We start from the raw sequence: 115343 nt of genomic DNA, 5'->3' as shown, positions 1-115343 counted from the left end.
CAATAAATCCAAAGTATTTTTGATAAAATTCTGCACTACGCTGGAGATTTTTAGCGTAAATAATAATTGTCTGTAAAACTGGCATTTCTTGACCTCTATTTACCCTATTAAAGCATTGCTACAAAGTAAAAACCCCTGCTAGTTTTAGCAGGGGTTTTGCATCGTATCGAGTTAAATTAAGCCATCAAAGCTTAGTTCTTCTCTTTGTCGATGATTTTATTGGCTTGAATCCAAGGCATCATGGCACGCAGTTTGTTACCAGTCACTTCAATACCATGTCCAGCATTCAGGCGACGGCGCGCAGTCATGGATGGATAATTCAGGCTACCCTCGCTAATGAACATTTTAGCGTATTCACCAGACTGAATGCGTTTTAGTGCATTGCGCATGGCTTCACGGGATTGCTCGTTGATCACTTCTGGGCCAGTGACATATTCGCCATATTCTGCATTGTTGGAAATGGAATAGTTCATGTCAGCGATACCGCCTTCGAACATCAAATCAACAATCAGTTTTAGCTCATGTAAACATTCAAAGTAAGCCATCTCTGGGGCATAACCGGCTTCAACCAGTGTTTCAAAACCCATTTTAACCAGCTCAACCGCGCCACCGCACAGTACTGCCTGCTCACCGAACAAATCAGTTTCAGTTTCTTCGCGGAATGTGGTTTCAATGATACCGGTACGGCCACCACCAACACCTGACGCATAAGATAGCGCCACGTTACGGGCATTGCCAGAAGCATCCTGATAAATCGCAATCAGGTCAGGTACCCCTGAACCACGCTGGTATTCAGAACGTACAGTATGGCCTGGCGCTTTAGGCGCAATCATGATTACGTCCAGATCTTTACGCGGTACAACCTGGTTGTAATGAATGGCGAAACCGTGAGCAAACGCCAGTGTAGCGCCCTGCTTGATGTTTGGCTCAATTTCGTCACGGTACAGTTTGGACTGGAATTCATCTGGAGTCAGAATCATCACCACGTCAGCAGATTTAACTGCATCAGCAACTTCTGCAACCTGTAAGCCAGAGTTTTCAGCTTTTTTCCATGATGGAGAGTTTTTACGTAAACCGACAGTAACGTCTACGCCTGAATCTTTCAGGTTCAATGCATGGGCATGGCCTTGAGAACCGTAACCAATGATTGAAACTTTTTTGCCCTGGATGATCGAAAGATCGGCGTCTTTATCGTAATAAACTTGCATGTGAGGTCTCCGAGTAAAACTTTAAAAAAATCATTTGAGGTTCGTTCCCCTGATAAGGGGAGGGTCAGGGTGGGGTTAAATGCAAACACATCGGCCCACTCTGCTTCCCCCTTACATAAGAGGGAAAACCCGTTATACAGTTAAAACTTTTTCGCCGCGCGCAATGCCTGACACACCGGAACGCACAACTTCCAGAATGGTGTTTTCAGACAATGCTTCAATAAAGCCGTCCAGCTTGTCGGTGGTACCCGCAATCTGAATGGTATAGGTGGTTGGCGTGACATCCACAATTTGCGCACGGAAAATATCAGCAGTACGCTTGATTTCAGCGCGTGCAGCACCCAATGCCTTAAGCTTGATCAGCATGAGTTCACGCTCAATATGCGCGCCTTCGGACAGGTCAACTACTTTAACCACTTCAATCAGCTTGTTAAGCTGTTTGGTGATTTGCTCAATCTTGTGTTCATCACCATAAGTGGTCAGGGTCAGGCGTGACAGGGTTTCGTCTTCAGTCGGTGCAACATTTAAAGTTTCAATGTTATAGCCGCGCTGACTAAACAGCCCTACCAAGCGTGACAATGCCCCTGCTTCGTTTTCAACCAGTACGGAAATGATGTGGCGGTTCATGTCCGCTCTCCTTTTGCTAACCACATGTCACGCATGGATTGACCCGCAATTTGCATGGGATAAACGTGCTCTTTAGGGTCAACCATCGCATTGATAAATACACATTTATCGGTAATGGCCATGGCCTCTGCCAGTTTGCTTTCCAGCTCATCCGGATGATTAATCTGGATGCCGACATGACCATAGGATTCCATCAGTTTGGTGAAATCCGGCAGTGATTCCATGTAGGAGCTGGAATGACGGCCCTCATAGTTCATGTCCTGCCACTGTTTCACCATACCTAACGCACGGTTGTTCAGGCACAGGATCTTGACGGAAATACCATACTGGGTACAGGTTGACAGTTCCTGAATACACATCTGAATCGAGGCTTCACCCGTAATACAAACCACCTGTTTTTCCGGGAAAGCCAGCTTGCACGCCATTGCGTATGGCAAGCCAACACCCATGGTTCCCAAGCCACCAGAGTTGATCCACTGTCTTGGTTCGTCATACTTGTAATATAACGCGCCAAACATCTGGTGCTGGCCTACGTCAGAGGTAATAATTGCCTTGCCGTCAGTAATCTTGTACAGCGCTTCAACCACTTGCTGCGGCTTCATTTCACCGGGATCAGCCGCCTCATAACGCAAGCCATGACGCTTGCGCCATTCATTGATTTGTACCCACCACTGATCAATAGCTTCAGCATTCGGCTTTTCAATGCCCATTTGCTTGAGCTGGGCCAGCATTTCAGCCAGAACCGGTTCAACAGCACCCACAATCGGAATATGTGCGGTAATAGTCTTGGAAATGGTTGCCGGATCGATATCAATATGAATGACTTTGGCATCCGGACAGAACTTGGCCGGATTATTGGTCACACGGTCATCAAAACGTGCGCCTACGCACAGAATTAAATCGGCATGGTGCATAACCATGTTGGCTTCATAGGTACCATGCATGCCCAGCATACCAATAAACTGCGGATCAGAACCGGGAAAACCACCTAGGCCCATCAGTGTATTGGTGACCGGAAAGCCCAGACGATGACCAAGCTCAGTCAGCAGGCTGGCAGCATTGCCCTGAATGACACCGCCGCCGCTATAAATTACCGGACGCTTGGCAACAACCAGCTCATCAATGGCTTTGCGAATCTGGCCAGAATGTCCGCGCGCAGGTGGCTGATAAGAGCGCAGCTTGACCTTTTCCGGATATTCATAGGCAAATTTCTCAGCGGGATTGGTCGCATCCTTAGGGATATCAACCACCACCGGACCAGGACGGCCACTGGCTGCAATATAAAATGCTTTTTTGATAATGGATGGAATTTCGCTAGCATGGCGTACCTGAAAACTGTGCTTCACGATTGGACGGGAAATCCCAACCATGTCAGTTTCCTGGAAAGCATCTTCACCAATCAGATGGGTTGCCACCTGACCGGAAATGATGACCATGGGAATAGAATCCATGTAGGCTGTTGCAATTGGTGTGACTGTGTTGGTTGCACCGGGGCCTGAAGTGACCAGTACCACGCCGGTTCTGCCTGTTGAGCGGGAATAGGCATCAGCCATGTGCCCTGCTGCCTGTTCGTGACGCACCAATACATGCTGCACCCTGTCCTGCTGGAACAGTGCATCATAAATATGTAAAACGGCGCCGCCCGGATAACCGAAAACGTGCTCAACACCCTCATCCGCTAACGCGCGAATGAGCATTTCTCCACCAGATAAAAGTTCCAAAATGACTCACCCTGTATGCTGACTAATGAAGGAATCATTAATCCTTGAATTTGACACAATTCCGTGCCGACTGAAGACCAGTAAACACGACAAAACACCACTGCGGCTTTGGTAGGAAGATGACGGAAAACCTTTATTACAGCATTTATTGTGACTGCTGTACCGCGTCAGGTACTTTTTGGGATGGTAAAGTACCCGCTATGAGCCAAACATACCCGAGTGGGGTCTGATGTCTACCAAAGCAAAACGTCTGCCGCCGAAGGGTGATCGGCACAAATCGTTCAAATTTAAAAAGAGAGCTATTGTTTTATTTTAAGCCAGTGATGTCAAGGAAAACCTGCAACTTTCTTGCCGGATTGCTGCAAGCTTTGCCGGATTAAAACCTGTTGGCTTTACGATAACGCCATATAGCTCCAACCTGCTACCGCGTATAGTAATTTCACTTGCGCAACAAGCTTATTTTAGCTACTTTGCATTAAATTATTGCGATGCGGTAGGGAGTTCCATCGTATGTTAAAAAATAGTCTAAAATTCCAAAAGCAGGCGACACGTTCTAAAATCATGCCATTCACATCAGGCAGGTCATTTCACATGCTTTCACGTGGTTTTATGCTGGTTGCTGCATTCAGCACCATAATCTGCGGTCAGTCAGCCGCAGCAGAAACCTTTTATAAATGGGTAGGTAAAGATGGCTCTACCCACTATACCCAGACCCCACCGGGCAAAAATGGCGTAAGATCTGCCAAAAAAGTCTACATTGATGATCTGGCTCCGCCAACTCCCGTAGCCCCGGCCAATGCTGAAAACAGCAATGGCACTGCAAATAGCACCCCAACCAGCGTTATGGATGCCAACCAGCTGGCTAATGCAGCCAACAATGGTTCTATACCCAATAGCAATGGCCAGCAAATTCCACCAGCGGTAACAGCACCACAGCCAATGATTACACCAGTTACACCGCCGCCTGCCAACCGCCTGATTGTTCCAGCGCAGGATCAAACCAGACCAGCGTTTACTGAACGTTAAGGGCTTGGAAAAAATTCAGTCAATCAATGAATCCATAAGTAGATGAGCATGCACACAATCATTCAAATGCTAAAACTTGGTCTGTTGATCAGTGCAACTGCAATGCTGTCCACTATTGTACAGGCTCAGCAAGTTTACAAATGGAAAGACGCCAAAGGTGTGCTGCACTATACACAAACTCCACCGCCTGCCCGTTATTCCCAGTCAGTCAATATTAAGGAGCGGCCAGCACCTGCCCCTGTTGCCAATGCCCAAAAAACTGCACCTGCTGGTGATACCACTCCTAATGCAGCCAGTAACAATGTAGCACCGACCAGCAAACCAGCACCAAAACTTAGTGCTGAGGCCTGTAAGGGCATGCAGGATAATCTGGCACTGCTACAAACCGGGCGTCGCCTCTATGAAAATGATGCAGGTGGTGAACGGGCTTATATCACTGAAGAGCGGCGTGCTCAGCAAATCCAGACCTACCAGCAAAATATTGCCAACGGATGCAAATAAAAACAGACTGGCTGTTTAAATCATTTTTAATAGCCCTCTATCCATTTAAAAAATTGGTAAAAAATAACGATGTTGCTGACGAAAGCGCGCGCATTTTGCATTTTTAGGCTATGCTTGCGCTCAAGTTTTTATGATTGCCTGTTTTGTGGTTATGACAACATCCAATACTCAAAGTTCTGAATATCAATTTGCCCAAATCGAACCTGCTGTTCAGGCTGACTGGGAATCACGTCAAAGTTTTGCAGTGGCTGATGAAACCGGCAGCCCACGCCGCTACGTGTTGTCCATGTTTCCCTACCCCAGCGGCAAGCTGCACATGGGTCATGTGCGCAACTACACCATTGGCGATGTGATTAGTCGTTACTACCGCCTAAAAGGTGAAACGGTGCTGCAACCCATGGGCTGGGATGCGTTTGGCCTGCCTGCTGAAAATGCGGCAATTGCCCATCAGGTCGCACCTGCCAAATGGACCTTTGAAAATATTGATTACATGCGTGGCCAGTTAAAACGACTGGGCTTGTCCATTGACTGGAACCGTGAAATTGCCACCTGTACCCCGGAGTATTATCGCTGGGAGCAATGGCTATTTGTACAGCTGTATAAAAAAGGCCTGATTTACCGCAAGCTGTCGACAGTCAACTGGGACCCGGTGGATCAAACTGTGCTGGCCAATGAACAGGTGATTGATGGCCGTGGCTGGCGCTCTGGAGCACTGGTCGAAAAACGTGATATTCCCATGTATTACTTCCGCATTACTGATTATGCGCAAGAATTGCTGGACGATCTGGACCAGTTACAGCCTAATGATGAAACTGGCGGCTGGCCTCAGCAAGTGCTGACCATGCAGCGCAACTGGATTGGCCGTTCTACCGGTATGGACATTAGCTTTCCTTCTGCTAACCCTGCCATTTATGCTGACAGCCTGACTGTATTTACTACCCGTCCTGATACCTTAATGGGTGTGACTTATGTAGCCGTTGCAGCCGAGCATCCGCTTGCCATCAAGGCCAGTGAAAATAATGCAGTACTAAAAGCATTTATTGAAGAATGCCGCATGGGTTCGGTGGCTGAAGCCGATGTTGCCACTGCCGAGAAAAAAGGCATGGCTACTGGCCTGTTTGTTACCCATCCGGTGTCAAACGAGCAAGTGCCAGTGTGGGTCGCCAACTATGTGCTGATGAGCTATGGCTCTGGCGCAGTAATGGCTGTGCCTGCCCATGATGAGCGTGATTTTGAATTTGCCAATAAATACCAGTTGCCAATCAAGCAAGTCATTCAGGTTAATGGTGCGGATGACTATAGCAGCAATGCGTGGCAGGAATGGTATGGCAGTAAGGATGGCAAACTGGTGCAGTCTGGCGAATTTGACGGACTGGATTATCAGGGTGCTTTTGATGCATTTCTGGCCAAGCTGGAGCCACAGGGTCTAGCCAGTGCCAAGGTGCAGTTCCGCCTGCGTGACTGGGGCGTTTCACGGCAGCGCTACTGGGGCTGCCCGATCCCCATGATCAACTGTGAATCGTGCGGACAGGTGCCAGTGCCGGAAGACCAGCTTCCTGTCGTACTGCCCACCGATGTGGTACCGGATGGTTCGGGCAATCCACTGGCCAAAATGCCAGAGTTTTATGAAACCACCTGCCCAAGCTGCGGTGCGGCTGCCAGACGTGAAACCGATACGCTGGACACCTTTGTTGAATCCAGCTGGTACTATGCCCGTTATGCGTCGCCTGACTATACCGGCGGTATGGTGAAGCCCGAAGCTGCACAAAGCTGGCTGCCGGTTAACCAGTATATTGGTGGTGTAGAACATGCCATTTTGCATTTGTTGTATGCGCGCTTCTTCCATAAGTTAATGCGTGATGAAGGCGTCGTTCAAGGCAATGAACCATTTACCCGCCTGCTCACGCAAGGCATGGTGCTGGCAGATACCTTTTATCGCGAAGGCGAAAACGGCAAGAAAATCTGGTTTAACCCGGCAGATGTTGAGCTGGATAAAGACGATAAAAGCCGGATACTGGCCGCGCGCTATAAAGGCGATGGTCAGCCAGTGAATATTGGCGGCATGGAAAAAATGTCCAAGTCCAAAAATAATGGCGTTGATCCACAAGCCATTATTGACCGCTTTGGTGCTGATACCGCCCGTGTATTCATGATGTTTGCAGCACCACCAGACCAGTCACTGGAGTGGTCGGATGCGGGTGTAGAAGGTTCCAGCCGTTTCCTGAAGCGGGTATGGCGCCAGACCCAGCTACATCTGGAAAACACACCAACTATTCTGGCCCCGTTGCAAACAGCAAATCTGGATACAGCAGCACAGGAACTACGCCGCAAGCTGCATGAAACCATTCAGAAAGTGGGCAATGACATAGAGCGCCGCCAATCCTTCAACACTGCCATTGCTGCCCTGATGGAATTACTCAACAGCATTGCCAAGTTTGAAGCCAAAGATGACAACGACCGGGCTGCCGAGCGCGAAGCAATTACCAGTTTGTTGCTACTGCTGGCACCTTTTGCACCGCATTTAAGTCAGGCACTTCTGGCACACTTTGACATTGATCTGGTAAATGCCCGCTTTCCGCAAGTAGATGCATCGGCTTTAACCCGTAATACCCAGACCATTGTAGTACAGGTGAATGGCAAGCTGCGTGGCAAGCTGGAAGTTGGCATGGATATCAGCGATGATGAACTTAAAGCACTGGCCAAGGCCCTGCCAGAAGTTCAGCAATTTTTGACTGGCCCCACCAAAAAAGAAATTGTTGTCAAAAACAAACTGGTTAATCTTGTGGTCTAGGCCGCAGGAATGACCACAATTAGGCTATAAATGGGCAACAGGCTTTATACAGGAACAGCAGGCATGAAAAAACCGGAAATACTGTCAGCGATCACCCTTCGTCACTTGAGTTTAAGTCTGGCTTTGGGCTTAACTGCGGCAAGCTTAAGCGGCTGTGGTTTTCATTTGCGCGGTACCCAGACCTCTGCTATTCCTGTGGCCTATAAAAATGTACAGGTGGATTTGCCGCAACAGGCCGCAGCCCTGCGTGAACCTTTAGTGGTTTATTTGCAATCACTGGGCGCAATGGTGAATCAGGACAAAACCGCACCGATTATCAAGATTACCGATTATCAGCAAACCCGCCAGCTGTTAAGTGGCCGCCTGACTGAAGTGCAACTGCGTCTGGCCATTACCTATCATATTGAAAGCAGTCTGGGTGAGCCCTTAACCATTGACTACAGTGTCTATTCACGCCGCAGTTATCAGTATGACATTGCTACGGTAAATACCGAAAATCAGGAAGAAGCCCACCTGATTGAGGAAATGAATCTGGATGCTGCCATGCAGATTGCCCGCCAATTGCATGCAGGCCGGATGCAGTATGCTACTGCTGATGGCAAGAAAACTGCGCCATAGTTTATTATGCGGCTGGATTATCGGGGTGCGATGGGACGAGTTTCCCAAGCCAGTGGGGTTTGGTTGTTACATGGGAATGAACCCCTACTTGAGCAAAACCTGCTCAATGCCTTGCGCAAATACTGGCAATCCCAGCACGTTGAACGCCAACGTTTTGAGATCAATACAGTTAATGACTGGCGTGATGTTTTTAACTCACTCAACAGCCTGTCATTATTTTCAGAAAAACTGGCAATAGAAGCGCATGGCAATATCAAGCCGGATGCCGCAGGGCTAGACCAGCTTCAGCAGTTTATTCAATCACCAGCAGACAATACGCTGGTCATTATTATGCCGCGGCAGGATCAAGCCGCACAAAAAACCAAATTTTTTCAAAGCATTGATGCCAATAGCGTGGTGGTTCAGCTTAGCATTCAGAATATGCAGGAACGTCTGGCCATTTTGCAGGATGAAGCACACTCATTGGGTGTTCAACTGGCACGTGATGCCTGGGATTTACTCATGGCGCAAACTGAAAACAACCTGTTTGCAGCCCAGCAAACCTTGTTACGCCTCAGTGACTTATATCAGCCGAATCAACTGATTAGTCTTGAAGATCTACAGGCCGGACTGACGGAACAATCACGTTTTAGCAGTTTTGATCTGGCAGATGCTGCCTTGCAGGGTAATGCATTACAGGCCGTTAAAATTCTTGGCTTTTTGCTCGAATCAGGAGAAGCAGATAGCCTGATTTTATGGGCACTTTCCCGTGAAATGCGCTTGCTGATGCAATTATTTGAACAGCCTGGCCAATACCAGAAATTAGGCATCTGGCAAAATAAAGTCCGCTATTACCAGCAGGCCCTAAAGCGCACAGCCGGATCACAGTTGATGCAATGGCCAGCATTGTTACAGCGTACCGATGCCGCCATTAAGGGCTTAAGTGAAGAAAACAGTAAAGACCTGTTATTGCAGGTGACCATGGCATTAAGCGGTAAGCCGTTGTTTCACTAACCAAGTCCGGATCACGGCAATCCATGCCTTTGATGGGTCTGAGTTACCCTGAATATACAGGGCAAAGTAATTAGTCTTTTTGGGCAAAAATGACAGCTATTGTGAATTTCCATCAATATTTTGCTGATAATTGCTATTTTTTGCCGACATATGCACGGCTTTGCTTATTCCAAAATCGGAGGTAAAGTATAATCCTGCTCCAATTAATACTACTGTAAACATTGCTTTCATTATGCTATCAGCCCAGCCAAACCTAGAATTGAATATCTCCTTGCAATTCCTTTGCCAACCGTAAAATCATTTGCAGCGGAATTAAATTAAAAAATGGGGACATGCTGATTGGTAAAATTAGGACTATAAAATGAGAAAGCTGGATCAGTTAAAACACAAGAAATGGTTTTTTTCATAAAATTTTATTATTCAGATACTTAAAAAACAAAGAACCGCCCGAAGGCGGTTCAGCAAGACAGCGACTGTTCAGCAGCAGGATTAAATTACTGATAGGTCTTAAGTCTTGCTTAAGAAATTATACTTCAAGGTTTGAAGTAAAAGTTTACTCGCCAGTCATTTTATTCATAAGCAGCTTTATATCCTCATAACACTCTCACTGCATAAATAATAAGCGGTAAATTTATATCGCCTACCTATCATTGATTATGTATTAGGCACTGACTCGACGGACTGGGCAGATTTATTTGATAACAAATGCAGCACTTCCAGATAACCGGGTGCTTTAGGTACATGGTTACGCTCACGCAGCATCCGGTGCATTTTTGGCAAACGAAAATATGGCACTGAGGCCATCAGGTGATGTTCCATATGAAAATTGACATGAATAGGTGCAACGAGAGCACGGGCAATTAGACCAGCCCGGGTAGTCCGGGTATTGGTTAGCGCAGAGGCACTTTTTTGCATGCCTGCATGTTCAGCCATAGACCGGATGCGAATAAGCAAGGGGAAAGGGGTTACATAAGCCAGCACCCATAAACCATACAACTTGGGGTGTCCTGCTGCCCACAATGCTCCCAGTATGGCACCATTAGTTAAAATAGCCCCATAGCTATTTTTCATCAATGTGAGCGGATAATCGTGCCATGGCCTACCCTGCTGTGGGATTTTTTTTACATCATTGGCAACGGTCCATTCCATCAGCCCCAGATCCATCATGACCCGTCCCATAATAAACTTAACACCAGTCATGCCAGAAATATCCCGCATAAACTTGCGTGCCAGTGAGGCACGGGTAGTTGGAAACCCTGCCACCAATGATAAATCAGGATCATCAGGGGTAGAGGTTTTGGCATGATGCCGTACATGATACGGACGGTACTTGTGCACATCATTCCAGATTGGCTTGGCACACAACCAGTCCACTAGGTAATCATTAAACCAGCGAGTTTTAAACAGGCTACTATGCGCAGCATCATGCATCAGAATAGCCAGCGCCAGTTGCCGTCCAGCCAGAATCAGCAACGCTGCAGCGCACATCAATAATTTCCCCCACCATGGCAAATATTGCCACGACACGGCTACCCCGGCAAACGTACCACCAATCACCGCCCATGTAGATGCCACTGCCCAGCCGCCATGCCAATCCGAACGCTCAGTCAACTGCCGGATTTCTTCCCGGCTAAATAATTCGGTAACACGAGTGCGGTTATTCATGTGGCTAATCTCAGAAAGTTAATTCAAAATTACAATATAATAATTATTATTCTAAATTAAGTAATATTTCTGTCAATAAAAAAATATTATTAAATGCGTAACAATAGAATCTGATGATGATTGCCCTGTGACTGAGCTGATTTATCCTAAGACAGTAGTAACTCGCAGCAATAACAGGGGAATAATTTATTTCAGCTAAACAAGCTTATGCAAAAATCCACTCCTCAATTCATTTGTTAAAGCAACCCAGCCCTGCTGTTACTGATCCGTTAATCTATCAATGACCAGTCCTAAAACTACCAATTTATATTTTGATATTCGACTTTAGGATGCAAAAAATCGGATTGACAACGTCAAAGAAATAAAAATATAGTGGGTTAGCTTCATTGCGAATGAAGCTATTAAATAGATAACTCTAAAATCTATTTAATGATAGAAAGGAATTTTTCTACTGGAAGTAGCTGCTTAAAAGCTCTGAATGAATAAGTTTTTTTATAAGTTCATCTTTTAGCCGTCTTTAATCATGGAATGAACTGAATGAAAATGAAAAGCCTAGCTGTGGCTATTGCCATTGTTGCCCTGCCTGCCACGTCTGTATTCGCTGCTGCCCTTGACCGTTCTGGTCAATCCATCTCGGCCTTTTTACAACCGGGTAATTATGCCGAAATTGGGGTATCTTCCCTGCACCCCACAGTGGAGGGCAAGGATCGCTCTGGTAATGCCATCTCTGATATTGGTGAAAGCTATACCTTTGGTAGCGCTGCAATTAAGGTACAGGCAACTGACAAATTATCTGTCGGTATGATTTACGATGAACCATTTGGTGCGAGGGCCACTTACCGTGGTAACAATAACTTTACTGCCAATGGCAGTACTGGAACTTCCGGTAATACTTCTTCTGACCTTAAGACCCGCAATATTACAACCCTGTTTGGTTATGAGCCGGTCGATAATTTTAAGGTTTATGGGGGCTTGGCTTATCAGGAAATTGAGAAAGCTGAAGTTGACCTGCGTGGAACGGCCTATAGCGTTTATAATGGTTATAGCTCATCTGGCGAGAAAGACAGTGCCTTTGGCTGGGTTGCTGGCATGGCCTATGAAATTCCTGAAATTGCCTTGAAAGCCTCCTTAACTTACCGTTCAGAAATTGAACACAATGCATCTACACAGGAAAGCCTGCAAATTGGCAACCTACTGACTGCGGTAAATAGTGGCTTAGGACAAGTGAATGCGGGCTTGGCTCAAGTAAATGCAGGCTTGGCCCAACTGGCTGCCCTGCCGGATACTGATCCCCGCAAAGCAGGCCTGCTGGCTCAGCAACAGTCCTTAACAGCAACACGCACTGGTTTAGCCACCCAGCAAGCACGTCTTACGGCCTTAAATGCCATTGCCCCTTCCAGCCTTGAACGGGCAAGTGAAGTTACGACACCACAATCGGTCAATCTGGATTTTCAGACAGGTGTTATGGCTGACACTGTAGCCTTTGCCAATTTACGCTGGGTCGAGTGGTCTGGTTTTGCCATCAGGCCTGCTTTATTTGGCGCAGTAGCTACGGCAGCCTCTCCGGCAACGAATGGTTTTAATTTGGTGGATTATACCGATGACCAGTGGTCTGCCAACGTGGGTGTAGGCCGCAAGCTAAACAATACGCTGGCTGGTAATGTGTCTGTAGGCTGGGACAGTGGCGCAGGCAATCCGGTTACCACACTGGGCCCCACTGAAGGTTACTGGAATGTAGGCTTAGGTCTGCGCTATAGCCCGGCTCCCCAGGTTGAGTTGTCTGGCGGGGTAAAATACTTCTGGCTGGGTGATGCCACCGCTAAGGTGAGTAGCGGGACAGAAGTCGCCGACTTTGAGGAAAATCATGCACTGGCAGTGGGCTTAAAGCTGGGTTATCGCTTTTAAATAAGGCCAATCATTGTGTATTAAGGATTTTGCCCTGTACTGGTTACAGGGCAATTTTATTTACAGCCAGCAGTAAAAAATTAGCTTAATAGCTGCATAAGAGGCTTAATAATTAAAGAAAGTTAATTAAGCTTAAACTTTAGGATAATTAAAGTTATTAGTATTATTTGAAAAATTAAATGGGGTGGCTAATGGGACTCGAACAATAAATATAAGTAGTTGTTATTTATAATTTTAATCAATCAATCAAGACTGTAATGTTAAAACAGGTGCTACATAAATTAAAACATGGTTTTGGGTGGTTGTTTTGCTCCCACTAAGTTCTAATGTTGACCCTAGGTTTGAGTCCCTATCACAACAGATTGCTATACTTGGTCATTCTTTAGCAATGTATAATAAGCAACAATATAAATAAAATTAAGGTGAGCATAATGGAATTTAAAATAAAGGGCGATTCATTGTATGGCGAGAAAGGCCCAACTATGAAGGACTGTTTCAAATAATGACGGACGATACAGTTGCCTATGCTGAGCGTATTTTTTCCTTGATAACTCTGTTTTAAAAAAAGTGACTTGACTCTAACTCTACAGATAAGTTCTAAAAACTTAACTTCACTCAATGATACTTGAAAATAATTTACAATTCATATTAATATTAAATCAATTAATTTCAGTATCTTACCTTAAGAAAAATTTTTATTATTAGTTTTTAAAATGATAAACAAACTTAACATTTATTAGTAAAATCCTATAGTAAATTATATCTCTAAGCTATACACTTGCTTCTGACAAAACGCAATTGATTGCATTTTCTCTACCAGCAAGTAAAGAAAATTATATGTGTCTTGTCTGTTGTGAGTTGAGATGTCGAGCACTCAACCTCATATAAATTATCTATAAGATTATCAGTCGGAGTTATTTTATGAAAAAACTTATCGGAGCTATGGCAAATGATGGTATCGGTTTGGGCTAACACATGCGTGGAAAAACACCCACAATGTTGGGTGTTTTTTTTGGTTTAAAAAAATGACTTTAGATTCTATAAATGCAATAAGAACCTTCCTATTATTACTTCCGTATGGGATATTAATTTACTACTTTAAATTTCATGTTGAAGATAGGTTCTTTATTAAGCCTCGTTCTCACGTCCAACTTCTATTTATGATGTGGATAGTAGGGATAATATTTTTTGAGTTATTTATCTGGGGGCTTCTCTATCCCACCTCAGATTTTATTAGCTTTGAAAGTTTTGAAAGCAACTCTTCAGCGACTGGTGTAATACTTGGCGCTGTAGCAGCAATTATTGGCTGGCTTTTCACTACCCGGGCACAAGGTATAAGCGACATCAAAGCCAATACGCTCAATATCTTAATGAACTCCAGATTTTCTGATGAATATAATAGAAATTTATTATCTACAACTCAAATATATTCAAATATTCGAGCTACTCAAAATAGAAACAATCATTCTTTAGACTACAACTCCTATAACAGTCTAAGTTTTTTGGACAAGCAAAGTGCTAACTATATGCTTAATTACTTTGAATTTATTGCTGCTGGAATTCGTTGTGGAGATTTAGATGAAGAACTTATTAAAAGAACTCTTAAAAGCATAATCTTAACAAATTATGATTTTTATAAAGAAGTAATTGATGAGAAGCAAAAAACAAATAGAACAAGTTTAGAAAATCTAAGTTGCTTAGTCGAGCGTTGGAAGAAATAATAGATAGATGGTGTGCAATTAAACATTGCACACCATCTACTCAAAAAACGCTCTGCACCCTCGCTGAAACCCTTCATCATTGGCCACATCCGGATCAAGCGTGCATTCCTTAGCTGACTGCATGAATCGGGCACTAGAATGGCCAACATACTCCCCAGTGCCCTGCTTATATCCGTTCTCCCAGGGTAAATAGTCAATGATTAATGCGGGAACCAGCATTAGCAGAAAAAAGCCAAAAATAACTAAAATCAGTGTGGTGATACGCATTTATTAACCAAATAAATTACTTAACTTTTTTGACCATTTGTAGGAACGGTTATTTTATAAAGTGTACATTCTGCTTTTGCAGTTGTGATTGCATTTAATCGCTCACTTGCCTCCTTGTTGCCATCAACTACAATTGCCAATTTTTCCCTAATACGTGTAATAATTTCATTCCTATCATTTGCTGCTGAAGAACCACTAAGGCCATTATTTTTAAGTGATTCGCTAGCTAAATTGGTCGCTCCCCCAAGACTACTAAAACCAGCGATAGCACCAGCATACTTAGCAGCATTTCCCGCAGCTAAAGTTGGAGAAATCAGCGAGCCTGAAACAAGTCCCACTACAGATAGCCAGAATGATCTATTTGATCCTTTGGCACTGTCTTTCTCCAGCTTTGTCAAAATAGGTTGACAATAATTCAGCATATTGTCTATTTGTGTTTGAATTTTGGCTTGCTCATCAAGGGTTAACTGAAAACTTTTTTTAGAACTTGTGGCCAGCGCCCCTAAATCTACTGCTGTAGGTGACTCGGTAATTGTTTTAGGGATGCTTACTGATTTATCTTTCTCCGTGGGAGGAAGACTTGTACAGCCAGTAATTAACACCCCAATTAATGCAGTTAATAGGCTTAAATTAATTTTCATGATTTATTCCATTTAAAATTTTATGATTAGAAACATGAAAATATAAAAAAACTTTTTATTGTTCAAATAATTCTGACAAGTGGCTAATAAATAAGTCAATACTCGGCAATTCAACAATACCGAGTATTAGCTACTGACACGGCGTACTCATCACGCAAACCGTCACATTTGCGTGAATATTCACTGTGTGTGCTGTGCAGCCACCCAGCAGCATGCACAGCAAAACAACTTTAAACATGGTCGGTCAGCACATCAGCAATGGCCGTAAATACATGGTCTTTACGCTCCAAGTATTTTTGCAGCTCTGCATCGTTACTGATAAAAAATAGCTCCAGAATGATGCCGCCGGCACTTACATACGCTAACTTGCTATGCTGGCCGCTGCCTTCATCCTTCCAGCCGCCAGCAGATCCACGCACCGGAATATCCAGCACACTGGAGAGCGCACTGCACAGCTTTTGACAGATCAGCTTATCTTTTGACTGAGCCAATGCCTCAACGCCAGTTGCTGATTTGCTGACTGCTGCATTCAAATGAAACTCGATAGCAATTTTACCCTGCTTGACCAGTGCTGCTGCTTTACCCAGTGGCTGGTTGTCAGTGCCGGTACCATCATTAATGACCTTGTAGCCTCGACTGTTCAATATGGCTGTGACCCCATTGCGCACTTCCCGAACAATCCCAGCTTCAGTAAATTTACCGTTGCAGGCGCCCGGATCTACCAGGCTATGGCCAGCAGTGAGCACAATAACTGGTTTAGTGTTTACTGGTGCACTAGCTGGCACAGATACCAGGCCGAGCTTGCCAGCAACATAGTCCCCTAACATTCCGTCAGGTTTAACATTCAATTTTTGCTGATAGGCTTTCAACGCATCTTCAGTCTTTTGGCCAAAGTCACCATCAATAACCCATGTATATAAACCCAGCTTTGCCAGTGCAGTTTGCAAGCGTGTGACGGCTGGCCCAGTATCACCTTTTTTCAATAACATGATCTTTCCCTTCAGACATAAAAAAGGGCCCGCCGTTTGGCAAGCCCTAATCAATAAAACCACTGGTTATTTTTGGATCTCGTCCTTCACTTCCCGGACAACATCAATAATCGTGGCCCCCTCGCGCTGATTAATAAAATTGAATACCCATCGGACGATGGCCCACCCAGGCAACCCGCAGGCAAAATAGAATCCACCCAACGCCATCATGCCGTACACATCGGCACCCCATGCATGCAGCTGGTATTTCACAATTAAAAATGAGCCACCGGCCAGACTTGAAACTACAGTTGTAATTAAGCCTACCGCCCATTCCTGCCGCGTTCTTGGCATCCGCGTCATAATGACAACCAGATATACTAAAGCCAGTGCCACAGCGATAATGATGCCCAGTCCAAATGCCTTAAATAATGCTCCCATCCCGTACGCTGAAACTGGTTCAGACATAAGATTTCCCTTCCCTTCAAAATGTAAAAACCCAGCGGATGCTGGGTCAAAAATTAAGTTTTATTAAACTCTTGCTGTTACACGTACATAAGCACCACACCCGCCAATCGTTGCAGTAGCACCGCTGACATTTCGGCGGCGGATTGTCACTGTATCCGCTGACGACACAAAAGCGTTGAAGCTGAATAGATCAAAATTGCTTGGCACTTGGTTATATGACAATTGCACATGATCCCCAAATTTCGCACCCGTAGCAGCCACTGTTGTATCTGTATAGCCACTTGCAGCAACACTGGTGCTTGATAATGTAATCATGGCTGAATCAGTGACTGGCTTGTCAAACAGCGGCTTCCATTGCAGCGTTGCAGGACTGCCTTGCAGCGCAGAAATATAAGGTTTCCCAGCCAAATCACGCACCAACACATTAACTCGCGTTGGCGCAATAGTAGTCACATCAATTGACGGTGACGTGGTTTTATTTCCTTCTACAATTGATGTGGCAATGCTGGCGATATTAGTACCCACGCCGCCGTTAGCAATAATCAATAAATCTTCATTGGGGTATGATGAAGAATCAACAATGGCGGGTGCAAATGCTGCACTATTTGCGATACATAGTGTCTTTTTCTGGTAGCGAAGCTGGATACCCTGCCCTGTCCCTGTATTTTGGTTACCCACTGCGATGAGGTAATCACCATTTAGCGTCCGGGCTAACGGGGCACTGCCACATGAGGAATTTAATGCTAAGAATGCAGACTTGTTCCGGTCACGTCCCGATGATCCGCCAAACAAGATCCCCATGTCAGCAGTATGCGCATCAATAATGTTACCAGCCACAAAATTACCTTGCACTTGACTGGATTGGATTGGCGCAAAGTCACCAACACCACTATGACCCATCGTGGTATTGAACAAGATCATGCTATCACGCGCTAACAAGCCGTCTTGCGCACCGATGTTATAGGCATAAGACACACTGTAAGATGAGGCATTTAATGCAATCAAATTACCAAAGCCATTAGCGCCAAATGTGTCAGCTGCGCCGTTTCCGGTATGACCTACAGAAACATTACAGTTATTAAGTGTGTTTAGAATAGCCAGATTTAAGCTACCCCTCTGTTTAACACCTGTGCCACGCACACCATCAAAGCTATTTGCAAATGCAATCGAGCGAGCGCCACTGCTGCCATAAATTCCATTGTCGTGCAGATTTGTTCCAGTGTTCGCCCATGCAAGCGGCGCAACGCTATCACGTCCCCACAGCACGCACGAACCGTGGTTATCAGCATGGTTGTTATAAGCCTTATTAAACTTGCCACCGCTTATATTGATCAATGGTAAATAATTAGCATTAATTTCCGCTGCCGTGGCTTGATTAACTGCTGGTAAAAAGCCGGTCAAGGCATTATCAAATGCCTTGCAGTTCGTGCAGTCGTAAAATTGCACCAGTGAGCGCTTGTTAGTGACATAGGCATCATAAACCTGACAGTTTTTTGCATTAGTAAATTTAAAGAAAAACTGGAATGCAGCACCGACGGTTTGATGTCGCGTATAGTCATCAATTCCTATTACGCTATTTAACTTGATCCGCACATTTGTTGCGCTGGTAAACTCTACTACCGTTGCAAGGCCGTTGACATCGCGCAAAATTGCATCACTTGCTTCAAGTGTGACATTACTTAAAGCGTTAATCGTAATGGGCGTCTTGAATGTATAGTCATAGGCTTCAAAGTCAATGCTAGTAGCCCCTTTTATTTTTGCTGCATTCATTGCCGCAAGTAATGCTAATGACGCATCACCGTTTTGAGCGCTAGTAACATAGTCCTGTAGTTTGAGATTTTTATAGCGTACTTTTTCATTAAATTCGCGCTGTGTAATGCCGTAGATTGTTGTGATAAACAAATCAAACCAATTATATTGGCCTGCCTGTCCACTGCCAAAAGCTTCAAGAATTTCATCCAATTCAGTAAGTTTGGTGTGTGTTAAATTTTGAGTGTTAAAAAGTAAATTTTCTATTTGCTCGATTTTTTGCTGTGCTGTTAAATCTGTTTGCTGAAATAACTCCTCAATCTGCGTAAAAGACTTGCTATCCAGCTGGGCTAACACATTGCGCAAGATTGCAATAATATCAGCCGATGTCCGGGCATTATTTAAAATGGTAGACCAGTTATTCATGGCATTTCCTATAATCCAGGCATAAAAAAACCGTCCACTGTTTCCAAACAGGGACGGGTGCTTAAAAATTAAAACTAGAACTTAATGATAAACATCCATGCCACGTTACGTGGCCGGGTTTCTAGGCCTCCAGTACTATCCACTGTCACTGTATGTATATGGTTGCCCGCATCAACGATCTGACCAGTGCCGATTGGTGCCGTATCAGCGGCGGCCTCAGACATGGTGATTGCATTTGTAGATGTCGCTCCTCGGACGCTATTGTTATCGCCGCCAATTTTGGTGGAGTGATTGTGCGAACCGCTACTGGCCGTGCTAGCGGTATGGCTATGTGACTTAAACGCTTCATCCTGCCAGCTTCCCAATACACGGCCAGTATCAATGCCACGGCCATGATCCCAACCCCTTGCAAATTCCCCGCGCATGTCCGGGATATTAAAAGTGGTAGAGCCATCACCAGAGCCAAAGCTCGTTCCAATTATTGCAAATAATGCCGCATAGGTAGTACGTGATACAGCCTGGCCAGCACACTCCAGATAGCCCGCTGGCACTGTGCTAGTTGGCCACATCATGGTCATACCAGGTTTAATCCGGTTTTCCAGCTGATCCAGCTGGTCAATAATTTCATTAATCTTTAGAGCCAGTGAATTAAATAGCCAGTTATGCACGTTGGTATTCTGGCTTATGGCCGCGTCGGTTGACTCCTGATCCGGCACGAATGCCCATTCGTCCAGCAGGTACATCGAGGTACGGCCACCACGGCCGATATTGTCGCCAGCTTCACCGGTAATGGTGGCATCGTTAACCGGATTGACAATACGCAAATGATTGTCATGCTCGCGCCGTGAGAACCCTACAGGCTTCATCCAGTCGGGCAACTTGCTGAACATATCGCGAAATTTATGCAGCAGGGTTTTAGGGTCGCCCTTTTTGTCCACCAGATCTTCTTTACGGCTACCTACACCAGCTGCAAACCCATCAATGAATAACCAGTGATGCAGGAAAAAGCCTAGAATCACATAGCTCATGCCTTCATCACGGGATTTATCAATATAGCCGTGGGTCTGAGTAGATTCACGCTCGGCTAGCCAGTGCACCAGTTCAACCTGTTTTGGCCGTAGTACAAATGGCAAATTAGCAGGCAGGCCAAAAGCCATACCGCGTGGATCGTAGGTCCATACCCACTGATTAAACCAATGCACCGGATCTGACTTGCATTTATCCAGTTCAGCCTTGCGACTGGCTGGGGTAGCCTCGGTCAGCTTGCGGTAGTAATAACGGCGTACCATTTCATCCCGAATTTCGGGCAGTCTGGTACTGATCGTCCACTCCTTGATGAGTGGTGCAATCTCATCAAGTGTGTAAATCATATTTTACCGTCCAAGCAAAGCCTTGATAGTTCATCAGTAGAGAGGTTGGCCAGTTCCTCAGGTGTGTACTGTGGTTTTGCTGCCTCCTGCTGAATAGGTCCACCACCCGCACCCGTAATTTCCTGCCGCGTCACCCGTCCGTCTGTTTCCTGAAAGGCCTGTTTTATGAGGCTCTGCCTAACAACCTTGTTTTTGCCTGCGCTGTCGTACATATCCTGCAATTCACGCAAGCGATATGCCTTGTTGGCCAGCGGAATGTCTATAATATTTTCCCGAAATTCCTGCCGGGTCTTATGGAATAGGTCGGCCAGTTTCTTACTTAAATTCTTACCAGCTGGCTTAGTCGGGTCGTATGCAGCGCACTGACGGCGATCAATTTCAATACCATATTCTTGTTTGACAGCATCAGCCACTTGTTGTGGGGTGTACATACAGGCAAGTGACTGAACAATAAATATTTTTATTGGCTCCCTAAGTGTGGCCATAAATCCCCCTTTGTCATACTACGTCAAACAAAACGGGCAAAAAAAATGAGCCTAAGCTCACTTGATTACATAGGCCCCGCAGCCTCGCTCCACTTCAGCATCCGGCACAAACGGTGCAGTGTTGGCAATGTTGGCCAGCCGCTTGGTGTCGTTGCTTGCACCCCAGCGCTTGACCGTATCAAAAAATTCTTCCACGTTATGATTGACCAAACGATGCTTAGGCAGGCCAGTGACATTACTGGTAATCATCTCGCCTTCCTCGTCACGCTCAACGCCGATAGTTGGATTTATGCATAGCGCTAAGACCCATTAATTTTAGTTTCTCATTAATGGTGTACGGGATCTTGCCTGTGCCATTACAGCGCGTGCACTTGGTAATGCCGGCTGACTCGCCACTCTCATAAACTTCATGCTTGCCGATGCCACTGCAATGGGCGCACATGCCTTTCCCGAATAAATGGCTCATCAACACCAGCTCGGCCAGCTGCTTGGCCACCTTGATCACGGTGCCGTTACAGTGATTGGGCTGAAAACCATTTTTAATCATGATTTTTTCAATCACACCGGCAATATGGTTTCTGATGCGGTAAAAGTCACCTGACTTAATCGCACCCTGTTTAATTTCAACAGTACCTGGCTTATCAGCTATGCGGCGTTTCCATTCATAGTAAAAATCATAACGACTGATCATATCGATATGCTGGCGCTGTGATGGTGTAATCACGGCAATGCGCTCACGCTCCACATGGGTAACTAAAAGGCCTGCCCACATTTTTGGCCAGTCTGATAACAGGCCCAGCTCACCCAGTACCACTGACCTTGTAATTTTACTGCGTGGATTGCCTTCAGTATCAGCAATGGCCAACCGTAAAAACTCGATAAAATCAAAACGCTCTACTGCTACTACCATAATAATTACCCCTTAAACTTCCCTGATCTCAATGCCGTGAACTGATGCCATTAAATGTTTCTTTTGCCTGTATGCTGGCAAACGTCGCGTGGCCTTACTTTTCACATCCTCAACGATTTTTAGTCCACCCTTAAAATAAACAAAATCAGCGATATAACGCATGGCTGGTTTTTTTCGGCCATCTAGTACCACTGAATCCACCAAAACAAATACCACTTGAAGCTGCAAATCTTGAATCTGGCCAGTACGCTCCAGTAGTTTTAGACCCTGATAGTGCTTACCCTCTTTTTTTGAATCAAAGGTATGGCCATCAATTTCTATTTTCTGGCTTTTGTACTTGGATGGCTTTGCCAGCTTAACTGCTGCACCTGCTTTAACTGGTTGGCCAAAGCGTCGGCGGTATTCCTCCACAGACATACTTGTCAATTATCTAACCCCTGATTTTTCGCATTTACATCTTTTTTGATCTGACGTAGTAAGTACCGGCAACTATCAAGCATGCAGGCATCATCCCACCCGTCAGGGTTATCATCTTGATCATCATATTTTGCTGCATTATCAAAATAAGTAAGGATGCGCATGGCTTCATCAAAGGTAGATTTCTTAATAGTTGGCATGCTGATCATCACCCTGTAATTGACGCTTGACTGCAACAATGGCGGTTTGCTGTAATTCGTAAATGTGATAATCACTTAAATTTTCTTCAGCACAGCGCTGTTTAAACATTTCTCGCGCTTCCCTAACCAGCAGCATGGCCAGTCACAAGGATTCAAACCGCTTCAGTCTGTGCTCAAGGACATTCTGGCCACCAAGTCCGTGCACGATCTTACTGACATCAAAAACTATGTTTTTAATGTTGGCCATGGTGAGGAAGGCTACACCGAGCATGATTTCCGGATCATTAAAAACCAGCTCGCAGCGCAACACGACAAGCTGGTCAAATACCCGACCAAGGACCCTGCTCCAGCTGTCCGGCCCAACCTGGATGATCCAATTCCGTTTTAATAATCCCGCCCTGCTATGGCGGGGCATCTTTTTAATATGAGGTGTAGAACTATGGGAGCAGTAGCGCTTAAATATCTGAGGTTGCCTGATGTCATTGAACGCTGTGGCATTAAGAAATCAAAAATTTATGATGATATGGAAACTGGCGATTTTCCTAAAAATTACCAGCTGGGTGGCCGTGCAGTAGGCTGGCTAGAATCTGATATTACTGCATGGCAGCAAAAGCAGATTAAAAATGCTGAACACCCAGAGCCTGATATTAAGCAGAAATCAAATTGATTTCTGCTTTAATTCATCTAAGTAATCAGCCCACCGCTGTAACATTTCTGTACGTTTGGCCAAGTGCTTGGTTCGGTTATATGCCCGGCCATGCACATCCTTTACCCTATGCGCCAGCTGCTGCTCAATAATTTCAATCGGGTATTCCAAAACTTCTTCCAGTATTGTCCGGGCCATTGCACGGAATCCATGACCACACATTTCCTCACCAGACCAACCCATACGGCGCAATGCCAGATTTACTGTATTTTCTGACATACACTTTTGAAAGGAAAAGGTGGACGGGAACACATACTCACTTTGGCCAGTTAGTGTTTTGAGGTCTTTCAGCACGGCCACGGCTTGAGTGGACAACGGCACAATGTGATCTACTGCGGTGGAATTTTGCGTTTTACGTGGCGTATACGTCCACAGTTTCTTATCAAGGTCAATGTCACTCCATTTGGCTGACCGAAGCTCACCAGGGCGAACAAATGTTAATGGAGCGATTTTTAAGGCAGCCTGAGTGATCATGTGGCCTTTGTACTGGTCAATATCCTTCAGCAGCTCACCTACCCGTTCCGGCTCAATCACAGCAGCGTGGTGCTTGGTTTTAGGTGTTTTGAGTGCACCACGCAGGTCTACCGTTGGATCTCGCTCACAACGGCCAGTGGCCACTGCATACCGGAATACCTGGGCGCACTTAGATTTAATTTTTGAAGCTTTTTCCAGCAGGCCCTTTTGTTCCTCAACCCGGCATACGCTTAGAACTTCCAGAGGTGTAATTTTGGCTATAGGCTTATCACCGATCAGCGCAAAAGCACACTCAAGAAGATATATACTTTTGGCACGGGTAGCATCTGCATAATTATCCTGCCGATCTAGCCACTCCAGGGCAATATGTTTAAATGTATTTTTGGCCAGCTCTGAGTTACTATCCGCTTCAGTTTTCTTATAGTCCACCGGGTCAATGTTTTGCTCCAGTAGCTTCAAGGCAATTTCGCGCTTTTCGCGTGCATCGGCTAAAGTGACATCAGGATAACTGCCCCAGCCTAAAGTGCTGCGTTTCTTGGTATATGGTTTGGGATAGTTAAAGCGCCAGTATTTATTACCCTTGGTATCCACCAGTACAGATAGGCCCATACCATCAGGTAATTTATAGTCTTTATTCTGAGGCTTGGCTCGCCTGATTTCCGCGTCAGATAAGGGTTTAACGATCTTTGGCATTTTATATAGCACCTTTTATTTAGCACCAAAAATTTGGTGAATAAAATGCTACAACAGGTGCTACAAAAACCAATGGAAGCCAGCGGACTATGGCGGAAGATAACGGAAGATTATTTTGTTGAATGCCTTTATTTTAAAGGCTTTTATGGACTTTAGCGGACGATTACGGAATATAAAATGGGGTGGCTAATGGGACTCGAACCCACGACAACCGAGATCACAACCCGGGGCTCTACCAACTGAGCTATAGCCACCATAGACAATGCAGGGGATGCATTATTTTGATGATTGGCGGCATTATGTGGCGCGCCTGACAGGATTCGAACCTGTGACCACCCGCTTAGAAGGCGGGTGCTCTATCCAACTGAGCTACAGGCGCATGATTGCTGATCCTAATCTAGTGTTTAGGTTATCACGCGGCTGCACTACAATAAACCGCCGATTAACTGGTCGGAGCACAAGGATTCGAACCTTGGACCCCCTGCTCCCAAAGCAGGTGCGCTACCAGACTGCGCCATACTCCGATCATCTCAGCTTTTTGTACCACACTGTGTGCGGTACGGTGTGCATTCTAGGCGTGAGCGCGTCACTCGTCAACACCTGTATTTAAAAAAATACGTTTTAATACATCAACCGTTTATTTATCCACCAAAACAACTGATATTGCAGTTTTTTTCAGCGCTTTAAGTTCGCAGTAAAGTTTAGCATGCGATCTAATGGCATTTTGGCGCGTTGTGCCAGCGCCGGATCAACAAAAATTTCCTGATCGCCAGTCTTTAAAACATGCAAAATATTGTCCAGTCCATTCATGGCCATCCATGGGCAATGCGCACAGGAACGACATGTGGCTCCCTCGCCTGCGGTTGGTGCTTCGATCAGGGTTTTGCCAGGCGCAGCCTGCTGCATTTTATAAAAAATACCGCGATCCGTAGCCACAATCATGGTTTGATGTGGCAAGGTTTGCGCGGCCTTAATCAGCTGGCTGGTGCTACCTACGGCATCGGCTATGGCCACCACAGATTCTGGTGATTCTGGATGCACCAGCACCGCAGCATCGGGATACAAGGCCTTCATTTGTGCAATGCCCCGTGCACGAAATTCTTCATGCACAATGCAGGCGCCATCCCATAGCAGCATATCTGCTCCGGTTTTTTTCTGGATATAACGACCCAGATGCTGATCGGGTGCCCAGATAATTTTTTCGCCCAGACTGTCCAGATGTTCAATAATCTCAACTGCACAGCTTGAGGTCACTACCCAGTCTGCACGCGCTTTAACGGCCGCCGATGTATTGGCATACACCACCACGGTATGGTCGGGATGCTGGTCGCAAAAGGCACTGAATTCATCCACTGGGCAACCCAGGTCCAGTGAACAGGTGGCTTCCAGCGTTGGCATGAGCACGGTTTTTTCGGGGGAGAGAATCTTGGAAGTTTCTCCCATAAACTTGACGCCTGCCACCATCAGGGTAGTGGCCGGATGATCACGGCCAAAGCGGGCCATTTCCAGTGAGTCGGAAACACAACCACCCGTTGCTTCAGCCAGCGCCTGAATTTCAGGATCACAGTAATAATGGGCAACCAGTACCGCATTGCGCTGTTTTAATTCAGCTGCAATTTCATCATATAGCGCCTGTTTCTCAACATTGGTGAACTGAATTTCCTTGGGCTGTCCCAAACGATCCAAATGCTCCTGCACCAGTGCTTTGGCATCATTTTCAATCAGGATGGTTTCTGTCATGGACGTGAAGATCTCTTGTGCAGTATGTAACATTGGCTGGCTTCAAACTAAAGTCATCAGGCCGTAAAAGCAGGCAGGACTGGCTTTAATCAAAGTGTGGCAGGACTCATAGTATACGAGCAGATTATATTGTTTTTATAGGGCAAATTTTACCAATTTCAATAGCACGGCTTTTTTGAGGTGTGAAAAAATATGATCACACGCTATGGCTGAACTCAGCATGAAACCGGCGCAAGCTCAATGAATGCAATAACCTGCGCCAGAATTTTATCAATTATTAAACTGAAAACCTGATATTAGGATTGTTGCTGTTCCAGAAAATCCAGCATGGTTTGGGCATCAGATACTTCAAACGGATCACTGGGACAATTATCAGACATATTAGGCTCAGCAAAGATTTTAATAATTTTCTTGTTATCTACCAGCATGGAATATCGCCATGAACGGTCACCAAAGCCCAGATTATTTTTTTTCACCAGCATGTTCATGCCATTGGTAAAGTCAGCATTGCCATCAGGTAGCATTTTCACTTTTTCAACGTCCAGTTTTTTGCTCCACTGGTACATAACAAAGGCGTCATTAACGGCTACGCAATAGATATCATCAATGCCCTGCTGCTTGAATGCTTCATATTTTTCTTCATAGCCGGGTAAATGTGTGCTGGAACAGGTCGGTGTAAAAGCGCCCGGCAATGCCACCACAATAACCTTACGGCCCTTAAAAACATCATCGGTGCTGACTTCTTCCCAGCGAAACGGGTTTTCTCCGCCAATGCTTTCATCACGCACCCGGGTTTTAAAAATGACATCAGGGACATAATCTGGAAATTGGCGAGTTTCGTTTTGTGATTGCTGGTTATTAACTTGGCTCATAGTGACTATCTTCCTTTGCCTGCATCAAATAAAAACCATTGAAGCAGAAAAATGCTTTTTTTTGATTGTGGTTTAGTATTAAACACGCTTTGTTTTGCATCCTTAATTTTTCATCTTTTTAAGCCTAGGATAAAAATGTTATAAAAAAAACGACCTCATTATGAGATCGTTTTTTGCATCACTTTGCATTTTAACTATTACTAAGAGCGATAATCTGCATTGATCTTAACGTAATCATAGGACAAATCACAGGTCCATACGGTATCGCTTGCGCTACCACGGCCCAGTGCAATGCGGATGGTGATTTCTTCTTGCTGCATCACGCGTGCGCCCTGCTCCTCACGGTAGTCTGGCGCTGCGCCGCCATCACGGCAGATTTGCACATCATCCAGCCAAACCTGAATCTTGGACACATCCAGCTCTGGTACACCTGCTTTGCCAACAGCAGCCAGAATGCGTCCCCAGTTTGGGTCTGAGGCAAAAAAGGCTGTTTTGATGAGTGGGGAATGCGCCACACTGTAAGCAATATCACAGCACTCCTGACTGTTCAGGCCCTGCTCAACGCGCACGCTGATAAACTTGGTTGCACCCTCACCATCGCGGACAATAAGCTGTGCCAGCCGGGTAAATACGCGCTGTAGGGCTGTAAATAGCGCTTCATAGCGGCTATCCTGCGCGCTTTCGATCAATGTACCACCCGCCTTGCCAGTAGCCACCAGCACGCAAGCATCATTGGTTGAAGTATCCCCATCAATAGTAATGCGGTTAAACGATTGCTCAACTACGGCTTTCAGTAATTGTTCAACCAGTGGCTTGGCAATAGGCGCATCGGTGGCCACAAATGCCAGCATGGTTGCCATGTTGGGACGAATCATGCCCGCGCCCTTGCTAATCCCGGTAATGGTATAGCGCTGGCCTTCAACCTCAATGATTTCAGAAGCGCCTTTTGGCAGGGTATCGGTGGTCATGATGCCACTGGCTGCCTCATTCCAGCCATTCACTTTTAAGTCAGCAATAGCATGGGGCAAACCGGCAATCAGGCGGTCGACTGGCAATTGCTCTCCAATGACACCGGTTGAAAATGGCAATACCTGATTGGCAGAAACCGGCTGGGCAGCAGCAGTGGTTAGATTTGCCAGCGCCTGACAGGTTTCAGCCGCAGTTTCCATTCCCTGCAAGCCAGTACCTGCATTGGCATTACCGGTATTAATCACCAGATAACGCGGTGCAGCCACGGCCAGATGATGGCGGGCCAGTTGTACCGGGGCGGCACAAAATGCATTTTTGGTAAATACAGCAGCTACCTGCGCGCCTTCGCAAATTTCAAACACCACCAGATCACGGCGGTTTTTGTAGCGAATATAGCTTTCAGTAATACCAATTCGGATGCCTGCAATGTCATGCATTGTGGGCATGGAAAGATCGCCAACCGCCATGATGTCATTTCCTGTTATCGTCAGTTTGAGAAATTGGGCTTTTTGTGCCGCTAGTATACAAAAAACGGTTGAATAAGCATGGATGAGCGGTAAAAAAACTCAAGCTTTTTGCATTACCTGTTTTAATCAGCTGCGATTGAAAAGACCTTAAATTATACGGGCTGCTGGCAGCGCATTAGCAACTGTTCCTGATCAGGTGTGGCAGTATGGTCAAGTGTCATGCTAACCAGTCTTGCCTCTAAGCCCTGCACATGCCAGCGCATGCCTTGTTCTGGATTAATCCCCCGCTCGGTGGCATACAGGCTGCCAGCCTGCGACGGTACGCTGTATAGCTCGTAACGCTGGCCATTAATATGAAGGGTAATGGTGGACGGCTGTGTTTTACTGTCAGAATAACTGGCTTGAATAGTCTGCTGGTTATCGCACTGGTAACGGGTTAGGACAGGTACCGGAGATAATTTGCCTGCACCGTGCTTGTCAGTACCCTGCTTGCCAGTATTGTCATCTTTGCGCTGCACTGCATCTGTTTCATGATTATCCGCGCCATGACTTGCACTATTGGCCGCGTCAAGGCTTGCCTGCCGCTGATAGGTGATTGATGCAATAAACACACTGCTTGCAATCAACAGCCACGGCAACAGATTTTTACCCACTTTCATTCAATTTTCCAAATCATACATAACAATGTACTGTTAACGCTGAACAGGCTAAACCAGACGACATGATATTGTTTAGCCTGCCTACAATCTCATATAAAAAAACGGGCGAAGTGGCCCGTTTTTTAGTGACGCATAATCAGCAGCGTCGTTAGCTTAAGCTAAACGCCCATGACACTGCTTGAATTTCTTGCCAGAACCACAGGGACATGGCGCATTGCGGCTTACATTGCCATACGGGTTATTGTGCTGTAATGCCCGCTGTTCTTCGGCCTGATTTAGTGCAGCCAGTTCAGGGTCCTGATGCATTTCGCCAGTTAGGCCATCCATTTCACTGTGCTGGAAGGACAGCTTCATGGATTCAGCATCCCGTTGCTGCTGGGCTTCCAGTTCAGCCAGTTCCTCGGCAGTTGGCAGGTGAACACGGGCAAGATCCTGTACCACTTCGGTTTTAATGCCACCCAGCAAGGCCTGAAACAGGCTAAAGGCTTCACGCTTGTATTCCTGCTCCGGATTCTTTTGCGCATAACCACGCAGGTGAATACCCTGACGCAGGTAATCCATGGCGGCCAGATGCTCTTTCCAGTGCTTGTCCAGCGATTGCAACATGAAATGACGTTCCAGCATCGGTGCTGTGTCTTCACCCATCTGCTCGCGGCGAGCCAGATAGCGGTCTGTACCCGCCTGAATGACTTTTTCAAGCAGGGCTTCTTCATCCAGACGGCGGTCTTCATTCAGCCATTGCTGCACTGGCAAATCAAGACTGAGTTCCTGCTGCAAGGCTGCTTCAAGACCCGGTACGTCCCACTGGTCTTCAATACTGCCCGGTGGAATATAGTTACCGACCAGCCCGGCAATAACATCATGGTGCATGTTGATGATGCCATCCTGCAACGAGCTTTCTGCCAAAATGGCATCACGCTGGCCATAGATAATCTTGCGCTGTTCATTGGCAACATCATCATATTTTAGCAGGTTTTTACGGATGTCAAAGTTGCGGGCTTCAACCTTGCGCTGGGCATTTTCAATGGAGCGACTAACCATTTTATGTTCAATGGCTTCATCTTCCTTTAAACCCATGGCACGCATCATGCCAACCACCCGGTCACCAGCAAAAATGCGCATCAGGTCATCTTCAAGTGACAGGTAGAAACGGGAAACGCCCGGATCACCCTGACGGCCTGCACGACCACGTAGCTGATTATCAATCCGTCGCGATTCATGACGCTCGGAACCAATAATATGCAAACCACCAGCTTCCAGTACCTGCTGGTGATTGACTTCCCATTCCTGCTTAAGCTGTTCCAGCTGCTCAGGTGTCGGGTTTTCCAGATGGCCTGCCAGTGCTTTCCAGTTACCACCCAGCAGAATGTCAGTACCACGGCCTGCCATGTTGGTGGCAATGGTAACGGCACCGGGACGGCCGGCCTGTGCAATAATGTCCGCTTCACGCTCGTGCTGCTTGGCATTCAGTACTTCATGCGCGATACCAGCTTCTGTCAGCTTGTGCGACAGGTATTCGCTACCTTCAATGGTGGCAGTACCGACCAGAATAGGCGCATTTTTTTCAGTCTTGATTTGCTTGATTTCTTCAATGATGGCGTTGTATTTGCCTTCACGGGTGAGGAAAATCAGGTCATTCTGGTCATTACGCACCATCGGGCGATGGGTAGGAATAATCACTACATCCAGACTATAAATCTGCTGGAATTCGGTTGCTTCGGTATCGGCTGTACCGGTCATGCCCGACAGCTTGGTATACAGACGGAAATAATTCTGGAATGTGGTAGTGGCCAGTGTCTGGTTTTCAGGCTGGATATTCACGCCTTCTTTGGCTTCAACTGCCTGATGCAGACCTTCTGACCAGCGACGGCCCTGCATGGTACGGCCAGTGTGCTCGTCGACAATCACAATTTCGCCATCATGCACAATATAATGCACGTCGCGCTGGAACAAATAATGGGCACGCACAGCAGCATTGACATGATGCACCAGATTTAAATTGGCTGCTGAATACAGGCTTTCACCTTCAGCCAGCAAACCCATTTCAATCAGTTGCTGCTCAACAAACTCATAACCGGTTTCGGTCATTTCAATGGAGCGCTGTTTTTCATCAATCCAGAAGTGACCGCCATCCGGCACTTTTTCTTCTTTCTGGCGTTGCAGGCGTGGCGCCAACAGATTGATCATGGCATACAGGCGTGAGGAATCTTCACTCTGTCCAGAAATAATCAAAGGCGTACGCGCCTCATCAATCAGGATGGAATCCACTTCGTCGATAATGGCAAAGTTGAGGCCGCGCTGCTTTTTCTCATCCAGCGAGAACACCATGTTGTCGCGCAGATAATCAAAGCCAAATTCGTTGTTGGTGCCGTAAGTAATATCGGCACGGTAAGCGTCATGTTTTTCCGGTGGCGGCTGCATGGAGTAAATCACGCCAATGCTTAAGCCCAAAAACTCAAATAACGGACGGTTCAACTCGGCATCACGCGAGGCCAGATAATCGTTGACTGTAATGACATGCACACCAGCACCACTGATGGCATTGAGGTAGCACGCCAGCGTACCCATCAGGGTTTTACCTTCACCCGTGCGCATTTCAGCAATCTTGCCTTCATGCAGGGTCATACCGCCAATGAGCTGTACATCGTAATGACGCATGCCCAGCACACGTTTTGCCGCTTCACGACATACTGCAAAGGCTTCTGGCAACAGCTTGTCCAGTGTTTCGCCCTGCTGGTAACGCTGCCTGAACTCTACAGTTTTTTGGGATAATTCAGCATCGCTTAACACTGATATCGTCGGTTCTAGTGCATTAATGGCTTCGACATTTTTGCGCATTCTTTTGAGCTCACGCTCATTTTTAGTACCGAAGATACCTCCGATAAGACTTGCTAACATGGACTAAACTCTCAAATACCCTAACTTAAATATGAACAGCGTTATTTTTGCCTGTTGGCTATTATGGTGCCAGCTTAAATAAGTGCAAGTGCTAGATGACAAAGAAACTGCAAAAAGCTGATTTTATTTTGTCGCCCCAAATTTGTCTTGCTGTTAATAGTGCAATTTGAACGGCTATTTAGCTGGCCTGCTTATCTACAAAAATGATATAAAAATGAAGAAACATTGCTTTTCAATTCAATGAGATTGGGTGCATAGTACAGCTTGCTTAAATACTCAACTGAGTAAACAGACAATAAAAGGAGCATGAATATGACCATTCGTTTAGGCGATACCGCCCCTGATTTTGAACAGGATTCCAGCGAAGGCACAATTAAGTTTCATGAATGGCTGGGTGACAGCTGGGGCGTATTATTTTCCCATCCGGCCGACTATACGCCGGTTTGTACGACCGAACTGGGCTTTACCGCCAAACTAAAAGATGAATTTGCCAAACGCAATGTAAAGGCCATTGCCCTGTCTGTAGACGATGTCGAATCGCATAAAGGCTGGATTAACGACATTAATGAAACCCAGGGTTGTCAGGTTAATTTTCCAATTATTGCTGATCAGGACCGCAAGGTATCCGAGCTATATGGCTTTATTCATCCCAATGCCAGTGACACCCTGACTGTACGCTCGCTGGTAATTATTGATCCCAATAAAAAAGTACGTCTGATTATTACCTATCCCGCCAGTACTGGCCGTAATTTCCATGAAGTGCTGCGGGTCATTGATTCGCTACAACTGACCGACAACCATAAAGTAGCTACACCAGCCAACTGGCAGGACGGCGATGATGTGGTAATTGTGCCGTCTATTAAGGATGAAGCAGAAATCAAGCAACGTTTCCCCAAAGGCTACAAGGCGGTTACTCCCTATCTGCGACTGACACCACAGCCCAACAAATAAGAATTTTAAGCTAGCACATGCCCTGTTTTGCACAACAGGGCATTTTTTATTGGCCAGCTATTTTAGTCACCACTACTTTATCCATAACCGAACCAGCTGCTTTAGCAAAGTTTTACCACATCATACTGTTTATTAGAAAAGCATAGCCCTAAAATCACTGTTATTAAAATCGCCTGCACCCTAGTCATCAACATGCCTACATTACTTTATCACCGCTTCTGTGTTTTACTGGTAGGGTTCCTAGCATTTTCCTGCATGGCCAGCACGGTTATTTCTGAACAACGGCCACTGGACTGGGCTACCTCAATTGACCAGACCAGTAATTTTTACAAGGTTACCCCAACTCTGTATCGTAGCGAGCAACCTAACCGGCTGAATGTGTCCGCGCTGGAAAAACTCAACATTCAAACAGTGATTAACCTGCGTGACTGGCATAGTGATGATAAGCTACTGGGCAAAACAGGAATTCGCTTGATTCGTATTCCTATCAAAACGTGGAATATTCATGACTGGCAGATTGCGCAGGCATTGGTGGAAATTGAAAAGGGAAGCCAGTACGGCAATGTCCTGGTGCATTGCCAACATGGCGCAGACCGCACCGGACTTATTATTGCCATGCACCGGATTATTTATCAGCACTGGCCAATTGAAAAGGCAAAACTGGAAATGAAACAGGGTGGTTATGGATTTCATGGAATCTGGAAAAATATTGAACAATTTTTCACTGTTCAGCATGTCGAGGCCATTCGTCATCTAATTGCCAAGCAGACAACCAGCCACGCTGAGGTACAAGGTAGACCAATCAGGCCTTAATTATGGCTAGCCAATTTGCTTAATTTAATGACATTTTAAAAATCAGGCAGTGGGTTATAAGTTATGAGCCTGTTATGGCTTATTGGCGGGATAACACGGTGTTTGTTCATCCAGTGCAAACCACGCTGATTTTGAATCACAGTAAATCTGATATTGTGGTGCTGGAATATGCCCTTCGGTGACCGTGCCCAACCGCAGCCGGATAATTTCTGGCATGTCTGTGCGCTGGCTAAATAGCGGGCTACCGCAATTGCTACAAAAAACCCGGCGTTTATTAGGCGTCGCAAAATAGGATTTTAATAAGTCGTCGCCCTGAGTGACCTGAAATTGCTTCAACTGTAGCGGTGCATTGGTGGCAAATGGTGCGCCCTGTGCCTGTTTGCATTGATGACAATGACAAACCACCACTTCATTAATTTCACCCTGATATTCATATTGAATACCCTGACACAAACAGTGGCCTTTAATCATTGGCATTGCCTCATGCTGATTGCTCAGCTATTTATGTATGCATACAAGCAAGTATTCTGAACAATCGTCTTGGGTTTTTGATGGCGAACTATTTTTACCTCATCGGGATCACTACTTTTCATACTGATCTGATATACGATATTTTAGTTTGGCTCAGGCGGCTGCCAGTCAATTACCCAGGCACTCTTGGCATTCAGGCTGCCATCTTTTGCCACCTGATTGCGCAAGGCATCGGCGGCAGCCCTGCCTTTTTCAGGCCCCACCATGACACGCACGCCTTTGGAAGTCTGGCTGGTTTTTACCTTGTAGCCTTTAGCGCGTAATTTGGCTACCACAGAATCGGCATTGGCCTGACTGGAAGCAATGGACACCTGTACCATCCACGGTTTGGTATCACCTTCCAGAATGGCACGGCCACGTTCCTCTTCCAGTTTTTTACTGGCTACCTGTAAGTCTTTATCATCACCACTGGAATTTTTGCGCTGGGCAGTTTCAGTATCCTGTTTTTTTCGGGCCTCATCCTTCTTCGCTTGCTCTTTTTTAGCGTCTTCCTTTTTGGCTTCATCTTTTTTAAGATCATCTGCTTTACGCTTGGCCGCTAGTTCTGCGTCTTTCTTGCGTTTGGCTTCCTCTTCTGATTTCCGCTTGGCCAGTTGCTGCTCTTCTTCCTTTTTCGCTTTAGCTTCGTCTTCTGCCTTGCGCTTGGCCACCAGTGCTTCTTCTTTTTTACGCTTGGCATCTTCCTCGGCTTTACGTTTAGCTGCAAGCTCAGCTTCTTTTTTCTTGGCTTCAGCGTCTTTCTTTTTGGCTTCAGCTTCGGCCTTACGGTCAGCAATGGCCTGCAGGCGATCTTTTTCCAGCTTTTCAGCCTGTGCCTTTTGCAAGGCTTCCTTTTCACTGCGGGCTTTTTCAGCTCTCTCACGCGCTGCCTGAGCCGCCTGCTCTGCCTGCAAGCTGGCTTTTTGCGCTTCATCGGCACGTACATTGGCCTGTGCAGCAAGGCGCTCTATTTCAGCACGCTGCTCAGCAGTTTTTTTCTGGGTATCATCATCAATCAATTCTGGGGGGATAGAATCGGAGCTTTCCATCTGGGCATCCAGCTTGGCCTGGCGCTTAGCTAGCTGATTGGCATATTCCTCAGCAGCCCGGCGCGCAGCATCTGCTTCAGCTTTTTGTTGCAAGGCCAGATATTCGGCTGTTTTGGCTTCCTGCTCGGCCACGGCTTTTTCGCGTTGTGCACGCTGCTTTTCCAGCAGGCGACGCTCGGTTTCCACGTCAATTGACAGTGGCTGCAACTCGGCATCACTCCAGTTCTGGGCTGGTTGTCCCTGTTGCTGGCTGACAGTCTGGGCAGGCTGATTCATGGTATGACTTAACGCTTGTTCGCCTTGTCCTTTTAATAATAAAACGGCCAGAAGTGCCCCACCACCCAGCAATACAACGCCACCCATCCAACGCTGTTTATTGTTCATTGCCATGTTGCTAAGGACTCCCAAACTGCCTCTAAGGTGTGAAATGATCCACACACCATAATAATATCTTGTGGTTGACTATGATTTAAGGCAGCAATAAATGCTGCCGTGATGCTTTGATGTTCGCTAATATGTTGCGGCTGGACAGGTGGTACATTATCCAAAGCTTGCCGCAACTGGGTCAGGCTGGCGGCACGCTCACCGTCAAGGGCAGCAATGTACCAGTGCTGGACAACCGGCTTGAGCAAAGTGGCAACCCCTGCCATATCTTTATCAGCAAGCATGGAAAAAACCAAGTGAATCTTTGGCTTTTTGCCAGCCGGATGTTGCGCTGGCTGGCTTGCACCTGCCAACTGTTGCTGCAAGTACTTTTGCTGATACGCCTGCAACTGTCCAAGCAAAAACTGTACGCCATGCACGTTGTGGGCAACATCCAGAATCAGGGTACGGTCTTTAAACTGGCGTACTTCAAAGCGTCCGGCAATATAGGCTGTTTCAATACCCTGCACAATAGCGGCATTGCTCAGCTGGGGTGTGCCCAGTAATATCGCACTGATGGCAGCAGCCACATTGACCGCTGCCAGCTTGGGCACAGGCAAGGTGAGCGTACAGGATGGAGTGGCATAATAAAAACTGTCATCTGTGGTTTGCCAGTGATAGTCACGACCAGCCAGATACAATGGGCAATTTAATTGCTGGGCCTGATCAATAATGGCTTGCGGCACCCAATTTGTCTCTGAGTTTTGCATTGCGGGTTCAGCATAAACCACTGGAATAGCAGGACGCATGATTCCGGCTTTTTCAAAGGCAATTTTTTCAATAGTGTTGCCCAGCCATTCCACATGATCAAGCCCGATATTGGTAATCACCGCCACATTGGGATCAATCAGGTTGACGGCATCCAGACGGCCACCCAAACCTACTTCCAGCACCCAGATATCACAGGCTTGCTGCTGAAACACCCAAAAGGCAGCCAGTGTCGTGGCTTCAAAAAATGACAAGGACAACTGGCAGGCAAGCCGCGCCTGCTCCACTGTCACAAATGCAGCAATTAAAGTGGCATCCTCTACTTCAATACTGTTGAGTTTGATGCGTTCATTAAATCGGTAAATATGCGGTGACTGGTATAAGCCTACCTGATAGCCCGCTGCCTGATAAATTGCTGCAATGGTGGTGGTGGTTGAACCTTTGCCATTGGTTCCTGCGACTGTTATTACATGCGCTGATGGTGTCAGCAGGTGCAGGTATTCAGCAACCGGGCGGATGCGCTCCAGCCCCAGATCAATGGCGGTGACGTGGATACTGCTCCAGTAATCCAGCCATTGCTGCAATGACGCGCTGGCCGTGGGTGCTGTTGCGGCGGTATTTTCGGGATTCATAAACTCTTACTTAAGGCAGGTTCATGAGCTTGGCCACCAGACGCTGGATGGTATCCTTGAGCGCATGTCGATGCACAATCTGGTCAATCACGCCATGTTCCAGCAAAAATTCAGCGCGCTGGAATGGCTCTTGCAGCACTTCACGCACAGTTTGTTCAATCACCCGCTTGCCGGCAAAACCGACCATAGCCTTGGGTTCGGCCAGATGAATATCACCCAGCATGGCCAGTGAAGCGGTTACCCCGCCATACACCGGATGGGTGAGCACCACAATATACGGCAATCTTGCCTGCTTGAGGCGCTCAGTCGCTGCGGCAGTACGGGCCATTTGCATCAGGGAAATCATGCCTTCCTGCATGCGTGCGCCACCGGAAGCAGCAAAACAGATGAGAGGCTGTTGCAGGTTAATGGCGGTTTCGGCAGCCAGTACAAAACGGTCACCCACCACTGAGCCCATGGACCCGCCCATGAAGTCAAACTCAAAGGCGCAAGCCACCATGGGAATGGCACCCACCAAACCCTGCATGACCAGCAATGCTTCGGTTTCATTGGTTTGTTTTTGTGCCTTGGCCAGTCGCTCGGGATAAGGCTGGCTATCCACAAAACCCAGCGGATCTTTAGGGGTAAATTCCTGCCCCAGCTCGCACTCTACCTGATCAAAAAACCAGTTGAGGCGGTCACGGGCTTTCATGCGCAAATGCTCATCGCACTGCGGGCACACATAGGCATTAAACGCCATGGCCGTGCGGGTGACTACCGAATGACATTCAGGACATTCAAGGGTCGGTTCGGTATGCAGCGACATCGGGCCTTGCGGGTAATCACGCGGTGCCACACCGGGTACTGGACGCTCAATCCATGGCGTTACATCACCTTTTTCCAGCACGGGCTGCTTGATTTTTGGGGTCATACAATTTCATCGAGCGCAGCCCGAAGCTCCTTGATTTTCTCAACTGCCATACCATGTGCTATGTCAGGAGAATGCTGGCCAAAGGGTTGTACCAGCACTGTGCCTACAATCACACCGTCAGCAACCTGCCCCATTTGCTTGGCTGTAGCTGCATCACGGATGCCAAAACCCACGCCAACCGGCAAGCTGGTTTGTGCCTTGACCTTGGCAATGCGCTCGGCAGCTTCAGTGATATCCAGTGCCGCCGAACCAGTCACGCCTTTGAGTGACACATAATAAATAAAGCCACGCGCCTGTGTCAGCACATGCTTGATCCGGGCATCGGTTGAGGTGGGTGCCAGCAGGAAAATCGGATCAAGGTCATATTGTTTTAGCACGATATCCAGCTCACCGGCTTCTTCGGGCGGCAAATCCACCAGCAGCAGGCCATCGACACCGGATTGACTGGCCCGCTTGGCAAAATTTTCATAGCCAATAATTTCCAGCGGATTTAAATAGCCCATCAGCACAATCGGGGTTTCGGTATCTACCTTGCGAAACTCGGCCACCATGTCCAGTACTTTTAGGGTATTGGTGCCACCTGCCAGCGCACGCTCGGCAGCCAGCGCAATGGCCGGGCCATCAGCCATGGGATCAGAAAACGGCAGGCCCACTTCCAGTACGTCTGCACCTGCTGCCACCAGATCATGCAATAGCGGTACGGTCACATGCGGCGCTGGATCACCTGCCATGACGTAGGATACCAGTGCTTTTCGACCTGTGGTTTTTAAAGAAGCAAAGCGCGCAGCAAGACGTGACATAACTGATTTTTCTGTGTTCCCATAAAGGGTATGATTCTAGCCTGAAATGACGCCATTCAACAATCTGCCCGTGCATTTATCCACGGGTTTATACAATTGCCATAACTGGCAAAAGCCATTTAACAATTTTACATAAGCTTTCAGGCAGAATGACTTTGGTGTTTTAAGCCAAATTGCTTAACATCGTCAGAATTCTTACCCTCTCCAGATTTTTCTTGCCTGTATGACTGCTCCCCTGCCCCGCTTTACGGCACTATTGCCGATTTTGCTATTTCTAGCCCTGTTTTTAGGCAGTGGTATTTATCACACCCTGCAAGGGACTGAGTTTGCTTTTTACCAGCTTAAAGCGCCAGTTGCGGCCCTGCCTGCCATCGTGCTGGCTATTGTGCTAAACAGGCAATCCATCAATACATCCATTGAGCGCTTTCTGGTAGGGGCTGCCCATCCCAATATTATCTTGATGTGCATGGTGTTTATGCTGGCCGGGGCATTTGCCAGCGTAAGCAAAAGCATTGGCAGTGTGGATGCCACCGTGCAGTTCGGCTTGCAGTTTATTCCGGCCAGTCTGGTGTTGCCGGCGCTGTTTGTTATTTCGGCATTTATTGCCACAGCCATGGGCACATCAATGGGCACCATCGCCGCCTGTGCGCCGATTGCAGTAGGTTTTGCCAGTGCAACCGGGATTGCTGCCCCGTTAGCTCTGGGCGCAATCATTAGCGGTGCGATGTTTGGTGACAATTTATCAATGATTTCAGACACCACTATCGCCGCAACCCGGAGTCAGGGTGTAAGCCTGCGTGACAAGTTCCGGGTCAATATCTGGATTGCGCTGCCAGCCGCTGTAATTACATTTATGGTATTTATGCTGCTGAGCAATGGCCAGCACCAGATGACTAGTGAACCCCTGTCACCCATATTTATTATTCCTTATGTAGTAGTGTTTGCGCTGGCATTTACTGGCCTGCATGTACTGGCTATTCTGCTGATTGGTATTGTACTGGCAGGCACACTGGGAATCTGGCTTAGTCCGAACTATAGCCTCACCACCCTGAACACGGCCATTTATGCCGGGTTTGTTGAGCTGTTTGAAATCATGCTGTTGTCGCTTTTCATTAGCGGTTTATCCCTGCTCATGCATGATCAGGGCGGTATGCGCTGGCTGGTCAATGCCATTCTTGCCCTCACCCGCAGCTTAAAAATGACAGGCAAGCGCGCGGGTGAATTTGGCATTGCACTACTGATTGTTATGGCGAATCTGTTTGTCGCCAATAATGTGGTGGCAATTGTGGTTGCCGCCGATGTCGCCAAGGATATTGCCATTGAACAGGCCATGGATTTACGGCGTTCAGCCAGTTATCTGGACATTTTTTCCTGTGTGGTACAGGGCCTGATTCCGTATGGCGCGCAAATCCTGCTGGCTAGTGCCATTGGTAAAATCTCTCCGCTGGCACTCACTGGAACGACTTACTATTGCTGGATTTTAGGAGTTGTTGCCGTGCTGAGTATTATTTTTCAGTATCCCCGTTTAAAACCGCCTGCACCCACAAATTCTGCCCCGAATGCAATACAGAGCTAAAACCTGCCACTCTCTATGACATTAGGCATGGGTTTAATTTTGGGGCTGAAAATGACACAATACGGCGCCTAAATTTTGCAATATGTGGTGTAAGTACAGATGAGCGAACAACTGTGGACAGCCGTGGATGATTACCTGGAAGCGCATTTTATGCCTGCTGATCCGGCGCTTGAGCATGTGCTTCAAACCACACTGGATGCTGGCCTTCCACCGCATCTTGCAGTATCCAGTTTGCAGGGCAAGTTCCTGCAAATGCTGGCGCAAATTCATGGTGCCAAAAAAATACTGGAAATTGGCACACTGGCTGGTTATAGCACTATCTGGCTGGCGCGGGCCTTGCCGCAGGATGGGCGTTTGATTAGCCTTGAAGCCGTGCCTACCAATGTCACGCTGGCACGCAAGAATATTGAATTTGCCGGACTTTCGCATCTGGTAGACATTCATGCGGGTAAGGCACTGGATATTTTTCCGGAAATTGAACAGTCCGGCATTGCCCCGTTTGACTTTATTTTTATTGATGCCGACAAGTCTGGTTATAAGGATTATGTGGACTGGGCACTCAAGCTGTCACGGCCGGGTACGGTTATTATTCTGGACAATGTGATCCGTGGTGGTGGCATTGTGAACTTTGACAACAACACCCGTACCATGACCGGCCTGCGTGAATATTTTGAACACCTGGCCCAGCAGAAAAAACTCACCAGCACCACCCTGCAAACCGTTGGCTGCAAGGGTCATGATGGCTTTACGTTGGCAGTAGTGCTTTAATTATTGGGATGTTGAGATAACTGTTGTAACACCAGACTTGCCAGCCACTTGGGTTGATCGACCTGAACTGAATGTCCACTTTGGGGGCAAATAAAAACCTGAATATCCTTAACGTGTTGTTTAAGCACTTCCAGCGTTTGACTATGAAAAGTTCTTTCTTCCTTACCCCAGACTACAATTTTTTTACCTTTGAATGCTGATAACTCCAAAAGATTCAGGGCTTGAATCCTTTGGTGCGCATCAACAATCTGATTCCAGATGATCTGATAAACAGGTTGGTGATTGAGATAATCAGCCAGCAAAAATGGGGATAATGGCCAAAAATCTGGTGGTAGCTTAAAAACCGCAAAACCAAGCAATTGATTGTAATCCTGCTGAGTGTTGATCCAGAAAGGATTTTTTTGCTGATCCACCGCCTGATAAAACTCGGATGTCTGTGTGACTGCAATGCCTGCGGGACCAATGAACACCAATGATTTTAATTGCTCAGGAAATTTCGCCATATAATGACAGGCAATCCATGCGCCAATTGAAGCGGCAACGAAATGAAATTGGCTGAGCTGGTGCCGGGTTTTGATTGCATCAATCAACTCAATGGATTGATCCAAAAAACTCTTTTTAATGTTAAAACTGCTACTGCCATGCCCCGGTAAATCAATACTGATAATATTAAATTTATGTTTGAGCGGCATCATAAAGCCAAACCAGTATTCCTTAAACCCGGTAAAGCCATGTAATAGCACCAAGGTATCAAGCGCAGGATTAAATTTTTTTGAAATTAGATAATTGTATTGATGATTATTAATATCAATACTCTGTTTCTTTAAGCCAGAGGCTTTAGCCCCAAAAAAGAAATATATCACCCAGATCAACTTACCCAGACGTTGGCTTAATAATTTCATTCTTGCCTCCAGTTAATGCTATTGAATAAATTCGCATCTAATTTTATAAATATAACTTATTATATTTTTAGAATAAAAAATCAATATTTCTTAAGCTATTAGTGAACTTTACAGTCATAAAACTCTATAAATATTTAAAAATATCAAATTTTAAACTGCTGTAAAAATTGTCTGGCCTGCCTTGGTGATTTCAGCCGGACAAACTGAATATGAGCAAATTCAGGATTGGCCATCATTTGCTGATATTTGCGCTGGTTTTTGCCATGGGTTTTGATCATCCACCAGATAATGGACGAATCACCACTTAAAAAAGCCCGCTGAAAGCTCTCAACATTGTTGGTGCCTTCCCAAAGTGCTGTGCCACTGATCAGGCGTTTAATAGTGCGGCTAACCGACTGATACAGATTACGGCCAAACCCATAATCCAGCCAGATCACCAGATCAACCTGCCGCCATTTTAAATGCGTAGTACGGGTGTAGTTGCCATCCAGTACCCAGCTTTTGGCCTGCAAGTGCGGTTCAAGTTTGGCAAAAAACTCTGCATTACTCGATTCCTGCCAATCGGATTTCCAAAACAGGGCATCCATTTCAATATGCGGCACAGCCATTTTTTGTGCCAATGCCTTGCTAAATGTTGTTTTGCCGCTGGCACTGGTGCCGACCACATTAATTCTTTGAGTCATTGTTAAAATACTTATAAAATCCGGCGGCAGATTATACGCCTAATAGCCTGCTGTTACCATTTGGCATAGTGCTGCTCCAGCAGACCCATTTGCGCATCAATGTCGACACGGCTATCCTGACAAGTAATAGTGCCTGATATGGTACTCACCCACTGGTTAAACTGGCTGGCGACTACACCAAAATTCTTGGCTTCATGCCGCCGCCAATGCGTTTGAATGCTCAGTTCAATACCGCCATCGGCACTGTAGATCCGCCACTGGTTTTTGGCCTGCTGCTCAAACAGCACTGCAGGCAGCTCAAAAATTTTGCCATTTAGCCACAGTGAATTTTCACTCACAAAGGTTTCATTAACGCCACTGGCCAAATTAATACCCAAGCGCTGTCCTGTACGATCCATGCCAGAAAGTGACAACCAGTGCCATGCAGTTTCCGGACGCAAAATACCGCAGGTGTCATCAAGGGCTGCGACAAATTGCTGATTTTTCAGGTCAATGGCTTGCTGGTTAAAATACAAACTGCCTGTAACTGATAGCGCGGTTTGCTTATGCGTGTAGGTCCAGCCAGATGCGCCAGTCGGACTACACAGCACCAGTGGTTCTGTATCCTTAATACCAATAGTCGCATCGAGCAACAAGTGCTTGCCACGACGTACTTTTACCAAGCGCCCAGTCGCGGTTTTCTTGATTTCAATTAAAAAGCTGGATTTTTTAAAGGATGAACTACCCACCTGATGATTACACACATGGGTGTGCTTACCAAAAGGCTGTAAAAAGGAATGTTCCAATACCTTGCCAGTTTGCAGGTCATGACAGTAAAAAAAACCATGCCCTACCCAGCCTAAATCGACTACTGCCAAGCCAACCATATACTGGCTGTTGTTCAAGCTAATAAACTGAAAACTTTTAAAGCGCAGGTTTTTTTCAAGGCCGGTAATGTGGCGCTTAAAAGGCGATACATAATGAAAATCATGGATATCAATGCATTGCGGCACCACTTTAAAACGGCCATAACGGGGCTTGCCGTGCTCAAACAAGTTTTTCATGGGTTATTGTCCTTAATATATTTTGTCGCTTTTCCTGTTTTAGCCTAATGATCCTGACAAAAAAAATCACCAGATCACTATTTCTTGGCAAGTTATTAATTCAATACCTTTAATTAACGCTCCTGTCGCAGCACTAATTTTTCAACCGGCGCTGCTGAAATGGCGTACTGCCCGTCCAGCGCTTATAGGCCCGGGTAAAGGCACTCTGATCCGAATAGCCCAGCAACTGTGCAATATCACTTAACGGCACATGCTGATGCAGGTACTGCGTACACAACTGCTGACGCACCTCATCCAGCAATTGCTGAAAACTCACCTCATGCTGCATCAGGCGGCGTTGCAGGGTACGGGTACTTAAATGCAATTGCCGCGCCAGCTGGGCCAGTGTGGGTTCGCCCAACTGGCACAATTCAATCAGTTTGCGCTGTGCCTGTTGCAGAAAAACACCGGTGCTAGGCATACTTTTCAGCGCCTGCTCTGCCTGCTGCTGCAAAATATCCAGCAGTGCCTTGTCCGGTTTTTCAATGGGAATATGCAGGGTATGGGCCGGAAAACTAAATGCCGAATAAGGCTGGTCAAACAGGACCGGACAGCCAAAAAACTGCTCGTAGATTTTCAGTTTTTCCGGCCCACCCTTGAGTGAATGGGCAAAATGCACATGATTGACATTTAAGGGTCGCCCAACCAGTTGCAGGCTAAATTGTTGCAGGATGGCCATGCCCATTTCATGCAGGATGCCATTTATTGGTTTTGGCTGCGGCCAGCGCAACTCAATCTGATGACCTTGCTGGATAATCTGCATTTGCTCCATATCATTATTGATCCACTTGCCATAACGATGCAGGCGCAACAAGGCCTCACCCATATTTTCGCAGGCATGCAGCAAGTAGCCCAGAATTCCAAGATTGGCCGTGTTGATGCCTTGTGCAATCGACAACCCAATGGTGGGTTCCTTCAAATAATCAGCCAGTTGTTCCAGCAGCAACACAAACTGCGAGACGGGCACATGACTGATTTGCTGGCCTGCGCAGGCAGCGCTTACCAGTGCCAGTTGCTCGTTATCGAACACATCAGACAGCGCAATCTGGCGCTGCTGCATAAACTGCACCATGAGCTGTAACTGGTTGCTATTAACGATTGCTGTATTTTGCATGGCGTGATTTGTATAAAATTTGGCGATAGCTGTCAAAACTTTCTACCACAAAAAATCAATACTGTATGCATCAACATGAAAAATGAGAGCATTAGAATGAATGCGCCATTAAACGTACAATACTCTGCTGATATGCAGGTTCGAAAAAATCTGGACTTTCAGCTTGAACAGCACATGCCACGTTTCTGGTTTGGTGGCCATCCGTTTAAAACCCGCGTGTTTGATGCCTTAAGCCTGACCTTTCCAGATGGCGAACGCTATTTTATTAGCAGCGTGCGTCTGTACCGCGACCAGATTACTGATCCGGAATTGCAAGCCAAGGTCAAAGACTTTATTTTGCAGGAAGCGCAACATGGCATTGCCCATGACAAAATGAACCAGATTCTCATTGATCAGGGCATGCCGGTTGATGCCATGATTGGTGAAATGAAATCGCGCTTTGATTACTGGCTCAAGCACAAAAGCCCTGAAATTAATATTGCCATTACAGCCGCCAGTGAGCACTTAACGGCGTTAATGGCAGAATGTTTTTATGCCCAAAAGGAAACGCTGGCCGAGGTTGACCCCTATGTACGCGCCCTGTATGCATGGCATGCCATTGAAGAAATGGAACATCGCGATGTGGCCTTTGATGTGATGCAAAATGTAGCCAAGGTTCCTTATGCCGTACGCGCACGCGCCTTGGCATTAACCAGCGTGATGATGTATGGGTTTACCCTGTATCGCACCAATATCATGTTAAAAGCTGACGGTTTTAATAAGCGCGAACGCATTAAAATGTTTGCTCAAGGCATGCCATGGCTATTTGGCAAAAAGGGCATTTTGTCCTCAATGAAAAAACCCTACATGGACTGGTATAAGCGCGACTTTCACCCTAGCCAGCATCCGGTACTGGCGCAGTATCCGGTTTGGGTAGAAACGCTGGAAAAGACTGGTGACCCAATTCAGGCTGGTGAAGCCTTGTGGCAAGCCGGGAAGTAATCGCCATTTCAATGATAAGGTAATAAAATTCTTGTTACCTTATCTTTATTACACTATTTAAAAATGATGAAACAATCGTTTAATTTTTTGATTACTTTTATAACTTACTTATTAATAAGTTTTTGGCTCATAGCTGGCCTTTTTATACTGTATTTTTCTTTTAAAATTTTCCAATCTACTCGTTTCAATAGTCCAATTTATTACAAGATCTGCAACTCTTACAGAGATTATTCATGCTTTGAACCACAATGGGAATGGACATTATTAATTGCTTGTATCATCATTTTTACTGGTATATTTATAATGATGAATCTCATAAAAAGAACTTTTAGAAATAAACTTGGGGAATTTTAAGTAATCACCAGATAGCAATTCTCAAACTTTACCCCCTGATGGCTACCTTCGACCAGATGCACAAAATGACCTCCTACCTGATCAATCAGTACACAGTCATCCACATCCAGCACGGCATCAACATGCGGCTGTTGCCATTGCTTTAAAGTATATTTACGTGCCCTGCGGCGTGCCTGCATTTTGCTGTGCGCAACAATTAGCACATAGCGATGTGCCTCGCCAAACTCATCCGGTAAATAACCACCCAGATTAATGAAATACAAGCGTAGGGCATCCGGCTGCGGGGCAACCGGACTTAATTGCACCTGATACTGTTCAATACCATCAATCGCCATCCAGGCATCAACATGCAGCCCTTTGGCAAGGCCAAACCATTGCTGCTTAAGCTGTGGATATAAGGCTTGTAGTGAATCCCCAACCGCAAACACCACATCATGCACCTCAATGTGGGCTTTTGGATGTTTACCGCCAAGCATTACGGCATATAGCATTGATTTGGCCCTGTCATTTTATAGTCCGGTCATGGCTACGGATTAAGCACGCCTGACTAAACGATTTCCATGCCATCTATTTTGGCAACCGTCATCAAGTCCTTGTCACCACGGCCAGACAGGCAAACAATAATGCTTTGCTCAGGACTCATTGTTGGCGCCAGCTTAGTTACATAAGCCATGGCATGCGAGCTTTCCAGTGCCGGAATAATGCCTTCAATCCGGGTGAGGTCCCGGAAACCACGCAAGGCTTCATCATCACTAATCGGCTCATACTGCACACGCTTCATGTCTTTTAGGAAGCTGTGCTCAGGGCCTACACCCGGATAATCAAGACCGGCAGAAATACTGTGGGTTTCAATAATCTGGCCTTCGTCATCACTCATCAAATAAGTGCGGTTACCATGCAGCACGCCAACCCGCCCGGCATTGAGTGGTGCAGAATGCTTGCCACTTTCCACCCCAAAACCGGATGCTTCAATGCCGTACATTTTAACGTCTGCATCATTCAGGAATGGATAAAACAGGCCCATGGCATTACTGCCGCCGCCCACGCAAGCCACTAGCGCATCGGGCAGCTTGCCAGTCATGTCCAGAATCTGCTGGCGCGCTTCACGGCCAATAATCGACTGGAAATCACGCACCAGTTGCGGATATGGATGCGGGCCAGCCACGGTGCCAATCACATAATAGGTGTTGTCAACATTGGTCACCCAGTCACGCATGGCTTCATTCATGGCGTCTTTTAAAGTTTTGGAACCACTGGTTACCGGCACGACGGTAGCGCCCAGCAAACGCATGCGATACACATTCATGGCCTGACGTTTTACATCCTCAGCACCCATGTACACCACACATTCCATGCCTAGTCGCGCAGCAATGGTTGCCGTGGCCACGCCGTGCTGCCCTGCACCAGTTTCAGCAATAATGCGGTTTTTACCGGACAGCTTGGCCAGCAATGCCTGACCAATGGTGTTATTAACCTTGTGCGCGCCCGTGTGATTCAGGTCTTCACGCTTTAAATAAATTTGCGCGCCACCCAGCTCCTTAGACCAGCGCGTAGCATGGTACAACGGGCTTGGACGACCCACATAATGCGCCATGTCGTGATCAAATTCGCGCAGGAATTCCGGATCATCCTTCATGCGGTTGTAGAGCTGCTCCAGATCCTGCAATGCAGCCATCAGTGTTTCGGACACAAAACGTCCGCCAAACTTGCCAAAATGACCATTCTGGTCTGGATAATTAAAATAATTAATAGGGGTCGTATCGCCAGACTGGCTGTCGTTTAGATTGCTATTTGAATTGCTGTGTAAATCATTAGCCACGTTGGACTCCTTGCATAAATTGTCGGATCAACTGATGATCTTTAATACCTTTTTCTTGCTCTACCCCACCACTGACATCAACGGCATAAGGATGAGTCTGGGCAATGGCATCCGCGACGTTATCCGGGGTTAACCCCCCTGCCAGAATCAGCGGCACTGTTTGCCCAAGCGCCTGTGGCCAGCTATTCCAGTCAAAAGTCTGACCGGTGCCTCCCTTTAATTGGGGGTGCCATGCATCCAGCAAAATACCGCTGGCACCAGCAGCAACGTAGTGTTCAATGAGTTGGGTCATATTGCTATCAGGCTTAACCGCCAATGCCTTAATCCAGCGGCGGCCAGTGGCCTGACCAATTTCCGCACACTGGATGGGTGTTTCATCACCATGTAATTGCAAAATATCCAGTGATACCTGTGCCAAAACCTGTTGAATCTCTGACACAGTCGCATTCACAAACAAGCCAGCCACCTGAACAAAAGGTGTAACCACAGTCAGCAAAGACCGGGCTTTTTCGATGCTGACTGCACGCGGACTGGGCGCATAAAAAACCAGGCCAATGGCATCTGCACCGGCAGCAACAGCACATTGCACGTCTTTAACACGGGTTAAACCGCAAATTTTTGTGCGTACTGGCAACTTATCAGTCATGCATCACCTGGTGAAAATAATAAAAATACAAACCAGCAAAAATCAGAATTTACCGATGTTGCTATTGTAAAGCAATTTGCCATAAAAGTATGAAGTGGCAAAAATCAAACGCTGTAAAAAATCTGAATGAGCAGGAAATGACTGCCACCTGCGGCGCTTAAACAATAAGGCCTATAGGTTTCTTACGCAGTCATTTTCCAAAGCCATGCCACTATTAAAAAATTGGCTGAGTACAACTGACCGCCATTAAGTAGTAGTCAGTTTGGCATCCATGGTAATTTCAGCATTGAGCAGTTTGGACACCGGACAGTTTTCTTTGGCATTTTGGGCAATGCGGTCAAATGTCGCCTGATCAATGCCGGATGCAACCACCTGCGTATCCAGATGGATTTTGGTAATACTAAACCCTTCGCCTTCTTTTTCCAGTGATACGGCAGCAGTGGTATCAATGGTATCGGGTGGAAAGCCTTCGTTGCCCAGCATCATGGAAAAAGCCATGGAAAAACAGGCGGCATGGGCAGCACCAATAATTTCTTCCGGGTTAGTGCCTTTTCCGCCTTCAAAACGTGCTTTAAAGCCATAAGGGTGTTCTTTTAAGGCACCTGTTTCAGTCGATACCGTGCCTTGTCCTTCTTTAACGGAGCCTTCCCAGTGTGCTGAGCCTTTTTTTACAATTGCCATGTTCAACCTCATTTTGCGGTAGAAAAATATAAGTATGTTGCTGCTACAGCATACCCAGCTTTAAGCCCTAACTTTATTAATGCTGTGTAAAAATAGCCGGTTGTTTTGCAAGGTAATTTTTATAAAAAATGTAAAGTTAAAAATAACACCCAGACCACTGATCTTTTAATAAATTGCAACAAATTCCCAACACTACTATACTGCCCGCGCTTTGAGTGCCTAACAAGCGTTTGTTTTAGTTAAAAAACAAATGGGAAGCTGGTGAAAATCCAGCACTGCCCCCGCAACAGTATGTGTTTAATGTTCAATATGCCACCACTGCAACATGTTGGTGGCAACCACTGCTTAAGGTTTAAGTGGGAAGGTTATTGAAGATAGGTCAGCACCGACCCAACACAAGTCTGGATACCGACTCAAGGCTTTTTATAACCCCTGACACATTCACGTGGGGTGAATGTCCTGGAGCACAGCCATGTCCCGTATTCTTGTACCGTCTGCCCTGACGGCGTCTATTCTATCGGCTTCTTTTGCCTACGCTGATACCACTGTTCTTAATGCAAATACTGCTGCAACACTGCCCGTGATTGTGGTGACTGCCAGCAAGACACCTAAAGCTATTGATCAGGTTCCTGCCCGAATTTCGGTTATTGATGAACAAACCATCCAGCAATCCGCAGTGACCGACCTGCCACACCTGTTGCAGCGTGAAGCAGCCTTAAATATTGTGCAACTTGGAAGTTATGGCCAGCAAACGTCGATCTTTACCCGGGGTACCAACTCCAATCACACCCTGGTTTTAAAAGACGGAATGCGCAGTAATACCGCAACCTCAAGTGCAGCCAACATTAACCTGTTTGACCTGACCGGTGTTTCCCGCATTGAAGTATTAAAAGGCCCTGCTTCTGTACAGTATGGTTCTGATGCCATTGGCGGTGTGATTCAGCTGATTAGCGAAGCACCAAAAACCCAAAAGCTGTTTACCACCTTAGAAGGCGGCGAACTGGATACCTACAAAGCCATTGTAGGTGCTGATCTAGTACAAAATGATGCATATATGCAAATTCGTGGCCAGCGTCTGGAAACTGATGGCTCAGCGGTAACCAATACGCCCGGTGCCAAAGATGCGGGCTACGACCAGACTGGTTATAGCGTTAAAGGTGGAATTGAAAACGCCTTATATGCTGTTTCTGCCCAGTTGGAAGAAAATCAGGGTAATGTTGAATACAACCCCTTTTTAACCGGAAATCAGGATTTTTCCAACCGGCTGCTTAACCTTAAGGGAAGCTACAATATCAATTCTGATATTAAGGCCAATGCCCGTTTTTCCGAATATAAGGATGAGCTGGATCAGACTAATTCCAATGATTATGCCCACACCAAACACCGGGAAACCGACCTCAACCTGGCCTGGAATTTCGTTCAGGGCCAAAATGTGTTGCTGGGTGCCACACATCGCCAAACCGATGCAGACTATCTGACTGAAGCGTCATGGGGCGATACCCGTTACAACGAAAAGTTAAAAACCACCGGCTACTACCTGCAACACCAGTATCAGGCCAATGGCGTAAGTACTCAGGCTGGCATTCGCGTTGAAGATGATGACAAATACGGCACGCATACCGTTGGCCAGCTGGCCGGCCGCATTCAGATTGCACCGCTGACCAGTGTGTATGCCAATATTGGCACGGCATTTCATGCCCCGGATGCTAACCAGCTATATGGTGGTTCAAGTGCCAACCCAGATCTGACCCCGGAAGAAAGTATCTCCTATGAATTGGGCATTGATCAAAATCTGGTCTATGGTTTAAGTACCTATGCCTCTGTTTATCAAACCCGGGTTAAAGACCTGATTGGTTACAACAGCAGCTTCAAACTGGAAAATATTCAAAAAGCCAAACTGACCGGTGGCGAAGTGGGCTTAAATTGGGCACAGGATGGCTGGTTTAGCAAGCTGGAGTATGCCTATGTACAACCCAAAAATGAAACCACCAATAAAGAGTTAACCCGTCGTCCACGCCAGACTGCCACGCTGACATCGGGTTGGGATAATAGCGTATATGGTGTCAGTGCCAGTCTAGTGGCTAAAAGTCGTGCCAAAGACTACAGCCCACAAAACCCGACTCCGGGCTTTGTAACGGCTAACCTGAATGCATTTTATCAATACAATCCCAATGTGCGTGTGTTTGCCAACATTCAAAACATTGGCGATAAAACCTACAAAACCGCACTGTATAATACCAGCGCTACAGGTGCCGAGTATTATATTGCTGCACCACGCCTAGCTACTGCGGGTATTACCTTAAGCTACTAATCAGTTAAGCACACCCCTCTATAAAGCTTCTGCTTGTTCAAGGCAGGAGCTTTATTTTTTGCAATATAGCCTGTTTAATGACTATCATTTTTTCAAACCTTTCTGGCATGTACTTGGGACCTCAATTATGGGACATCGTTTAAGCAAGATTTACACAAAAACAGGTGATGATGGCAGTACCGGCCTTGGCGATGGAAGCCGTGTGCCCAAGGATGACCTACGGGTAGAAGCCTATGGCACCGTAGATGAACTCAACAGTTTTATAGGCGTATTGCGGGCCCAACTGGCGGCCGTGTCTTCCCCTGTTCCACATGATCTGGATAGCAACTTAAGCCGTATTCAGCATGAACTGTTTGATCTGGGTGGCGAACTGTGCATTCCCAATTTTATTCTGGTCAAGGAACACAGCATCCAGAGACTTGAACAGGAGTTGGATCACATGAATGAAGCACTACCCATGCTTAAGGACTTTATTTTGCCTGCCGGTTCACTGGCGGTATCTTATGCGCATGCCGCCCGCAGTATTTGCCGCCGCGCCGAACGCCATGTATATAGCTTAAGCCAGCGTGAGGACAACATTTCGCCGCTAGCGCTGCAATATCTCAATCGCTTGTCAGACTGGCTGTTTGTAGCCGCGCGCCACATCAGCCGTGAAGATGGCGGTACAGAAGTACTATGGGTCAAAAGTGAATAATTTTATGATGCAATCTGCTTTGATTATGGCCCTGCTTTGATTATTTAGCCTGTTTTTCATAATGAACGCTAATTTTTAAGTCACACTGCGGTCATTACACTTATATTGCCATACAGATCTTAAGGATAAATATGCGCTTGATTGGTCATCGCGGGGCACGGAACGAAGCGCCGGAAAACACCCTTGGCGGGTTTAAGCACATTATTGCGCTGGGCCTTAAAGCAGTGGAATTTGACGTGCGGCTATTGCAGGATCAGCAACTGGTGGTCATTCATGACGATAACTTTTTGCGAACTACCGGCCTTGACCAAACCATTGCCATGACCAGTAGTTTTCAGCTGGTGCATACCGATAACCGGGTGGGCTGGGATAGCTGGCCACAGGCAGAGCCAACACCGCTTTTAAGTGAAGTGTTGGAGCTGATTAAGCACTTTGAACATATTGAAGTGGAAATCAAGGCAGTCAATGACGAGCGACAGGCACAGTTAATAGCACATCAATTGCATCAGGCACTGGACGGCTGGCAAGGTCGGGTAACCTTTACATCCTTTGACCTAAAAGTGCTGGAAGCTTTTAAAAGCCTGAATTCCAGTTTTCAGCGAGGCTTATTGGTAGAAATCCCGCTGGGTGATGCAATTATTCCTATTGCCAAGCAACTGGGCTGTTGCCGTATTGGCTTGAGGGACAGCTTTGCCACGCAGGATTTAATTGAAAAAATCCATTTTGAACAACTGCGGTGCAGCGTCTGGACTGTCAATAATGTGGCACGTGCCCGGCAACTGGCCAGCTGGAAAATTGATGGACTAATCACTGATGTGCCCAGTCAAATGCTGGCCGCCCGCATTGAAGGCTGTACCTTATAAATCTAAATCAGGCTAAAACCTCATTACTGGCTTGCGCGTGCAGTGAGCAGCAAGCCCCCATTCTGGTCATATAAGTACAGCATATTGTGCTGCAACTGGTAACGGTTTACACGACCCAGCACATCCATAATCTCGGCTTCCTGTGCCAGCGCATCGTCGCAGGTCATATGCCCTGCCAGCGCCTGAATCTTAAGACTTTTTAAATCACCGGATTCATATTTGCCACTTAGGGCATTGCAGCCAGTAGATCCCGAAACTGCTTTGGCTGTGGATTGTAAAAATAAATAAGGCCGATTGATAAACGGCTGGGGATTTTTACTGTTAATAGAAACCAGATCCCATCTCAGGTCAGTCAGGCCAGGAATACCTGCCACCTTAACCGTAAGCGGCCGGTAAGTAGCTGGATTGCCGGTATTTTGGTTGGCCGATGCAGTCTGGGCAGTTGCCGAAGTAGCTACTTTTTGAGTTACAATTTTCTGCGAAGTGGTTGACTGGCAGGCTGTAATTGCTAAGCTACTGCTTAATAACACAAGTTTTAGCCAGCTCAATCTGGTCGGACAATTTAACCAGTGATCTTGTTGTTGTAATGCGCTAGGCATATTGTCTCCTTTTCAATAAATTTCAATTGGTTAAATGCTAAAATCCGACTTGCAGAAAAATCCTGCAAATTGGTATTGTTTGACTAGTGAACATGTGTACGCCATGTTATGATGACTATAAACTGCACACTTAATTGCTTAATTATAGTGAGCTCTCCTTTCCTGCCTTGTATTCCCCTCTTATCTGTTTTGTTGCGGAGCTTTATTGGACATGAATTCCTCTCCTGCTCGTCCTCCCATTAACTGGCCTGCAGTGATTGTGTTGCTGGGTACGCCCTTGGCCGCCTTAATTTTAATTCCATGGTATGCCTGGAATCATGATTTTTCCGTGGCAGCCTGGGTCAGCTTTGTTGTGTTTTTCGCATGGAGCGGCCTTGGCATTACTGCGGGCTACCATCGCCTGTGGGCACACCGTGCCTATGAAGCAGCATGGCCTGTGCGTTTTATACTGATGCTGGGTGGCACGCTGGCCATCCAGAATACCATCCTGTTTTGGGCATCAGGGCACCGTACTCACCACCGCCACGTGGATCATGTTGATAAAGACCCCTACTCTGCCAAGCGTGGGTTCTGGTATTCACACATTGGCTGGATGCTGCGCGATTATTCCAGCGGTACACCCGACTATAAAAATGCCCCAGACCTGCTAAAAGACAAAATGGTGATGTTTCAGGATCGCTATTACATTCCCCTGGTTATTCTTACCAACATTGGCTTTCCGGTTGCACTGGGCCTGATGGTGGGTGACCTGTGGGGCGTGGTGCTGCTGGCTGGCCTGTTGCGCCTGATTGCCAATCACCATGTGACTTTCTTCATTAATTCGCTATGCCATATGTTTGGTAACCAGCCGTATACTGATGAAAATACAGCCCGTGACAATTTCTGGCTGGCCCTGTTTACCTGGGGTGAGGGCTATCATAACTTTCATCATATTTTCCAGTATGACTATCGCAATGGCGTAAAATGGTGGCAGTTTGACCCAACCAAATGGCTGATTTTGGGCTTGTCCAAGGTTGGCCTGACCCGCAACCTGAAACGCATTCCAGCATTTACCATTCGTAAAGCAGAAGTTGCCATGAAGTTCAAGCGGGCTGAAAAGCACCTTGCCACTTACGGCCATGACATGCATGAAGACATCGTACAAATGCGCCAGAAAATTGCACAGGAATATGAAGCCTTTAGCGCCACCCTAAATGACTGGGCCAAACTCAAGGAACAAAGCATTGAAGCCAAAAAAGCGGCTGTTGCCGAAAAAATTCATCAGGCTGACCTACGCCTGAAAACAGAATTCCAACTGGTTGAGCAACGTATGCTTGAGCACAGTGCCCGTATGGAAACCATGATGTTAAACCTCAAGCGTTGCATTCGCCGCCACGCCAATCCGGTTTAATAGCTTGGTCTGGTATTGCAACTTATAAGATTTTAAATTATCCCGCTTCGGCGGGATTTTTGTTGTCTGTTTAGCTTACATCGCCACATATAAGGCAATAAGCGCAATTGCGGCGGGCATGGCCTGAATATACAGAATTTTGCGGCTGGCTGTGAATGCACCAAAAATACCGGCCACCACAATACAGAGTAAAAAGAAGCTTGCCACCTGAAGCAGAAAACTGCCTTGCAGGGTTAAGGCCCAAAATAATCCAGCGGCCAGAAAGCCATTATACAAGCCCTGATTTTGTGCCAGCACTTTGGTTAAGGCGGCTTTTTCAGGTGTATTGCCAAACGCTTTTAAGCCCAGTGGCTTGTCCCACAAAAACATTTCCAGCACCATAAAATAAACATGCAGTAAACCAATTAATCCAATCAGTATTTGTGCCAGCATAAACATAACTTGTGCTCTACGTGGTAATAAGCCTTCATCATGCTGGTTTTTACGCGGCTGACAATGCTGCTGGTCAGATTCAGCCGTTGGTTTTTGAACTGGCTAGCCATTTAAAAAATTGTGGGCAAAAAATTGCAATGAAAAACCCATAGAGTTTTAGCACTTTATTTTCTGGAATCCTTTACACTTATTTTAATTTACTGTTTTCAGAGTCTGATTGTGCAGATCGATAATCGCTATGCCACACTAGATGAAAAGCTGTTTCATCGTCAGCCACCTTCCCCGCTGCAACAGCCCATAGCAGGTCATTTTAATTCACAGGTGGCCCGGCAACTAAACTGGCCGGAAAGTACTGATTGGGTCAGCATTCTGGCAGGCCAATCAGTACCAGAAGGTTTTGATCCGCTGGCCATGGCTTATGCCGGGCACCAGTTTGGGCACTGGGCTGGACAACTGGGTGATGGCCGTGGGCTACTCATGGCACAAGTGATTGACATGAATGGCCAGTTACAGGATTTGCATTTAAAAGGTGCTGGCCTTACGCCCTACTCCCGTATGGGTGATGGTCGTGCTGTTCTACGCTCGGTTATCCGCGAATATCTGGCAGGCCATGCACTCAGCAATTTAGGAGTAGCATCGTCCAATGCACTGGGGTTTGTTAGCTCAAAAATGCCGGTGCAGCGGGAACAACTGGAACGTGGTGCCTGTTTGCTTCGTGTGGCTGATTGCCATGTACGGCTAGGGCATTTTGAATGGATTAACCAGTACCAGCCAGAGTTACTTCAGGAATTTACCAGCAAAATGATTGACTGGTACTACCCGGAATGCAATGCCGAAGCGGAAAGTACTGGCTCCAACCGCGTGCTGTGCTTTGCCAAATCAGTTATTCAGCGCACGGCAAAGACCATTGCAGACTGGCAACTGGTGGGTTTCGCGCATGGCGTGATGAATACTGACAATTTGTCCATTACTGGAAGCACACTGGATTTTGGGCCATTTGGCTTTCTGGAGCGCTTTAACCCGGCATGGATTAACAACCATTCCGACCATGGCGGACGATATACCTACCAGAACCAGCCCAGTATGGCACACTGGAACTTATGGGTTTGGCTGGGCCAACTGTTGCCACTGGGTCTGGACAAGGAAGACTTGCAGGCTGTACTGGGTGAGTTTGAACCGGCATTTTTGCACCACTACAGTGAAGGCATGGCCAAAAAACTGGGCATTGACGCCGAACATCCGCAAGCTTTTGAAACTGGCATGGACTTTTTACGGCTTCTGCAAAACGAAAAACTGGACTACACCACTAGCTTTAGACGTCTGATCGATGACAAAGACTGGCAGGCATTGCGTGATGACTGTATTGATGTGGCAGCCTTTGACCAGTTTATTAAACGCTACCAGCAGGTAATTGGCGAACACCCTGTTGCCAATCGCGCAGCATTAATGCAGGACAATAATCCGGTGTATATTCTGCGCAACCATATGGCGCAGCGGGCCATTGAAAAGGCCGAGCAGGATGACTTTAGCGAAGTCGAACGGCTGTACCAATTACTGGCAACGCCTTTTACACGCCAGCCGGATATTGAACAGGAAAATGACCTATTACCGCCATTTGGTGAAGAAGTCGCGGTGAGTTGTTCTTCTTGATCCGTGCCTGTTGCCATAAAAAAGACAGCTTAAGCTGTCTTTTTTATTCGGTTCAAAGCTTACTGGCTTTCATCATAATCAAAGCGATAGCCCACACCATACACTGAATGAATCCACTCATGCTTGCTGCCGGTATCAGCCGTTTCGCTGATCTTGCGGCGCAGGTTTTTAATATGGCTGTCAATCACACGGTCAGTCACTTCAAAGCTGTCTGGATTGAGATGATCCAGCAACTGGCCACGTGAGAAAATCTGTCCAACATGTTTTAAGAATAAAGCCAATAGGCGAAATTCAGTAGGGGTCAGGTTTAAGGTTTTTTGCTTGTACCAGATGCGTTGCTGGGCTTCGTCAATTTTAAACAGGGCTTTCTGTGCTGGCTGGCTATGGGCACGGCGCAATACCGCCTGTACACGGGCAACCAGTTCCTTGGGGCTAAATGGCTTGCACACATAATCATCAGCACCAAGCTTTAAGCCCAGCAGGCGGTCAATTTCCTCGGTTAAGGCAGTAACCATGATAATCGGCACATTGGACACTTCGCGCACCTTGCGGCATACCCCCAAACCATCCAGACGCGGCAGCATCAGGTCGAGAATAATCAGGTCAGGATTGTCCTGTAAGGCAGCCTGTAAACCCGTCTGGCCATCATTAAAAATTTCAACCTCATAGTTGGATTGAACCAGATAATCACGGACCAGCTCAGCCAGTTCTTTTTCATCTTCAATAATAAATATTTTTGCCATGGTTACTGTTCCTGATTGATAAATCATTAAATTGGGTGCTCAGCTTTTTAAGCAGGCTTGATCGGTAAGCACAAGGTTGCGCGCAGGCCGCCCAAGGGTGAATGATCAAATAAAATCTGGCCATTATGTGCCTCGGCAATCTGCCGTGACAGTGCCAGCCCAAGTCCACTCCCACCCGTTGCCCGGTTACGCGAGCTGTCCACCCGGTAAAAGCGTTCACCCAGACGTTCCAGCTCTTCATCACTAAGGCCGGGCGGACTGTCATCCACATGCAGTTGCCAAGTGTTGTCATTGATTTCCACACTTAAGGCCAGCTCGCCACCATCGTTGGTATAGCGGCGGGTATTTTCCAGAAAATTGGCAATTACCTGCCGAATCCGGTCTGGATCAATGCACAGTTCAATTTCATGGGTAGGTGGTACTAAATTGACATGGAGCTGTTTGGCTGCAAATTTATGTTCAAAGCTTTCAACTTCCTGCAACACAATAATCCACGGATTGCATAATCTAAAGTGACACTGCAATTGTCCAACATCTGCCTTGGCAAGTTCATTTAAATCTTGTACCAATTTCTTTAACGTAAGTACTTGTCTTTGCATGCCTTGTAAATGTGCTGGTGTGGCTTCACGCACGCCATCCAGCATGGCTTCAATCTGCGCCTGCAACACGCTGATGGGGGTTCTCAGTTCATGTGAGGTATCAGCCACCCACTGCCGCCGTGACTGCTCATGCTGGTACAAAATGGTTGATAACTGGTTGATGGACTGTGCCAGATCGCCCAGTTCATCATTACGGCGAATTTCAATGTGCTGCTGATAATTGCCATGCGTGAGTTCAGACGCTGTTTCCAGCAACTCGCCAATGGGACGGCGGAAATTACGGGCCAGCAAGGAAGACACAATAGCACTCACCAGAAAACAGCTCAGGCCAATCCAGATTAAATAGCGGCTCTGGGCCGAGAAAAAATTAACTGACAGTGTATCTTCCGGGTCAAGGGCTGGTTGTAAGCCCAGATAACCAATGGTTTTGCCATTCAGCTTGATACTGCGTTTTGGCAAATCTTCGGCCGCGCGCAAACCTGCCAGATAACTGCCCTCTGCATCATACAATACCAGTCGCTTGCCCAGTTCAAGCCGGTCAAGGCCGGGCATCATGGGCGGTGGCCCGGATTGCTGAAATGGTGGCAAATAGGCGCGCCCTGCGTCCTGATCATCCATTAACAATGGCGCCAGAGACAACGGCGAAACCAGACTGCCATTTTCCAGATATGAACCATGGGCCGGATTGCCCCGTGAATAACGCTCTTCCAGCCGGCGCTTGAGGCTGCGACGCATGGCCAATTCATACTGGTAACGCAGCCAGCGTCTTTTGACCCGGTCATAGGGCACAGCACCCGAACGTACCGAGGCATTCATGGCATCCTGCCAGTTGCCATAGCGCTGGTACTGGTTGGCAAGGCCATCAACCAGCACATCCAGCCGCTGCATCTCAACTTCAGCCACATAGCGTGAAAAGCCCTTTTGCATGGTGAAATGCAGCATTAGCAGCCCGACCAGGCTAATGATCAATGTCGTCATTAACACTGCAATAAACAGACGCGATGCAATGGGTAGACGTAATTTGGTCACAATCAGGCACTCAGATTCATAAGATGCAAACCTTGCCCGTAAATACTCAAATATGCAAGACAGCGCTGCTCCATCATTTCTCCAACTTGTTTTTTTATTTTAAGTTTTAGGGTATTCCCTCCTACTTTTATGCCAGATTTTTTTAAACCCGCCAAGGAGTATTATGATGAAAAAGGTTTCGCTGTTTAACCCTGCACTGGTTGCGCTTTCACTGGCCGGTTTGCTCACAGCCTGCCAGACTGCTCCATCCCATCCTGACGCAGCAGGTGCAATGGCATCCAGAGACGGCAAGCACCATATGCATCGCCCTCACCAGCATGATCGCCACCCAATGAAAGGCTGGCGTAATCCAGAAGTCCGCGCCCAATTGCAACAAGCCTGTACTGGTAAAGCGTCCGGGCAGGAAATTACAATTAAACTACAAAATGGAAAAACCCTACAGGGTCGTTGCGAACTGCGCTTTAAGCCCAATTCACCACGCGCTGCCACCCAGCCCTGAGTGGCCATAACTGAACTGAAAGCCTGTGCTGGCGTTTTGCACACAGGCTTTTAACTTTAAATATTTTTTGTTGCCTAATTTTTGCCTGAACCAATTCAATTTACCGCCCTGCCCTGAAAAAATCATTTATAATGCGGCGATTTTTTACCATGCTTGACTATTCAGTCATAAAATATGGTGGTAGGCCATGCCTGACTGAACCAAACTTGCATCTGTTCAAATTGGCCCAATCTCTATTGGGAATAATGCAGTCCATCAATCCAGATTGCGCTTTCGTGCCACCATTGATGTGATTTATTTAGTGCAATTTTTTGCCGTTTCGAGGAAATAAAATATGCCACAGTACAAAGCACCGTTACGTGACATTCAGTTTGTAATGCACGAGTTGCTCAATGCCGAACAGCATTATGACAAAATCTCTGCCTATGCTGGTACAAACCGCGAACTGATCGATGGCATTATTGAAGCTGCTGCTGATTTTTGTGAAAACGAATTATCCCCAATCAACCATTCTGGCGATCAGGAAGGTTGTCATTATGATGATGGCGTTGTAACCACGCCTAAAGGCTTTAAAGAAGCCTACCAGAAATATATCGAACTGGGCTATCCGTCACTGGCAGTTTCTGCTGAACATGGCGGCCAAGGCTTGCCGGGTTCTATCGGCAATGCTATTTCTGAGCTGGTTGGTACTGCCAACTGGTCTTGGGGCATGTATCCTGGCCTGTCGCATGGTGCAATCCGCACTATCGAGCACCATGGTAACGAGCAGCAAAAAGAAGTCTACCTGACCAAGCTGGTTTCTGGGATCTGGACTGGCACCATGTGTCTGACCGAATCACATGCCGGTTCTGATCTGGGCATTATCCGTACCAAAGCTGAGCCAAATGAAGACGGCAGCTATGCGATTACTGGTGAGAAAATCTTTATTTCTGCCGGTGAACACGACATGGCAGAAAACATCATCCATATCGTACTGGCCCGTCTGCCCGGCGCGCCAAAAGGCACCAAGGGTATTTCCCTGTTTATCGTGCCTAAATTCAATGTGAATGAAGATGGCAGCGTGGGCGAGCGCAACACCGTTCGTTGTGGCTCCATTGAACACAAAATGGGTATCCATGGTAACGCCACTTGCGTCATGAACTTTGATGCTGCCAAGGGCTTCCTGATCGGCCCAGAAAACCGTGGCTTAAACTGCATGTTCACTTTCATGAACACGGCACGTATTGGTACTGCGGTTCAAGGCTTGGCTGCCTCTGAAGGTTCATTCCAGGGCGCGCTGATGTATGCCCGTGAGCGTCTGGCCATGCGTTCTTTAACCGGCCCTAAAAACCCGGAAAAAGAAGCAGATCCAATTATCGTTCACCCTGCAGTACGCAACATGCTGATGACCCAGAAAGCATTTGCTGAAGGTGGTCGTGCACTGGTTTACCTGTTGTCCCAGTTTGCTGATATTGTGGAAGCCGGTGATAACGAAGAAGAGAAAAAATACGCGGACAACATCCTGTCGCTGTTAACCCCTATTGCCAAGGCATTCCTGACTGAAACCGGTTCTGAATCTGCCAAGCATGGTGTTCAGATTTATGGTGGTCACGGCTTTATCAGTGAACACGGTATGGAACAGATTGTGCGTGATACCCGCATTGCCTGCCTGTACGAAGGAACTACTGAAATTCAGGCGCTGGATTTGCTGGGCCGTAAAGTACTGCAAACTCAGGGTGCATTGCTGAAAGACTTCACCAAGATCATTCACAAGTTCTGTGAGGCCAACAAGGACAATGCTGCCATGGCAGAGTTCCTTGAGCCACTGGCTGCGCTGAATAAGGAATGGGGCGACCTGACCATGCAGATTGGTATGAAAGCCATGCAAAACCCGAATGAAGTGGGCGCTGCTGCGGTTGATTACCTGTATTTCTCTGGTTATGTGACCTTTGCTTACCTGTGGGCCCGCATGGCGCTGGTTGCTCAGGAGAAACTGGCCGGTGACACCACCGAAACCGATTTCTACAATGCCAAGATCACCACTGCCCGTTTCTACTTCAAGAAACTTCTGCCACGCACCCGCTCCCATGTGGACGTGATTGCAACTGGTGTAGAGTCCTTAATGGCGCTGGATGCAGAACACTTTGCATTCTAAGTAGTCCTAAACAGAAGCTGGCGTAATGCCAGCTTTTTGTTTTATCCATTATTAGTATTCCTGATGCAGTAAAACATCTGGCACTGTATCCATAAGCAGTAGCGCATCCCTACGTTTTTTGCGCAATTTTGGCTTATAATGCATGCAAATTTTTAACTGGGTTTTTGTTTTAACTTAGTTACTGTTCTAATCCGGTTGCAGTTCTAGTCCGGTTGCTTTTTTTAAGCTGGTTGCTTTTTTAATCCTGTTTCTTTCCCCACTCGTTCCTGTAGGTGAACCATGCCCATTTATAATGCCCCTCTTGCAGACATGCGCTTTATTCTCAATGACGTGTTCCAGGCTGAACAATTCTGGCAAAGCAATGCCGGTCTGGCCCACATTGACAGCGCCACGGTTGATGCCATTCTGGAAGAAATGGCCAAGTTTGCCCAGAACGTGACCCTGCCGCTTAACCGCAGTGGTGATGAAGAAGGCGCGCGCATCGAAAACGGTCAGGTGTACACCCCGGCTGGCTTTAAGGACGCATTCCGCCAGTTTGCGGATGGCGGCTGGATTGGTCTGGGTGCCGATGAACAATGGGGTGGTCAGGGCATGCCAAAAATGCTGACTGTGCTGACTGACGAAATGCTGTTTGCCACCAATCCGTCGTTCCAGTTGTATCCGCTGCTGTCGATTGGTGCAGGTATGGCCTTAAACAGCTATGCCTCGGAAGAACAAAAACAAACCTATCTGCCAAAAATTTACAGTGGCGAATGGGGCGGCACCATGTGCCTGACCGAGCCACATGCCGGTACCGACCTGGGTATTATCAAAACCAAAGCCGTGGCCAACGATGATGGTTCTTACAGCATTACCGGCACCAAGATCTTTATTACCGGTGGTGATAATGACCTGTGCGAAAATATTATTCACTTGGTACTAGCCAAAACCCCGGATGCGCCTGCGGGTTCACGCGGCATTTCCTTATTCATCGTACCGAAATTTCTGGTTAATAAAGATGGCAGCGTGGGCGAGCGTAATCCGGTTGGCCCAGGTTCCATCGAACACAAAATGGGTATCAAGGCTTCTGCCACTTGCGTGATGAACTTTGATGGCGCTAAAGGCTATCTGGTTGGCAAAGAAAATGAAGGTCTGGCTGCCATGTTCGTGATGATGAACTACGAACGCCTGTCCATGGGGATTCAGGGTATTGGTGCGTCTGAATACGCCTACCAGAATGCCGCCCAGTATGCCACTGACCGCCTGCAAGGCCGTAGTGCTACCGGTGCCAAGCAGCCTGAAAAAGTAGCGGACAGCATTCTGGTTCATCCGGATGTACGTCGCATGTTGCTTAACGTACGAGCTACCAACGAAGCCTCACGTGCCTTTGCCGTGTATGTTGGCCAGCAACTGGACATGACCAAGTTCTGTGAAGATCAGGACACCGTAAAAAAAGCCAATGACCGCGTTGCCCTGCTAACACCAGTTGCCAAGGCTTACCTGACTGATGTGGCCCTGACTGCCACCTTAGATGCCCAAATGGTATTTGGCGGCCATGGCTATATTCGTGAATGGGGCATGGAACAGTGCGTTCGTGACCTGCGGATTGCCCAGATTTATGAAGGCACCAATGGCGTACAGGCGCAGGATTTAATGGGCCGTAAAGTGGTGAAGAACGGTGGCGTGTTTGTAGCGGCCTATTTGTCCGAAATCCGTGATTTTGCCAATAGCCTGTCTGCCGATCTGGACTTCATCAAGCAAGCAACCTTGAACTCCGCTGACAAACTGGAACAAGTCACCAAGCTGGTGATTGAAAATGCCCAGGGCAATCCAAATGAAATTAATGCCGCGTCTGTCGATTACCTGCATGCGTTTGGTTTGGTAAGCTATGCGTATATGTTTGCCAAAATCAGTGCGGCAGCCAGCCAGAAATCCGGTGAGTTCTATGAGAACAAGCTGAATCTGGCCAAGTACTTTGTGACCCGTATGCTGCCAGAACTGGATTCCCGCATTGCCAAGATTCAGGCCGGTGGCGAGCTGATGATGCAGTTCAGCCCTGACTATTTCACCACCTATGCCTAAGCCTGCACGGGCCTTATCGCTGGATTGTACTAATTCCATTGTACCAAGCCCAGTGATTCGGCCCTGCGGTTAAAATTGGTATTGAAACAAAAAAGCCTACGTGATGTAGGCTTTTTTGTTGGGTATCCCGTTGTATAAAAATGGCTATTTACCAGATGCGGGAAATACGGTGATTGCCTACAGACACCTGAACAAAACGGCCGTTAATCCGCAACCATTCATGGCCACGCGGCGGCGCACTCAGGCGATAGGCTCGCCAGTTATTTACCACATAACGTGGTGAATGATAGGCTACCGGCAAATACTCTCCACGCCGCCACTGGTGATAGGCAGCATGACGCTGGGCAGCCCGATAGCGGGCCCGTTGCTTTATCTGCTGCTTGACATGCTGCTGATGCGCATAGCGTTCATGCTGGATTCGTTGTTCATAGCGGTTGTGCTGATGGTGATCATGATTACCGTTCCATGCACTGGCAGATACACTGGCCAGCAGCATTGAAGCAGCCATCAGGCTCAAAGCAAGCCATCTGTTTTTATAGCGTGTTTTCATATTCCTAATATCCATGTTGGAAGTTTCCATGATGCTTGAGGTTTCCATGGTTTAATGCTCCTGCCCTGTGCTTCGTGATACGGCTAGCCTTAACGGCCATTGATCATGCGGATAATCCGGTGGTTCACCACATTGACCAGTACATAGTCGCCTTTAATCTTAAACCACTGCTGATTTCTGGCTGGTCTTTGCAGGCCATGTGAACGATAGCGAGCCACCTGATAGGTCTTGGTGCGGTACTGGTTTGGCAGTACATAGCCGGCTTTCCAGCTTGCCTGCGGGTTAAAGTCCCTCTTGTTGTAATGCTTGTTCAGGTCATGATTGTGCAAGTCACGCTGTGATTCATGGCTCACCTGAATGACTTTAACCGGACGATACTCAACAGCATGACCATTTCTGGAATACTGATGAGCATGATCGTCATGGCTAGGGTGGCTGGTATAAGCAAAGGAATGGATTGACACCATGCTTAAGCTAAGCAGCATCAGGGTTTTTAAGGTAAAAGTAGTTGTCATGATTTGTCTAAACGCTCATTCATCATCGCGCGAAACATCGCTATAACTTTAATTTAATCCGCGCTTGGGGAGAAACTGTGAATGAAGTTTTGCGGTTTAAAGCATGTCTCAGCATCTGAGCAGTCAATTTTCTTCATAATTTGTTACAACTGCGAATGAACGAATACTTTATGTGCAAAGCATGAAACTCCATTAAGCTATAACGAGGCACCACACTTAAAACATGGCTTGTATCCAGCGCTGCTTAATCAGGCTTTTTTTGATCAGCAATGCTTGCATAGCCATCTTATTTTTAATGCTCGCTTTCTTTTTTCTATACTTAGCTTTCTATGAATAATTTTTTATGAACCATGATGACAGCCTTGGTCATGCTGACACGCCACATGCCCCCTTTGCCCTGAACAATGTATTTTTTCATCTCAAAAAATCAGTTCAGTTGCAACTGATTGACCATGATGTTGACTCACATCAGACTCAGGCGAGTGGCGCATCGGTGCAAAGTGCCGAATTACACTATGCGCTAAAAACCATGGCGCAAATGGCGCAGCATCAGGGCAACCTTCGTACCGCCAAAGGGATTGAAATACTGCCGGAATACCTGTTTGTTAAACAATTGGTTGAACAGCAGTTTCCAGTCATTTTTTTAACGGGTGGCGCAGGTACCGGCAAAAGCACCTTTATTAAATGGTTATGCCGTGAATATCGTGGTGAAGTGTTGCTGGGCGCGCCCACAGCGATGGCGGCCATTAATGTGGGTGGCCGTACCCTGCATTCCATGTTTCAGTTGCCACCAGCGTGGATTGTTAAACAGGACATCAAGCAAGGCAAAAAACGTGAAATCAAGAAAGCCAAACTGCTGATTATTGATGAAATTTCAATGGTCACCGCCAATCTGCTGGATGGTATTAGTGCCTACCTGCGGCTGAACCGTGGCATCGACAAACCCTTTGGCGGGCTGACGGTGGTAATGGTAGGTGATTTATTTCAATTGCCACCAGTAATTAGTGAAAAAACCCGCGACCTGTTTGAACAGGTTTATGGCAGTCCCAAGTTTTATAATGCCCGCAGCCTGAAAACCACCGATTACTGTGCCATTGAACTTACCCATACCTATCGGCAAACCCAGCAGGATTTTGTACAACTGCTGTGCAATATCAGGGAAGGCCACGATCTTGCCAGCAGCATCGACGTGCTAAACCAGCGTTGCCTGATTACCAGAACTCCGCCACAGGGAGCGGTATGGTTGTCACCCAGAAACGCTGAAGTTGAACACAAGAATCAGGCCGAACTGGGCAAGATTGATGCACCTGATGTTTGTTATAACGGTGAGCTTGAGGGTGAATTCAAGGAAGACCGCCTGCCCTCACCGCTGCACCTGCGCCTTAAAGTGGGTGCGCAGGTTATGTTTACCCAGAATGATCCGCAGCGGCGCTGGCTTAATGGAACAGTTGGTCAGGTTACTGCCCTGCATGATGATGAAATCATCGTTAGCCTGCAAAGCACGGGCGAAAAATTGGCAGTTGAACGGGTGGAATGGCCGGAATATCACTACCAGTGGAATGCGGCCAAACAGGAAATTGAACGCATTGAAGTGGGCAGCTATACCCAGTTTCCGCTGGTGCTGGCATGGGCCATGACGATTCATAAAAGCCAGGGCCGTACCATTGACAAGGTGCATCTGGAGCTGGGTAAAGGGGCATTTGAAACTGGCCAGACCTATGTGGCTTTGAGCCGTTGCCGTACGCTGGAAGGCTTATCTTTTTCGCGTAGCCTTCACCTTAATGACATACTGGTAGATACCGAATCGGTAGACTTCTATCGGCAACTTCGTGAAGGAAATGTGTTAATTTCATCATAATTTATTAAAAATCCGCCTAAGAAATATTGTTAATAATAATAATTATCACTACAATAGCCAACAATTTGTAACAAAGCACTTCTTTGGGTTCTTTTGGAATACATGCAATGACACATATCGTTAGTCGCAAGAAAAATACGGCAAGACACAACAAGACTGTGCTTGTTTCCATGCTATCGCTGGCCGCCTTGCCCGCTTTGGCTACCGCTGCTGAAACTGATGTATTACCTACCATTCAGGTTACTGCTGAAGGTGCTTCAGGCAACGATTCCTACAAAGTTGACAATGTTCAGTCTTCCAAATTTACTGCCCCGCTGCTGGATACTCCAAAATCCGTAGTTGTGATTCCCAAAAAAGTTCTTGAAGACACACAGGCAACTACCCTTAGCGATGCCCTGCGTACCGTTCCCGGCATTACACTGGGTGCAGGTGAAGGCGGCAACCCGAATGGCGACCGTCCGTTTATCCGTGGTTTTACTTCTGAAAGCTCCATTTATGTGGATGGCGTGCGCAATGCCACCTCACAAAACCGTGAAATGTTTGCAGTAGAACAGGTTGATGTCATCAAGGGTTCAAGCTCTACCATTGGTGGTGGTGGCTCAACTGGCGGCAGCATTAACATGGTTTCCAAGGTTGCCCATCAGGGTGATGCACTGGAAGGCACAGTATCCGGTGGCACCGATAACTACGCCCGTATTACCTTAGACGGTAACAAGGATTTTGGTAATGGCGTGGCTGGCCGTGTGGTCGTGCTGGGCCACCAGAATGAAAAGGCGGGTCAGACTGATGGCACTGAATACAAGCGTGCTGGTATTGCCCCTTCCCTTGCCTTGGGTCTGGATACTGAAAACCGCGCTATCCTGAGCTATTACTATTTAAAAACTGACGACATGCCAGACAGCGGTGTGCCTTATAACTTCCCTAACGGCAAGCCGGTTGCTGTGAAACAAGGGATTTATTATGGCTGGAAAGACCGCGACTTCCAGAAGCAGGAAAACCAGATTGGTACATTAAAATTAGAACATGATTTTAATGACAACTTGACCCTTGCCAATACTGCAGTATGGTCAAACTCTAAAAATGACTACCTGTGGACCCAGCCAGACGATAGTAAAGGCAACGTGGTGAATGGTCAGGTGTGGCGTCGGGTAAACTCGCGCATTACCGATACCGATACCTTCAATAACCAGTTGGCGTTAACCGGCAAGTTTAATACAGGTCTGCTCAAGCACAGCTTTAATGTAGGTACTGAATACAGCAAGCAGGAATCTGACCGGGGTAGCTATACCGTGGCAAACTCGGCTGGTGTTGTAGGGCCATTTGGAACCACAAAAGGTTGTCTGGGCCAAACTGGGTTTTCATCCCAATACTGGTGTACCAGCCTGACCAACCCAACCTCCAGCGACCCCTGGTTTGGCAGCCGCATTGCCAACAAAGGTGCGACTTACATCAACACTGAAAATACCGGTGTGTATTTACTGGACAATATTGCCATTACCCCGCAATGGTTGCTGGATCTTGGCGTGCGCTGGGACAAGTTTGAAACCGAAGGCACGGCAACCCTGCGTGGTGCACCTGCCCCCGTACCAGTCAGCCGTGATGATGACTTTGTTACCTATCAGGCAGGCGTCACCTTCAAACCGGTTGAAAACGGCAGCATTTATGCCAGCTATGCCACGTCTGCCAATCCGGTTGGTGTAGATGCCGGTGACGGTTCTGAAGGAATCAGCTCTACCAACCAGAATCTGGAGCCTGAAGAAGTCCGCACCATGGAAATTGGCACCAAGTGGGATTTCCTGAACAACAAATTGAATGCCACGGCTGCCATTTTCCGGACTGAAAAAACCAATACCCGTGCCACCGATGCCAATGGCAATACCCAGAATATTGGTGAGACCCGTGTTGATGGTATTGAGCTTGGCCTGACTGGTAACATTACAGAGCAATGGGCAGTATTTGCTGGCTACAACTATCTGGACAGCGAACTGGTTGATGGCGGTGCGGTGAATGTTGGTACCACAGCAGCACCCAACTATGTTGCAGGCCTCAATAATGGCAAACAGGTACAAAACGTTGCCAAGAACAGTGCATCTGTATGGACAACCTATCAGGTATTGCCACAGGTAAATCTGGGTGCTGGCGTGTTCTATATGGACAAGGTATATGGTGATGCTGCCAATACCAAGTACGTGCCGGCCTACACCCGTTATGATGCCATGGCACAGTATATGGTGAATAAAAACGTCAACCTGCAGCTCAATGTCAATAACCTGTCAGACAAGCGTTATTTCACCAAGGCGTATTCTTCACACTATGCCATTGAAGCAGAAGGCCGTAATGCCATTTTGTCGCTAAACTTCAAGTATTAATCAGTGTTCAAAATCCCATAATCAGTTTATGGGATTGCGCTACACGCTGTTAATAGCCTCCGCTGTGAGGCTATTTTCTATTAAGCCACTTCATTGATGCAGATGTGCTGATCAGTTTTAATTGAGTTTCTTTAATCGGGTATAGTTGAGGGCGCTGTCTTGATTCATCATATTCCTAATGTCTTAACGCCTGATCAGGTTCAGGCATTTCGCCAGCAAATGGATCAGGCCGACTGGACCCATGGCAAAGTTACGGCCGGAACGCTGTCTGCGGCAGTGAAGAAAAACCAGCAATTGCCGGAAGACTTACCGCTTACCCATGCCTTAAGTGAACAGGTCATGGCGGCAGTATGGAATCATCCATTGTTTGTGTCGGCGGCCCTGCCACACCAGATGATTCCCCCACTGTTCAACCGTTACCAAGCCAGTGAATCGTTTGGTTTTCATGTAGACAATGCCATTCGGCTGATTCGTGGCAGCAATCAGCATATCCGTACCGATGTTTCCTGCACGCTGTTTTTAAGCGATCCCGAAGAATACGACGGTGGAGAACTGGTTGTAGAAGACACCTATGGTTTTCATGAAATCAAGCTGCCTGCTGGTGACCTGATTTTATATCCATCTACCAGCCTGCATCAGGTCACGCCCATTACCCGTGGCTGCCGTGTGGCCTCGTTTTTCTGGGTACAAAGCATGATTCGTGATGACAGCCAGCGCCATCTGCTGTTTAATCTGGATGAAAGCATTCAAAGCCTGCGCGCCCAGCATGGGGACCTGTATCCCGAAGTGATCAAGCTGACCAGCCTGTACCATAACCTGATCCGCATGTGGGCCGAGGTTTAAATACTCAGCTAGGAATCTAAACATTGGCTATTGACAGCTTTATTAAAACGCTTATTATCAGGGTTATGACAAATAACGCTGTATCTTTTGCCCCTTCTTTTTCAGGCCTGCTTAACCGCAATCTTGGCCTGCTGCTACTGCTGCGCCTTGCGCGCATATAATATTTTACCTCGCCCCCTGTGTCGTCCAGACACCATTTAAAAATCAGTGCAGCGCTTTCTGATTATCAATTTTGTTTTTATCCAGCTTGATTGATGATTAAAATTTTAGCCTGATGATTTTAAAGCCAGCGCTTTTAGCCAAGAATTTTTAAATATTTTTTTGAACTTACACTGTTTTTATAAAATTTATTTGACCCAATTTAAGTAATCAGTCAGCCATGCACTGATACGGAGAATGATCATGTTAGCCAATCCAGCCAGCAAATATCGCCGCATGTACCAGCAGGTCAACTTGCCGGATCGCCAGTGGCCCAATAACCAGATTGACAAGGCCCCAATCTGGATGAGTACCGATTTACGCGATGGTAATCAGGCGTTGTTTGAGCCCATGAATCCTGAACAAAAATTAAAAATGTTTTTAATGCTGGTGAAAATCGGCTTTAAGCAAATTGAGGTCGCCTTTCCATCGGCCTCACAAACCGATTTTGATTTTGTCCGCAAGCTGATTGAGGAAAACTATATTCCTGATGATGTGACCATTGAAGTCTTAACCCAAGCCCGTGACCACCTGATTGAACGTACCTTTGAATCCTTAAAAGGTGCCAGGCAGGCCATTGTGCATATTTACAATGCCACATCGCCAACCTTTCGTGAAAAAGTGCTGAAAGTAGATCGTAACGGCAACAGGCAGCTAGCGATTAATGCGGCGCAAAAGGTAAAGGAATTGGCCGCCTTACAGCCAGAAACTCAGTGGACATTTCAATACAGCCCGGAAACCTTTACCGCAACCGAACTGGATTTTGCCAAGGAAGTCTGTGATGCCGTATGTGAAGTCTGGCAGCCAACCCCAGATAACAAGATTATTTTAAACCTGCCAGCTACCGTGGAAGTGGCATCTCCCAATGTGTATGCCGACCAGATTGAATGGATGCACCGTAATCTGGCCATGCGTGACAGCGTCATTATCAGCGTACACCCGCACAATGACCGGGGCTGTGGCGTGGCCGCAGCAGAACTGGCACTGATGGCCGGTGCTGACCGGGTCGAAGGCTGTGTGTTTGGCAATGGCGAACGCACCGGCAATGTGGATGTTGCCACGGTTGCGCTGAATATGTACACGCAAGGGATTAGCCCAAACCTTGATTTTTCCAATATCAATGAAATTATCAGCACTGTGGAAGAATGTACCGGCCTGCCTGTACATCCGCGTCACCCCTATGCTGGTGACCTGGTGTTTACCGCGTTTTCCGGTAGCCATCAGGATGCCATTAAAAAAGGCTTTGAACAGCAAGACCCCAATGGCTACTGGGACATGCCTTATTTGCCGGTTGATCCCAAAGACCTTGGCCGTAGCTATGATGCAGTAATCCGGGTAAACAGCCAGTCTGGCAAAGGTGGCATTGCCTATTTGCTGGAAGCGCATTATGGCGTGGTGTTGCCGCGCCGTCTGCAAATTGAGTTTAGCCAGGTGGTACAGGATTACAGCGATACGCACGGCAGCGAAGTGACTGCACAAGTGTTGTGGACTCTGCTAAACCAGGCCTATATTCAGGTGCATAAGCCATACCAGCACATTAACTATGAACTGACCGACAAAAACGGCAAGCAGCACATCAAGCTGTTTATTGAACACAATGGTGGTGACCATGTGTTTGAAGGAGCTGGTAACGGTCCGATTTCAGCAGTCATCGATGCACTGGGCTTGCCGCTTGACGTGCTCAGCTATGAAGAACGCAGCCTTTCACATCAAGGGGGCACAGGGGCCAATGCACAGGCGCTGGCGATTGTAGAACTCAATGATACCGAGCAACAGTACAGTACTTTTGGGCTTGGCGTGCATGACAATATTGTCACGGCATCCATTCAGGCAATCCTGTCCTGCACCAACCGCTTGCAACAGCGCAAGACTGCGGCCAGAACCACGACTTAAGGTTTTGATTTGCCAATAAGACATTGATCAGTGCAGCATCAATTGCTGTGCTGATTTGCACAGCAAACGGGCATTCTCCTCTTGCCCTCCCTGTCCTGCCCCCGTACACTCGGGGGTTTGGTTTAACTGCTATCAGGATAAATTTTTATCGTGGGTTTATCGTCTGACTCGTCTACTGTTAACGGGTTTCCTGCCGACTCTGTGGGTGTTGTTACACCCCGCTGCGAGCATTTTGAGCAACCCTTATTGCTGGAATGTGGCCGCACCCTGCCACGCTTTGAACTGATGGTTGAAACCTATGGCAGCTTAAATCGTGATGCATCCAATGCCATTCTGATTTGCCATGCGCTGTCTGGCCATCATCATGCAGCAGGTTATCACAGCACGCAGGACAGCAAGCCCGGCTGGTGGGACAGCTGTATTGGCCCCGGCAAGGCGATAGATACCAACCAGTTTTTTGTGGTGGCACTCAATAATATTGGTGGCTGCCATGGTTCTACTGGCCCGACGTCGCCTAACCCCGACAATGAAAACCGGCCATATGGCCCGGATTTTCCACTGGTGACTGTACGCGACTGGGTGAATACACAGGCCCTGCTGGCTGACCGGCTGGGGATTAGTATCTGGCATGCCGTGATTGGTGGCTCGCTGGGCGGCATGCAGGCGCTGCAATGGGCCGTTGATTACCCCGATCGTCTCAAAAACTGTGCGGTGATTGCCAGCACACCCAAACTGTCTGCCCAGAATATTGCCTTTAATGAAGTGGCACGCCAGTCCATCCTGTCAGACCCGGACTTTCATGGCGGCCGTTATCTGGAGCAGGATACCTTTCCAAAACGTGGCCTGATTCTGGCCCGTATGGTGGGACACATTACCTATTTGTCTGATGATGCCATGAAGCAAAAATTTGGCCGCGACCTTAAATCCGGTAAATTTTTATATGGCTATGATGTTGAGTTTCAGGTGGAAAGCTACCTGCGCTATCAGGGTGAACAGTTTAGCCGCAACTTTGACGCCAATACTTACCTGATTATGACCAAGGCACTGGATTACTTTGATCCGGCACGCGACCACAACGAAAACCTGACACAAGCCCTTAGCCGTGCACAATGCCGTTTTTTGATTATTTCCTTTACCACTGACTGGCGCTTTGCCCCTAGCCGTTCGCAGGAAATTGTCGATGCCTTAATCAAAAATCGCCAGCCGGTAAGCTATCTGGATATTGATGCACCACAGGGCCATGACTCATTCCTGTTTCCAATTCCGCGCTATGTAAATAGCCTGAAAGCCTTTTTAAGTGCCCCGCTCTACCCCCAAAATACACATTCTTTTACACATTCTTCAATAAAAAATTCCGATGTTGCGGGAGGCAATACCCATGCGTCTTGATCAGCAACTGGCAGAAAAATGGATTAAGCCACATTCCCGCGTACTGGATCTGGGCTGTGGCGATGGTGAGCTTCTGGCCCACATGCAACGCAAATTGCACATTAATGGCTATGGTCTGGAAATTGATGAAGACAAGATTACGTCAGCACTGGGCCGTGGTTTAAACATTATTCAACAAGACCTTAACGAGGGTTTGGGCCGCTTTGATGACCAGAGTTTTGACTTTGTGGTTATGGCACAAGCCTTGCAAGCTGTAGAAGCACCTGACCAGTTATTGCTGGACATGGTTCGGGTTGGCAAGCAGGCCATTATCACTTTTCCCAATTTTGCCCACTGGAAAACCAGAAGCTATTTAGGTATAAAGGGGAAAATGCCTGTATCTGACGCATTGCCATATATGTGGTACGATACGCCAAATATCCATTTGTGTACGTTTCGTGATTTTGAAGCCTTATGCGCTGCAAATCACATACACATAATTAACCGTCTTGCGGTCAATGGTGATCAGCAAGGAAGCTTTCTAATGAAGCATATTCCCAATTTATTTGGGGAAATTGCAATTTATCGAGTGAGCCGAACATGAAAAAACAAATTGCTATTCTCATGCTAAGCCTTGGCATTACAGCAGGTGCTGCCCATGCCGAACTCATTATGAACCCGGCGAGTGTCAACGCATCAACCAATTATGCGACTATGGCCGTGCCCTCACTACAGGCTGCTGCCAAAGCAGGTAGTGCCCCTGCCCAGTTTTATCTGGCAACCCGCTACAAGCTGGGTCAGGGCGTTAATGCTGATCTTGCTCAGGCATTTTCATGGTACAAAAAAGCAGCGGATCAGGGTGTATCGGCTGCGCAACTGAACGTTGGGCAAATGTATGCTGAAGGCCGTGGCGTGAAACAGGATATTAATAATGCCAAGGTTTGGTTACAAAAAGCGGCCAAACAGGGTGACAATCGTGCCAGCTATAATCTGGCGCTGATTGAAGAACGTAACCAGAACCTGTCTTCTGCCTATCAATGGTATGAGTTGGCTTCCCGTGATGGCATGCTGGACAAGAATGTCAGCAAACAGGCACAGGGTAAAATCCTGAAACTGGCTGCCAACCTGACCCAGCAGGATATTCAGGCTGCCCGTGACCGTGCTGACCGCTGGTTCCAGACTGCTGAATAACAGGCCAGTCTGGCAAACCATTTAAATAAAAGGCACTCTGGCAAAGAGTGCTTTTTTATGCCTATAAAGTTTTAAAGTAAAACCCAAAGCCATCCAAGCAGCCGCAGGAAAACCTATGCAACACGACTGGTTAACGCAAGATCAGCTGGTTCTGGCCAGTAACAATGCAGGCAAGATTGCCGAACTTCAGCAGATTTTTTCAACGCTAAACCTACCTATTCAGGTAGTGCCGCAAAAGCAGTTTGAGATTCCGGATGCCGTAGAAGATGGCTTAAGTTTTATTGAAAATGCCATTTTAAAGGCCCGTCATGCTGCGCAACTGTCCGGCAAACCGGCGCTGGCCGATGATTCCGGCTTATGCGTGCCAATTTTAAATGGCGCGCCCGGCATTTATTCTGCCCGTTATGCTGGTGAACATGGCAATGATGCCCTGAATAACCAGAAGCTACTTGATGATTTAAAACCATATCGCAGTGGCACCCCAACTATTCAGGGTTATTTTGTTTGCGTACTGGCACTGGTGCGCCATCAGGATGATCCATTGCCACTGGTTTATCAGGGCATCTGGCAAGGTGAAATTTTGGAACAACCGCGTGGTAGTGCTGGTTTTGGCTATGACCCACTGTTCTGGCTGCCGGAGCTTGGCAAAAGCAGCGCTGAGCTGGACAAGGCTGAGAAAAACAAAATCAGCCATCGCGGTCAGGCCATGCAGTTGTTTAAACAAAGCTTGATTTAACTCTAATCGTTTATTTTTCTAGATAAAATGGGAGAACTCTGCAATGAAATCATTCATGATATTCATTTTAGCGGCCTTATACTTTAGCCCAAGCTATGCGGCCTTTAATAATTTAACACCAGAAAAACTGGCATTAGCCCAGCAGATTGTTACGCTGGACAACTCCAGAAAAATGCTTCAGGCCACTATTAAATCAGTGATGGAGCAAACCCGCAGTAAACTTCCACCCGATACCCCAGAAACGTTTTTTTCTAACCTTGAGCAAAATATTGATCAGGAAAAAATGCTGAATGATCTGGTTCAGGCTTATGGTTCAATTTATTCTGAGCAGGATATGAAAGCGCTAATTGCCTTTTATCAAAGTGCTGAGGGACAACAGGTTGCTACTAAATTTCCTGATATTGTGATTAAGCTCGCTGAGTTATCCAGTAATGTTTTTAGTGAGGCACTCCATAAAACCTTGCAGCAGTCGCAACCCAGCCCTGCCCCATAATGCGGCTATATATGCCAGTAGCCTATTTTTTTAGCAATAGGATTTCCCATGTCAGGCACATGGGTTTTTTCGACAAACTCATAGCCTTCTCTGTCCAGTGTTAACAGGCTGGAAACCCGCGTGCCATACATCGGGGTTTGAATAAAAATGGACGACAGCAGTTTTTCCCAATCCGGACTAATACCAGTTATCGGCAGTGCCTCATCTTCAGCCTGAATACGATCACTTAATATCTGCCATACGGTATTAACCACATCATCTGAAACCGGTTGCCCGGCTTTGCTGGCCAGCATTATAGGCAGGACTTCCTGTGTTACCCTCAAGCGCAGGCGTTCCATTTTGGGCCATGGCTCACTAATCAGGCCATTGGATAACGTGTACAACCCACTGGCTAGAGGAGTTGGCGGCGTACCGCGATTACTGAACACCACTGCTTGTGATAAATCACCTACGATCAGGTTAAAACCGGCATAGCTATGCTGGGCAGCCAGCTTTTGTGCAAAGGCCATGGGCGACACATTACTGTTTAAATAATCGGTTACCAGCAGCCCCCGCGAGCGATCATGTGGTGTTAGCTGCTGTGATGATAGAGGTTCACGATAATTGGTCAGCACGGCCCATTTACCCTGCTTGGTCATACCCAGCCATGTACCATGCGACACAGAGTCCTGCCCTGCAATAATGCAGCTATCTACCCATTCACCTAATGGTGCTGCCGGACGGGCATAAAACTCATCGCGGTTACTGACCAGAAAAACAGGACGATCCGGCAGTATTTGCCATGCCAATGCGGTAATACACATAAATTTCAAATAAAAACAGTCACAAATTGAGCTATAGAATGCGCTAGAATGCGGTTAATTTGCAATTTAACTTTGCTAAACCAAGTTGTCATCGTACTGGAATAATTATGCTTGTCTTCCCGGAATTTGATCCTATTGCGCTATCGCTAGGCCCTATCGAGGTGCACTGGTATGGCCTGATGTATGTGCTGGCTTTCCTGACGGCTTATGCGCTGGCCACTTACCGGGCAAAATCCCGTGATGGCTGGACGGCAGAAATGGTGTCCGATCTGGTGTTTTATGGTGCCATTGGCGTTATTCTGGGTGGGCGCATTGGTTATGTGCTGTTTTATGAATTTAATAAATTTTTAAGTGATCCGGTGTGGCTGTTTAAAGTCTGGACTGGCGGCATGAGCTTTCATGGCGGCTTTATTGGCGTGATGATTGCCATGCTATTTTTTGCCCGCAAGTACCAGAAGACAGCCTTTCAAACGCTGGATTTTATTGCGCCCTGCGTGCCAACTGGCCTGTTTTTTGGCCGCATTGGTAACTTTATTGGCGGTGAACTGGTGGGCCGTCCGGTGGAAAATCTGAACTATCCACTGGCCATGATTTTCCCGCATGTCGACAATATTCCACGTCATCCCTCGCAGTTGTATCAGGCGCTGGGCGAAGGCATTTTACTGTTCATCCTGCTGTGGTGGTTTAGTGCCAAGCCACGTCCGCGCATGGCGGTATCTGCCGTATTTTTGATGGGCTATGGTCTGGCCCGTTTTTTTGTGGAATTTTTTCGCGAGCCGGATGCCGATCAGGGTTTTATTCTGCTGGGCTGGGTCACCAAAGGCCAGTTGCTCAGTTTCCCAATGATTATTATTGGTATGTGGATGCTGTGGTATGCCTACCGTCGCCGGATTTATGACTGGGGTCCGCAGAAAAACACCTAAAACAACACTAAATTCAGCCATAAGCCACCATGTTTTTCAGGTGGCTTTTTTATGCCACATGAATTTAGGCGGGTACTCGTCTTAAGTGCGTTTTGCGCTATACTTGTGCATTCTGATTAATCGCAAAACCGGCTGGCCTGCTATGCAACAATATCTTGATTTATTAAAACTGGTGCTTGAACACGGTGGCAAAAAGTCAGATCGCACCGGCACCGGCACCACCTCGGTTTTTGGTCACCAGATGCGCTTTGACCTGTCCAAGGGCTTTCCTATTGTTACCACCAAACGGGTACACTTCCGCTCGGTGGCGATTGAACTGTTATGGTTTGTACGTGGCGATACCAACGTGCAGTATTTGCAGGACAATAAGGTGACAATCTGGGATGAATGGGCAACTGCCGAGCAAACGGCGCGTTTTGGCCGCCCGGCAGGAGAACTGGGGCCGGTCTATGGTCATCAATGGCGCAATTTTGGGGCTACCCAACAAGCGGATGGCAGCTATAACACCGATGGATTTGACCAGCTCCAGTGGCTGGTGAATGAAATCAAGACCAATCCCAATTCACGCCGCCTGATTGTCTCTGGCTGGAACCCCCGTGAGGCCAATGAAGTCGCGCTACCACCCTGCCACACCCTGTTTCAGTTTTTTGTGCAGGATGGCAAACTGTCCTGCCAGCTTTATCAGCGCAGTGCCGATATTTTTCTGGGTGTGCCGTTTAATATTGCCAGCTATGCCCTGCTTACCCACATGATTGCGCAAGTCTGCAACTTGCAGGTGGGTGATTTTGTCTGGACCGGTGGTGATTGCCATTTGTATAGCAATCACATTGAACAGGCCGAACTGCAACTGAGCCGTGATCCGCTACCCCTGCCCCAGCTAAAACTTAATCCGGCAGTCACCGATCTGTTTGACTTTAAGTTTGAAGATATAGAACTCATAGACTATGCGCATCATCCAGCCATTAAGGCACCCGTAGCAGTTTAAAAGTAGCCTTGGTGTGCTGCAAAGTAAAAAATGATGCCTTGCATTCGTAAAACTGCATAAGGCTTTAGCTACCCACGATTGAACGAAAAGAGACATGAATATGGCCTGCAACGGACTCGAAATTGTACATGTGGTTGCCATGGATGAGCAGCATTGCATTGGCGTCGATAACCAGTTGCCATGGCACCTCACAGAAGACCTCAAACACTTTAAACGCATTACCCAGGGCGGGGTAATTGTCATGGGCCGTAAAACCTATGACTCCATGGGCCGCGCATTGCCTAACCGCATTAACTGGGTGCTGACCCGTGATAAAAGCTGGCAGGCAGATCAGGTTAAAGTTGCGCATACACTGGATGACATCCTCAATCAGGCCAGTGCCGATATTAAACAACTGGAGCAGCAATCCCTTTTTATTATTGGTGGCGCTGAAATTTTTCGGCAAACGCTGGACATTGCCGACCGGCTGGAACTCACCCATGTTAATTTAAATGTCAAAGGCGATACCTTTTATCCAGCTATTCCTGAATCATTTCAGGCTGTAAGCCGTCAGCCCGTGCAGGACGAAAAAACCGGGGTAGCCTTTGAATTTGTGCGTTATCAGCGCCTGCCATAATCCTACATATTTGCCAGTTGCTCTGCTTTTGGCAACATTGTCTTACTGTTGCGCTATATAAGCCCTATACATGTTTTAGCTGCTTTCTGTTTTGATAACTGTAAATCAATTAAAACCATGGACATCATATGGCCCTGCAATTTTTTAGCATGTTTCTTCATCCATCACGTGCACTTTACCTGACGCTAACCTGTGCCGTGCTGGGTGTTGCTGCCTGTAGCAGTACACCGGCGCTAAATCAGGCTGGTGAGCTTCAATTAGAGGCTAATGTTGCCACGTCCAATTCCTTAAAGATATTAACTGGTTCACGCTGGGAACAAGTTCAGCCTATGGATGGTTCCACCGATGGCATCAATCCGGAAATGCGGCCAGCCCTTCAGCTTGATGAAAATACCGGGCGTTTTTCTGGTAATGATGGTTGTAACCGGGTTATGGGCAGCTATCAGGCTGACATGACCAGCTTGAAATTCGGCCAGATGGCCAGTACCAAAATGGCCTGTATTCCCGGCAATGACAGCGTGTCGCGTAACTTTGCCGATGCTTTAAGTCGTACTACAGCTTATCGCCTTGAAAGTAATTATCTGATTTTGCTAGATGCTGCTGGCGATAAACTGCTGACCTTACGCAAGGCAGGCAGCTCAGCGCCCAAATAACCCTTATGCATAGCAGCGCAGGCATTTTAATTTGATTATGTACTGCAATTAAGGCAACTTTTTATTTAGGCATTGCTCAGGAGATTTATTCATGGCGCAGCAACGTGCAATATTTGGCGGCGGTTGTTTCTGGTGTACCGAAGCCGTTTTTCGTCAGGTCAAAGGGGTAAGTCAGGTTATCAGTGGTTACGCCGGTGGTGCGCGGCCTAACCCCAACTATGAACAGGTGTGCTCTGGTGCAACAGGCCATGCCGAAGTCATTGCAGTGGATTTTGATGACACTACGATCAGTTTTGACACCTTGCTGGATATTTTCTTTGCTACCCATGATCCCACGACATTAAACCGTCAGGGCAATGATATCGGTAGCCAGTACCGTTCGGTCATTTATTACCAGAATGAGCAGCAACAACAAATTGCCCAAGCCAAGATTGAACAGCTTAAACAGCAAGGCATTAATGCAGTGACAGAACTCAGTGCAGCCGTGCCCTTCTATGAGGCCGAAAGCTATCATCAGGATTTTTATACCAAAAACCCTACCCAAGGTTACTGTAATTTTTCTATTCCACCCAAGCTATCCAAGTTAAAACAGTACTTTGCTGACCAATTGGTGTAAGCCTTAGGCCATTAAATTTTACAGCATTGTAAACCCTCTTGCAGATTGCAGGCTTATGCAGGGTAACGGGAAACAACCATACCAATCATGAAAGTGATCAAACAGTGAGTATTAAACGACGGTTGATTGAAGTGGTGGCGGCGACGTACTAAAAAATGGCAGGCAGCGTTCAAGAGCGCGGCAATCCTGCCCTAGACTGCGCTGGACAAAAAAATCCTGTACCATTTGTGCCTGCTGCTCAATGCCGTACTGAAAAAAGCTTTTGCCTTCTTTAAGCAAATATTGGTAACGGCGATCCAGTATGGCACGCCGGATTACTTTCATACCCTGCTGTACCTGCCACACATGCGTCATTTCATGAATAAACCAGGCCTGCTTGCCCAGTGGGGCCATAGAAAAATCATTCAGGCAATCAGCCGGGTTAAAATAAATATGGCCATTAGGGCTAATGGCGTAGCCCGGCACTACCCAGCCACTGGCAACAATCAGAGGTTTATCCAGATCAAGCTGGTCGTGAAAAACAGAATACGCCAGACTTTTTTCACCCAGCGTTAAAGGGCGATATTTTTTGAGGCGCAGGATCTGATTTAGCAAACTATGGCTCATAAAAAAATGTCAGTAGGAATCGCATAAAGCGCTATTATTGGTGTTCGCTGCCCTTGATAGCAAGCCGTTGATAAAACCCGCGTTGTAAAACAAGTCTTAAAGAACAGGCCATATTATAAGCGTACTACATCACTTCTTTACATTAATTTACCGTTAAAAATAGTATGGTGACTTTAGGACGCTGTTTTTTAAAATGCCGGAAATTAGGATATTTAGCTGCATTTATGTGCTTCTTTCGTCGAAACTTTTTCTAAAGGCAACATAAATGCTTTACAATATCTGCTAATTTTAATTACTTTTTTGCACTATAAGCCTTTGTTGTCGCAATGCAATTTATAACAGTCATATCGCATTCGCCCATCAACAATGCAGTGCAAAGCTTGCCCTGATAATGGTCAGGGTACTAAGGAAATCGGATTATTATGAGTGTGTTAACCTTTGCCCTGGCGCAATTTTCTCCCCGTGTTGGTGATCTGCTGGCAAACGCAAAACAAATGGTGCAGCTTGCTGAACAAGCCAAACAAAAAGGTGCTGATGTCATTGTTTTCCCCGAACTGGCAGTCACCGGCTATCCTCCTGAAGACCTGTTGCTACGGGCCAGCATGAACAAGCGCGTCCGTAATGCGCTGGATGTGCTAAAGCAGGTCAATGGCATTACCATGGTAGTAGGCTACCCCCATCAGGATGACCATCCTACACAGCCACAGCCGCGCTACAACTCCGCTGCGGTATTGTGTGATGGCAAGATTCTGGGTGTTTATCACAAGCAATACCTGCCTAACTATAGCGTTTTTGATGAACGCCGCTATTTTACTACCGGATCACAGCATGTGATTCTGGAAATAAAGGGCCAGAAAGTAGGCCTGCTGGTATGCGAAGATATTTGGCAGGAAAAACCCATTTGCCAGTTAAAGAAACTGGGGGCCGATCTGGCGGTGGTGCTTAATGCCTCACCATTTGAAACCGGCAAGCATGACCGCCGCAAGCAGCTCCTGCAAACCCAAACTAAAGCCAATGCAATTCCGCTGGCGTATGTCAACTGCGTGGGTGGACAGGATGATCTGGTGTTTGATGGTGGCTCCATGGCAGTGAATGCCGATGGCAGCATTGCTGCTGAAGCCAACCGCTTTAGCGAACAGATTTTACTGACTGAATTTGACTGCGAAACGCACGCCTTTAAACAGCAGCCAGCCGTTGCCGCGCTGTCACCGTTGGCCGAAACTTACCAGACACTGGTGGTTGGCGTGCGTGACTATGTGAACCGCTCCGGTTTTCCCGGGGTGATTCTGGGCCTGTCAGGTGGTGTGGATTCAGCCTTAAGCCTTGCCATTGCTGTGGATGCACTGGGGCCAGAACGGGTCAATGCCGTGATGATGCCTTTTGCCTATACCGCCCAGATTAGTCTGGACGATGCTGCAGCACAGGCCAAACGCCTAAATGTGGCTTATCATGTGGCCGAAATTCATAATATTGTGAATAGCTTTGTCAGTACCCTGCATCCGTTCTTTGGCGACAGTGACGTGGGCGTAACAGAAGAAAACCTGCAAGCCCGTACCCGGGGTATGTTGTTAATGGCGTTGTCCAACAAGTTTGGCCACTTGGTACTGACTACAGGCAACAAGTCAGAAATGGCGGTGGGCTATGCTACCCTGTATGGCGACATGGCCGGTGGCTATGATGTGCTAAAAGATGTATACAAAACCCAAGTGTTTGAGCTGTGTCGCTACCGTAACTCACTGGAAGAAACCCCGGTTATTCCAGAACGCGTGATTAGCCGTCCGCCATCTGCCGAGCTACGTCCAGATCAGGTGGATCAGGACTCCCTGCCGCCGTATGAAATTCTGGATGCCATTTTGCAGGGCTACATAGAGCATGACCTGAGCCAGACGGCACTGGTTGAACAAGGCTTTGACTGCGATGTGGTCAACCGTATCATTAACATGGTAGACCGTAATGAATACAAGCGCCGCCAGTCTGCCATTGGCCCGCGTGTGACCAGTCGTGCCTTTGGCCGTGAACGCCGCTATCCACTGGTCAATGGCTGGCAGGCCGGAGATTAATCCTTAATGACCCAGTTATCAGATCAGTCATCAGGTCAGGCACCGGATCATACCGTTCAGTCAGTAGACCCTGCATCACAAGCCCGCTTGCTGGCTGAGCAGTTACTGGAAGCACAGGTGGCGTTTGTCAAAGCACGCCTGAACAGTGCCGAACTTAGTGATCAGGCCAGCAGCCTGATCAACTTTTGTCTGGAACAGGGCAAGGATATTACGCTTGAAGAAGTCGTGAGTGCCGAGAGCATTCGCGAAGTGGTTCAGGTGTATGCCTTTGACCTGAATCTGGGCGCTGGCATGATTGAACTGATTGGGGCCATGGCCCAGCGTCTGTATAGCGAGGCCAATCATCTGGCCCCTACCCTGCAAACGCTGATTTCCAGCCAGCAACTGGAACAATGGATTGACAAGATTCTGGAACTGGATCAGGTTCGGCATCATCTGGTACAGGCGGTATTGCAAAGTCCTGCTGCCCATGAAGTTATTGGCCAGATTATTTCCAGCTTGCTTAAAAAACAGCTGCCCAACTGGCGTGAACAGATTTCCCTGCAACTGGGTGAAGGCTGGCTGGCCAAAACGCCCCTGCTGCCGCGCCTGATGAAACTGCTGTTACAACAGGAAGAAAAGCTGCTGGCAATTGCCGAACAGCATTTAAGCCAGTTTATCCAGAATCAGGGCACTCAGTTGCTTGGTCTGGATGCTGCTGAATTAAAGGATATTGCATGGCAGGTTTGGCTTAATATTAAAGACCTTCCGCTCAATGAGCTGTCCAGTGGCATTGAAGCACTGGATATTGAAGAATTTTTTGTGCTGATTTATGAACTATGGCGTGAGCTGCGCCAGACTGAATATTTGCAACGGCTAATTTTTACCGGTATTGATGTATTTTTTGAAGTGTATGGCGACTATCCGGTATCTGAACTGCTAGAAGAAATTGGCATTAGCAAACAGCACCTGATTAATGATGCCAACCGCTTCCTGCCGCAGGCCATTGCCGCATTAAACCAGCATCAGGTGCTTGATCAGCTGATTCGCTTGCAACTCAGCGATTTTTATCTCAGTCCGTCTACCCTGAATTTAATTCAGCAAGGTTTGTTGACAGCCACCGCGATCCAGCCGGCCTCGCCTGAATAAATAGTCGATCCCTCTTTATAGGCTGTACAGCGGCAATGGGGCTGGTTACTGGTTTTTATCCTGCTCCAGCTCATTAATTAGCTGCTTCATCCGGATAATTTCTTCTTTTTGCGTTTGAATAATCCCATCTGCCAGTTCCCGCACCCGTGGGTCTTGAATACTGGCGCGCTCACTGGTAAGGATGGCAATGGAATGATGCGGAATCATGGCTTTCATCCATGAAATCTGGTCCACCGTGGCCTGACTGCGCACTAGCCATAACGACAAGGTGGCAATCACCACACTGGCAGCATAAATCATCAGGTTATATGTTTTGTTGTGATACATGCCCTGCATAAAGCTCAGCATGACAATGGCCATGACTGCACCCATAAAAATAGCCATATAAGCCCGGGTTTCACTAAAGAAAATATGCTCGGCCTGATAGACGTTGCTGTACATCATCACAAACATGGCCAGTGTAGAGGCCAGAATCATCAGGCCAAACTTCAGGTAAGGATTCATTGAGCGTCCTCATTTTTTACACAATGATCCCTACCCTAGCCAGCTTTTTCCCGATTTTAAGTTATGATTTGGTAGGCAAATGTTTATTGTGTTTTGATTAAGGAACTTATGCGACGGCAGTGTTTTGAGGTATGGCCAAATTAGGCGAATACCTGTTTAAAAGCCTACCCGCATGGACTATTGCTTAGCGGATTGTAATAACTTCACAGAAGCCGATTTCATCGAGTAACGTATGATGTTGCAGGTCATATAAATACACTTTGCTCAAGGTGTGCTGAAAAGTTTTTTTAAGTGCCACATGCATAAATTTTTGCAGCTTGAGTTCCTGCCACATTTTTTCATAGCCAGTCGTAATGCGGTGTACATACAAGTCATCCACCATATAGGCCGGTTCGCCATCAATGGAGAAGGATATATTGGGATTATCCTGAACCAGTAAATCAATAATCATGCTGTCCTCCCTTTACCTTTATTGCCGATCAATCCATGTTAAAACGAGAAAAAATGCATGCCATACCTGTTTGGTTAAGCAATATCATCTGATCTTCATAAAGCGGCGCTAAAACATGAAAAAACCGGAAGTACCCGGTACTAGGGTAACAATTAGATACAATGGTAGCAGCGCCAGTAGGATCCATGCGGCCACCATGCCCATATCCCAGACACTCATGACATAACCACTCTGGCTGGCTTCCAGTGCCATTAACGCCTGATTTGGCTGACCGGGATGATTACGGGCATCGTTGTATAAAGTATCCAGAAACGGATGAATCAGGGTGGTATTGAGTAAATAGGGATTGAACACCGCCAAGTGGTTCTGGCTAAAAAAATGCTCTACGGGTGCCTCAAAATGCACATAACGCAGCCCCCATTGGTCGAACCTTAGTTGCTCCCTGCTTTCATAAGACAGCAGCGTGATATCTTGATGGCGCGAATCCTTGAGCAAATGCTGATACAAGTCATCAACCTGGTGCTTTTGCCCTTCAATGCACTGGAAAAAATAGCCGTTACCATACAGTAGCACCCCGGTAAGCTGATGGTTAGAATTATAACCGGTAGCAGAATCAAGAATCTGGAGCAAGTCATTGCGGATATGGGCCGGATTGGCAGTTGCCGTACTGGCGTAGGCCAGTCGAACATAAGGTATCATTATTATCTTCTATATAAGCGGAGCCATCTTGGCTTCTCAAGAGCCCATTGTACGCCTAAAAAATGGTCAAATCTATTATTTTTAAAAATTACTTAATATAGGCTAAAATTTTTCTTATCAATTATAAAGCTAAGGCTAATCAGTGCCTGTAGCTTATTTAACCGCACCAATAGTCATACAAGTAGTTATAAATATGACCCATAAAAAAAGTCCAGTCGGTGAGACTGGACTATAAAACTTGTTTTTCAGAAATCTTTACCATTGTCTAAATAAACAATGGTAGCGGGGGCTGGATTTGAACCAACGACCTTCGGGTTATGAGCCCGACGAGCTACCAGACTGCTCCACCCCGCAGCAGAGGTGGCATTTATACGCGCCTATTGTTGCCACGTCAACAAAAAAATCAATTAGTTTTATACATTGCACATTTTTTAGCTCATTTGCGCTGTTATTGGTTAAATAGTGTCTTAATGATAGGTCACTAGCGAAGTACTAAGCAGCATATAGGTTGTAATTAAAAATAATGGTAAAAAAACGGAAATCAGGATGATCTGGTTCAGTTTCATGGCAGGGTTCTCATTCGCCAAACAAGGAAACCGATAGACTACTGAACAGATATTTAAAACCCATTACAGCCAGATTACAGCTTGCTTTATAGTTCAGGCATCCATTCGCCCATGCTGCAAGCTGACAAGGTTAATAGGCATCACTGAATAACTGGCCAACACAAGCCGCCTGCCCTATTGCAACTATTGGTTTAGCTGGCGGTATAGCGCATGAGTTCCTGTGGGTCATGCGCACAAAACAGGGAAACCTCATCACCATGATGCAGGGCCAGTTGTTGCAGGCGCGCCAGATTGGCTATCCGTGGCTTGGCATAGGTTTGTACCAGCTTTTCAAAGAATTTTAATCCCGGCGGCATACGTGGTTGCGCGCTAATCTGGCTGTGGTGAAAATAAGCGTCGCCACAGTGCAACAGCCATTTTTTACCCTGCCGCACCGCCACACCAACATGGCCTTTGGTATGGCCAATCAGCGGAACCAGCAGCAGGTCATTTGCCAGTGCGGTAATGGGTGCAATGGCATCAAAACCAAACCATGGCTGCTGTGCCTGGCTCTGGCTTAGAGAATGCACCACCCATTGCGGCTGGTGCTCAAATTGAACCGAACGGAAACGCAACAGGTCACGCATGTCCGGCTGCACAATTTGCAGTAATTCCGCCTCAAGCACGTGTACTTTGGCATGGGGGAAATCGCTTAAGCCACCAGCGTGATCCAGATCCAGATGCGTGGGAATAATATGGCTAACAGCTTCCGGGGCATAGCCCAGTGCCTGAATCTGGTACAGCGCAGTTTCGCTTATATCCAGTGTGGGTCTGGCCAGTTTTAAAAAGGTATCTCCCAGCCGTCCCCGTGGATTCTGGACATCACGACTGCCAAAGCCACAATCCACCAGAATCAAACCCAGCGTGGTTTCAAGCAGCAGACAATGACAAACCAGCCGCGCCGGTTTTTTCCAGCTGCCATAACCATTGATCAGCTTCTGGCAAGCCGGGCACATGGTGCCGCAGTTTAGGTGATGGATACGCAAAATCTGCCCAGTCTTGCGCTGGTTCACACTGTGAGTGCTGTTACTGTGTTTACTGTTACCGGGATTACCCTTATTCGTGCTCTGGTCATCTGGATTATTAATGTCTGTACTGCCGCTATCCCGATCCCTGATTATCGGCATAACGGATTTAGACACAGTGGTTTGAGACGGACTCATTGTAGATAAACTGGTTTTCACTATAGCCGTTGCTGAGCGTCTGCTTATGGGGGTATGTGCTTTAAAACTACTGGGTTTAGCATTGCTGGTTTCACTATTGTTGTTTTCAGTCATGGCGTTTCACTTCCTGTTGGCCGATTGGATGGCATATGGCTTGCTGTCCCACTGGCAGTATTATTTTTTTTAAGTTAAAAGTGTTGACAGCTTCTACCAGCTTTTATACAAAATGCGCCAGTCACTCAGCCAAACTGACGTAATTGGTATAAAAGGCAATAAATTTTAATAATTTATAATTTTTAAAATAGCCTTAAAGTGGTTAAAAAGTATATTGAGCCGTTTTAAAAGATCTCATGCTGAATTGTAATGTCTACTCATCTGCAAGTTCTAAAACCAGAACCCGGCCGCATTACACCGCCGGACTTTTTGATAAAAAATTTTTATTTACTTGCGTAGGCCAACTAAACCAGCCGGTAAAAACGCTTGGCATTGTCACGAAAAATGGCTTGCATGGCCGCATCCCCATGCGGCTGAATCATGCGGGCATAAGCATCCAACAAATTGGTCAGGCTGGTGTTGACCTTATCCATTGGAAAGTTAGAGGCATAAATAATGCGCTGAACCCCAAACACAGCAATGGCATGCTCAATCAGCGGTGACAGTAAATCAACCATTTGTTCTGGACTGGCCAACTGGCGGTTTTTATAAAATGCATGACCCAATACCGGCATCATCAGGCCAGAAATTTTGGCATGGACATTGGGCTGTTCAGCCAGTTGCGCAATATCCTCTTTCCAGTGATGAAAAATATCCTGACGGGCAGCGGTGGTTACACCCGTGTAGTTGCCTACCGGCCCAAACAGGCCAACGGGTGTGCCCAGATGATCCAGCACAATTGGTGTTTGGGGAAAACGACTGGCAAGCTGTGTGACATCAGGAATCTGGTTGGAATACACCCAGGCATCAAAGCTAAGCCCGGTTTTGGCAAATTGCTCAAAGCCCGCCAGAAATTTGCGGTTTGTATATAAATGTGGCGCTTCACTCCACCGCTGTATACCCCAGTCAGGATGATGCGATGCCATACGCCGTAAACCGCGCAGTAAGGGAGTCTGTGCCTGATGCAATTGCAGGATCTTTTTAAACCTGTAGTCTGTAAAATCTGCCGTAGCGACAATACCGCCCAAGCGAATGCCATGCTGCTCAAACGGCAATTGTTTAACCCAGCGGGTTTCGCCCACTACACCGCTGCCTTTGTGGTCGTGCCAGCCGGCTTCAATATGCACCACCTGCTCGACCTGATAGCCGAACTGCTGGTGCTCAGCCTGTAGAGCATCAGCCAACCCATTATTGCCCAGATCAGCAGCATAATCGGCTGGCAAATAGGGTGCCAGTGCATAATCAGTCAGGCCCAGCATATCCATTAATGGTTTTGGCATGGCTTTTCGGGCAACCTGATCCATAAGATACGGATCTTTGCCCAGCAATTTGACCAGCAATGCAGCCCGATGTGGTGTGGTGTAGGGATTCCACTGATGAATATGTGGATCAACAATTGGAAAATCAATCAAACTCATGCCCTGCTCCCTGCTGAACTTATGCGTTTTAAATACGATGGATACTATACCAATAACTAGCTGAGTTTATTCACCAGTCGTAACGGCAGGTTGCGCATCAAAAAGCCCAGTGGCTTCCATGGCCAGTCGGGGACATAAGCCTTCACCGGCTGCTTTTCAATGGCCTTGACCAACGCTTTGCTACCGACTTTTTCGCTCACTTCAAACGGCAGTTTTTTGGCGCCTTCATTGAGTTCAGTACGGATATAGCCGGGGAAAATGGTCGATACTTTAATGGGTGTATCAATCAGCTCGGCGCGGATACCTTCGGTTAAGTGCGCCAGAGCTGCCTTGCTGGCGGCATAGGTAGACAAATGCTTGGGCAATCCCCGCATGGCTGACATGGAGGACATGGTCACCAGATGGCCATAGTTTTGCTTGCGGAAAATCTCAACCGCAGCTTCGCATTGGGCCAGTGCGGAAATAAAGTTGGTTTCAGCCGTTTTGCGGTTAATCTCAAAATGACCCTTGCCAATGCGGCGGCCTTCACCCACCCCAGCGTTAACAATAATCCGGTCTAGCGTGCCACACTGCGCCGCAAACTTGCGAAACACACTAAATACCTGATCATAGTCATTCACATCAAGGCTTTGAATGGCCACTGTAATACCATACTGCTGTTCAAGCTCGGCTTTTAGCTGTTGCAGCCGCTCCAGCCTGCGTGCGCACAAGGCCAGATTATAACCCAGTGCTGCAAACTCACGCGCCATGCCTGCACCCAAGCCCGAGCTGGCACCCGTAATTAAAATCACCTTGCCATTGCTGTTTAACACTTGAGGATTTGTTGCCATATTCTTGTTCCTGCCGTATCAGAATAAAAAAAACCAGACCGCGACCACATCACAAATAGTTGGGATTAATGCCCAATTTTATTGCCCAATCCTAATGCCAAGTCAGCAAGTCACTGGCCTGTCCGCGAAAATGATTATGTTCATTAATGCTTAGTACCGTATGTTTGCGGCCATCACTGCGAATCTGGGTCAGGCCACAATTGACCAGTGCCCAGTTCAGCTCAAAGGTAACCTGATCACTTAAGCCCATGAGCGCCTGCACAATGACGGAAATTACCCCGCCTGAGCTAAACACCACGCTATGTTCACCATTGCTTTGCGCCACAATGTCATTAAACGCAGCATGGCTACGGGCCTGAAACTGCTGCCATGTTTCCGTATAATCGCAATCATACTCACCGCATTGCCAGCGCTGCATGGCAGCACCAAACAGTTTGCCCAGCGTTTTTTTGGGATGCTCAGTGGCCGCAATGGCCTGCATTAGCGCCTGCTTGGTGGGATAGCGTGCGCTGTCCAGATTCATTAGCACCTGTTCATGGTCAAACTCGTTTAGGCCCTTGTGCACTAGCGGATTGAGTACAAAACTGGCCGCACTCAGGCAGCGTTCTGCGGTTTGCTGATGGCGTGCCATTTCACCCATCCACGCCTGATCAAACTGTTGCTGCTGGCTGGCAAACAGCTCACCCAGATGGCGGGCCTGCACAAAGCCCTTGGGCGAAAGCTGGTCATAATTGGCCGCACCAAATGAGGCCTGCCCGTGCCGGATCAAGGTAATGAGTGCCATAATTGCTTATTGTCCTTTGCGTTGGCTGTTTAGTTTTGACAACAGGCTTGAATGTGACAGGACGCTTGAAGCGGTGTGCTGCGCCATGAGTTTTAGGCAGCGCACATGCAGGGCATGCACAATCAGCCAGAAATTTTTAAAGGCCGGGTTACGGGTTTGTTTGTGGTAATAGCGGTAATAAATCTGCTGGGCAATCACCGCCAGCCTGAACATGCCAAACACCTCATAAAAGGTCCAGTTGCTGGTGTGCATGCCGGTTTTATCAAGGTAATATTGCACCACTTCCTTGCGGCTAAACATGCCGGGCAAGTGAGTGGGCTGGCGACGCATAGCTCGCAGGATCATGTTGTCATCCGGCTGCACCCAGTAAGCCAGCGCACTGCCCAGATCCATTAGTGGATCACCCAAGGTCGCCATTTCCCAGTCCAGCACGCCAATTACGCGGGTGGGTTCTTGCGGGTCTAAAATCACATTGTCAAAGCGCCAGTCATTGTGGATGACGCAGGTTTTGCTATCCGCTGGAAGATTGCTTTTGAGCCAGCGCCGCACCAGCTTAAAACTGGGGACATTAAGGGTGCGGGCTTTTTCATAGCGCTTGTCCCAGCCTTCGACCTGCCGCTGGCAATAGCCCGGTTGATTTGGGTCAGTCTTGCCGGTATTTTTACTTAAGCTTGCAAGCTCAGTGCCGTGGTAATCCACCTGATGCAAATCAATTAAGGCATCCAGCACATTGATACACAGCTGCCTGACCTCAGTTTTACCAAAGTTAATTTCCCGAGGCAAATTGGCACGTGGAATAATGCCTTCTACCCGCTGCATTACATAAAAATCACACCCCAGCACTGCCTCATCGGTACACAGTGCCACCATGTCCGGCACCAGTGGATAGGCCGGTTTTAAGGCTTTTTGTACGGTGTATTCACGTACCATGTCATGCGCCGACTTGGCCTTGGTGCCTGCGGGTGGACGGCGCAGAATCAAATCCTGATTGTCATATTCAATGCGGTAGGTCCAGTTGGATGCACCACCGGAATACTGGGTTACACGCGCATTGCCCTGCAAATCCATTCCTTGTGATTTAAGCCACTGCTCCACGGCAGCAATATCCAGCTCCTCGCCACTACGAACCGTGCCGCCAATATCAATCACTGACATATTGTTATTCCCTCAGCTTAATTCTCTATTACTTATCTGGAACGTCTGGAATAGCCGCGTTTGGCCAGTTCAATGCGGGCAATCACACCCTTATGCACCTCATCCGGCCCATCCGCCAGCCGCAAGCTACGCGCCTGTGCAAAAAACCCGGTCAGTGGCGTGTCGCGTGACATGCCTGCCCCACCATGAATTTGCATGGCCATGTCTACTACTTTTTCCAGCACATTTGGCGCAACCACTTTAATGGATGAAATTTCAGTCATGGCCGCCATATTGCCAAAATTGTCCATTTTCCATGCCGCATATAAGGTGAGTAAACGCGCCTGATCAATGGCAATGCGGGCTTCCGCCACTTTTTCACGGTTGCCACCCAGATTTAAAATCGGCTTGCCAAACGCCACCCGGTTCATGCCACGGTCAATCATCAGTTCCAGTGATTTTTCCGCAGCGCCAATGCAGCGCATGCAATGGTGAATCCGGCCTGGCCCAAGGCGGCCCTGTGCAATGGCAAAGCCTTCGCCCGGCCCACCGATAAAATTGGCCACTGGCACACGCACATTGTCAAAACTCACTTCGCCATGGCCATGCGGTGCATCGTAGTCGCCAAATACCGGCAGCATGCGCTCAATGGTCACGCCCGCTGTGTTCACGGGTACCAGTACCATCGAATGCTGGTGGTGGCGATCCTTGCTGTCATCAGGCGTGTGTGCCATAAAAATAATAATCCGCGCATTAGGGTCACCCAGTCCTGATGACCACCACTTGCGACCATTCAGCACAATTTCATCACCGTCAACCACAGCAGTGGCCTGCATATTGGTGGCATCACTGGACGCCACTGCCGGTTCGGTCATACAAAATACCGAACGGATTTCGCCAGCCAGCAGCGGCATTAGCCATTGCTGCTGTTGTGCTTCAGAGCCATAGCGCCATAGCACTTCCATGTTACCGGTATCCGGTGCATTGCAGTTAAACACGGTGGGCGCAATCAGGCTGCGTCCGGTTTGCTCGGCAATATGCGCATACTCCTGAATCGTCAAGCCTGCACCCAGCGTCTCATCCGGCAAAAACATATTCCACAGACCTGCTGCTTTAGCCTTGGCTTTAAGTTCTTCCAGTACGCTTGGCCATTGCCATGTGGTCCAGTCACCACCAATATTGGTGCGGTGGACTTCATGCCAGAAATCTGCCTCAATGGGTTCGATGTGCTGCTGAATAAATTGTCTGGTTTTTTCCAGATACTGCTGCCCGCGCTGGCTGAGTTCAAAATTCATGTAAGCTGTCCTTTCTATACGGTAACGTTGTTTGTTCTAATCGACTGGCTTAAATCTAATTGGTTTTATACAATGAATAAAATGAATTATTTTAATTTTATAGTATGAATCCTGTGCATGATGGCAATTCTCAAGATCGCAACTCATCAAATAACAGCTTAGCAGACAGCAACCCGCTAAGCCGCAATACCCTAGGCCGAATGGATTTAAACCTGTTCCGAGTTTTTGCCGTGGTCTATCGGGAGCGTAACCTAACCCGTGCCGCCGAACAGTTGTTTTTAAGTCAGTCTGCGGTCAGCCATGCCTTAAGCCGGATGCGTGAGCAACTGGATGACCCGTTGTTTGTGCGTGAAGGTCACGGTGTATGTCCCTCGCCGCTGGCCAACCGGTTATGGCCAGATATTGAACAGGCACTCTTGTTGTTTCAGCAAGCCATGCAACGCTCTACCTCATTTGAGGCCAGCCGTGACATCAAGCAACTCACCATCGCCATGAATGATGAAATTGAGCCGGTATTTTTACCACAAATTGTGCAATGGTTTCAGCAACTAGTACCGCATATGCAGCTCAGCAGTGTACGGATTGACCGGCAAACCCTGCGCAGCGATTTAAGCAGCGGACGGATTGATCTGGCCATTGATATTGCCCAGCCCAGTGAACGCGGTATTGCCCACCAGTTGCTGCTGCGTGATGAATTTGTGGTACTTAGTCACCCTGACCATCCTCTGGCACAGGCCAAGCTAGGTGCTGAAGCAAGGATCAGTCATTATATGCAGGCGGAACATATTGCAGTGTCTGCCCGGCGCACTGGACGTGCGGTTGAAGATTTTTTATTTGCCAAACAGGGCATTGACCGAAAGATTAAAATTCGCTGCCAGCAATATGAATCCGCTGGCCGCATTGTGCGCAATGGTCCGTTGTTACTGACCATGCCGCGTAGTCTGGCGCATCAGGTGGCTGAGCATCTGGACATTCAGATTTTGCCGCTGCCCATTGCCATTGAAGACCTTGAATTGCACCTGTACTGGGACATGGACAAAAATCTGGAACAACAAACTGTATGGTTTCGCCAGCAGCTTATGGCCCTGCTAAATACGCAGCTTGATGCACAATAGCTCACTGGTTTGAGCTTGTTTCACTGTGCCATCTTAAACACTGATTTTGGGTTTAGGCATGCTTTGCATGATCTGGCTATGCGGTGGTATATCATGGGTCAGCCACACATTGCCGCCAATCACCGACCCCTTGCCAATGGTGACCCGGCCCAGAATGGTTGCTCCGGCATAAATCACCACGTCGTCTTCAACCACCGGATGACGGGCATAATCCTTTTGCAGGTTGCCGGCATCGTCCACTTCAAAGCGCTTGGCTCCCAACGTCACGGCCTGATAAATTCGTACCCGCGCGCCAATAATGCAGGTTTCACCAATCACCACCCCAGTACCATGATCAATAAAAAAACTTTTGCCAATTTGTGCGCCCGGATGAATATCAATGCCGGTTGCCGAATGGGCCAGTTCGGCAATCATGCGTGCCAGCAGCGGGACATTGTTCTGGTACAGCACATGCGCCAACCGGTGATAGGTAATGGCCAGCATGCCCGGATAACACAGCAGCACTTCATCCACACTGCGCGCAGCAGGGTCGCCTTCATAGGCAGCCTGCACATCACTGTCCAGCAGGCGGCGAATATCCGGCAAGGCATTGGCAAAAGTTTGTACCATACTGCTGGCCTGTTGCTGGATCATGGCGGCATCGGGCTGGTGGTTACTATCACGGATGGTGGCTGAAATCCGGTAGCGGGCTTCATACGCCAGTGTGAGGCGTACCTGCTCATATAGCGCAGACAGCACCTTATCCAGCGTAAACGCAATATACACATCCTCACCTTCCTGCCGCAGGTCGGCCGGGCCAAGCCGCATGGGAAACAAGATACCGCACAGGTCATCCACAATGGCTTTTAGGGCTTCTTTTGACGGCAGCTCACGACCGCCAAACTCTTTGGGCCGATGCTGTGACTCGCGCCAGTCATGACGCGCCTGTTGCAGGCCATGCACAATATTGTCAATTTTCCAGTTTGCCACCGCCATCACCTCAAAAAATCTGCACCCGAAATCTGGTCTTTAACACTTAAAAAAAATCAGGCTTTGTTTATTTCATTCATAGTCTATTAAACCGCGTCCAGCCCCTAGTACCGCAAGTTCATTTGTGTTGCAAAGCTGATGCAAAACAGCACATTGTGTAATTTTCCTATAGCGCAAGCCATCTAAACAGATGTATTAAAAATTTGGCCAAAGCACGGGGAGATCAATAACCGATTTAAAACCTTGTGGTCATGAGTGTAAAAGCTGGCCATCAGCACCGGAAATCATAAAAACTGCCAAGCATATTCAGTTTCTAGCTGAACATGCTGCTGGGTGCAATTCAGGCTATTGTAGCTGTGGGCATAGATGGTGAAGTAACCTGCCCAGTTGCGTTAACTCATTTACAGTTAATTTTTTATATAACAGGGTTGGCCGGATTAAACCAATTGATGAAACCGGATTTATAAGATTGATGTTGTGAGACTACTGTTATAACACTAATGCTATACGCTGTTTGGCATAAACCAGTCTTTACAGTCGAATATCACTGCTCAGCCTGAGTTTTCTCATATTCTGCTACAGAGTCAGTGGATGCAATGGCAGCAGCCTCTCTGGCTTTGGCTTCAGCTTGCAATGCCATATTGGTAATGGCCGCATGATCCGGGCCAGCAACTGGTGTGGCAGACGTGACAGCCGGATTTTGTACCGTCGCTGGTGCAGCGTCCTGCTTAAAATTTTTTGAAAATAAAAAGCCCAACCCGGCAATAATGAATACAATAATAATCAGTCTGCGCATTGCTGTTTTTTTCCGTGTTACTGGCTACCGTGATACCAGTAATTATGCGCTTTTTTGATTAAAAAGATATAAAGCCCAAGTGCTTTTTATGAATAAGGCAAACAATAAGCCTTTTATATTGCTTAGGAAAATCAGGAAAAATTTATTCCATTGAAAACCAATACAGTCTTGCGTTACTAATTTTAAAAATACATTTCCAATTGCAGCGCTACCTCTAAAATGACATGGGTAACGCTGCTAATAATGCCAGTTAGAACCTTAAAAGCCTAACAATTAACAGACTCACATTGAAAGCAGTTTAGTTCTTAAACGGATTGAGGCGATTGCCCAAGTGATATTGCAGGCTAATCGGTAAAGGACGCATACTGCTGGCAATCAGCTTGTTAACCTTACCAGGCACACACACTGGCTTGCCTTTCATTACTGCGGCCCAGCCTTCGCGCACCACATCTTCCGGTTGCTGCCATAAAATATCCGGCAGTTTATTGGCCTGATTGCGTGTACCCATAATGTCGTGAAACTCGCTGTGGGTAAAGCCGGGACATAATGCAGTCACATGAATACCCTGTGGTTTGAGTTCCATATCCAGCGACTGTGAAATATCCAGCACATAACTTTTAATACCGGTATACAACAGGCTGGCACCCGGTGGTGAAAACGCAGCAACGGATGACAGGTTGATAATTCGGCCCCAGCCTTTGCTACGCATGTGCGGGATTACCCGATGGCACAACTCGGTCACTGCGGTTACCATCAGCTGTATTTCACCAGCCAGTGCAGACCATGGCGTAGCGGCAAAGGCATCCTTACCGGACAGGCCGGCATTGTTAATTAGCACATCAATGCTTAGTCCCTGCGCCGTGGCATAGGCCATGATGTCAGCAGGTGCTGTGGTTTGCGTGAGGTCAGCAGCAAATACCTCACAGCGAATCCCATGCTGGCTGGTCAGTTCTACGCCCAATGCCTCAAGGCGTTCGACCCGGCGGGCCACCAGCAGCAGGTCATAGCCTTCACTGGCCAGAAAACGGGCAAAAGTCGCGCCAATGCCTGCTGAAGCGCCTGTAATTAATGCGGTGCGGTTTTGTTTTTTCATGGTGAACTCACTGATATGATGAAGTTAAAGCTGGAATTTGTGCGCTGCTGGCCTGAAAGCCATGGCGGACACGGCCAATATCGCCACGGTAATCATGCTGTGGGCCTTGCAATAAAAACGGATACGGAATCTGGCGCTGCTTCTTGTTAAACCCCCAGGTGCCAATGCCCAGATAACGTCCATCATCCAGTTTGCGGATTTCATCGACCATGTTGATGGCACCGCATAGCGAATGAAAATAGCGATACACCAACTGATAGGCAGGCTGCCCGTCATAGCGCGATGGCGCAATCAGGGTTTGCATCGGATAAAGCTGGATCGTCTTGCGCCCCAGCAAAAACGTGTTGTAGCCCCGACCTGTGTGCTGGTCTACCGGACGAAATGCCTTGGATTGCCACGGCAATAATGGATTACTGAGGCTTAGGCCTGCAAGAGTGGCCAGAGGATTCGGCTGGCTGAGCATACTGGCGGCATATTCACCGTGCATTTCTTCAATGGTGGGTGCCTGCAAGGTAGAAAACAAAACCACCAGTTGTTCGGTGGAAAGCGACTGTACGTCAATTAATTCGGCATGGTTCTTCATGGATTGCTCAATGGGTTATTTATCTTGAACGTCATTCAAGATATAATACTAGCCAGCATCCTGTAGGGCTGTCAAGCTGCTTTAGATCGCTGCCTGTATTTGTATAGCATTTTTTGTATTGCAGTTGCAGCGTGATGCGCTTCTTTAAAATTTGGGTTTTGTTGGATTTGGTTGGGTTTTATTTAGTTTCAAGCTGTATTGAATGACAGGAGTATTTTATGCCGCGTAACCACCGCACGCAGGATCGGGAAGAAAAACGCAACCTGATTATTGACGCGGCACAGCACTTGTTCTTACGCGCAGGCTATGAGGCCACGGCCATGACCCGATTGGCCAGTGCAGCTGGCATCGCGCCCAATACCATTTACTGGTATTTCAAGGACAAGGATGATGTGCTGATTGCCGTACTGGATCGGGAGCTGTCGGCGCGGATGGCAGATTACCTCAAACAGTCATTTGACAACATGACCGCGCGTTTGCTGTGGGTGGTGAATCAGCTGGAACTGGTCAGTCCGCTGGTGAGTACCGTGCATGCGCGTGCCCAGCTTGCCCCGGCGATCCATGGTTGGCATGAGCAGTTTCATCGCCTGATCGAAGCCTTGCTGCGCGTGGAGCTGGAAGCCGCAGGCATCCCGGCAGAACATATTGAGGCAGTCATGAATATCTGGGTGTTTACCATTGAAGGCCTGCTTACCCATACAATGACAGCCAGCCAGAAGCAGCAGATTTGCCAGACCTTGAGCCTTGGCATTCCCCAGCAGGCCAGTGCTTAAACGCCTAGCCAAGCTATTAACAAACTTTTCCACAAAAATAAGGCCTATCAATAGATAGGCCTTATGGATTAATTACGTTGATGACTGACTATGAATAAGTCAGATCAGGAGGCTTCTTTAGCCGTATTAGGGTTTGCATCGCTATTGGCTGCTGCACCATATTGCAGGTTGTAATCCTCAAGATTCAGGGCGCTTAGGCGAGCTTTCAGGGTTTTCAACGACCATGGCCATGCAGCAAAGTTGCGGCCATTGGCATCCAGATAATAGCTCTGGCAGCCACCACTGTTAAACACGGTGGTTTTCAGGTGCTTCTGAACTTTTTCATTATGTGCTTTGAGTACCTGTGGCTTGATAGACAACTTGCTAATACCCTGCGCTTTAATTTTAAGCAGGCCATCAACAATATAGTCCAGCTGGGCTTCAGCCAGCCCAATGAAAGAATCATACACCAGTACGTTTGGCCCTAGCACCAAAAAGGCATTCGGTACGTTTTCAATGCTGGTGCCCAGATAGGCTTCTGGTGAAGTGTTTTTCCACAATTCAGCCAGCACCTGCCCTTTTTCATTCTTAACGCGCTTGCCAATGGGCGGATGAGACACCTCAAAGCCAGTGCCCCAGATAATCACATCCACTTCATGGCGCTCGCCATTGGCTGCCACCACGGTATTGCCTTCCACTTTCACCAGACCATGCGGGATCAGCTTGGTATTGGGTTGTTGCAAGGCCGGGTAATAGTTGTTGGCAAACAGTAGGCGCTTACAGCCAATGGTAAAGTTAGGCGTCACGTTTTTCAGCAGTTCCGGGTCTTTGACCTGCGCCTTGAGTACCTGCTTAAAGACTTCGCCTACCGGTTTTAACACGGCTGGATTTCTCAAGCCAAAGTTAATGGCATTTAGTGACAATGCCACCGCTTTACGCCAGTTTTTCTGAATGGCTGGATATTTGGCAATAACTGATTTGCTAAACTCGCTTAGATCGGTGTCCGGTTTTGGCACTACCCATGGCGCAGTCCGCTGGAATACATATAAATCTTTGGCCAGTGGCTGGATTTGTGGCACAAACTGAATGGCTGATGCCCCAGTACCAATCACGGCAATACGCTTGCCAGTCAGGTCATAGTCATGGTTCCAGCGTGCTGAATGGAACATCTCACCGGTAAAGGTTTCAATGCCATCCAGCTTTGGAATTTGTGCCTCTGTAATCGGGCCAGTGGCAAAAATGACCGTTCTGGACAAATACAGGCCATTGGTGGTTTGCAGTTCCCACAGGTGCTGGGCTTCATTCCATTCGGCGTTGAGCAGCTCATTGTTAAATTCAATCAGCGAGGTAATATTGAACTGGTTGCTGGTTTCTTCCAGATAATTCAGGATTTCCGGCTGGCGTGCAAACAGATGGCTCCACTTGGCACTCGGCGCAAAAGAGTATGAATACAGGCTTGATGGCACATCACAGCCACAGCCGGGATAGGTGTTTTCACGCCATGTACCACCCACACGGCTGGCTTTTTCAATAATCTTGAAGTTGGTATAGCCTTCCTTGTTGAGGCGAATGGCTGCTGCAATCCCGGAAATGCCTGCACCCACAATAAAGGTGTCATAAATATGCGCGGGGGTTGCCGTTTTTTTGGCACGGCTATTTGTTTTTACTGATGTCGTCATGAAAAAATCTACCTATAAACGATGTATTGAACCAGCCTGTTTATTTGAACAGTCTGTAGCCAGTGCCCAGAAACTTGGCATATAAACTGGGCGATGCACGTTTCATCAGCCAGAACAGCTTGGCATCAATTTGCGGGATGGTATAAAGCGCATTGCTGTCCAGCCGGTTCAGGGTCAGACGGGCCACGTCATCACTGGTGGTCATGGCATAGTTCATCAGCGCATGGTCGGCCAGCTTGGAATAACGACCGGGAATGCGGCCATTTTTGATGATATTGGTCGGCACCAGTGTCGGGCACAGTACATTGACTTTAATATCAAACTTGGCCAGCTCGGCAGACAGCGTTTCAGATAAAGCGCGCACGCCTGCCTTGGTCACGTTATAGGCGGTCATTTCGGGTGCAGCAGTATAAGACGCAGCAGATGCCACGTTAATGATGGCGCCATAACCCAGTTGCTTGAACTTAGGCACAAAATAATGACAGCCATGAATCACGCCCCACAGGTTGACATGCATACACCACTGCCAGTCATCCAGTGTTAGCTCATCAAACTTGCCACCTAGTCCTACACCGGCATTGTTAATTACCAGTGTTGGCAAATGCTGCATCAGCACTTCAGCCTGATCGGCCAGTTGCTGTACCTGTGCTTTGTCGCCTACATCGCATTGCACTGCAAATCCTTTTGCACCAGCCTGTGCCATCAGGGCTACAGTTTCTTCTGCGGCAGCCAGATTAATATCTGCACACACCACCATACCGCCACGGCGCGCCAGTTCCAGTGCAAAGCTGCGGCCAATGCCACTGCCTGCCCCGGTCACCACTGCATAGGCGTTCTGGCTAGGCTTCTGCTTTTTCTTGCCAAATAAACTCATAATTAATCCAAAACCACTATTAATCCAAAACCATTCGGGAAAACCAGCCCTCACTCAAACGATGGCTGGATATGGGTTAATGCTTAAGCTGCGCGAATCGGGGGAAAGAATTCCTTGGTCATATAACGGGCCAGCAAGCCAGTATCCTGATTTAGCAGTTTGTCCTTGTAGTAAGCCAGATACTCACTGGTATCGTGGTCATTCGGGTGAAAATCCGGCCGCATATAATCAAACACATGCTGGAAAGTACTGCCATACACCCCATCTTTGGGACTAAAAATAACTTTGGCACTGTAAAGCGCATCTTTCCAAAACGTAGGGCTGATCATATTGGAAGGCTTGCGCAGGAAAGGAATTAAAAAGCCACCCAGCGACACCAGTCCGATAATGGTAAAGGTTGCCAAGGCAAAACCCGCCATGCGCAAGGCATAACTGCCATTTAATAATTGATAGACATCATAGGCGATATCCTTGTGCTCGGATTCTTCCAGCATGTGCCACTGCCATAAGGCCTTGGTTTTTTCATCATCAATAATTTCGTCAAAAATATATTCATGCTTCATGGCATATTCGGCAATCACCGCAGTGAAGTGTTCAATCCCGGCCATTAAGGACAGCTTGAGCGGCTGAGGAAACTTTAAGAATCCATAATCAAACACGTTTTTGGCCAGAAAGCGGTAGAACTCAACCGGGAAATCGTGTTTTTTCAGGATTTCATTCCATTCATTATGTACCTTGGAATGAATAGCTTCCTGACCAATTAAGGCAGTCACACGCTGCTTTAAGATGGGATCCTGCACAAAGTCACGATGATAACGTGCGGTTTCAATCACCAGATCCTCACCAAAGGTCAGGAAAATTGATAAGGCTTCAAAATACGCAGACGCCAGTTCAGTATTGCGAAAAAAGCGGTGATTCAGTTCTTTGGCATCAAATTTAAAATTAAAGTGGCGAATTGGAATGGGTTCTTTGCTGGCAAAATCAGGGAGCTGAATTTCACGATAGAACTTGAGCTTTTTGAGTGATTTCCGAACAGCTGTGGCAACCATGGCAATACCTATTTAAATAAAAGAATTAACGTCACGTTAAGAACCACTTGCCAACTAAAGCCCTGATTTAAGCATTTTCAGAGATTGAGCAAGCGCTTGCTTGGTTAAGTCTGATCATTTCAGCACAATGTTTACAGCTTGCAAATGAGAAAAACTTGCCAGTTTCCTGATAGTTTTAGCTACCCACCCTGCATGCAGATGAATAGCTAAAAACCGGTATAAGTTAAAACCGTATCCGTTAGGCCGCCTGTTGTACCTTGGGGGTAAATTCCTTGGTGAAGAATGGATGCAAGGCTCCACCCTCGGTCAGCAGCTTGTTCTTGTAATATTCCAGATACTCAGTGGTGTCATGGTCATTCGGGTGAAAATCCGGACGCAAATAATCAAAAATCTGGCCCTGGGTGCTGCCAAATACGCCTTCTGTTGGACTAAACAGCAGGTTAATGCCACGGCGCATGTCTTTCCAGAATTTACCAGTCAGCATTTCCTGTGGCCTGCGCAAGACAGGAACCATAAAGGCAGCAAATGGCACTAGACCCAAAATGGTGATATACGCCAGCAAGAAGCCACCAGCACGTAGCTTATAGTTGCCATTGAGCAGTTGATAGACATCATAGGCAATATCTTTATGCTCGGATTCTTCCAGCATATGCCACATCCACAACGCACGGGTTTTGGCATCATCAGAATGATAAAAATTCTGCTCATGCTTCATCATGTACTCAGCCAGCACAGCGGTAAAGTGCTCAATCCCGGCCATCATCGACAGTTTTAGGGGCTGTGGAAAACGCAGGAAAATATGCTCAAAAAACTGCTCGCCCAGAAAGCGATACAACCTGACCGGATATTGTGCATCAATAATGGCATCATTGAATTCGTTATGCAGTTTGGAATGAATGGCTTCCTGACCAATCAGCGAGGTCACACGCTGCTTCAAGATAGGGTCTTGAATAAAATCGCGGTGATGACGTGCAGTATCAATGACCAGATCTTCGCCATAGGTCAAAAAAACTGATAGCGTGGCAAAAAACAGGGTGGCAAACTGATTGTTCATATAAAACGACAAATCAATTTCCTTACCCTTAAAACCAATGGCTAAATGGCGGATAGGAATGGACGCTTTAGCGGCAAAATCTGGCAGTTGTGCTTGAGGCTTCGCCTTGAATGTACGGGAAACTGTTTTCCGAATCGCTGTCGTAATCATTACAAATACCTCATACTAAAATGGTTCAACCGAAATTGCCAAAGCACCCTTTACCGGGGTCACTTTTGCATACGAATGCTGATCAAGCCAAAAAAGAAACTGTTGCCTGATGTGCAGTACAACAACCTGCAATCCAAAAAATGAAGATCCTCTGGTCGCAAAAGCAGTTGCTGGTTTGCATGACTTTTGCCATGCTCTATAAACCGGTTAAACTTAGCTTTTGCATGAGTTAAGCTTGATCTCACCTTACCCTATAGTAGAACGACTATTTGTTCGGATTCAATTCGGGTGTTTTATTCATAGCCAAGCGACATCAAACCAGCCTTTAGCACCCTATAAATAGCAGTTTTTTAGACCAGAGACACGAGGGTTTATTTGAAAATTATTATTTTAAATCAATAGATTAATTTGAATTAAGAACAACTTGGACACCATCAAATAGCACTCAATTGAATGACTCAAAGTAAAAGTCCACTAGCCTGCTAAAACCAAGTCTTAAAAGCAGTTTCAGGACAAGATTCAGGTTCTGTGCAAGTTATGCCATGCTATGTGTGGCTTGTTTCACAGTTTAGCGCGCTGATTGCGGGGTTTTTATCCATTCCAGCAACCCCTCAAAAAAGCCTGCTATGGCTTAAATAACAGGCTTTTTTGAGGGGTTGCTCAGGCTTGTGTTGCAGATGAATCGACAGGCCATTTGATTGTAATTTTATCCAGTGCTCGTCATGCGGCAGTTCATATGCTGGCTTAAATCAGGCCATATTGCAGGGCAACCATGACTGCTTCTGCCCGCGAGCAGATATTAAGCTTGCGATAAATTTCTTTGACATAACTGGATACGGTATGCACCGAAATGCCAAGCTGTTCAGCCGTTTCACTCACCTGAAGGCCACGGCCAAGGCAAGCCAGCACTTGTTTTTCCCGCCGCGTTAATGGCAAAACAATGGGCAGCGATTTCGCAGCACTGTTCTGGCCAATTTGCCGCATATACTGCATGATTTTTTTAACAAATAAAGGTGACAACGCGGCCTCGCCCTGCGCAATTTGCAGCAGGTGCTGCGCAAAAATATCGGCTTCCATGTCCTTTAGCAAATAACCCTGCGCGCCTTGCTGTATGGCTTTAAACAAGTGCTGGTCATCTTCAAAAATAGTGACTACGACAGTCAGCACCTGTGGACAATGCCGGGTACAATGTTCAATCAGCTCAAGGCCATTACCATCCGGCAGGCCTAAATCAATCAGGGCAATATCGTAAGCTGTATTGGCCCTAAAAAGCTGGCAGGCTTGCCTGAGGTTAAAGGCCTGATCCACCTGAATAGCCGGAAATGCCTCGCGCAAGCGGTCACGCATCCAGTGATTACTGCTTTCAATATCCTCAACCACCAGTGCTTTTTGAAATACCTGCGTTTGCGGGTTTTCCGGGCTTTCCTGTATTTGCTGCATTATTCACGTCCCTGCTGATCAGGCATTTTCAGGTTAAACCGGGTTAGGAACAGGCTAGCGGAATCTGGATACACAGACTGGTGCCTCCCTGTTCCGGTGGTGGCTGCACCTCAAGCTGGGCATTTAACACCTGCATGCGCTGTTTAAGGTTATTTAAACCATGGCCCGAACCTGTCCCCATTGAGCCTGCTGTTGTCACAATATGTGCCTGATGTTCCAGATTAAAGCCAGTGCCATCATCCTGAAGCGCTGTTAGCAGCACACCATCCTGATGGCTAATCCGAACGGTTACACTGGAAGCCTGCGCGTACTTGATGATATTGCTGAGCAACTCACGCATGATAGAAATGTAATTTTTGTAGGTCTGGTAGTTCAACGGAACAGTGTCATCCTCAAGCTTGACTGTCCAGTCCAGTGCAATACCGGACTCCTGCAAACGCTGGGCTGTTTCCTGATGCAGGGCATCCAGTACCATATTTAATGCCAGGCCTGTCCCGGTCATGCCACTAATAATGGTGCGCATGTCCGCAATGGATTGCCGGATGACCTGTTTGGTCTGATGCAGATCCTGCTGGTGTAAGCCGGATAACAGGCGCGAACCAATGTCATCATGCAAATCACGCGCAATGCGGCTGCGTTCTTCACTGGCACCACGGTCATAGGCAAAGCGGCTGTCATCGGCACGCTGGATCAGGGTAATCAAATGACGAGTCAGGTTACAGTCCTGCCCGGAAAACAGGCCCCGCCCCTGCCGCGGATACTGCACCCGCAAGGCGGGAATATCACCAATGGCAGGTAACAACAATGCCAGTCCATCGGCATTTAAAGCAGGCTGGTTGCCTGAAAATGGCAGGACAAGTAACTCACCATGCGGGATTTCATCAATTTCAAGCGGCTGAAACAAGCGGTGCAGCAATTGCTGCCATTGCTGCCGCCGATTTTGTTCGGTATTGGCAAAGGAAATATCCAGTACAGCCTGAAACAGCTCTTCCTGTTTTAAGCCTTCCTTTACCAAAAAGCGCCGCTGTAACATGCCACGTACCGGTAGCCACAGCAGGCCACAAATCAGCAGCGCCAGCCCAAAAGACACTGTCGGGCTTAATACCATAATCAGTAGCGCGTCCAGCAGGATCAGCACAATGGCACCGCCCAGCCAGAACAAAATGCCAAATGCCCACTGGTCAAGGGCAAACAGCCGGTAGCGCTTGAGGCCCACGGCAATGCCAATGGTCACCAATAAAAAGAATCCAAAGGCATAACCTTGCGATAAGCTGGTTTCAATACCCAGTAACTGAATACTTTGCACCAGAAATACAAACAACCCGCAACTAACTAAAATACAGGTCGCAAACCAGCGCAGGGCTGCCCGTGCACGCGGGTCATTGCGGTTAATTCGCCATTGCCAGATGGCCAGCATTATGGCACCCAGCATTTGCAGGGTTACTGGCAGGTCACCGCCCATGCTGGGTTCTGGTAGCAGGTACAAACTATCCGCCACCAGCCAGAGTATAAAAAAAGCCGGAATCAGCCATAGTTTTGCAGGGCGCACCAACACTTTGGGATATACCAGAAACAGGCTTAGCAGCGCACTGCCATACAGCAATGCACCAGCCGTATTAACAATTACCAGCGCATGCAGTAACTGGCCATTGAGTGCCAGATCGCGCGTACTATAAATAGCAGCAGCAAATGCAAACACCGGATACATGGCGTTCAGCCCGGCAAATACCTGTGCGGCAATATCCTGCGGACGCAAGGCCCAGATCCAGCAGCCCAGTAAAAAACCCAGTGCGCTTACCGCCAGCTGGAACCAGAATACCACTGGCAAACTGGCCAATGGACGGCTGGCAGCAACTGGAATTTCAGTATAAGTTACGGGCTGCTCAGGTTTAAGCTGCCAGCCAATACGAATAAATTGCTGCTGTTTTAGCTGTGCATGCAAGGCCGTTTGTCGCTCAAACAACTGCTGCATGGCTGCATAGCTTTCCAGAAAATGCGGGTCTTCGGTCAGGTCGTCCGCAGTCAATGACCACGGTGAATTGCTGCCGGCCTGTAAGCTAACCAGTCTGGCACCAACAGGGATTTGCGGGTGAATAGTACCCGTGACCACAATATGGTTTTCAGGCTGTTGAAGCTTGGAATGATTAGCTTGCTCAGCAACTGCAAGCCTTAATCCGCTATAGGGCTGGTGCAGCGCACAGGCAATAGTGACCAGCAAACAGGCAACAATAAAGCTGGTAGCAAAAATTAAACGCGTTCCCGGCGTTAACGCAAGCTTTGGCATGATTTGCTACCCTAGTATGTAAGTATTATGAATTTTTATGTACCGTTATGTATCATTCCTATTTATGCAGTATTTTTCAATAGCTTTAAAAAGATTATTTAATAAATTGAATCAATCTGGCAATTTTTCTAAATAAAAGCTGCCAAAAAATTTAGGCTACGATTTGCCAAAATGGCCAGAAGTACCGGTTTGATTAAAAAATTTGTACGTTATTCCAGCTTTGCAGCGTGGTTATGCAGATCAGCCAGCACTTTTTCCAAAGGTGCATCCAGTGGCAAGCCCGTGGTATTGAGTACTCCTGCCAACCCCTCATAGAATCCAATCAGCATGAGCAATTCCAGGAAAAGATGCGAATTAAAATAGCTGCTTAATGCCTGCCATGTTGGTTCGGATACCATGCGGTCCTTATGAAATTCATCACAGGCTTTGAGCAATGATACCTGTTTGGCGCTCCAGCCTGTAGCATCCGGGCCTTGGGTTACCCGAGCTATTTCCTCAGCCGTCAAGCCTGCACGCAAGCCAATATCCACATGCTGGCCCCATTCATAGCGCGCCCGGCAATTCCAGCCAACCCGCAGGATTACCAGCTCTGTATCACGGCGTTCCAGCTCACCAAAAGGCATCAGGTTGGGCGCAAACATCAGTACGCCACGCAACATGCGGCCATTATGCATCAGCATGCGCCACAGGTTGGCTGCATTCAGTTTCCCTACCCGCTCAATCGTACCCAATAGCAAGCGTTGCTTTAGGCTTGCCTGCTTCGTGTCCAGTGGCGGAATGCGCACACGCCCCGGATTTTGCCAGCCACCCGGTGGAATTAATGCTTGTTTAAATGATGTTGACATCAATCATATCCTGCTTGGCCTACCATGCGTTCAAGCATATAACTGCGCTGTCACTCATCCAGTATCAAAGGGTAAGCTATGGGCTTGGTATGTATTAAATGCTTTATCATAAGCAGCAGTTTGGCTCAATGAGGTATTGCTTATTTCAGCAATCAATCCCACTGATTTTGCTTTAGACAGATTTAGCACTGAAGGTCATTTTTTAGATTCTTTTGGTTCAAGACTTATTTATTTAAATTATTCTTTTTTGAATTTTTGAGTAAAATTGAAGCGCTGGCTAATCAGAAACTAACCATGCGCTTCAATCCGGCTGCTTATTAAGTCATATCAACCTATCTGAAATTTTGATCATTAAAACTTATAACGCACACCCAAGGTCGCATTGCGTGGTGCACCATAGTTCATGCTATTGGCACCAATGCCTTCGTAGTATTCCTTGTCAAACAGGTTTTCAAGGTTGAGCTGAACACTGATATTGGGATCAACTTGATAGCCCAACATTGCGCTGGCCAGAAATAATTCACTTTGATCAATACGAGCCTCGCCTGTACCTAAATAAATTTTACTTCTGTAGTTTAAACCCGCACCGGCACGCCATTTGTCCATTTTGTATTTGACAAACAGGTTAGAGGTAGTGCGTGAGTTATTTGTATTGACCTTAACATCTTGAGCATCTTTGGCTTCAAAATTGGCAATACCAAAGTTAATGCCCCAGTTGTCATTAATTTCGCCATCCATTTCAAACTCAACGCCTTCACTCACTACGCCATCAGCGGCGCGATAGGCCTGTTCAAAAGTATTTGTAGCGCCATTTACAGGTACAGAAACGCCTGAAATTTCTTGAGCATAGTTATCCTGTTCGATTCTAAAGATCGATAAGGCAGTATTTAACCGGCTATCAAACCATTCACTTTTAACCCCGGTTTCATAGTTACGGCCAACTATAGGGCCTAGATAGTTGGCATTTTCATCCCGACGATTTTGCGGCTTAAAGATATCGGTATAACTGGCATACAGCGAGTGATCACGGGCTACATCATAAATTACACCAAAATATGGCGTTAGCTCATTAGTAAACTCTCGGTTGCCCTTACCGTCTTCTGCTGTAAATTCCCAGTCGGATAAGCGAGCGCCAGCCACCACTTTTAAGGCATCCAGCACTTGAAACTTACCTGCAAGATAAACACCTGTCTGAGTGGTTTCATTTAGCGCAATTTTATTTGGATTGGTAATTGGCGTTAGCAACTGGGTATTCATGTGGGAAAAATCCAGATAATTGGGCGTATTAATATCCAGATCATTTGTTCCTTCTTTCTTTCCTTGAATGGTGCCGAAATTATCTTTTAGCGATTCATTTTTATTCCAGGAGCCACCAACTATAATTTCCTGCTCACGCCCTGCAATACTAAACGGCGCAGAAACATACACATCAATATTGTTTTCATCATTACGCTTTTCGGAAGAATAAACCGATACCGCGCCCAAGCTTCTATTGGTTGCCTTATCGACCTTGCCTGCAATGTATAACAATGCCGATTCCTTATCATCACGGCGATAGGAATAGTTAAGGTTTAAATTAATATCACCATAGAGCTTTTGTTTAAGGCCAGCAAATAACGCCGTGGTATCTACATTCCAGTAAGTCCAGTCCGAGCTAACAGTCAGGGAACGATCAAATTTGGTACGGCTGCCATCGTTATAAAATGCTGGCAAGCCACCCCAGCGAATGCCATCCCGGTTTAATTCCTGATAGGTTGCTGCCAGCGATAAACTGGTGCTGTCCGTAAGGTCATAATCAATGGCACCATAGGCCACGTTGCGCTCTCTGGCATAAAAATCCATATAGGAATCTTCATCCGAATGCTTGACAAATACCCGCCCACGCAGCGAACCATCAGCATTTAAGGGCGCTGAAATATCGGCTGAACTGGAATAGTTGTTCCATGAGCCTACACTTGCATTCACGCTACCGGTTAACTCTCTGGCATTGGCATGCTTGCGAATCATATTTAAGCCAATGGCCGGATTGCCTGCCCCGGTCATTAAGCCATTGGCGCCTTTTACCACTTCTACCCGGTCAAAAATACTTAAGTCCATGTCGCCTTCGGACAGGTTTAGCGTGCTGGGCATACCATCAATTAAGGTATAGTCGACCTGAAAACCACGCGCATAATAGTTCTGACGCTCATCAGTGCGTGAGGCGGTAACCCCGGTTACAGTGCTCATCAGCTCCTGCAAAGAGTCAATATTGCGGTCATCCAGATACTCACGGGTATAGACTTTTACCGCTTGCGGTGTATCGCGTAAGGAAAGATTCAGCTTGGTGGCGGTACTGGCTGAGCTGGCGGTATAGCTTTCTGACCCTTCTGTTACCGCAGTTTTGTTAGCAGTGACTACAATTGTTGATAGCTCTGTGTTTTGACCATTACCTGCATTATCAGTCGTAGTTTCTGCGGCGATAACCGTTTCGCCCAGCAGACAACCCGAGGTCAGAAATACCATTTGCATGGCCACATACAACGGCTTCATGGTGGAATGAGAAGATTTAAACATATAAGCACGCCCTTTAAATACACTTGCTTTCAACAAATAGCCAGTTAACCAAACTGCTGTATTTCAGCTCGCTGTACGCTTGAACAGTAAGACAAGAGAATCTCAATATCTGGGTCCCACATACCATTCAAATGCAAGTCACTGGATAGCAACTCAACTACCGGCACGCTCAGGCATAAAGATGCCCAACCCATCTGATTAAAGATCGAAAATACAGTAACTTAATTTTGGCGGAACTTTAACATAACAAAAACATAAATGATACTAATTATCATTACTAGTCAATCTTTTCTTAAGAATATTTATCGATCTTGTAGAAAAATTAGAAAGTGAGGCTAAAAACAAGCAGAAAAACCAAGAGCCAAGCTGTGCCATTAACAAGTGATGGCCACTAAAACCAATGGCTTAAGTCGGGAAAGATAAGGTAATAGGTTCTATAACAGCCTAAAAAAGGCCTCTACGATAGCTCAATAGATAGGGCCAAACCATGGCATTCATGGATCTATAGCACAGGTGTTTAATCGGCTAAGGCAATATAGGTGAGTTTTAAATCGCTGAGTGGTGCAGGCCGTGCATAAAAATAACCCTGCACAAGGTCACAGCCCTGCTGATGCAGAAAACTGGCCTGCTTTAAGGTTTCGACACCTTCAGCCACAACCTCCAGATCCAGTTGATGGGCCAGATGGATAATGGACTGCACAATCGCGGCATCCTGATCATTTTCTGTCAAATGCTCAATAAAACTACGGTCTAGCTTGATTTGATTAATGGGTAAACGGCGCAGGTAACTCAAACTTGAATAACCTGTGCCAAAGTCATCAATGGCCACCTGTACGCCCAGATTCCGAATTGATTTTAAAATTTCTATGGCCCGGTCTGCCCCGATAATAACCATGCCTTCTGTAATTTCAATTTTTAGTAGCTCAGCAGGCAGTTCGCTGATTGTTAAGGCATATTCCAGCTCCTGCAAAAAGCCTGTCCTGCGGAACTGTAGCGGAGAGATATTTACCGAAACCGTTAGCTGGCTTTGATGAGTGCGGTTCCATTCGGCAATATCCCGACAGGCTTTTTTGAGTACCCATTGGCCAATGGCAATAATCTGCCCTGTTCTTTCAGCCAGAGGAATAAACACATCAGGAAAAATATAGCCACGCTCGGGATGAAACCAGCGAATCAGTGCCTCTACACCCTTGACCAGCCCGGTTACTGGATCAATCAGCGGTTGATAAAACAGGCTGAACTGCTCTTCCCGCAATGCTTCCATGAGCTCCAGACGTAAATAGCTATAGTCCATTTCTGGTGCCATTTTTTTACTGGTTTCTTCATACCAGTGCCAGGTATTGCGCCCCTGATTTTTGGCTTCCTTCATTGCCATAATCGCCTGATTTAACAGTTCGGAAGACCGCTGTATGCTGCTGTTATTGGCCACAATGCCAATGCTGACACTTAAATGTATCTTGTGACTGTTAATCTGGAATGGTTGTGAAAAAATGTTCAGGATTTTTTCAGCGACAGCAATGCCACTTTTCTGGTCGTGTAGTCCTATCATCAGTAATACAAATTCATCACCGTTAAAACGACTTAGCACATCTGCCTGCTGTAACAGCCCCTGCAAACGCTCACTAACACTTTTTATAATCTGGTCGCCAATTACATGGCCCAGACTGTCATTCATCGATTGAAAATCATCGAGGTCTATATAAAACAAAGTTAATGGCTGTAGGCTATCAGGCTGGGCTTCATACGCCTGCTGCAAAAGACCTTCAAACGTCTGCCGGTTTGGCAAGTCGGTTAGCTGGTCATGGGTATGCTGATGCGCAATATAGTCCTCATGAATACGCTGCTGGGTAATATCCTCCTGAATTCCCAGAAAATGAGTGCAATTGCCCTCTTTATCAAAAACAGGCCCCAGCATTAAACGGCTCCAGAACCAGCTACCATCTTTACGGTAATTCTTGATGCTGATCTGAAATTCTTTTTGTTCTCTGACGGCCTGATTGATCAATGCAATCTTATGCAGCTCTGTTTCAGGGACTTGTAAAAAACGGCAGGGTTGCCCAATGACCTCTTCCCGGCTATAGCCAGTCATGGTTAAAAAAGCAGGATTAACATAAACAATTAATAATTCCTCAGAGGCATCAGTAATGATAATCCCGTTGGAACTGGCACTCACCCCACGCTCCAATAGCCGTAGGTTTTCCTGATTTTTGCGGCGTAGCGTAATGTCGCGCGCGATCCCAAATACCCCGGTAACCTGCTGATTTTGCTTGATAGGCAAGTTGGTTAGATCAAACCACATAATCTCGCCAGAAGCATGATAGCCGGGCATTTCATAATGCTGCGCATGTCCCTGAAGAACCTGCTCAAAGACTGAATCAGCAAGGGCATGATATTCAGCCGGTAAAAAATCGTTGAAATGCCGGCCCTGAATCTGCTCTTCGGAATACCCGGTGATCTTGCGGGCAGTAATATTGGTACTGACAATATATCCCTGCTGGTCAAGCTCAAAAATCACATCGGGATGATAGGTATAAAAGGAGCTATATTTTTCAGTCATGGCCAGTCTGCGCTGGCGTTCATAATCTAGCTCAATGGCCAAAGCCACCCATACCGCAGCCTGTTGTAGCAGCCTGATATGCTGTTCATCCGGTTTTTGTGGTGTGCGGTAGTACGCGGCAAAAGTGCCATACAAAACCCCGCCTGCACTGATAATGGGGGTAGACCAGCAGGTAGATAATCCTTCTGTCTTCAGCAGATCCTGATAAGGCTGCCAGTTAGGGTCTTGCCTCAGGTTTTCACTAATGACCAGCGTGCGCAAAAATGCTGCGGCACCACAGGTTCCTTGATGAGGACCAATTTTTAACTGATCGATTGCTGTGCAGTACTGTTCAGAAAAATGCTGTTTTCCTGTAGTCAGCCTTAATGTCTGGTCGTGTTCGGAATACAGCATGATGGTAACCAGAGCGTCTGGAATACGCGATTCAAGCCATCTGGAAACTGTGTCCAAAATCAGTTTGAGTTCAGTATGTTGACCAATGAGATTAAAAATGTGGTAAGTATCCTGATCATCATAACGATTCATTTAAAATCCCTGACTTCCTTGGCTTTTTTACAGTTTAGTCCTATTTTTAGTCGATTTATTAGAGAAATTACGATTAAAAAACGTAATAGCCAACGCCAATAACATAATTAGCCACAGTAAAAATAATAGCTTTAAACACCACAGATTGCATTTAAGGTTTCATTGGAATGCTGACTGGATCAGTAAACTGGTCTTTATTTGTCAGGACATGAATGATCCGGCAATGGCGGACGCAGGCCTTAACGCACTGGTTACCCCAGCCATAGGCAAGCCTGATGCCCTTATCATCAGCGGTATCAAAAAACGCTTGACCTTCAACCACACTTTAAACTTAGCATTTCATCAGGACAAATGATGAGAAACCCGAAATGTTTAACCGTAAGAATTTCAGACCCTGGTGGTCAGCTACAGCAATTGTTGTTTTGATGGCTACCCATGCGCATGCAATTGACTCAACAGTGACCGTTAAGGCCAGCCCATCCAGTCAACCAGCGAATAAAACCTCCCAGCAATTTGTTGAAATTGAATATGGCAACCAGAAAGTCAAAGTGCCAAAAGGGGGCTATTACGACCGTTTCCGCATGAATCCTGACCTCAATGAAGTGGCCAAAGATCCCGCTGCCGGTAATATTGACTTTTTCCGTACTATCCCTAAAAAACTGGTGAATAGCCGGGTTGGTCCAGTCTGGACACCCAATTTCTTTTATCGCACCAGCAATGTTCAAGTATTGATGCTGGCACCTGTGTCACGCCTACGGAAAAAACTACCGGCGCCGCTTGAACCATTACAGGCATTGCCCGGCTACGGCTTGGTGTCACTCACCTTTTTTTCCTATAACGTCGCTGATAACGACCCCTACGATGAGGTGTCGGTGGCTGTGGTGGTGCGCAAGCCAAATGCCAAGGGACTGAATGCAGCGGAACTGTTCGGTGCCATGCGTAATCGTCATTTTTATGGCCATGTGCTGGCTTTACCGGTCGATACCGAAATTGCCCGGGTCCGTGGTGTCTATGGTTATCAGCT

General features: G+C 47.1%; 106 protein-coding genes, 4 tRNA genes, 2 pseudogenes and 1 riboswitch (2 of these 113 cut by a window edge). Of the genes and pseudogenes, 41 read left to right on the top strand and 71 right to left on the bottom strand.

What is annotated here, in order from left to right:
• The 4 genes from BKE30_RS03985 to BKE30_RS03970 form a co-directional block, all read right to left on the bottom strand.
• A protein-coding gene (locus BKE30_RS03985; protein WP_076877347.1) for a VOC family protein crosses the window boundary here: on the bottom strand, positions 1 to 85 show its 5' end (the start). It extends 290 nt beyond the left edge of the window; 85 of the gene's 375 nt are visible here — the first part of the coding sequence; its start codon is at positions 83 to 85; its stop codon lies beyond the left edge, outside the window.
• Between the two features lie 106 nt (positions 86 to 191).
• Entirely contained in the window at positions 192 to 1208 is a 1017-nt protein-coding gene (gene ilvC, locus BKE30_RS03980; protein ID WP_076877346.1) for a ketol-acid reductoisomerase, read from the bottom strand.
• A gap of 132 nt (positions 1209 to 1340) precedes the next feature.
• Positions 1341 to 1835, bottom strand: a complete 495-nt coding sequence (gene ilvN / locus BKE30_RS03975; RefSeq protein ID WP_034279131.1) for an acetolactate synthase small subunit — start codon at positions 1833 to 1835, stop codon at positions 1341 to 1343.
• Complete coding sequence (locus BKE30_RS03970; RefSeq protein WP_076877345.1) at positions 1832 to 3556, bottom strand: acetolactate synthase 3 large subunit; 1725 nt, start codon at positions 3554 to 3556, stop codon at positions 1832 to 1834. Before BKE30_RS03970 ends, ilvN begins: the two co-directional genes overlap by 4 nt.
• 591 nt (positions 3557 to 4147) lie before the next feature.
• Here BKE30_RS03970 and BKE30_RS03965 point away from each other — a divergent pair.
• From BKE30_RS03965 to holA, 5 genes are all read left to right on the top strand, one after another.
• Positions 4148 to 4582, top strand: coding sequence for a DUF4124 domain-containing protein (locus tag BKE30_RS03965; RefSeq protein ID WP_076877344.1), 435 nt, complete (start codon positions 4148 to 4150; stop codon positions 4580 to 4582).
• Between the two features lie 48 nt (positions 4583 to 4630).
• Positions 4631 to 5083, top strand: coding sequence for a DUF4124 domain-containing protein (locus BKE30_RS03960; protein WP_158073154.1), 453 nt, complete (start codon positions 4631 to 4633; stop codon positions 5081 to 5083).
• 151 nt (positions 5084 to 5234) lie between these two features.
• Positions 5235 to 7874 (top strand): leucine--tRNA ligase, encoded by a 2640-nt coding sequence (gene leuS, locus BKE30_RS03955; RefSeq protein WP_076877462.1) that lies wholly within the window; start codon positions 5235 to 5237, stop codon positions 7872 to 7874.
• Positions 7875 to 7937: 63 nt separating this feature from the next.
• The gene (locus BKE30_RS03950) at positions 7938 to 8492 is read left to right on the top strand and encodes an LPS-assembly lipoprotein LptE (protein ID WP_076877342.1); all 555 of its coding nucleotides are present in this window, start codon (positions 7938 to 7940) and stop codon (positions 8490 to 8492) included.
• 6 nt (positions 8493 to 8498) lie between these two features.
• Positions 8499 to 9485: a DNA polymerase III subunit delta gene (gene holA, locus BKE30_RS03945; protein WP_076877341.1), complete on the top strand. Its 987-nt coding sequence runs from the start codon at positions 8499 to 8501 to the stop codon at positions 9483 to 9485.
• A 654-nt stretch (positions 9486 to 10139) separates the two neighbouring features.
• Here the strand turns inward: holA and BKE30_RS03940 are convergent.
• Positions 10140 to 11150, bottom strand: a complete 1011-nt coding sequence (locus BKE30_RS03940) for a fatty acid desaturase family protein (protein ID WP_076877340.1) — start codon at positions 11148 to 11150, stop codon at positions 10140 to 10142.
• Positions 11151 to 11687: 537 nt separating this feature from the next.
• Here BKE30_RS03940 and BKE30_RS03935 point away from each other — a divergent pair.
• Entirely contained in the window at positions 11688 to 13055 is a 1368-nt protein-coding gene (locus tag BKE30_RS03935; RefSeq protein ID WP_076877339.1) for an outer membrane beta-barrel protein, read from the top strand.
• Positions 13056 to 14080: 1025 nt separating this feature from the next.
• Positions 14081 to 14776, top strand: a complete 696-nt coding sequence (locus tag BKE30_RS03930; RefSeq protein ID WP_076877338.1) for a DUF4760 domain-containing protein — start codon at positions 14081 to 14083, stop codon at positions 14774 to 14776.
• Between the two features lie 36 nt (positions 14777 to 14812).
• Here BKE30_RS03930 and BKE30_RS03925 read toward each other — a convergent pair whose 3' ends face one another.
• The 13 genes and pseudogenes from BKE30_RS03925 to BKE30_RS16460 all read right to left on the bottom strand — a co-directional run bounded on the left by BKE30_RS03925 (position 14813) and on the right by BKE30_RS16460 (position 22786).
• Positions 14813 to 15043 carry a hypothetical protein gene (locus tag BKE30_RS03925; RefSeq protein ID WP_076877337.1) on the bottom strand — a complete coding sequence of 77 codons (231 nt, stop codon included), beginning with the start codon at positions 15041 to 15043 and terminating at the stop codon, positions 14813 to 14815.
• A 20-nt stretch (positions 15044 to 15063) separates the two neighbouring features.
• Positions 15064 to 15684: a hypothetical protein gene (locus BKE30_RS03920; protein ID WP_076877336.1), complete on the bottom strand. Its 621-nt coding sequence runs from the start codon at positions 15682 to 15684 to the stop codon at positions 15064 to 15066.
• Positions 15685 to 15914: 230 nt separating this feature from the next.
• Positions 15915 to 16673, bottom strand: coding sequence for an N-acetylmuramoyl-L-alanine amidase (locus BKE30_RS03915; RefSeq protein WP_083698421.1), 759 nt, complete (start codon positions 16671 to 16673; stop codon positions 15915 to 15917).
• A gap of 66 nt (positions 16674 to 16739) precedes the next feature.
• A complete protein-coding gene (locus BKE30_RS03905; RefSeq protein ID WP_076877335.1) occupies positions 16740 to 17120 on the bottom strand; it encodes a hypothetical protein in 381 nt (126 codons plus the stop codon).
• A gap of 63 nt (positions 17121 to 17183) precedes the next feature.
• Positions 17184 to 19295, bottom strand: a complete 2112-nt coding sequence (locus BKE30_RS03900; protein ID WP_076877334.1) for a hypothetical protein — start codon at positions 19293 to 19295, stop codon at positions 17184 to 17186.
• A gap of 74 nt (positions 19296 to 19369) precedes the next feature.
• Positions 19370 to 19864 (bottom strand): tail fiber protein, encoded by a 495-nt coding sequence (locus tag BKE30_RS16290; RefSeq protein WP_227518345.1) that lies wholly within the window; start codon positions 19862 to 19864, stop codon positions 19370 to 19372.
• Positions 19865 to 19957: 93 nt separating this feature from the next.
• Positions 19958 to 20665 (bottom strand): annotated as a pseudogene (locus tag BKE30_RS16175) (terminase); the annotation flags it as partial.
• The gene (locus tag BKE30_RS03885) at positions 20662 to 21150 is read right to left on the bottom strand and encodes a DUF2280 domain-containing protein (protein ID WP_076877333.1); all 489 of its coding nucleotides are present in this window, start codon (positions 21148 to 21150) and stop codon (positions 20662 to 20664) included. The pseudogene BKE30_RS16175 and the gene BKE30_RS03885, both read right to left, overlap by 4 nt.
• Before the next feature lie 57 nt (positions 21151 to 21207).
• Positions 21208 to 21399, bottom strand: coding sequence for a putative metallopeptidase (locus tag BKE30_RS03880; RefSeq protein WP_076877332.1), 192 nt, complete (start codon positions 21397 to 21399; stop codon positions 21208 to 21210).
• A 19-nt stretch (positions 21400 to 21418) separates the two neighbouring features.
• Positions 21419 to 22060 (bottom strand): zinc finger-like domain-containing protein, encoded by a 642-nt coding sequence (locus tag BKE30_RS03875; protein ID WP_076877331.1) that lies wholly within the window; start codon positions 22058 to 22060, stop codon positions 21419 to 21421.
• Positions 22061 to 22072: 12 nt separating this feature from the next.
• Positions 22073 to 22486, bottom strand: a complete 414-nt coding sequence (locus BKE30_RS03870) for a DUF1064 domain-containing protein (RefSeq protein ID WP_198938039.1) — start codon at positions 22484 to 22486, stop codon at positions 22073 to 22075.
• On the bottom strand, positions 22483 to 22677 hold the full coding sequence (locus BKE30_RS03865; RefSeq protein ID WP_076877330.1) for a hypothetical protein: 195 nt from the start codon (positions 22675 to 22677) through the stop codon (positions 22483 to 22485). Before BKE30_RS03865 ends, BKE30_RS03870 begins: the two co-directional genes overlap by 4 nt.
• The gene (locus BKE30_RS16460) at positions 22664 to 22786 is read right to left on the bottom strand and encodes a hypothetical protein (RefSeq protein WP_264754284.1); all 123 of its coding nucleotides are present in this window, start codon (positions 22784 to 22786) and stop codon (positions 22664 to 22666) included. The genes BKE30_RS03865 and BKE30_RS16460 overlap by 14 nt, the downstream gene beginning before the upstream one ends.
• Positions 22787 to 22876: 90 nt before the next feature.
• Here BKE30_RS16460 and BKE30_RS03860 point away from each other — a divergent pair, with 90 nt between their 5' ends.
• On the top strand, positions 22877 to 23065 hold the full coding sequence (locus BKE30_RS03860) for a hypothetical protein (RefSeq protein ID WP_143253640.1): 189 nt from the start codon (positions 22877 to 22879) through the stop codon (positions 23063 to 23065).
• 15 nt (positions 23066 to 23080) lie between these two features.
• The gene (locus BKE30_RS03855; protein WP_198938038.1) at positions 23081 to 23344 is read left to right on the top strand and encodes a helix-turn-helix transcriptional regulator; all 264 of its coding nucleotides are present in this window, start codon (positions 23081 to 23083) and stop codon (positions 23342 to 23344) included.
• Here the strand turns inward: BKE30_RS03855 and BKE30_RS03850 are convergent.
• From BKE30_RS03850 to secA, 9 genes are all read right to left on the bottom strand, one after another.
• Positions 23336 to 24550 (bottom strand): tyrosine-type recombinase/integrase, encoded by a 1215-nt coding sequence (locus tag BKE30_RS03850; RefSeq protein WP_076877327.1) that lies wholly within the window; start codon positions 24548 to 24550, stop codon positions 23336 to 23338. The genes BKE30_RS03855 and BKE30_RS03850 overlap by 9 nt on opposite strands.
• A gap of 178 nt (positions 24551 to 24728) precedes the next feature.
• A tRNA-His gene (locus BKE30_RS03845) sits at positions 24729 to 24804 on the bottom strand.
• 48 nt (positions 24805 to 24852) lie between these two features.
• Positions 24853 to 24929, bottom strand: a tRNA-Arg gene (locus BKE30_RS03840).
• A 68-nt stretch (positions 24930 to 24997) separates the two neighbouring features.
• Positions 24998 to 25074, bottom strand: a tRNA-Pro gene (locus tag BKE30_RS03835).
• Positions 25075 to 25225: 151 nt separating this feature from the next.
• Positions 25226 to 26290 carry a quinolinate synthase NadA gene (gene nadA, locus BKE30_RS03830; protein WP_076877326.1) on the bottom strand — a complete coding sequence of 355 codons (1065 nt, stop codon included), beginning with the start codon at positions 26288 to 26290 and terminating at the stop codon, positions 25226 to 25228.
• A 296-nt stretch (positions 26291 to 26586) separates the two neighbouring features.
• Positions 26587 to 27162 (bottom strand): peroxiredoxin, encoded by a 576-nt coding sequence (locus tag BKE30_RS03825; RefSeq protein ID WP_076877325.1) that lies wholly within the window; start codon positions 27160 to 27162, stop codon positions 26587 to 26589.
• A 200-nt stretch (positions 27163 to 27362) separates the two neighbouring features.
• A complete protein-coding gene (argJ, locus tag BKE30_RS03820) occupies positions 27363 to 28598 on the bottom strand; it encodes a bifunctional glutamate N-acetyltransferase/amino-acid acetyltransferase ArgJ (protein WP_076877324.1) in 1236 nt (411 codons plus the stop codon).
• A gap of 152 nt (positions 28599 to 28750) precedes the next feature.
• The gene (locus BKE30_RS03815) at positions 28751 to 29257 is read right to left on the bottom strand and encodes an MliC family protein (RefSeq protein ID WP_076877323.1); all 507 of its coding nucleotides are present in this window, start codon (positions 29255 to 29257) and stop codon (positions 28751 to 28753) included.
• A 153-nt stretch (positions 29258 to 29410) separates the two neighbouring features.
• On the bottom strand, positions 29411 to 32155 hold the full coding sequence (secA, locus tag BKE30_RS03810) for a preprotein translocase subunit SecA (protein WP_076877322.1): 2745 nt from the start codon (positions 32153 to 32155) through the stop codon (positions 29411 to 29413).
• Positions 32156 to 32467: 312 nt separating this feature from the next.
• Here secA and BKE30_RS03805 point away from each other — a divergent pair, with 312 nt between their 5' ends.
• Both BKE30_RS03805 and BKE30_RS03800 read left to right on the top strand, forming a co-directional pair.
• A complete protein-coding gene (locus BKE30_RS03805; RefSeq protein WP_076877321.1) occupies positions 32468 to 33106 on the top strand; it encodes a peroxiredoxin in 639 nt (212 codons plus the stop codon).
• Positions 33107 to 33361: 255 nt separating this feature from the next.
• Entirely contained in the window at positions 33362 to 33919 is a 558-nt protein-coding gene (locus BKE30_RS03800) for a dual specificity protein phosphatase family protein (RefSeq protein ID WP_158073152.1), read from the top strand.
• 72 nt (positions 33920 to 33991) lie between these two features.
• Here BKE30_RS03800 and BKE30_RS03795 read toward each other — a convergent pair whose 3' ends face one another.
• From BKE30_RS03795 to trpA, 5 genes are all read right to left on the bottom strand, one after another.
• Complete coding sequence (locus BKE30_RS03795) at positions 33992 to 34390, bottom strand: GFA family protein (RefSeq protein WP_076877459.1); 399 nt, start codon at positions 34388 to 34390, stop codon at positions 33992 to 33994.
• 143 nt (positions 34391 to 34533) lie between these two features.
• Positions 34534 to 35868 carry an SPOR domain-containing protein gene (locus BKE30_RS03790; RefSeq protein WP_076877319.1) on the bottom strand — a complete coding sequence of 445 codons (1335 nt, stop codon included), beginning with the start codon at positions 35866 to 35868 and terminating at the stop codon, positions 34534 to 34536.
• Positions 35859 to 37241: a bifunctional tetrahydrofolate synthase/dihydrofolate synthase gene (gene folC / locus BKE30_RS03785; RefSeq protein WP_076877318.1), complete on the bottom strand. Its 1383-nt coding sequence runs from the start codon at positions 37239 to 37241 to the stop codon at positions 35859 to 35861. The genes BKE30_RS03790 and folC overlap by 10 nt, the downstream gene beginning before the upstream one ends.
• A 10-nt stretch (positions 37242 to 37251) precedes the next feature.
• Complete coding sequence (accD, locus tag BKE30_RS03780; RefSeq protein WP_076877317.1) at positions 37252 to 38151, bottom strand: acetyl-CoA carboxylase, carboxyltransferase subunit beta; 900 nt, start codon at positions 38149 to 38151, stop codon at positions 37252 to 37254.
• Positions 38148 to 38951, bottom strand: coding sequence for a tryptophan synthase subunit alpha (gene trpA, locus BKE30_RS03775; RefSeq protein ID WP_076877316.1), 804 nt, complete (start codon positions 38949 to 38951; stop codon positions 38148 to 38150). The genes accD and trpA overlap by 4 nt, the downstream gene beginning before the upstream one ends.
• Positions 38952 to 39174: 223 nt before the next feature.
• Here trpA and BKE30_RS03770 point away from each other — a divergent pair, with 223 nt between their 5' ends.
• Together BKE30_RS03770 and BKE30_RS03765 are read left to right on the top strand one after the other, a co-directional pair.
• Positions 39175 to 40527: a Na+/H+ antiporter NhaC family protein gene (locus tag BKE30_RS03770; protein ID WP_076877315.1), complete on the top strand. Its 1353-nt coding sequence runs from the start codon at positions 39175 to 39177 to the stop codon at positions 40525 to 40527.
• A 99-nt stretch (positions 40528 to 40626) separates the two neighbouring features.
• Positions 40627 to 41295: an O-methyltransferase gene (locus BKE30_RS03765; protein ID WP_076877314.1), complete on the top strand. Its 669-nt coding sequence runs from the start codon at positions 40627 to 40629 to the stop codon at positions 41293 to 41295.
• Here BKE30_RS03765 and BKE30_RS03760 read toward each other — a convergent pair.
• The 4 genes from BKE30_RS03760 to BKE30_RS03745 all read right to left on the bottom strand — a co-directional run bounded on the left by BKE30_RS03760 (position 41292) and on the right by BKE30_RS03745 (position 45076).
• Positions 41292 to 42197, bottom strand: a complete 906-nt coding sequence (locus BKE30_RS03760) for an alpha/beta fold hydrolase (protein ID WP_076877313.1) — start codon at positions 42195 to 42197, stop codon at positions 41292 to 41294. The two genes, BKE30_RS03765 and BKE30_RS03760, sit on opposite strands and share 4 nt — an antisense overlap.
• A 143-nt stretch (positions 42198 to 42340) precedes the next feature.
• A complete protein-coding gene (locus BKE30_RS03755; RefSeq protein WP_076877312.1) occupies positions 42341 to 42880 on the bottom strand; it encodes a P-loop NTPase family protein in 540 nt (179 codons plus the stop codon).
• Positions 42881 to 42933: 53 nt separating this feature from the next.
• A complete protein-coding gene (locus BKE30_RS03750) occupies positions 42934 to 43923 on the bottom strand; it encodes a DUF2804 domain-containing protein (RefSeq protein WP_076877311.1) in 990 nt (329 codons plus the stop codon).
• A gap of 133 nt (positions 43924 to 44056) precedes the next feature.
• Complete coding sequence (locus BKE30_RS03745; RefSeq protein WP_076877310.1) at positions 44057 to 45076, bottom strand: AraC family transcriptional regulator; 1020 nt, start codon at positions 45074 to 45076, stop codon at positions 44057 to 44059.
• Positions 45077 to 45172: 96 nt separating this feature from the next.
• Here BKE30_RS03745 and BKE30_RS03740 point away from each other — a divergent pair, with 96 nt between their 5' ends.
• A complete protein-coding gene (locus BKE30_RS03740; protein WP_076877309.1) occupies positions 45173 to 46057 on the top strand; it encodes a metal-dependent hydrolase in 885 nt (294 codons plus the stop codon).
• Between the two features lie 350 nt (positions 46058 to 46407).
• Here BKE30_RS03740 and BKE30_RS03735 read toward each other — a convergent pair whose 3' ends face one another.
• The 4 genes from BKE30_RS03735 to BKE30_RS03720 all read right to left on the bottom strand — a co-directional run bounded on the left by BKE30_RS03735 (position 46408) and on the right by BKE30_RS03720 (position 49557).
• Positions 46408 to 46902: a DUF1543 domain-containing protein gene (locus tag BKE30_RS03735; protein ID WP_076877308.1), complete on the bottom strand. Its 495-nt coding sequence runs from the start codon at positions 46900 to 46902 to the stop codon at positions 46408 to 46410.
• Positions 46903 to 46958: 56 nt separating this feature from the next.
• Positions 46959 to 48161, bottom strand: a complete 1203-nt coding sequence (trpB, locus tag BKE30_RS03730) for a tryptophan synthase subunit beta (protein WP_076877458.1) — start codon at positions 48159 to 48161, stop codon at positions 46959 to 46961.
• Between the two features lie 61 nt (positions 48162 to 48222).
• On the bottom strand, positions 48223 to 48876 hold the full coding sequence (locus tag BKE30_RS03725) for a phosphoribosylanthranilate isomerase (RefSeq protein ID WP_076877307.1): 654 nt from the start codon (positions 48874 to 48876) through the stop codon (positions 48223 to 48225).
• A 246-nt stretch (positions 48877 to 49122) separates the two neighbouring features.
• Entirely contained in the window at positions 49123 to 49557 is a 435-nt protein-coding gene (locus tag BKE30_RS03720) for an OsmC family protein (RefSeq protein WP_076877306.1), read from the bottom strand.
• A 196-nt stretch (positions 49558 to 49753) separates the two neighbouring features.
• Positions 49754 to 49988: riboswitch (cobalamin riboswitch) on the top strand.
• A gap of 41 nt (positions 49989 to 50029) precedes the next feature.
• Between BKE30_RS03720 and BKE30_RS03715 the strand changes: the two genes are divergently transcribed.
• The 3 genes from BKE30_RS03715 to BKE30_RS03705 all read left to right on the top strand — a co-directional run bounded on the left by BKE30_RS03715 (position 50030) and on the right by BKE30_RS03705 (position 53425).
• Positions 50030 to 51868: a TonB-dependent receptor domain-containing protein gene (locus tag BKE30_RS03715; RefSeq protein ID WP_076877305.1), complete on the top strand. Its 1839-nt coding sequence runs from the start codon at positions 50030 to 50032 to the stop codon at positions 51866 to 51868.
• A 127-nt stretch (positions 51869 to 51995) separates the two neighbouring features.
• Positions 51996 to 52562 carry a cob(I)yrinic acid a,c-diamide adenosyltransferase gene (locus tag BKE30_RS03710; RefSeq protein WP_076877304.1) on the top strand — a complete coding sequence of 189 codons (567 nt, stop codon included), beginning with the start codon at positions 51996 to 51998 and terminating at the stop codon, positions 52560 to 52562.
• A 131-nt stretch (positions 52563 to 52693) separates the two neighbouring features.
• Positions 52694 to 53425: a glycerophosphodiester phosphodiesterase gene (locus BKE30_RS03705; protein WP_076877303.1), complete on the top strand. Its 732-nt coding sequence runs from the start codon at positions 52694 to 52696 to the stop codon at positions 53423 to 53425.
• A gap of 23 nt (positions 53426 to 53448) precedes the next feature.
• On the opposite strand, the gene BKE30_RS03700 is transcribed toward BKE30_RS03705, so the two are convergent.
• A complete protein-coding gene (locus BKE30_RS03700) occupies positions 53449 to 54024 on the bottom strand; it encodes an META domain-containing protein (RefSeq protein WP_076877302.1) in 576 nt (191 codons plus the stop codon).
• A 211-nt stretch (positions 54025 to 54235) separates the two neighbouring features.
• Here BKE30_RS03700 and BKE30_RS03695 point away from each other — a divergent pair, with 211 nt between their 5' ends.
• Positions 54236 to 55414, top strand: a complete 1179-nt coding sequence (locus tag BKE30_RS03695; RefSeq protein WP_076877301.1) for a fatty acid desaturase — start codon at positions 54236 to 54238, stop codon at positions 55412 to 55414.
• Positions 55415 to 55489: 75 nt separating this feature from the next.
• Here BKE30_RS03695 and BKE30_RS03690 read toward each other — a convergent pair whose 3' ends face one another.
• Entirely contained in the window at positions 55490 to 55846 is a 357-nt protein-coding gene (locus BKE30_RS03690; RefSeq protein ID WP_076877457.1) for a DUF1304 domain-containing protein, read from the bottom strand.
• 219 nt (positions 55847 to 56065) lie between these two features.
• Here BKE30_RS03690 and BKE30_RS03685 point away from each other — a divergent pair, with 219 nt between their 5' ends.
• Complete coding sequence (locus BKE30_RS03685; protein ID WP_076877300.1) at positions 56066 to 57496, top strand: protein adenylyltransferase SelO; 1431 nt, start codon at positions 56066 to 56068, stop codon at positions 57494 to 57496.
• Between the two features lie 59 nt (positions 57497 to 57555).
• On the opposite strand, the gene BKE30_RS03680 is transcribed toward BKE30_RS03685, so the two are convergent.
• Positions 57556 to 58239: a response regulator gene (locus BKE30_RS03680; protein ID WP_076877456.1), complete on the bottom strand. Its 684-nt coding sequence runs from the start codon at positions 58237 to 58239 to the stop codon at positions 57556 to 57558.
• A gap of 47 nt (positions 58240 to 58286) precedes the next feature.
• Positions 58287 to 59867 carry a sensor histidine kinase efflux regulator BaeS gene (baeS, locus tag BKE30_RS03675; RefSeq protein ID WP_083698418.1) on the bottom strand — a complete coding sequence of 527 codons (1581 nt, stop codon included), beginning with the start codon at positions 59865 to 59867 and terminating at the stop codon, positions 58287 to 58289.
• 163 nt (positions 59868 to 60030) lie between these two features.
• On the opposite strand from baeS, the gene BKE30_RS03670 reads away from it, so the two are divergent.
• From BKE30_RS03670 to BKE30_RS03660, 3 genes are all read left to right on the top strand, one after another.
• Positions 60031 to 60366: a hypothetical protein gene (locus tag BKE30_RS03670; protein ID WP_143253639.1), complete on the top strand. Its 336-nt coding sequence runs from the start codon at positions 60031 to 60033 to the stop codon at positions 60364 to 60366.
• A gap of 334 nt (positions 60367 to 60700) precedes the next feature.
• Positions 60701 to 62500 carry an acyl-CoA dehydrogenase C-terminal domain-containing protein gene (locus BKE30_RS03665; protein WP_076877298.1) on the top strand — a complete coding sequence of 600 codons (1800 nt, stop codon included), beginning with the start codon at positions 60701 to 60703 and terminating at the stop codon, positions 62498 to 62500.
• A gap of 279 nt (positions 62501 to 62779) precedes the next feature.
• Positions 62780 to 64561: an acyl-CoA dehydrogenase C-terminal domain-containing protein gene (locus BKE30_RS03660; RefSeq protein WP_076877297.1), complete on the top strand. Its 1782-nt coding sequence runs from the start codon at positions 62780 to 62782 to the stop codon at positions 64559 to 64561.
• A gap of 148 nt (positions 64562 to 64709) precedes the next feature.
• Here BKE30_RS03660 and BKE30_RS03655 read toward each other — a convergent pair whose 3' ends face one another.
• Positions 64710 to 65159, bottom strand: coding sequence for an RcnB family protein (locus BKE30_RS03655; RefSeq protein ID WP_076877296.1), 450 nt, complete (start codon positions 65157 to 65159; stop codon positions 64710 to 64712).
• A 41-nt stretch (positions 65160 to 65200) separates the two neighbouring features.
• Positions 65201 to 65626, bottom strand: a complete 426-nt coding sequence (locus tag BKE30_RS03650) for an RcnB family protein (RefSeq protein WP_076877295.1) — start codon at positions 65624 to 65626, stop codon at positions 65201 to 65203.
• 343 nt (positions 65627 to 65969) lie between these two features.
• Here BKE30_RS03650 and BKE30_RS16510 point away from each other — a divergent pair, with 343 nt between their 5' ends.
• The 9 genes from BKE30_RS16510 (at position 65970) to BKE30_RS03605 (ending at position 76575) form a co-directional block, all read left to right on the top strand.
• Positions 65970 to 67484 carry an ATP-dependent DNA helicase gene (locus BKE30_RS16510; RefSeq protein WP_083698417.1) on the top strand — a complete coding sequence of 505 codons (1515 nt, stop codon included), beginning with the start codon at positions 65970 to 65972 and terminating at the stop codon, positions 67482 to 67484.
• Positions 67485 to 67591: 107 nt separating this feature from the next.
• The gene (locus tag BKE30_RS03640; RefSeq protein ID WP_076877294.1) at positions 67592 to 69853 is read left to right on the top strand and encodes a TonB-dependent receptor; all 2262 of its coding nucleotides are present in this window, start codon (positions 67592 to 67594) and stop codon (positions 69851 to 69853) included.
• A gap of 159 nt (positions 69854 to 70012) precedes the next feature.
• Positions 70013 to 70696 carry a Fe2+-dependent dioxygenase gene (locus tag BKE30_RS03635; protein ID WP_076877293.1) on the top strand — a complete coding sequence of 228 codons (684 nt, stop codon included), beginning with the start codon at positions 70013 to 70015 and terminating at the stop codon, positions 70694 to 70696.
• A 399-nt stretch (positions 70697 to 71095) separates the two neighbouring features.
• On the top strand, positions 71096 to 72787 hold the full coding sequence (gene leuA, locus BKE30_RS03630; RefSeq protein ID WP_076877453.1) for a 2-isopropylmalate synthase: 1692 nt from the start codon (positions 71096 to 71098) through the stop codon (positions 72785 to 72787).
• Between the two features lie 150 nt (positions 72788 to 72937).
• Complete coding sequence (gene metX, locus BKE30_RS03625; protein ID WP_083698416.1) at positions 72938 to 74176, top strand: homoserine O-succinyltransferase MetX; 1239 nt, start codon at positions 72938 to 72940, stop codon at positions 74174 to 74176.
• Entirely contained in the window at positions 74166 to 74759 is a 594-nt protein-coding gene (gene metW / locus BKE30_RS03620; RefSeq protein ID WP_026471190.1) for a methionine biosynthesis protein MetW, read from the top strand. Before metX ends, metW begins: the two co-directional genes overlap by 11 nt.
• Positions 74756 to 75346 carry a tetratricopeptide repeat protein gene (locus tag BKE30_RS03615; RefSeq protein WP_076877292.1) on the top strand — a complete coding sequence of 197 codons (591 nt, stop codon included), beginning with the start codon at positions 74756 to 74758 and terminating at the stop codon, positions 75344 to 75346. The genes metW and BKE30_RS03615 overlap by 4 nt, the downstream gene beginning before the upstream one ends.
• A 115-nt stretch (positions 75347 to 75461) precedes the next feature.
• Entirely contained in the window at positions 75462 to 76082 is a 621-nt protein-coding gene (rdgB, locus tag BKE30_RS03610; protein ID WP_076877291.1) for an RdgB/HAM1 family non-canonical purine NTP pyrophosphatase, read from the top strand.
• A 55-nt stretch (positions 76083 to 76137) separates the two neighbouring features.
• Entirely contained in the window at positions 76138 to 76575 is a 438-nt protein-coding gene (locus BKE30_RS03605; protein ID WP_076877290.1) for a DUF2059 domain-containing protein, read from the top strand.
• Positions 76576 to 76580: 5 nt separating this feature from the next.
• Here BKE30_RS03605 and BKE30_RS03600 read toward each other — a convergent pair whose 3' ends face one another.
• The gene (locus tag BKE30_RS03600) at positions 76581 to 77378 is read right to left on the bottom strand and encodes an NRDE family protein (protein ID WP_076877289.1); all 798 of its coding nucleotides are present in this window, start codon (positions 77376 to 77378) and stop codon (positions 76581 to 76583) included.
• A 107-nt stretch (positions 77379 to 77485) separates the two neighbouring features.
• On the opposite strand from BKE30_RS03600, the gene lgt reads away from it, so the two are divergent.
• The 5 genes from lgt to msrA all read left to right on the top strand — a co-directional run bounded on the left by lgt (position 77486) and on the right by msrA (position 81171).
• On the top strand, positions 77486 to 78301 hold the full coding sequence (gene lgt / locus BKE30_RS03595; protein WP_076877288.1) for a prolipoprotein diacylglyceryl transferase: 816 nt from the start codon (positions 77486 to 77488) through the stop codon (positions 78299 to 78301).
• Positions 78302 to 78443: 142 nt separating this feature from the next.
• The gene (gene thyA / locus BKE30_RS03590) at positions 78444 to 79286 is read left to right on the top strand and encodes a thymidylate synthase (protein WP_076877452.1); all 843 of its coding nucleotides are present in this window, start codon (positions 78444 to 78446) and stop codon (positions 79284 to 79286) included.
• A 100-nt stretch (positions 79287 to 79386) separates the two neighbouring features.
• Positions 79387 to 79902, top strand: a complete 516-nt coding sequence (locus tag BKE30_RS03585) for a dihydrofolate reductase (protein WP_076877451.1) — start codon at positions 79387 to 79389, stop codon at positions 79900 to 79902.
• A 149-nt stretch (positions 79903 to 80051) separates the two neighbouring features.
• Complete coding sequence (locus BKE30_RS03580) at positions 80052 to 80555, top strand: META domain-containing protein (RefSeq protein WP_158073151.1); 504 nt, start codon at positions 80052 to 80054, stop codon at positions 80553 to 80555.
• Positions 80556 to 80646: 91 nt separating this feature from the next.
• Complete coding sequence (gene msrA, locus BKE30_RS03575) at positions 80647 to 81171, top strand: peptide-methionine (S)-S-oxide reductase MsrA (RefSeq protein ID WP_076877286.1); 525 nt, start codon at positions 80647 to 80649, stop codon at positions 81169 to 81171.
• A 111-nt stretch (positions 81172 to 81282) separates the two neighbouring features.
• Here msrA and BKE30_RS03570 read toward each other — a convergent pair whose 3' ends face one another.
• Entirely contained in the window at positions 81283 to 81777 is a 495-nt protein-coding gene (locus BKE30_RS03570) for a type IV secretion protein Rhs (RefSeq protein ID WP_076877285.1), read from the bottom strand.
• Positions 81778 to 82199: 422 nt separating this feature from the next.
• On the opposite strand from BKE30_RS03570, the gene BKE30_RS03565 reads away from it, so the two are divergent.
• Positions 82200 to 83837 carry an NAD+ synthase gene (locus tag BKE30_RS03565; protein ID WP_076877284.1) on the top strand — a complete coding sequence of 546 codons (1638 nt, stop codon included), beginning with the start codon at positions 82200 to 82202 and terminating at the stop codon, positions 83835 to 83837.
• Between the two features lie 6 nt (positions 83838 to 83843).
• Positions 83844 to 84965 (top strand): hypothetical protein, encoded by a 1122-nt coding sequence (locus BKE30_RS03560; RefSeq protein ID WP_076877283.1) that lies wholly within the window; start codon positions 83844 to 83846, stop codon positions 84963 to 84965.
• A gap of 45 nt (positions 84966 to 85010) precedes the next feature.
• Here the strand turns inward: BKE30_RS03560 and BKE30_RS03555 are convergent, their stop codons facing one another.
• The 10 genes and pseudogenes from BKE30_RS03555 to BKE30_RS03510 form a co-directional block, all read right to left on the bottom strand.
• Positions 85011 to 85469: a DUF305 domain-containing protein gene (locus tag BKE30_RS03555; RefSeq protein ID WP_076877282.1), complete on the bottom strand. Its 459-nt coding sequence runs from the start codon at positions 85467 to 85469 to the stop codon at positions 85011 to 85013.
• Positions 85470 to 85653: 184 nt separating this feature from the next.
• The gene (locus tag BKE30_RS03550) at positions 85654 to 85920 is read right to left on the bottom strand and encodes a hypothetical protein (RefSeq protein ID WP_076877281.1); all 267 of its coding nucleotides are present in this window, start codon (positions 85918 to 85920) and stop codon (positions 85654 to 85656) included.
• Between the two features lie 108 nt (positions 85921 to 86028).
• Positions 86029 to 86619 (bottom strand): BLUF domain-containing protein, encoded by a 591-nt coding sequence (locus BKE30_RS03545; RefSeq protein ID WP_076877280.1) that lies wholly within the window; start codon positions 86617 to 86619, stop codon positions 86029 to 86031.
• A 277-nt stretch (positions 86620 to 86896) separates the two neighbouring features.
• A tRNA-Met gene (locus BKE30_RS03540) sits at positions 86897 to 86973 on the bottom strand.
• A 403-nt stretch (positions 86974 to 87376) separates the two neighbouring features.
• Entirely contained in the window at positions 87377 to 88501 is a 1125-nt protein-coding gene (locus BKE30_RS03535) for an MBL fold metallo-hydrolase (protein ID WP_198938037.1), read from the bottom strand.
• 344 nt (positions 88502 to 88845) lie between these two features.
• Positions 88846 to 89958: an amidohydrolase family protein gene (locus BKE30_RS03530; RefSeq protein ID WP_076877279.1), complete on the bottom strand. Its 1113-nt coding sequence runs from the start codon at positions 89956 to 89958 to the stop codon at positions 88846 to 88848.
• A gap of 56 nt (positions 89959 to 90014) precedes the next feature.
• Positions 90015 to 90788, bottom strand: coding sequence for an SDR family oxidoreductase (locus BKE30_RS03525; RefSeq protein ID WP_076877278.1), 774 nt, complete (start codon positions 90786 to 90788; stop codon positions 90015 to 90017).
• Positions 90789 to 90879: 91 nt separating this feature from the next.
• Complete coding sequence (locus tag BKE30_RS03520; protein WP_076877277.1) at positions 90880 to 91572, bottom strand: histidine phosphatase family protein; 693 nt, start codon at positions 91570 to 91572, stop codon at positions 90880 to 90882.
• Between the two features lie 78 nt (positions 91573 to 91650).
• Positions 91651 to 92727 (bottom strand): annotated as a pseudogene (locus BKE30_RS03515) (phosphotransferase family protein); the annotation flags it as partial.
• 32 nt (positions 92728 to 92759) lie between these two features.
• Positions 92760 to 94001 carry an acyl-CoA dehydrogenase family protein gene (locus BKE30_RS03510; protein WP_076877275.1) on the bottom strand — a complete coding sequence of 414 codons (1242 nt, stop codon included), beginning with the start codon at positions 93999 to 94001 and terminating at the stop codon, positions 92760 to 92762.
• 104 nt (positions 94002 to 94105) lie between these two features.
• On the opposite strand from BKE30_RS03510, the gene BKE30_RS03505 reads away from it, so the two are divergent.
• On the top strand, positions 94106 to 95116 hold the full coding sequence (locus BKE30_RS03505) for a LysR family transcriptional regulator (RefSeq protein ID WP_083698414.1): 1011 nt from the start codon (positions 94106 to 94108) through the stop codon (positions 95114 to 95116).
• Positions 95117 to 95149: 33 nt separating this feature from the next.
• On the opposite strand, the gene epsC is transcribed toward BKE30_RS03505, so the two are convergent.
• From epsC to BKE30_RS03485, 4 genes are all read right to left on the bottom strand, one after another.
• A complete protein-coding gene (gene epsC, locus BKE30_RS03500; RefSeq protein ID WP_227518338.1) occupies positions 95150 to 96085 on the bottom strand; it encodes a serine O-acetyltransferase EpsC in 936 nt (311 codons plus the stop codon).
• A gap of 544 nt (positions 96086 to 96629) precedes the next feature.
• Positions 96630 to 96881, bottom strand: coding sequence for a hypothetical protein (locus BKE30_RS03495; protein WP_076877273.1), 252 nt, complete (start codon positions 96879 to 96881; stop codon positions 96630 to 96632).
• A 298-nt stretch (positions 96882 to 97179) separates the two neighbouring features.
• On the bottom strand, positions 97180 to 97974 hold the full coding sequence (locus BKE30_RS03490) for an SDR family NAD(P)-dependent oxidoreductase (protein ID WP_076877272.1): 795 nt from the start codon (positions 97972 to 97974) through the stop codon (positions 97180 to 97182).
• Between the two features lie 7 nt (positions 97975 to 97981).
• A complete protein-coding gene (locus BKE30_RS03485; RefSeq protein ID WP_076877271.1) occupies positions 97982 to 98557 on the bottom strand; it encodes a hypothetical protein in 576 nt (191 codons plus the stop codon).
• Between the two features lie 218 nt (positions 98558 to 98775).
• On the opposite strand from BKE30_RS03485, the gene BKE30_RS03480 reads away from it, so the two are divergent.
• On the top strand, positions 98776 to 99330 hold the full coding sequence (locus BKE30_RS03480; protein ID WP_076877270.1) for a TetR/AcrR family transcriptional regulator: 555 nt from the start codon (positions 98776 to 98778) through the stop codon (positions 99328 to 99330).
• A 104-nt stretch (positions 99331 to 99434) separates the two neighbouring features.
• On the opposite strand, the gene BKE30_RS03475 is transcribed toward BKE30_RS03480, so the two are convergent.
• From BKE30_RS03475 to BKE30_RS03435, 9 genes are all read right to left on the bottom strand, one after another.
• Positions 99435 to 100988: a flavin-containing monooxygenase gene (locus BKE30_RS03475; protein ID WP_076877269.1), complete on the bottom strand. Its 1554-nt coding sequence runs from the start codon at positions 100986 to 100988 to the stop codon at positions 99435 to 99437.
• 40 nt (positions 100989 to 101028) lie between these two features.
• Positions 101029 to 101862: an SDR family NAD(P)-dependent oxidoreductase gene (locus BKE30_RS03470; RefSeq protein WP_076877268.1), complete on the bottom strand. Its 834-nt coding sequence runs from the start codon at positions 101860 to 101862 to the stop codon at positions 101029 to 101031.
• An 83-nt stretch (positions 101863 to 101945) separates the two neighbouring features.
• Entirely contained in the window at positions 101946 to 102911 is a 966-nt protein-coding gene (locus tag BKE30_RS03465; protein ID WP_076877267.1) for a metal-dependent hydrolase, read from the bottom strand.
• A gap of 238 nt (positions 102912 to 103149) precedes the next feature.
• Positions 103150 to 104115: a metal-dependent hydrolase gene (locus BKE30_RS03460; RefSeq protein WP_076877266.1), complete on the bottom strand. Its 966-nt coding sequence runs from the start codon at positions 104113 to 104115 to the stop codon at positions 103150 to 103152.
• A 744-nt stretch (positions 104116 to 104859) separates the two neighbouring features.
• On the bottom strand, positions 104860 to 105555 hold the full coding sequence (locus tag BKE30_RS03455; protein ID WP_076877265.1) for a response regulator transcription factor: 696 nt from the start codon (positions 105553 to 105555) through the stop codon (positions 104860 to 104862).
• Positions 105556 to 105598: 43 nt separating this feature from the next.
• Positions 105599 to 107839, bottom strand: coding sequence for an ATP-binding protein (locus BKE30_RS03450; RefSeq protein WP_076877264.1), 2241 nt, complete (start codon positions 107837 to 107839; stop codon positions 105599 to 105601).
• Between the two features lie 209 nt (positions 107840 to 108048).
• A complete protein-coding gene (locus BKE30_RS03445) occupies positions 108049 to 108684 on the bottom strand; it encodes a carboxymuconolactone decarboxylase family protein (protein WP_076877263.1) in 636 nt (211 codons plus the stop codon).
• Positions 108685 to 109035: 351 nt separating this feature from the next.
• The gene (locus tag BKE30_RS03440; protein ID WP_076877448.1) at positions 109036 to 111237 is read right to left on the bottom strand and encodes a TonB-dependent siderophore receptor; all 2202 of its coding nucleotides are present in this window, start codon (positions 111235 to 111237) and stop codon (positions 109036 to 109038) included.
• 517 nt (positions 111238 to 111754) lie between these two features.
• Entirely contained in the window at positions 111755 to 114319 is a 2565-nt protein-coding gene (locus BKE30_RS03435) for a sensor domain-containing phosphodiesterase (RefSeq protein WP_076877262.1), read from the bottom strand.
• A 368-nt stretch (positions 114320 to 114687) separates the two neighbouring features.
• Here BKE30_RS03435 and BKE30_RS03430 point away from each other — a divergent pair, with 368 nt between their 5' ends.
• On the top strand, positions 114688 to 115343 hold the 5' portion of the coding sequence (locus BKE30_RS03430) for an acetoacetate decarboxylase (protein ID WP_076877261.1). 394 nt of this gene lie beyond the right edge of the window; the window shows 656 of its 1050 coding nt (coding positions 1-656); the start codon lies at positions 114688 to 114690; the stop codon falls past the right edge of the window.

The sequence above is a fragment of the Alkanindiges hydrocarboniclasticus genome (genome assembly GCF_001982605.1).
Classification (GTDB): domain Bacteria; phylum Pseudomonadota; class Gammaproteobacteria; order Pseudomonadales; family Moraxellaceae; genus Alkanindiges; species Alkanindiges hydrocarboniclasticus.
This window is presented reverse-complemented; position numbering and strand designations above follow the sequence as displayed.

Bases quoted from the DNA above. Each gene is read 5' to 3' on its own strand.
- ilvC (WP_076877346.1), bottom strand. From the start codon at position 1,208: ATGCAAGTTTATTACGATAAAGACGCCGATCTTTCGATCATCCAGGGC.
- ilvN (WP_034279131.1), bottom strand. From the start codon at position 1,835: ATGAACCGCCACATCATTTCCGTACTGGTTGAAAACGAAGCAGGGGCA.
- BKE30_RS03965 (WP_076877344.1), top strand. From the start codon at position 4,148: ATGCTTTCACGTGGTTTTATGCTGGTTGCTGCATTCAGCACCATAATC.
- BKE30_RS03960 (WP_158073154.1), top strand. From the start codon at position 4,631: ATGCACACAATCATTCAAATGCTAAAACTTGGTCTGTTGATCAGTGCA.
- leuS (WP_076877462.1), top strand. From the start codon at position 5,235: ATGACAACATCCAATACTCAAAGTTCTGAATATCAATTTGCCCAAATC.
- BKE30_RS03950 (WP_076877342.1), top strand. From the start codon at position 7,938: ATGAAAAAACCGGAAATACTGTCAGCGATCACCCTTCGTCACTTGAGT.
- holA (WP_076877341.1), top strand. From the start codon at position 8,499: ATGCGGCTGGATTATCGGGGTGCGATGGGACGAGTTTCCCAAGCCAGT.
- BKE30_RS03940 (WP_076877340.1), bottom strand. From the start codon at position 11,150: ATGAATAACCGCACTCGTGTTACCGAATTATTTAGCCGGGAAGAAATC.
- BKE30_RS03935 (WP_076877339.1), top strand. From the start codon at position 11,688: ATGAAAATGAAAAGCCTAGCTGTGGCTATTGCCATTGTTGCCCTGCCT.
- BKE30_RS03930 (WP_076877338.1), top strand. From the start codon at position 14,081: ATGACTTTAGATTCTATAAATGCAATAAGAACCTTCCTATTATTACTT.
- BKE30_RS03925 (WP_076877337.1), bottom strand. From the start codon at position 15,043: ATGCGTATCACCACACTGATTTTAGTTATTTTTGGCTTTTTTCTGCTA.
- BKE30_RS03920 (WP_076877336.1), bottom strand. From the start codon at position 15,684: ATGAAAATTAATTTAAGCCTATTAACTGCATTAATTGGGGTGTTAATT.
- BKE30_RS03915 (WP_083698421.1), bottom strand. From the start codon at position 16,673: ATGTTATTGAAAAAAGGTGATACTGGGCCAGCCGTCACACGCTTGCAA.
- BKE30_RS03905 (WP_076877335.1), bottom strand. From the start codon at position 17,120: ATGTCTGAACCAGTTTCAGCGTACGGGATGGGAGCATTATTTAAGGCA.
- BKE30_RS03900 (WP_076877334.1), bottom strand. From the start codon at position 19,295: ATGAATAACTGGTCTACCATTTTAAATAATGCCCGGACATCGGCTGAT.
- BKE30_RS16290 (WP_227518345.1), bottom strand. From the start codon at position 19,864: ATGTGGCCAACTAGCACAGTGCCAGCGGGCTATCTGGAGTGTGCTGGC.
- BKE30_RS03885 (WP_076877333.1), bottom strand. From the start codon at position 21,150: ATGGCCACACTTAGGGAGCCAATAAAAATATTTATTGTTCAGTCACTT.
- BKE30_RS03880 (WP_076877332.1), bottom strand. From the start codon at position 21,399: ATGATTACCAGTAATGTCACTGGCCTGCCTAAGCATCGTTTGGTCAAT.
- BKE30_RS03875 (WP_076877331.1), bottom strand. From the start codon at position 22,060: ATGGTAGTAGCAGTAGAGCGTTTTGATTTTATCGAGTTTTTACGGTTG.
- BKE30_RS03865 (WP_076877330.1), bottom strand. From the start codon at position 22,677: ATGCCAACTATTAAGAAATCTACCTTTGATGAAGCCATGCGCATCCTT.
- BKE30_RS16460 (WP_264754284.1), bottom strand. From the start codon at position 22,786: ATGTTTAAACAGCGCTGTGCTGAAGAAAATTTAAGTGATTATCACATT.
- BKE30_RS03855 (WP_198938038.1), top strand. From the start codon at position 23,081: ATGGCGGGGCATCTTTTTAATATGAGGTGTAGAACTATGGGAGCAGTA.
- BKE30_RS03850 (WP_076877327.1), bottom strand. From the start codon at position 24,550: ATGCCAAAGATCGTTAAACCCTTATCTGACGCGGAAATCAGGCGAGCC.
- nadA (WP_076877326.1), bottom strand. From the start codon at position 26,290: ATGACAGAAACCATCCTGATTGAAAATGATGCCAAAGCACTGGTGCAG.
- BKE30_RS03825 (WP_076877325.1), bottom strand. From the start codon at position 27,162: ATGAGCCAAGTTAATAACCAGCAATCACAAAACGAAACTCGCCAATTT.
- argJ (WP_076877324.1), bottom strand. From the start codon at position 28,598: ATGGCGGTTGGCGATCTTTCCATGCCCACAATGCATGACATTGCAGGC.
- BKE30_RS03815 (WP_076877323.1), bottom strand. From the start codon at position 29,257: ATGAAAGTGGGTAAAAATCTGTTGCCGTGGCTGTTGATTGCAAGCAGT.
- secA (WP_076877322.1), bottom strand. From the start codon at position 32,155: ATGTTAGCAAGTCTTATCGGAGGTATCTTCGGTACTAAAAATGAGCGT.
- BKE30_RS03805 (WP_076877321.1), top strand. From the start codon at position 32,468: ATGACCATTCGTTTAGGCGATACCGCCCCTGATTTTGAACAGGATTCC.
- BKE30_RS03800 (WP_158073152.1), top strand. From the start codon at position 33,362: ATGGCCAGCACGGTTATTTCTGAACAACGGCCACTGGACTGGGCTACC.
- BKE30_RS03795 (WP_076877459.1), bottom strand. From the start codon at position 34,390: ATGATTAAAGGCCACTGTTTGTGTCAGGGTATTCAATATGAATATCAG.
- BKE30_RS03790 (WP_076877319.1), bottom strand. From the start codon at position 35,868: ATGGCAATGAACAATAAACAGCGTTGGATGGGTGGCGTTGTATTGCTG.
- folC (WP_076877318.1), bottom strand. From the start codon at position 37,241: ATGAATCCCGAAAATACCGCCGCAACAGCACCCACGGCCAGCGCGTCA.
- accD (WP_076877317.1), bottom strand. From the start codon at position 38,151: ATGACCCCAAAAATCAAGCAGCCCGTGCTGGAAAAAGGTGATGTAACG.
- trpA (WP_076877316.1), bottom strand. From the start codon at position 38,951: ATGTCACGTCTTGCTGCGCGCTTTGCTTCTTTAAAAACCACAGGTCGA.
- BKE30_RS03770 (WP_076877315.1), top strand. From the start codon at position 39,175: ATGACTGCTCCCCTGCCCCGCTTTACGGCACTATTGCCGATTTTGCTA.
- BKE30_RS03765 (WP_076877314.1), top strand. From the start codon at position 40,627: ATGAGCGAACAACTGTGGACAGCCGTGGATGATTACCTGGAAGCGCAT.
- BKE30_RS03760 (WP_076877313.1), bottom strand. From the start codon at position 42,197: ATGAAATTATTAAGCCAACGTCTGGGTAAGTTGATCTGGGTGATATAT.
- BKE30_RS03755 (WP_076877312.1), bottom strand. From the start codon at position 42,880: ATGACTCAAAGAATTAATGTGGTCGGCACCAGTGCCAGCGGCAAAACA.
- BKE30_RS03750 (WP_076877311.1), bottom strand. From the start codon at position 43,923: ATGAAAAACTTGTTTGAGCACGGCAAGCCCCGTTATGGCCGTTTTAAA.
- BKE30_RS03745 (WP_076877310.1), bottom strand. From the start codon at position 45,076: ATGCAAAATACAGCAATCGTTAATAGCAACCAGTTACAGCTCATGGTG.
- BKE30_RS03740 (WP_076877309.1), top strand. From the start codon at position 45,173: ATGAATGCGCCATTAAACGTACAATACTCTGCTGATATGCAGGTTCGA.
- BKE30_RS03735 (WP_076877308.1), bottom strand. From the start codon at position 46,902: ATGCTATATGCCGTAATGCTTGGCGGTAAACATCCAAAAGCCCACATT.
- BKE30_RS03725 (WP_076877307.1), bottom strand. From the start codon at position 48,876: ATGACTGATAAGTTGCCAGTACGCACAAAAATTTGCGGTTTAACCCGT.
- BKE30_RS03720 (WP_076877306.1), bottom strand. From the start codon at position 49,557: ATGGCAATTGTAAAAAAAGGCTCAGCACACTGGGAAGGCTCCGTTAAA.
- BKE30_RS03715 (WP_076877305.1), top strand. From the start codon at position 50,030: ATGTCCCGTATTCTTGTACCGTCTGCCCTGACGGCGTCTATTCTATCG.
- BKE30_RS03710 (WP_076877304.1), top strand. From the start codon at position 51,996: ATGGGACATCGTTTAAGCAAGATTTACACAAAAACAGGTGATGATGGC.
- BKE30_RS03705 (WP_076877303.1), top strand. From the start codon at position 52,694: ATGCGCTTGATTGGTCATCGCGGGGCACGGAACGAAGCGCCGGAAAAC.
- BKE30_RS03700 (WP_076877302.1), bottom strand. From the start codon at position 54,024: ATGCCTAGCGCATTACAACAACAAGATCACTGGTTAAATTGTCCGACC.
- BKE30_RS03695 (WP_076877301.1), top strand. From the start codon at position 54,236: ATGAATTCCTCTCCTGCTCGTCCTCCCATTAACTGGCCTGCAGTGATT.
- BKE30_RS03690 (WP_076877457.1), bottom strand. From the start codon at position 55,846: ATGCTGGCACAAATACTGATTGGATTAATTGGTTTACTGCATGTTTAT.
- BKE30_RS03680 (WP_076877456.1), bottom strand. From the start codon at position 58,239: ATGGCAAAAATATTTATTATTGAAGATGAAAAAGAACTGGCTGAGCTG.
- BKE30_RS03670 (WP_143253639.1), top strand. From the start codon at position 60,031: ATGATGAAAAAGGTTTCGCTGTTTAACCCTGCACTGGTTGCGCTTTCA.
- BKE30_RS03665 (WP_076877298.1), top strand. From the start codon at position 60,701: ATGCCACAGTACAAAGCACCGTTACGTGACATTCAGTTTGTAATGCAC.
- BKE30_RS03660 (WP_076877297.1), top strand. From the start codon at position 62,780: ATGCCCATTTATAATGCCCCTCTTGCAGACATGCGCTTTATTCTCAAT.
- BKE30_RS03655 (WP_076877296.1), bottom strand. From the start codon at position 65,159: ATGGAAACCTCAAGCATCATGGAAACTTCCAACATGGATATTAGGAAT.
- BKE30_RS03650 (WP_076877295.1), bottom strand. From the start codon at position 65,626: ATGACAACTACTTTTACCTTAAAAACCCTGATGCTGCTTAGCTTAAGC.
- BKE30_RS16510 (WP_083698417.1), top strand. From the start codon at position 65,970: ATGAACCATGATGACAGCCTTGGTCATGCTGACACGCCACATGCCCCC.
- BKE30_RS03640 (WP_076877294.1), top strand. From the start codon at position 67,592: ATGACACATATCGTTAGTCGCAAGAAAAATACGGCAAGACACAACAAG.
- metW (WP_026471190.1), top strand. From the start codon at position 74,166: ATGCGTCTTGATCAGCAACTGGCAGAAAAATGGATTAAGCCACATTCC.
- BKE30_RS03615 (WP_076877292.1), top strand. From the start codon at position 74,756: ATGAAAAAACAAATTGCTATTCTCATGCTAAGCCTTGGCATTACAGCA.
- rdgB (WP_076877291.1), top strand. From the start codon at position 75,462: ATGCAACACGACTGGTTAACGCAAGATCAGCTGGTTCTGGCCAGTAAC.
- BKE30_RS03605 (WP_076877290.1), top strand. From the start codon at position 76,138: ATGATATTCATTTTAGCGGCCTTATACTTTAGCCCAAGCTATGCGGCC.
- BKE30_RS03600 (WP_076877289.1), bottom strand. From the start codon at position 77,378: ATGTGTATTACCGCATTGGCATGGCAAATACTGCCGGATCGTCCTGTT.
- lgt (WP_076877288.1), top strand. From the start codon at position 77,486: ATGCTTGTCTTCCCGGAATTTGATCCTATTGCGCTATCGCTAGGCCCT.
- thyA (WP_076877452.1), top strand. From the start codon at position 78,444: ATGCAACAATATCTTGATTTATTAAAACTGGTGCTTGAACACGGTGGC.
- BKE30_RS03585 (WP_076877451.1), top strand. From the start codon at position 79,387: ATGGCCTGCAACGGACTCGAAATTGTACATGTGGTTGCCATGGATGAG.
- BKE30_RS03580 (WP_158073151.1), top strand. From the start codon at position 80,052: ATGTTTCTTCATCCATCACGTGCACTTTACCTGACGCTAACCTGTGCC.
- msrA (WP_076877286.1), top strand. From the start codon at position 80,647: ATGGCGCAGCAACGTGCAATATTTGGCGGCGGTTGTTTCTGGTGTACC.
- BKE30_RS03570 (WP_076877285.1), bottom strand. From the start codon at position 81,777: ATGAGCCATAGTTTGCTAAATCAGATCCTGCGCCTCAAAAAATATCGC.
- BKE30_RS03565 (WP_076877284.1), top strand. From the start codon at position 82,200: ATGAGTGTGTTAACCTTTGCCCTGGCGCAATTTTCTCCCCGTGTTGGT.
- BKE30_RS03560 (WP_076877283.1), top strand. From the start codon at position 83,844: ATGACCCAGTTATCAGATCAGTCATCAGGTCAGGCACCGGATCATACC.
- BKE30_RS03555 (WP_076877282.1), bottom strand. From the start codon at position 85,469: ATGAATCCTTACCTGAAGTTTGGCCTGATGATTCTGGCCTCTACACTG.
- BKE30_RS03550 (WP_076877281.1), bottom strand. From the start codon at position 85,920: ATGATTATTGATTTACTGGTTCAGGATAATCCCAATATATCCTTCTCC.
- BKE30_RS03545 (WP_076877280.1), bottom strand. From the start codon at position 86,619: ATGATACCTTATGTTCGACTGGCCTACGCCAGTACGGCAACTGCCAAT.
- BKE30_RS03535 (WP_198938037.1), bottom strand. From the start codon at position 88,501: ATGACTGAAAACAACAATAGTGAAACCAGCAATGCTAAACCCAGTAGT.
- BKE30_RS03530 (WP_076877279.1), bottom strand. From the start codon at position 89,958: ATGAGTTTGATTGATTTTCCAATTGTTGATCCACATATTCATCAGTGG.
- BKE30_RS03525 (WP_076877278.1), bottom strand. From the start codon at position 90,788: ATGGCAACAAATCCTCAAGTGTTAAACAGCAATGGCAAGGTGATTTTA.
- BKE30_RS03520 (WP_076877277.1), bottom strand. From the start codon at position 91,572: ATGGCACTCATTACCTTGATCCGGCACGGGCAGGCCTCATTTGGTGCG.
- BKE30_RS03510 (WP_076877275.1), bottom strand. From the start codon at position 94,001: ATGAATTTTGAACTCAGCCAGCGCGGGCAGCAGTATCTGGAAAAAACC.
- BKE30_RS03505 (WP_083698414.1), top strand. From the start codon at position 94,106: ATGAATCCTGTGCATGATGGCAATTCTCAAGATCGCAACTCATCAAAT.
- BKE30_RS03495 (WP_076877273.1), bottom strand. From the start codon at position 96,881: ATGCGCAGACTGATTATTATTGTATTCATTATTGCCGGGTTGGGCTTT.
- BKE30_RS03490 (WP_076877272.1), bottom strand. From the start codon at position 97,974: ATGAAAAAACAAAACCGCACCGCATTAATTACAGGCGCTTCAGCAGGC.
- BKE30_RS03485 (WP_076877271.1), bottom strand. From the start codon at position 98,557: ATGAAGAACCATGCCGAATTAATTGACGTACAGTCGCTTTCCACCGAA.
- BKE30_RS03480 (WP_076877270.1), top strand. From the start codon at position 98,776: ATGCCGCGTAACCACCGCACGCAGGATCGGGAAGAAAAACGCAACCTG.
- BKE30_RS03475 (WP_076877269.1), bottom strand. From the start codon at position 100,988: ATGACGACATCAGTAAAAACAAATAGCCGTGCCAAAAAAACGGCAACC.
- BKE30_RS03470 (WP_076877268.1), bottom strand. From the start codon at position 101,862: ATGAGTTTATTTGGCAAGAAAAAGCAGAAGCCTAGCCAGAACGCCTAT.
- BKE30_RS03465 (WP_076877267.1), bottom strand. From the start codon at position 102,911: ATGGTTGCCACAGCTGTTCGGAAATCACTCAAAAAGCTCAAGTTCTAT.
- BKE30_RS03460 (WP_076877266.1), bottom strand. From the start codon at position 104,115: ATGATTACGACAGCGATTCGGAAAACAGTTTCCCGTACATTCAAGGCG.
- BKE30_RS03455 (WP_076877265.1), bottom strand. From the start codon at position 105,555: ATGCAGCAAATACAGGAAAGCCCGGAAAACCCGCAAACGCAGGTATTT.
- BKE30_RS03450 (WP_076877264.1), bottom strand. From the start codon at position 107,839: ATGCCAAAGCTTGCGTTAACGCCGGGAACGCGTTTAATTTTTGCTACC.
- BKE30_RS03445 (WP_076877263.1), bottom strand. From the start codon at position 108,684: ATGTCAACATCATTTAAACAAGCATTAATTCCACCGGGTGGCTGGCAA.
- BKE30_RS03440 (WP_076877448.1), bottom strand. From the start codon at position 111,237: ATGTTTAAATCTTCTCATTCCACCATGAAGCCGTTGTATGTGGCCATG.
- BKE30_RS03435 (WP_076877262.1), bottom strand. From the start codon at position 114,319: ATGAATCGTTATGATGATCAGGATACTTACCACATTTTTAATCTCATT.